115 protein-coding genes and 2 pseudogenes (2 of these 117 running past the window's edge) are annotated in these 115,343 nt (G+C 51.4%); 60 read left to right on the top strand and 57 right to left on the bottom strand.

Annotated features, from left to right (window positions below; all coding sequences use genetic code 11):
• Nucleotides 1–649 carry the 3' portion of an alpha/beta fold hydrolase gene (locus tag HV243_RS11175; protein WP_047389853.1) on the top strand. It extends 416 nt beyond the left edge of the window, so only the last 649 of its 1,065 coding nucleotides appear in the window; its start codon lies off the left edge, out of view; its stop codon occupies nt 647–649.
• 411 nt (nt 650–1,060) lie between these two features.
• Here the strand turns inward: HV243_RS11175 and HV243_RS11170 are convergent, their stop codons facing one another.
• From HV243_RS11170 to HV243_RS11125, 9 genes are all read right to left on the bottom strand, one after another.
• The gene (locus HV243_RS11170) at nt 1,061–1,351 is read right to left on the bottom strand and encodes a hypothetical protein (protein ID WP_131350897.1); all 291 of its coding nucleotides are present in this window, start codon (nt 1,349–1,351) and stop codon (nt 1,061–1,063) included.
• A 122-nt stretch (nt 1,352–1,473) separates the two neighbouring features.
• Nucleotides 1,474–1,671: a hypothetical protein gene (locus tag HV243_RS11165; RefSeq protein ID WP_131350900.1), complete on the bottom strand. Its 198-nt coding sequence runs from the start codon at nt 1,669–1,671 to the stop codon at nt 1,474–1,476.
• A 5-nt stretch (nt 1,672–1,676) separates the two neighbouring features.
• The gene (locus HV243_RS11160; RefSeq protein ID WP_227021138.1) at nt 1,677–2,633 is read right to left on the bottom strand and encodes a matrixin family metalloprotease; all 957 of its coding nucleotides are present in this window, start codon (nt 2,631–2,633) and stop codon (nt 1,677–1,679) included.
• Between the two features lie 800 nt (nt 2,634–3,433).
• A complete protein-coding gene (locus HV243_RS11155) occupies nt 3,434–4,387 on the bottom strand; it encodes a lysozyme inhibitor LprI family protein (protein ID WP_047358269.1) in 954 nt (317 codons plus the stop codon).
• 815 nt (nt 4,388–5,202) lie between these two features.
• Nucleotides 5,203–5,595 carry a DUF202 domain-containing protein gene (locus HV243_RS11145; RefSeq protein WP_016156755.1) on the bottom strand — a complete coding sequence of 131 codons (393 nt, stop codon included), beginning with the start codon at nt 5,593–5,595 and terminating at the stop codon, nt 5,203–5,205.
• Complete coding sequence (locus tag HV243_RS11140; RefSeq protein ID WP_016156756.1) at nt 5,579–6,460, bottom strand: MurR/RpiR family transcriptional regulator; 882 nt, start codon at nt 6,458–6,460, stop codon at nt 5,579–5,581. The genes HV243_RS11145 and HV243_RS11140 overlap by 17 nt, the downstream gene beginning before the upstream one ends.
• A gap of 43 nt (nt 6,461–6,503) precedes the next feature.
• Entirely contained in the window at nt 6,504–7,382 is an 879-nt protein-coding gene (locus HV243_RS11135; protein WP_053389604.1) for an aldose epimerase, read from the bottom strand.
• Nucleotides 7,383–7,384: 2 nt separating this feature from the next.
• Complete coding sequence (locus tag HV243_RS11130) at nt 7,385–9,145, bottom strand: sulfatase-like hydrolase/transferase (protein WP_181604019.1); 1,761 nt, start codon at nt 9,143–9,145, stop codon at nt 7,385–7,387.
• A 14-nt stretch (nt 9,146–9,159) separates the two neighbouring features.
• Entirely contained in the window at nt 9,160–10,704 is a 1,545-nt protein-coding gene (locus HV243_RS11125; protein WP_049042061.1) for a PTS transporter subunit EIIC, read from the bottom strand.
• Nucleotides 10,705–10,861: 157 nt separating this feature from the next.
• Between HV243_RS11125 and HV243_RS11120 the strand changes: the two genes are divergently transcribed.
• The 3 genes from HV243_RS11120 to HV243_RS11110 all read left to right on the top strand — a co-directional run bounded on the left by HV243_RS11120 (nt 10,862) and on the right by HV243_RS11110 (nt 14,226).
• On the top strand, nt 10,862–12,091 hold the full coding sequence (locus HV243_RS11120) for an anaerobic sulfatase maturase (RefSeq protein WP_047416657.1): 1,230 nt from the start codon (nt 10,862–10,864) through the stop codon (nt 12,089–12,091).
• 267 nt (nt 12,092–12,358) lie between these two features.
• Nucleotides 12,359–13,210, top strand: coding sequence for an aldo/keto reductase (locus HV243_RS11115; RefSeq protein WP_053389605.1), 852 nt, complete (start codon nt 12,359–12,361; stop codon nt 13,208–13,210).
• Nucleotides 13,211–13,236: 26 nt separating this feature from the next.
• Nucleotides 13,237–14,226 carry an aldo/keto reductase gene (locus HV243_RS11110; RefSeq protein WP_053389606.1) on the top strand — a complete coding sequence of 330 codons (990 nt, stop codon included), beginning with the start codon at nt 13,237–13,239 and terminating at the stop codon, nt 14,224–14,226.
• 24 nt (nt 14,227–14,250) lie between these two features.
• Here the strand turns inward: HV243_RS11110 and HV243_RS11105 are convergent, their stop codons facing one another.
• A complete protein-coding gene (locus tag HV243_RS11105; protein ID WP_016156764.1) occupies nt 14,251–15,144 on the bottom strand; it encodes a LysR family transcriptional regulator in 894 nt (297 codons plus the stop codon).
• 148 nt (nt 15,145–15,292) lie between these two features.
• On the opposite strand from HV243_RS11105, the gene HV243_RS11100 reads away from it, so the two are divergent.
• Nucleotides 15,293–16,084, top strand: coding sequence for an SDR family oxidoreductase (locus HV243_RS11100; protein ID WP_049282649.1), 792 nt, complete (start codon nt 15,293–15,295; stop codon nt 16,082–16,084).
• Nucleotides 16,085–16,226: 142 nt separating this feature from the next.
• Here the strand turns inward: HV243_RS11100 and HV243_RS11095 are convergent, their stop codons facing one another.
• From HV243_RS11095 to ycgZ, 5 genes are all read right to left on the bottom strand, one after another.
• On the bottom strand, nt 16,227–16,778 hold the full coding sequence (locus HV243_RS11095; RefSeq protein ID WP_053390186.1) for a LuxR C-terminal-related transcriptional regulator: 552 nt from the start codon (nt 16,776–16,778) through the stop codon (nt 16,227–16,229).
• Nucleotides 16,778–17,023, bottom strand: a complete 246-nt coding sequence (locus HV243_RS11090; RefSeq protein WP_016156767.1) for a hypothetical protein — start codon at nt 17,021–17,023, stop codon at nt 16,778–16,780. The genes HV243_RS11095 and HV243_RS11090 overlap by 1 nt, the downstream gene beginning before the upstream one ends.
• A 128-nt stretch (nt 17,024–17,151) precedes the next feature.
• On the bottom strand, nt 17,152–17,418 hold the full coding sequence (locus HV243_RS11085; RefSeq protein ID WP_053390185.1) for a biofilm development regulator YmgB/AriR family protein: 267 nt from the start codon (nt 17,416–17,418) through the stop codon (nt 17,152–17,154).
• Between the two features lie 34 nt (nt 17,419–17,452).
• Nucleotides 17,453–17,725 (bottom strand): hypothetical protein, encoded by a 273-nt coding sequence (locus HV243_RS11080; RefSeq protein ID WP_053390184.1) that lies wholly within the window; start codon nt 17,723–17,725, stop codon nt 17,453–17,455.
• A gap of 42 nt (nt 17,726–17,767) precedes the next feature.
• A complete protein-coding gene (ycgZ, locus tag HV243_RS11075) occupies nt 17,768–18,004 on the bottom strand; it encodes a regulatory protein YcgZ (protein ID WP_016153345.1) in 237 nt (78 codons plus the stop codon).
• A 318-nt stretch (nt 18,005–18,322) separates the two neighbouring features.
• Between ycgZ and HV243_RS11070 the strand changes: the two genes are divergently transcribed.
• From HV243_RS11070 to HV243_RS10990, 17 genes are all read left to right on the top strand, one after another.
• The gene (locus HV243_RS11070; protein WP_016156768.1) at nt 18,323–19,534 is read left to right on the top strand and encodes a diguanylate phosphodiesterase; all 1,212 of its coding nucleotides are present in this window, start codon (nt 18,323–18,325) and stop codon (nt 19,532–19,534) included.
• 221 nt (nt 19,535–19,755) lie between these two features.
• Nucleotides 19,756–20,487: a MerR family transcriptional regulator gene (locus tag HV243_RS11065; protein WP_032931597.1), complete on the top strand. Its 732-nt coding sequence runs from the start codon at nt 19,756–19,758 to the stop codon at nt 20,485–20,487.
• 318 nt (nt 20,488–20,805) lie between these two features.
• On the top strand, nt 20,806–21,336 hold the full coding sequence (locus tag HV243_RS11060) for a spore coat protein U domain-containing protein (protein ID WP_016153348.1): 531 nt from the start codon (nt 20,806–20,808) through the stop codon (nt 21,334–21,336).
• A gap of 14 nt (nt 21,337–21,350) precedes the next feature.
• Nucleotides 21,351–22,073 (top strand): molecular chaperone, encoded by a 723-nt coding sequence (locus HV243_RS11055; protein ID WP_053390183.1) that lies wholly within the window; start codon nt 21,351–21,353, stop codon nt 22,071–22,073.
• Nucleotides 22,074–22,128: 55 nt separating this feature from the next.
• A complete protein-coding gene (locus HV243_RS11050; RefSeq protein ID WP_131350908.1) occupies nt 22,129–24,414 on the top strand; it encodes a fimbria/pilus outer membrane usher protein in 2,286 nt (761 codons plus the stop codon).
• Between the two features lie 13 nt (nt 24,415–24,427).
• Nucleotides 24,428–25,396 (top strand): spore coat protein U domain-containing protein, encoded by a 969-nt coding sequence (locus HV243_RS11045; protein ID WP_053389079.1) that lies wholly within the window; start codon nt 24,428–24,430, stop codon nt 25,394–25,396.
• Between the two features lie 321 nt (nt 25,397–25,717).
• Entirely contained in the window at nt 25,718–26,992 is a 1,275-nt protein-coding gene (locus HV243_RS11040) for a Glu/Leu/Phe/Val dehydrogenase (protein ID WP_016153352.1), read from the top strand.
• Nucleotides 26,993–27,317: 325 nt separating this feature from the next.
• Nucleotides 27,318–28,388 (top strand): dihydroxyacetone kinase subunit DhaK, encoded by a 1,071-nt coding sequence (gene dhaK, locus HV243_RS11035; RefSeq protein WP_016153353.1) that lies wholly within the window; start codon nt 27,318–27,320, stop codon nt 28,386–28,388.
• Nucleotides 28,389–28,399: 11 nt separating this feature from the next.
• Nucleotides 28,400–29,032: a dihydroxyacetone kinase subunit DhaL gene (gene dhaL, locus HV243_RS11030; RefSeq protein WP_053389078.1), complete on the top strand. Its 633-nt coding sequence runs from the start codon at nt 28,400–28,402 to the stop codon at nt 29,030–29,032.
• Between the two features lie 10 nt (nt 29,033–29,042).
• Complete coding sequence (gene dhaM / locus HV243_RS11025; protein ID WP_053389077.1) at nt 29,043–30,473, top strand: dihydroxyacetone kinase phosphoryl donor subunit DhaM; 1,431 nt, start codon at nt 29,043–29,045, stop codon at nt 30,471–30,473.
• Between the two features lie 171 nt (nt 30,474–30,644).
• Nucleotides 30,645–32,357: an alpha,alpha-trehalase gene (locus tag HV243_RS11020; protein ID WP_016153356.1), complete on the top strand. Its 1,713-nt coding sequence runs from the start codon at nt 30,645–30,647 to the stop codon at nt 32,355–32,357.
• Between the two features lie 208 nt (nt 32,358–32,565).
• Complete coding sequence (locus HV243_RS11015) at nt 32,566–33,588, top strand: ABC transporter substrate-binding protein (protein ID WP_053389076.1); 1,023 nt, start codon at nt 32,566–32,568, stop codon at nt 33,586–33,588.
• The gene (locus tag HV243_RS11010; RefSeq protein ID WP_053389075.1) at nt 33,588–34,574 is read left to right on the top strand and encodes an iron ABC transporter permease; all 987 of its coding nucleotides are present in this window, start codon (nt 33,588–33,590) and stop codon (nt 34,572–34,574) included. The genes HV243_RS11015 and HV243_RS11010 overlap by 1 nt, the downstream gene beginning before the upstream one ends.
• Nucleotides 34,571–35,332: an ABC transporter ATP-binding protein gene (locus tag HV243_RS11005; protein ID WP_046275011.1), complete on the top strand. Its 762-nt coding sequence runs from the start codon at nt 34,571–34,573 to the stop codon at nt 35,330–35,332. The genes HV243_RS11010 and HV243_RS11005 overlap by 4 nt, the downstream gene beginning before the upstream one ends.
• Nucleotides 35,333–35,341: 9 nt before the next feature.
• Nucleotides 35,342–36,154 carry a class I SAM-dependent methyltransferase gene (locus HV243_RS11000; RefSeq protein WP_016156776.1) on the top strand — a complete coding sequence of 271 codons (813 nt, stop codon included), beginning with the start codon at nt 35,342–35,344 and terminating at the stop codon, nt 36,152–36,154.
• Nucleotides 36,151–37,008: a ModD protein gene (gene modD, locus HV243_RS10995; RefSeq protein WP_053389073.1), complete on the top strand. Its 858-nt coding sequence runs from the start codon at nt 36,151–36,153 to the stop codon at nt 37,006–37,008. Before HV243_RS11000 ends, modD begins: the two co-directional genes overlap by 4 nt.
• A 23-nt stretch (nt 37,009–37,031) precedes the next feature.
• A complete protein-coding gene (locus tag HV243_RS10990; RefSeq protein WP_053389072.1) occupies nt 37,032–39,002 on the top strand; it encodes a TonB-dependent receptor in 1,971 nt (656 codons plus the stop codon).
• A gap of 41 nt (nt 39,003–39,043) precedes the next feature.
• Here HV243_RS10990 and HV243_RS10985 read toward each other — a convergent pair whose 3' ends face one another.
• Nucleotides 39,044–39,298: a GlsB/YeaQ/YmgE family stress response membrane protein gene (locus tag HV243_RS10985; RefSeq protein WP_016153363.1), complete on the bottom strand. Its 255-nt coding sequence runs from the start codon at nt 39,296–39,298 to the stop codon at nt 39,044–39,046.
• A gap of 200 nt (nt 39,299–39,498) precedes the next feature.
• On the opposite strand from HV243_RS10985, the gene ycgR reads away from it, so the two are divergent.
• Nucleotides 39,499–40,233 (top strand): flagellar brake protein YcgR, encoded by a 735-nt coding sequence (gene ycgR / locus HV243_RS10980; protein WP_049043144.1) that lies wholly within the window; start codon nt 39,499–39,501, stop codon nt 40,231–40,233.
• 11 nt (nt 40,234–40,244) lie between these two features.
• On the opposite strand, the gene emtA is transcribed toward ycgR, so the two are convergent.
• Nucleotides 40,245–40,856 (bottom strand): membrane-bound lytic murein transglycosylase EmtA, encoded by a 612-nt coding sequence (emtA, locus tag HV243_RS10975; protein ID WP_016153365.1) that lies wholly within the window; start codon nt 40,854–40,856, stop codon nt 40,245–40,247.
• A 98-nt stretch (nt 40,857–40,954) separates the two neighbouring features.
• Between emtA and ldcA the strand changes: the two genes are divergently transcribed.
• The gene (gene ldcA, locus HV243_RS10970) at nt 40,955–41,869 is read left to right on the top strand and encodes a muramoyltetrapeptide carboxypeptidase (RefSeq protein ID WP_046275017.1); all 915 of its coding nucleotides are present in this window, start codon (nt 40,955–40,957) and stop codon (nt 41,867–41,869) included.
• 97 nt (nt 41,870–41,966) lie between these two features.
• On the top strand, nt 41,967–43,706 hold the full coding sequence (locus HV243_RS10965; RefSeq protein ID WP_016153367.1) for a potassium/proton antiporter: 1,740 nt from the start codon (nt 41,967–41,969) through the stop codon (nt 43,704–43,706).
• A gap of 107 nt (nt 43,707–43,813) precedes the next feature.
• Here HV243_RS10965 and dadX read toward each other — a convergent pair whose 3' ends face one another.
• Nucleotides 43,814–44,884: a catabolic alanine racemase DadX gene (gene dadX, locus HV243_RS10960; protein WP_016156782.1), complete on the bottom strand. Its 1,071-nt coding sequence runs from the start codon at nt 44,882–44,884 to the stop codon at nt 43,814–43,816.
• 12 nt (nt 44,885–44,896) lie between these two features.
• Entirely contained in the window at nt 44,897–46,195 is a 1,299-nt protein-coding gene (locus tag HV243_RS10955; protein WP_046275019.1) for a D-amino acid dehydrogenase, read from the bottom strand.
• 322 nt (nt 46,196–46,517) lie between these two features.
• Here HV243_RS10955 and HV243_RS10950 point away from each other — a divergent pair, with 322 nt between their 5' ends.
• A complete protein-coding gene (locus tag HV243_RS10950; protein WP_003833557.1) occupies nt 46,518–48,050 on the top strand; it encodes a SpoVR family protein in 1,533 nt (510 codons plus the stop codon).
• Between the two features lie 75 nt (nt 48,051–48,125).
• Here HV243_RS10950 and fadR read toward each other — a convergent pair whose 3' ends face one another.
• Nucleotides 48,126–48,845 carry a fatty acid metabolism transcriptional regulator FadR gene (gene fadR / locus HV243_RS10945; protein WP_016153370.1) on the bottom strand — a complete coding sequence of 240 codons (720 nt, stop codon included), beginning with the start codon at nt 48,843–48,845 and terminating at the stop codon, nt 48,126–48,128.
• 236 nt (nt 48,846–49,081) lie between these two features.
• Here fadR and nhaB point away from each other — a divergent pair, with 236 nt between their 5' ends.
• The 7 genes and pseudogenes from nhaB to HV243_RS10910 all read left to right on the top strand — a co-directional run.
• Nucleotides 49,082–50,626: a Na(+)/H(+) antiporter NhaB gene (nhaB, locus tag HV243_RS10940; protein ID WP_029139569.1), complete on the top strand. Its 1,545-nt coding sequence runs from the start codon at nt 49,082–49,084 to the stop codon at nt 50,624–50,626.
• Nucleotides 50,627–50,767: 141 nt separating this feature from the next.
• Nucleotides 50,768–51,298, top strand: a complete 531-nt coding sequence (gene dsbB / locus HV243_RS10935; RefSeq protein WP_003844060.1) for a disulfide bond formation protein DsbB — start codon at nt 50,768–50,770, stop codon at nt 51,296–51,298.
• Nucleotides 51,299–51,408: 110 nt separating this feature from the next.
• Nucleotides 51,409–51,750, top strand: a complete 342-nt coding sequence (locus tag HV243_RS10930) for a DUF1971 domain-containing protein (protein ID WP_016153372.1) — start codon at nt 51,409–51,411, stop codon at nt 51,748–51,750.
• 270 nt (nt 51,751–52,020) lie between these two features.
• Entirely contained in the window at nt 52,021–52,386 is a 366-nt protein-coding gene (locus HV243_RS10925; RefSeq protein WP_053389070.1) for a GtrA family protein, read from the top strand.
• Nucleotides 52,383–53,303, top strand: a complete 921-nt coding sequence (locus tag HV243_RS10920; protein ID WP_053389069.1) for a glycosyltransferase family 2 protein — start codon at nt 52,383–52,385, stop codon at nt 53,301–53,303. Before HV243_RS10925 ends, HV243_RS10920 begins: the two co-directional genes overlap by 4 nt.
• Nucleotides 53,304–54,941, top strand: coding sequence for a DUF6056 family protein (locus tag HV243_RS10915; RefSeq protein ID WP_053389068.1), 1,638 nt, complete (start codon nt 53,304–53,306; stop codon nt 54,939–54,941).
• 161 nt (nt 54,942–55,102) lie between these two features.
• A pseudogene (locus tag HV243_RS10910) lies at nt 55,103–55,966 on the top strand (tyrosine-type recombinase/integrase); the annotation flags it as partial.
• 26 nt (nt 55,967–55,992) lie between these two features.
• On the opposite strand, the gene HV243_RS10905 reads toward HV243_RS10910, so the two are convergent.
• From HV243_RS10905 to HV243_RS10895, 3 genes are all read right to left on the bottom strand, one after another.
• Nucleotides 55,993–56,439: a YcgN family cysteine cluster protein gene (locus HV243_RS10905; protein WP_016153373.1), complete on the bottom strand. Its 447-nt coding sequence runs from the start codon at nt 56,437–56,439 to the stop codon at nt 55,993–55,995.
• A 92-nt stretch (nt 56,440–56,531) separates the two neighbouring features.
• On the bottom strand, nt 56,532–57,191 hold the full coding sequence (locus tag HV243_RS10900) for a fumarylacetoacetate hydrolase family protein (RefSeq protein WP_016156786.1): 660 nt from the start codon (nt 57,189–57,191) through the stop codon (nt 56,532–56,534).
• A 69-nt stretch (nt 57,192–57,260) separates the two neighbouring features.
• On the bottom strand, nt 57,261–57,554 hold the full coding sequence (locus tag HV243_RS10895; protein WP_016153375.1) for a YcgL domain-containing protein: 294 nt from the start codon (nt 57,552–57,554) through the stop codon (nt 57,261–57,263).
• A gap of 126 nt (nt 57,555–57,680) precedes the next feature.
• Between HV243_RS10895 and minC the strand changes: the two genes are divergently transcribed.
• From minC to minE, 3 genes are read left to right on the top strand one after another with little or no spacing between them, the layout of a single operon-like run.
• A complete protein-coding gene (gene minC, locus HV243_RS10890; RefSeq protein ID WP_016153376.1) occupies nt 57,681–58,388 on the top strand; it encodes a septum site-determining protein MinC in 708 nt (235 codons plus the stop codon).
• Between the two features lie 23 nt (nt 58,389–58,411).
• Nucleotides 58,412–59,224 (top strand): septum site-determining protein MinD, encoded by an 813-nt coding sequence (gene minD / locus HV243_RS10885; protein WP_003020956.1) that lies wholly within the window; start codon nt 58,412–58,414, stop codon nt 59,222–59,224.
• Between the two features lie 3 nt (nt 59,225–59,227).
• A complete protein-coding gene (gene minE / locus HV243_RS10880; protein ID WP_001185666.1) occupies nt 59,228–59,494 on the top strand; it encodes a cell division topological specificity factor MinE in 267 nt (88 codons plus the stop codon).
• A gap of 87 nt (nt 59,495–59,581) precedes the next feature.
• Here minE and HV243_RS10875 read toward each other — a convergent pair whose 3' ends face one another.
• Entirely contained in the window at nt 59,582–60,499 is a 918-nt protein-coding gene (locus tag HV243_RS10875) for a LysR family transcriptional regulator (RefSeq protein WP_016153377.1), read from the bottom strand.
• Between the two features lie 103 nt (nt 60,500–60,602).
• On the opposite strand from HV243_RS10875, the gene HV243_RS10870 reads away from it, so the two are divergent.
• The 4 genes from HV243_RS10870 (at nt 60,603) to HV243_RS10855 (ending at nt 65,748) form a co-directional block, all read left to right on the top strand.
• A complete protein-coding gene (locus HV243_RS10870; RefSeq protein ID WP_019076964.1) occupies nt 60,603–61,685 on the top strand; it encodes a tartrate dehydrogenase in 1,083 nt (360 codons plus the stop codon).
• A 255-nt stretch (nt 61,686–61,940) separates the two neighbouring features.
• Nucleotides 61,941–63,542, top strand: coding sequence for a BCCT family transporter (locus HV243_RS10865; protein ID WP_049043155.1), 1,602 nt, complete (start codon nt 61,941–61,943; stop codon nt 63,540–63,542).
• Between the two features lie 45 nt (nt 63,543–63,587).
• A complete protein-coding gene (gene yeaW, locus HV243_RS10860; RefSeq protein WP_053389067.1) occupies nt 63,588–64,712 on the top strand; it encodes a carnitine monooxygenase, oxygenase subunit YeaW in 1,125 nt (374 codons plus the stop codon).
• A 70-nt stretch (nt 64,713–64,782) separates the two neighbouring features.
• Nucleotides 64,783–65,748 carry a PDR/VanB family oxidoreductase gene (locus HV243_RS10855; protein ID WP_053389066.1) on the top strand — a complete coding sequence of 322 codons (966 nt, stop codon included), beginning with the start codon at nt 64,783–64,785 and terminating at the stop codon, nt 65,746–65,748.
• A gap of 49 nt (nt 65,749–65,797) precedes the next feature.
• Here HV243_RS10855 and rnd read toward each other — a convergent pair whose 3' ends face one another.
• From rnd to HV243_RS10830, 5 genes are all read right to left on the bottom strand, one after another.
• The gene (gene rnd, locus HV243_RS10850; RefSeq protein ID WP_016156789.1) at nt 65,798–66,913 is read right to left on the bottom strand and encodes a ribonuclease D; all 1,116 of its coding nucleotides are present in this window, start codon (nt 66,911–66,913) and stop codon (nt 65,798–65,800) included.
• 84 nt (nt 66,914–66,997) lie between these two features.
• Nucleotides 66,998–68,683 (bottom strand): long-chain-fatty-acid--CoA ligase FadD, encoded by a 1,686-nt coding sequence (gene fadD / locus HV243_RS10845; RefSeq protein ID WP_131350914.1) that lies wholly within the window; start codon nt 68,681–68,683, stop codon nt 66,998–67,000.
• Nucleotides 68,684–68,887: 204 nt separating this feature from the next.
• Entirely contained in the window at nt 68,888–69,472 is a 585-nt protein-coding gene (locus HV243_RS10840) for a Slp family lipoprotein (RefSeq protein WP_053389065.1), read from the bottom strand.
• Nucleotides 69,473–69,566: 94 nt separating this feature from the next.
• Nucleotides 69,567–70,262, bottom strand: a complete 696-nt coding sequence (gene tsaB, locus HV243_RS10835) for a tRNA (adenosine(37)-N6)-threonylcarbamoyltransferase complex dimerization subunit type 1 TsaB (protein ID WP_029139572.1) — start codon at nt 70,260–70,262, stop codon at nt 69,567–69,569.
• 58 nt (nt 70,263–70,320) lie between these two features.
• Entirely contained in the window at nt 70,321–72,231 is a 1,911-nt protein-coding gene (locus tag HV243_RS10830) for an ATP-dependent DNA helicase (RefSeq protein WP_016153386.1), read from the bottom strand.
• Nucleotides 72,232–72,372: 141 nt separating this feature from the next.
• Here HV243_RS10830 and HV243_RS10825 point away from each other — a divergent pair, with 141 nt between their 5' ends.
• Nucleotides 72,373–72,717 carry a RidA family protein gene (locus HV243_RS10825; RefSeq protein ID WP_016153387.1) on the top strand — a complete coding sequence of 115 codons (345 nt, stop codon included), beginning with the start codon at nt 72,373–72,375 and terminating at the stop codon, nt 72,715–72,717.
• Between the two features lie 6 nt (nt 72,718–72,723).
• On the opposite strand, the gene HV243_RS10820 is transcribed toward HV243_RS10825, so the two are convergent.
• Nucleotides 72,724–72,903, bottom strand: a complete 180-nt coding sequence (locus HV243_RS10820; protein WP_016153388.1) for a YoaH family protein — start codon at nt 72,901–72,903, stop codon at nt 72,724–72,726.
• A gap of 83 nt (nt 72,904–72,986) precedes the next feature.
• Between HV243_RS10820 and pabB the strand changes: the two genes are divergently transcribed.
• The 4 genes from pabB (at nt 72,987) to HV243_RS10800 (ending at nt 78,210) form a co-directional block, all read left to right on the top strand.
• Nucleotides 72,987–74,348 (top strand): aminodeoxychorismate synthase component 1, encoded by a 1,362-nt coding sequence (gene pabB, locus HV243_RS10815; protein ID WP_053389064.1) that lies wholly within the window; start codon nt 72,987–72,989, stop codon nt 74,346–74,348.
• 3 nt (nt 74,349–74,351) lie between these two features.
• On the top strand, nt 74,352–74,930 hold the full coding sequence (locus tag HV243_RS10810) for a CoA pyrophosphatase (protein ID WP_016153390.1): 579 nt from the start codon (nt 74,352–74,354) through the stop codon (nt 74,928–74,930).
• A gap of 183 nt (nt 74,931–75,113) precedes the next feature.
• Nucleotides 75,114–76,478: an L-serine ammonia-lyase gene (gene sdaA / locus HV243_RS10805; RefSeq protein WP_016153391.1), complete on the top strand. Its 1,365-nt coding sequence runs from the start codon at nt 75,114–75,116 to the stop codon at nt 76,476–76,478.
• Nucleotides 76,479–76,608: 130 nt separating this feature from the next.
• Complete coding sequence (locus tag HV243_RS10800) at nt 76,609–78,210, top strand: EAL domain-containing protein (RefSeq protein ID WP_053389063.1); 1,602 nt, start codon at nt 76,609–76,611, stop codon at nt 78,208–78,210.
• Between the two features lie 6 nt (nt 78,211–78,216).
• Here the strand turns inward: HV243_RS10800 and yoaE are convergent, their stop codons facing one another.
• Entirely contained in the window at nt 78,217–79,776 is a 1,560-nt protein-coding gene (gene yoaE / locus HV243_RS10795; protein ID WP_016153393.1) for a CNNM family cation transport protein YoaE, read from the bottom strand.
• 459 nt (nt 79,777–80,235) lie between these two features.
• Here yoaE and manX point away from each other — a divergent pair, with 459 nt between their 5' ends.
• From manX to mntP, 5 genes are all read left to right on the top strand, one after another.
• Nucleotides 80,236–81,198 (top strand): PTS mannose transporter subunit IIAB, encoded by a 963-nt coding sequence (gene manX / locus HV243_RS10790; RefSeq protein ID WP_047416602.1) that lies wholly within the window; start codon nt 80,236–80,238, stop codon nt 81,196–81,198.
• Between the two features lie 58 nt (nt 81,199–81,256).
• Nucleotides 81,257–82,057, top strand: coding sequence for a PTS mannose transporter subunit IIC (gene manY, locus HV243_RS10785; RefSeq protein WP_016153395.1), 801 nt, complete (start codon nt 81,257–81,259; stop codon nt 82,055–82,057).
• Nucleotides 82,058–82,069: 12 nt separating this feature from the next.
• On the top strand, nt 82,070–82,921 hold the full coding sequence (locus HV243_RS10780) for a PTS mannose transporter subunit IID (RefSeq protein ID WP_016153396.1): 852 nt from the start codon (nt 82,070–82,072) through the stop codon (nt 82,919–82,921).
• A gap of 60 nt (nt 82,922–82,981) precedes the next feature.
• A complete protein-coding gene (locus HV243_RS10775; protein WP_016153397.1) occupies nt 82,982–83,440 on the top strand; it encodes a DUF986 family protein in 459 nt (152 codons plus the stop codon).
• A 433-nt stretch (nt 83,441–83,873) separates the two neighbouring features.
• Nucleotides 83,874–84,440, top strand: coding sequence for a manganese efflux pump MntP (gene mntP, locus HV243_RS10770; RefSeq protein WP_016153398.1), 567 nt, complete (start codon nt 83,874–83,876; stop codon nt 84,438–84,440).
• Here the strand turns inward: mntP and rlmA are convergent.
• From rlmA to mgrB, 6 genes are all read right to left on the bottom strand, one after another.
• Nucleotides 84,437–85,246 carry a 23S rRNA (guanine(745)-N(1))-methyltransferase gene (gene rlmA / locus HV243_RS10765; RefSeq protein WP_053389062.1) on the bottom strand — a complete coding sequence of 270 codons (810 nt, stop codon included), beginning with the start codon at nt 85,244–85,246 and terminating at the stop codon, nt 84,437–84,439. The two genes, mntP and rlmA, sit on opposite strands and share 4 nt — an antisense overlap.
• 63 nt (nt 85,247–85,309) lie before the next feature.
• Nucleotides 85,310–87,055 carry a peptidoglycan glycosyltransferase FtsI gene (gene ftsI / locus HV243_RS10760; RefSeq protein WP_016153400.1) on the bottom strand — a complete coding sequence of 582 codons (1,746 nt, stop codon included), beginning with the start codon at nt 87,053–87,055 and terminating at the stop codon, nt 85,310–85,312.
• A gap of 219 nt (nt 87,056–87,274) precedes the next feature.
• Nucleotides 87,275–87,484: a transcription antiterminator/RNA stability regulator CspE gene (gene cspE, locus HV243_RS10755; protein WP_001062678.1), complete on the bottom strand. Its 210-nt coding sequence runs from the start codon at nt 87,482–87,484 to the stop codon at nt 87,275–87,277.
• Between the two features lie 12 nt (nt 87,485–87,496).
• Entirely contained in the window at nt 87,497–87,640 is a 144-nt protein-coding gene (locus HV243_RS10750; RefSeq protein ID WP_006684179.1) for a DUF2627 domain-containing protein, read from the bottom strand.
• Between the two features lie 636 nt (nt 87,641–88,276).
• The gene (locus HV243_RS10745; RefSeq protein WP_016156797.1) at nt 88,277–88,561 is read right to left on the bottom strand and encodes a YebO family protein; all 285 of its coding nucleotides are present in this window, start codon (nt 88,559–88,561) and stop codon (nt 88,277–88,279) included.
• 74 nt (nt 88,562–88,635) lie between these two features.
• On the bottom strand, nt 88,636–88,779 hold the full coding sequence (gene mgrB / locus HV243_RS10740; protein WP_016153402.1) for a PhoP/PhoQ regulator MgrB: 144 nt from the start codon (nt 88,777–88,779) through the stop codon (nt 88,636–88,638).
• A gap of 164 nt (nt 88,780–88,943) precedes the next feature.
• Between mgrB and HV243_RS10735 the strand changes: the two genes are divergently transcribed.
• Nucleotides 88,944–89,183 carry a YobH family protein gene (locus HV243_RS10735; RefSeq protein WP_016153403.1) on the top strand — a complete coding sequence of 80 codons (240 nt, stop codon included), beginning with the start codon at nt 88,944–88,946 and terminating at the stop codon, nt 89,181–89,183.
• Nucleotides 89,184–89,295: 112 nt separating this feature from the next.
• Here HV243_RS10735 and kdgR read toward each other — a convergent pair whose 3' ends face one another.
• The gene (gene kdgR / locus HV243_RS10730) at nt 89,296–90,087 is read right to left on the bottom strand and encodes a DNA-binding transcriptional regulator KdgR (protein WP_003833778.1); all 792 of its coding nucleotides are present in this window, start codon (nt 90,085–90,087) and stop codon (nt 89,296–89,298) included.
• A gap of 174 nt (nt 90,088–90,261) precedes the next feature.
• Between kdgR and HV243_RS10725 the strand changes: the two genes are divergently transcribed.
• A complete protein-coding gene (locus tag HV243_RS10725) occupies nt 90,262–91,635 on the top strand; it encodes an MFS transporter (protein ID WP_016153405.1) in 1,374 nt (457 codons plus the stop codon).
• Nucleotides 91,636–91,684: 49 nt separating this feature from the next.
• On the opposite strand, the gene icd is transcribed toward HV243_RS10725, so the two are convergent.
• Nucleotides 91,685–92,935: an NADP-dependent isocitrate dehydrogenase gene (icd, locus tag HV243_RS10720; RefSeq protein WP_003030769.1), complete on the bottom strand. Its 1,251-nt coding sequence runs from the start codon at nt 92,933–92,935 to the stop codon at nt 91,685–91,687.
• Nucleotides 92,936–93,137: 202 nt separating this feature from the next.
• On the opposite strand from icd, the gene rluE reads away from it, so the two are divergent.
• The 5 genes from rluE to purB are packed head-to-tail and all read left to right on the top strand — an operon-like array spanning nt 93,138 to nt 97,446.
• Entirely contained in the window at nt 93,138–93,761 is a 624-nt protein-coding gene (gene rluE, locus HV243_RS10715) for a 23S rRNA pseudouridine(2457) synthase RluE (RefSeq protein WP_053389061.1), read from the top strand.
• A 13-nt stretch (nt 93,762–93,774) separates the two neighbouring features.
• A complete protein-coding gene (locus HV243_RS10710; protein ID WP_053389060.1) occupies nt 93,775–94,236 on the top strand; it encodes an NUDIX hydrolase in 462 nt (153 codons plus the stop codon).
• A 53-nt stretch (nt 94,237–94,289) separates the two neighbouring features.
• Nucleotides 94,290–95,396, top strand: a complete 1,107-nt coding sequence (gene mnmA / locus HV243_RS10705; protein WP_003832402.1) for a tRNA 2-thiouridine(34) synthase MnmA — start codon at nt 94,290–94,292, stop codon at nt 95,394–95,396.
• 34 nt (nt 95,397–95,430) lie between these two features.
• Nucleotides 95,431–96,072: a high frequency lysogenization protein HflD gene (gene hflD / locus HV243_RS10700; protein ID WP_016153409.1), complete on the top strand. Its 642-nt coding sequence runs from the start codon at nt 95,431–95,433 to the stop codon at nt 96,070–96,072.
• A gap of 3 nt (nt 96,073–96,075) precedes the next feature.
• Complete coding sequence (purB, locus tag HV243_RS10695) at nt 96,076–97,446, top strand: adenylosuccinate lyase (protein ID WP_016153410.1); 1,371 nt, start codon at nt 96,076–96,078, stop codon at nt 97,444–97,446.
• A gap of 74 nt (nt 97,447–97,520) precedes the next feature.
• Here purB and ruvB read toward each other — a convergent pair whose 3' ends face one another.
• From ruvB to aspS, 6 genes are all read right to left on the bottom strand, one after another.
• Entirely contained in the window at nt 97,521–98,531 is a 1,011-nt protein-coding gene (gene ruvB, locus HV243_RS10690) for a Holliday junction branch migration DNA helicase RuvB (protein ID WP_016153411.1), read from the bottom strand.
• Nucleotides 98,532–98,539: 8 nt separating this feature from the next.
• The gene (ruvA, locus tag HV243_RS10685) at nt 98,540–99,151 is read right to left on the bottom strand and encodes a Holliday junction branch migration protein RuvA (RefSeq protein WP_016153412.1); all 612 of its coding nucleotides are present in this window, start codon (nt 99,149–99,151) and stop codon (nt 98,540–98,542) included.
• An 80-nt stretch (nt 99,152–99,231) separates the two neighbouring features.
• Nucleotides 99,232–99,753, bottom strand: coding sequence for a crossover junction endodeoxyribonuclease RuvC (ruvC, locus tag HV243_RS10680; RefSeq protein ID WP_003034867.1), 522 nt, complete (start codon nt 99,751–99,753; stop codon nt 99,232–99,234).
• Nucleotides 99,754–99,787: 34 nt separating this feature from the next.
• Complete coding sequence (locus HV243_RS10675) at nt 99,788–100,531, bottom strand: YebC/PmpR family DNA-binding transcriptional regulator (protein ID WP_016153413.1); 744 nt, start codon at nt 100,529–100,531, stop codon at nt 99,788–99,790.
• A gap of 28 nt (nt 100,532–100,559) precedes the next feature.
• Nucleotides 100,560–101,003, bottom strand: coding sequence for a dihydroneopterin triphosphate diphosphatase (nudB, locus tag HV243_RS10670; protein WP_016153414.1), 444 nt, complete (start codon nt 101,001–101,003; stop codon nt 100,560–100,562).
• A gap of 1 nt (nt 101,004) precedes the next feature.
• On the bottom strand, nt 101,005–102,777 hold the full coding sequence (aspS, locus tag HV243_RS10665) for an aspartate--tRNA ligase (protein ID WP_016153415.1): 1,773 nt from the start codon (nt 102,775–102,777) through the stop codon (nt 101,005–101,007).
• 264 nt (nt 102,778–103,041) lie between these two features.
• On the opposite strand from aspS, the gene HV243_RS10660 reads away from it, so the two are divergent.
• From HV243_RS10660 to HV243_RS10655, 3 genes and pseudogenes are all read left to right on the top strand, one after another.
• On the top strand, nt 103,042–103,608 hold the full coding sequence (locus HV243_RS10660; protein ID WP_016156803.1) for a hydrolase: 567 nt from the start codon (nt 103,042–103,044) through the stop codon (nt 103,606–103,608).
• Nucleotides 103,605–103,700 (top strand): annotated as a pseudogene (locus tag HV243_RS25535) (hypothetical protein); the annotation flags it as partial. The gene HV243_RS10660 and the pseudogene HV243_RS25535, both read left to right, overlap by 4 nt.
• A gap of 273 nt (nt 103,701–103,973) precedes the next feature.
• Nucleotides 103,974–104,216, top strand: a complete 243-nt coding sequence (locus tag HV243_RS10655; protein ID WP_181604018.1) for a DinI family protein — start codon at nt 103,974–103,976, stop codon at nt 104,214–104,216.
• A 134-nt stretch (nt 104,217–104,350) separates the two neighbouring features.
• On the opposite strand, the gene HV243_RS10650 is transcribed toward HV243_RS10655, so the two are convergent.
• The 12 genes from HV243_RS10650 to HV243_RS10600 form a co-directional block, all read right to left on the bottom strand.
• On the bottom strand, nt 104,351–105,712 hold the full coding sequence (locus tag HV243_RS10650; RefSeq protein ID WP_181604017.1) for a phage tail protein: 1,362 nt from the start codon (nt 105,710–105,712) through the stop codon (nt 104,351–104,353).
• A gap of 59 nt (nt 105,713–105,771) precedes the next feature.
• Nucleotides 105,772–106,005 carry a cor protein gene (locus HV243_RS25530; protein ID WP_104651394.1) on the bottom strand — a complete coding sequence of 78 codons (234 nt, stop codon included), beginning with the start codon at nt 106,003–106,005 and terminating at the stop codon, nt 105,772–105,774.
• Nucleotides 106,006–106,120: 115 nt separating this feature from the next.
• Nucleotides 106,121–106,813, bottom strand: a complete 693-nt coding sequence (locus HV243_RS10645) for a hypothetical protein (RefSeq protein WP_104651395.1) — start codon at nt 106,811–106,813, stop codon at nt 106,121–106,123.
• The gene (locus tag HV243_RS10640; RefSeq protein ID WP_181541802.1) at nt 106,813–107,124 is read right to left on the bottom strand and encodes a hypothetical protein; all 312 of its coding nucleotides are present in this window, start codon (nt 107,122–107,124) and stop codon (nt 106,813–106,815) included. The genes HV243_RS10645 and HV243_RS10640 overlap by 1 nt, the downstream gene beginning before the upstream one ends.
• Complete coding sequence (locus HV243_RS10635) at nt 107,117–110,293, bottom strand: host specificity protein J (RefSeq protein WP_181604016.1); 3,177 nt, start codon at nt 110,291–110,293, stop codon at nt 107,117–107,119. Before HV243_RS10635 ends, HV243_RS10640 begins: the two co-directional genes overlap by 8 nt.
• A gap of 55 nt (nt 110,294–110,348) precedes the next feature.
• Nucleotides 110,349–110,948, bottom strand: coding sequence for a tail assembly protein (locus HV243_RS10630; protein WP_047389172.1), 600 nt, complete (start codon nt 110,946–110,948; stop codon nt 110,349–110,351).
• Nucleotides 110,949–111,004: 56 nt separating this feature from the next.
• Nucleotides 111,005–111,340: a hypothetical protein gene (locus HV243_RS10625; RefSeq protein WP_047389174.1), complete on the bottom strand. Its 336-nt coding sequence runs from the start codon at nt 111,338–111,340 to the stop codon at nt 111,005–111,007.
• Nucleotides 111,341–111,346: 6 nt separating this feature from the next.
• The gene (locus HV243_RS10620; RefSeq protein WP_103856732.1) at nt 111,347–111,694 is read right to left on the bottom strand and encodes a hypothetical protein; all 348 of its coding nucleotides are present in this window, start codon (nt 111,692–111,694) and stop codon (nt 111,347–111,349) included.
• Nucleotides 111,695–111,726: 32 nt separating this feature from the next.
• On the bottom strand, nt 111,727–112,437 hold the full coding sequence (locus tag HV243_RS10615) for a C40 family peptidase (protein ID WP_181604015.1): 711 nt from the start codon (nt 112,435–112,437) through the stop codon (nt 111,727–111,729).
• Nucleotide 112,438: 1 nt separating this feature from the next.
• The gene (locus HV243_RS10610; RefSeq protein ID WP_181604014.1) at nt 112,439–113,194 is read right to left on the bottom strand and encodes a phage minor tail protein L; all 756 of its coding nucleotides are present in this window, start codon (nt 113,192–113,194) and stop codon (nt 112,439–112,441) included.
• Nucleotides 113,191–113,529, bottom strand: a complete 339-nt coding sequence (locus HV243_RS10605) for a phage tail protein (RefSeq protein ID WP_181604013.1) — start codon at nt 113,527–113,529, stop codon at nt 113,191–113,193. Before HV243_RS10605 ends, HV243_RS10610 begins: the two co-directional genes overlap by 4 nt.
• Nucleotides 113,529–115,343 carry the 3' portion of a phage tail tape measure protein gene (locus tag HV243_RS10600; RefSeq protein ID WP_181604012.1) on the bottom strand. Its footprint extends 1,152 nt past the window's final position, so the window shows 1,815 of its 2,967 coding nt (coding positions 1,153–2,967); its start codon lies beyond the right edge, outside the window; its stop codon occupies nt 113,529–113,531. Before HV243_RS10600 ends, HV243_RS10605 begins: the two co-directional genes overlap by 1 nt.

The following is a 115,343-nucleotide window of genomic DNA, read 5'->3' as shown; positions in this document are numbered from 1 at the left end:
GGATGAACAGATGTGGTTTAACCAGTTCCGCGTTGGCGTGTGGCCGGAGTATTTTAAGGGCGTTCAGTTTTCTCACGACAAAGAAGCCCTGAATCAGTATTTCCGTCAGATGACCCCGAATACCGGGCCGTTTGATATCAATGTTATCTCTGATGCGATGTCCGCCGTCGTGGATAAATCTGGCCCGGCTATCCTTTTCACCCACTCCCAGGGTGGCGGACCAGGCTGGTACACGGCGATGAAAAATGACAAGGTCAAAGCCATCGTCGCCTTCGAGCCTGGTAGCAGCTTTGTCTTCCCGGAGAAAGAGCTCCCTGCCCCAATGCCAAGCGCGTTCGACACGCTGAAGGGTGAACCGGTGCCGATGGAGCAGTTTATGGCACTGACTAAAATTCCGATTCTGATTATTTACGGCGATAACATCCCTGATAAACCTGTCGCCATGCCCGCGCAGGACAGCTGGCGCGTACGTCTGGCAATGGCTCGCGAGTGGCGTGACGTGGTGAACAAGCATGGCGGGGATGTCACTGTGACGCATCTGCCTGAGGAAGGAATCAAAGGGAATACCCACTTCCCGTTCTCGGATCTGAATAACGTGCAGATTGCTGATATGGTGAGTAAATTCCTGGAGGAAAAAGATCTACAATAGGAAGAGCTAGTATTGAGCCTTCATTATTGAGGGCTCAATACAATCATCAGTTATATCAAAAAAAAATAAAATGGGGGAGCGAAAGTCTGCTATAAGGTTTGAGTTCAACGGGTCGATGCAACGCTATCCTTAATCAAGGGGACGTTAAGTTTGAGAACGTCTTTGATAATAAATTATTCATAATTGACAAAGTTAATCACAGTGATTCATACCTCTAGTCTTTCGGTAATATTTTACAGATCAATGGCATTACACTAACAAGAATGACGCTACAAGCCGGCTGATAACATTCGTGTTTTCATGACTGAACCCTTTTACTCTTTTTTAGAGTAAAAGGGTTATCTTAAAAGTAAGCTTTGGGTATGATTAGTGTGATAATAATCAAGAAGTTATATGTGACCGTCTATTATTTTATTCATTACTCCAGTTTGACCACCCAGCGGATTGTTCAAAGGCCAGTTTTATTGCAGCCGTAGCCAGTCCAACGGCAGTTAGTTCAGTAGCCTTACCGGACAGGCATCCAGTGAAAGTGGCAGATGCGCCTGCGTATGCCGCAGCAACTCGGGCAGTTGGCTCTGGTGATGGTGTAGCCCAAAGTGCGGCAACTGCAACGGCGGAGGAGAGACCAACGCACGTCGCTACTATATTTTCCACTACGCTGCGCGCGGCTTCTGAAAGATCTGTGGGCCCAATTCCATTCATATATACTTCTACCTGCATTGTCCGGTAATCTGTTGCCCACTGGTTACAGGTACGCCATTCACCTCCCCATGGCCAGTTACCCCATGCTTCACCAATACATCTTATTCTTGTTTGCGGTGGTGTCAGAGGATCTCCCCACTGTGCAATTTTTTCCTTCCATACTGACCACCAGAACTTAAAGCAGATCCAAGGTTTTTCTTATCAAAATTAGGGAATCCTTTTGAATCATATCCATCCACATGTAAATCATTATTAGGCACCTGTGCAGCAATACCAGATAATGGCATACTAATTAAAAATAGGAATGGTAATAATTTCATTATAATCACCCTTTTATTGAGCATACAGCAGGATCAAAAACAGCATTGGGGACTGGGCCATAAAGGCATGCAGAACCTATTTTATCTTTTTCTGTTAAATTAAGTGACCAGTCACCCAACCCATTACATTGAGGGTAATGCATTACTGAAAACCCATCATAGGAAGTTAAAGGTTTCCAGTCCTTGTCCTCGAAACACTTGCCTGCTTCAGGGCGGGTTTGCTCATGCCTAAATGAAAGCGTATGTCCTAGTTCATGTCTGAGTATGCCGGTCAAGGTTAATTTTCCAGGGGAAAGACTCAGCGCTGATTTGTCGATAAGAACATTTCGTTGCAATCTTTCGTATCTTGGGAAAAACGCACGTGCAAGGTATTGCCCATTGACATCTACAGGCCGAACATCAAATATGACATCAGTTGTATTCTCATTGCAAAGTGGGTCAAGCCATGAAGAATGTATAAATCTTACATCACTTGCCTCTGACCATGCTTTAGCTGCATCTTGCATTGCTGCTACGACGGAATCATATTTCTCTCCAAACGAGGTACTGACACAATATGTGATATTCCTTTTTGTTACGTTGTCCCATTTACTTATATTCCCTTGTGGGGCATCAACAATAAGCCATGTATTTTCATTTATATTCAAACCGAATAAAACACTTTTCCAACTGGCTGCAAGTTCTCTTTCATAAAACTCTCGCAAATCAGATTCATTAGCAATAGGTGTATCACCATTAACAATATAGACACCACTAGAAAATGGTTCTTTATAGACCGTTTTTTTAAACTCCTCAAAGCCATTTACTACTACCTTATGGCTAAGCTTTACATCATTAATATCACTTATAACCTTTGCCTGTTCAATCAGTTCATCAGTGGGTAGTGTTGACGCAGAGGTTACTGATGCAATAGGTATCACAGTTAAGTATATAGTTAAGAGAAAATTAAGTCTTTTCACCATTCCCTCCTTAATGTCAAGGGCATAATGATGTTAATGGGAAATTATGGCACAAATTATAAATTCATCATATGCCATTACCTAGAATAGATTATCTCAGCAGGTATTCAATGTTGAAATTATGATAAGGTATTAATTAAGATGGACTATTGCATAATTTGCAGGTAGATATATATTCAATGTACATGTCACCGTCAATAATACAGAAGTATTATTGTTGCTTTATCGAGTTTACAGATTGTTAAGTTGATACATTACAATGAATAATGTTATCCTGTCTCAAATCAGTATGATGCTAATTAAGGGGAAGAGGTTATATTGATTCTAATCATGAAAAATTAGTGAAGTTAGTTTTTAGAACTTCAGCTCATGGCACAGGGCGGACTCGCTAACTGATCTAAAGGTCCATTGTGAGCGAGGAGCAGACATTTTACTCATGGCATAGGTACGTTTCCGATTAATTAGACAGTATTTTCCAGTAAAATTTTTAATTTTTATTTATCGATCTCGGACAAGCAATACCAGTTGCAAATGATGCTCGATGAATTCTTTTTTGAGTGCCTGCAACGATGAACATTATTGGTAATCACGGAAAGCAAGATGTCTTAATTCTTGCATATCTCTAACAGCAAATGCACTTGATGACTACACTGGCCATCGCCTTTAATGAAATACCTACGCCCCAAAATCCCGTTCTAACCGCGATCAATATATCCGGCGTGGGCCAGCGAAAACGACTGAAATTATCCCACATTACGCTGGCGCCAGCTTAGCACTGACCACCAGCCTGAAGGGGAGTTCAGCTATTGGTTTCTGAAGAAATCGGTCCTGGAAAGGGTCATTTGCGTCTGGCAGTCGATCATTTTCTTGATTTCAGCATCTGTTCCCTGCATTGAAACTTTGCCGCACATAGCATCCTTAGTTTTGATCCACTGACGCTGAGAAGGCAGCAATTCTTTTTTCTTCGCCGGCGTTAACGTGCTCCAGGCGGTATTCAAATCAGAGTCGGCATTCGCAAACGCCATTCGGGACAGATCAAGGCTGTCAGCTTTTTGCTGCTGAACCTGCTGCTCCGCCTTTTCTTGCGCCTGAAGCTGTGTCTGCCTCTCTATTTGCTGAGCCGCCTCATACTTAGCCTGTTGCTGCGCTCTGAGTTGCGCCTGTTGTTCCGCTTCAATTTGGCTTTGCTGGGCATGCTTAGCCTGCTGGATTTTCTGCTGCTCAACGATCGGATTGATGATGGAAAGCGATGTCAGTGCAGCGGCACCCACTGATATCGGATTATCAGAAGAGGCTTTTACAAAAACGTTTTTCTGATCGTCGGTCGCCTGTGCGGTGTAGGAGATGCGTTTTGAAAAGGCGTTGGCGTTGTTATCCAAAGACAGGCTTTCCATTTGCTTGTCGAGATTACGGTTAAAGTTCTTTCTGTAAGCATCAGAAAGCTGGGCGTACTCGTTCGCAGGTAGGGTCATCGTCACGGTCCCTTCACAAGTTTTCATTGTGCTACCCGTGTCACTTGAGGTTGTGGAGATTTCAGAGATGGCCAGTTTGATCTTGTCCAAAGCACTTCGTTTGGTCTGATTAGTGACGTCAGGATATTTATCGACCTGTTCAGAGAGTCCTTCATAAGCAGACTTTTTTAATAAATCCATGAGGGCTGACTGGGTCATTTCAGAGGAACAACCGATCACGTCTTTTTTGTTATCACAGCCTGTTATGGCAACGGCGAGTAAGAGTGCTGAGTATTTTAATCTCATGAGTTCCCTTTAGAGTAAGGATTGGCTTTTAAGAGGCGGTCTGTAATCAGTCCGGAGGGCTACAGTAAACAGCGCTGAACACTGAACGCATCACAAGCAAGAACCAAGGTGATATCGGCAAAGGCTGTGAAATCTTTAATTCAACTGATGAGAACGGTATGCACAGGGTACTGTAGCGATGATCCCGAAGCCGGAAACATGCAATGCAGGTTTTCGCTGCTGACTTAATAAAGGCTAGGATAAAGCCAATGCTGGCGCACCGTTTATGACCTTTCACCTGCGCTAATCCGCACAGAAGTTCGGAACGGTGGTTTCTTCGCTGGTATATTTTTTACAGCGAGTCTCATTTGACCTGATTCTTCTTATCACCGTGGGGGATTACCCCCACTACCACGATGCAAGATAAGAATTTCACCGAAAGTCGTTCTTGGCTCATATGTCCTGATCCCTTCAAAGGGTAGAGGTCAACTAAAACAGGCCCGCCAACCGAGTGAAAGAGTGACTGCCCTGGGACGAAATCCTTCCTGTAAACTAAATTCTACCTCTACGTCCTTCACGGTGCGCTTATAACTGAGATAACAAGAGCAATACACCTGCAATCATTACATTGAATGAGATCACTACATGCCGGCAAGTGAGGGCTCCGCAGAAAATAGCGAAAGAACCAGCCATCAGCAGCATACCCGCCACACCGTAGAGAATATTACCAGTATGACTCCATCCCCGAAAACACAACAGACCTGGCGCGAGCATTGACCATCCTGTTCTTCGCCATGACAGGTGTGTACGTTCTGGTTGTAAGCCCGGATCTCTTTTCATAATGGTCTTCCCTGCCAGAGTAATATACCCAGCAATATTGCGAGAACCAGCATCAGTATTGACAGAACCACCAGCAAACGGGTGTAAGGTAAATCATTTTCAAGACGCATAGCATATTCATTCTTGCGCCAGCGTCGCCAGGCCATATATCCCATCGCTGATGCAGCGACCAGCAGCAGTGTTGAAATACCGATACGCAGTTCCGCAGAAGATAATTGGGGGGAAAACTGCTCGATTCCGACAGCACCGGCCATGAGTGCCAGCGCAGTACGGATCCAGGCAAGAAATGTACGCTCGTTGGCGAGCGTAAAACGATAATCGGGGGTTTTGCCCTCAAGCCACCACTTCCCCTTTGGGCGTATTGACGGAGTATTATCCTGTAGACTCACGTTTAATCCTTTCTTTTATCAACAATTCTTTAATAGACAGTCCGGTCGATTCGCTATCGCGCAGATTGTGGCGAGTGATTTCTGTGCACAGAAACTCAATCATGAACAGCTGTGACATACGGGTGGCGATCGAGTCTCCCTGGTAGGGGCCAGCACTACCGCTGGTTAGCAACCAGGTGTCTGCCAGTTCATTCAGCGGTGACTGCGGACTGTGCGTTATTGCCAGACAATGCGCGCCCGCTTTTTTGGCCAGCCGGAAGGCATTAACCACTTCCGGTGTTTCGCCTGAATGAGAAAATGCGACCACCAGATCTTCTGGTTTGAGGTTGGCGAGTTTCAACGTCATGGTAAAACGGTCGGTATAGGCTTCCGAATCAATGCCCTGACGGTTCATTTTGTCGCGGGCTTCCATTGCGGAAAGACCTGAGGCTCCAAACCCCACGAACAAAACGCGGTTCGCGGTCAAAAATCGCTCAACCACTGGATTGACCACTTTCATGTCCAGCAGACCGATGGTCTCATTCAGGGTGGTTTCAACCGTCATGGCTATTTTCTGCGCCACATCGTTGCGGGAATCATCCAGGAAGATGTCCGGGGACGATGGCAGCAGTTGCTCGCGATCGGCCAGAAGCTCACGTTTAAGCGCCGCTTTCAGCTCGAGCAGCCCGGTATAACCAATTTTTTTGCAAAAGCGCACGATCGTCGCTTCACTGACTGATATGGCTTCGGCCAGTTTACGTACCGGCATTTGCGCTACAGTAGCGGGCTGCTCAAGAATAAACCGGGCAATATGCTGGTCAGTTTCACCAAGTCCACCCAGCACATTACTGATATACACCCGCACATTTTCACGATTTACGCTCATCGCAACACCCGATCCTTTTGCATGAAAAATAACGGGTATTCTGTCAATCCCCTTCGCATGCGTCCACCGTAAAACGCAGTTTCACGGAGAATCTCTGACTCTGGTTCGGTGCAAGCAGTCGTATTCCGCGCTTCTTCTCCACCGTTCCGTCAAAATCTGGCGCATCGGTCGTCCCGGCGAGTGGCTCGATACAGAGCAAGTCAGCACCGGGAACGCCCCAGAGCGCAAGCCAGTCATATTCAGCCGTTTCAAGCGTCATGACGATTGTGCCGTCGGGTGAACAAACCCTGATCTGTTGCTGCTGGCAGTCACCGAAGTAAATGGCCCCCTCGCGAAAGGCTGCCTCTGTCAGTGCAAAGGACTGCGTTGTTCGAGTCAGGTCTTCCGTGACCAGTGTTCTGTTACGCGTCGGAAAAGGCCCTCTGACCGCCAGCTCACCAAACTTCACCTGCCATCCCGTTTGGCTGGATACAGGGAGCGCAAACCCGGGGTGCCAGCCAATGGAATACAAGAATGGCTGACGGTCATCATTAAAAACTCGCTGTGTCACACTGACCCCAAACTCATGCAACATGAGCCGTAACTGAATCCGCCAGCACCATGGCCATACGCCAAGGGTTTCAGAGGTGGAGCAGGCTTCCAGCAACAGATGGTTCACACCTTGTTCAAGGCAGGTAAACGTCTGATGTCGTAAAAAACCGTGTGCCGATAACGGCAGATGTCGATTGTTTACACGCAGTCCTTCATGGATGAGCGCCCCGACCACAGGAAACAGCTGCGTAGCCGAGTTATTCCAGACGCCTGGCTGCGGTTGCCACAACCATTCACGCCCCGTGGATTTATCGCGCAGAGAAGATAGCTCACCGCCCGCCGCGTTCACCACGACCAGAAAGCGGTTATTTTCAAGCAGCCAGACGTTCATGATTACTCTGTCCTCAGCAGCAATCGGCTCTGATAAACCAGCGCCTTATGCCGGTCTCCGGTGAAACAAGCATCAATCAGCGTGAAGATATCCCTTTCAGCCAGTGAATGTCCGGCCGGGAAATGCTTCAGCAACGCATCCTGCGTTATGCCCTGCTCTTTGGCTGCACTGAGGACAAAACGTAATGCCTCTTCCACGCCATGATGCGCACAGCGATAGGCTTTCCCGGTCCATGGACGCTGTCTGGCCCAGTGCTCAGCGAAGGCCATCTCGCGTTCCAGCGTTAGCATGTCCAGTTCAAAACGGACGTAGAGTTCTGGTGGTGCATCATGCCGTTCCATCAGCCCAGTTATTGCCTGTGCGTAGTGAAACGCACGTTCACTGTCGTGAAGAGGACGCATCTGCTGCGGTTCGGCGTTGAGGTCGAAGAGTTTATCCCCGAACCGCCACGGATTCAGATAACCAAAGGTTGCAGGAATTTGCATGACCTGCGCGCCCTGGGTGAAATCAAAGCCGGGATGGATAGTGATATTCTGCAGCTCATTCACCTTGAACATGCTGTCGATTCGGGCCGGCATCAGGGTATATTCATACAGCCCCCCCTTCCCTTCCTCCCGTGGGCAGCGCATATAGACGTACTCGCCGTCGGTGATATTGATGTGGCCGCCAAAGTAGCCAAACATCGCATAATCACGTACTGGGGTATCATTTTCCACAGCCGGACGCAGCGGCTTACCGGTCATGGATGGCGGACGTGGAACGTCGAAATACTCCAGCAGAGTTGCCGGAATATCGATAGTCTGTGCCAGCGCGCTGCGGCGTACGCCTTCTGCTTTACAACGTGGATCGCGGATAAAGAACGGTGTGTTTGCGATTTCGTTGTACACCGGCATGATGTTCTTGCCCCACCATTGATGCTCTCCCAACAGGAATCCGTGGTCGGTACAGACGATGAACAACGTGTCCTCCCACAGCTCCAGTGCTTTCAGCTTGTCCATCACCTGGCCAAGGTAGTCGTCACACATGGTGATGAGTGCCTGGTAGAATTTTCGGACTTTATCATCATCCCTGCCGCCTGGTGCGCCGCAGTAGTAAGGCACCCACCCGTCAAATTCATCAGGGGTGCAGCCATACTGCGCAAGGTATTTTTCCGGTACGAAGAACGGTTCATGGGGATCGAAACATTCGATCTGCAGGAACCAGTTATCCTGATCTTTATTGGTTTCCAGGAAATCTATACCGGCACTGATGGTACGGTGAGTAAAGTGATCGTCCTGGATGGGCATCGCCGCACGGTTAATCAGGTCCTGGATCATACGCCCGCTGCGACGGCGCAGGGTTTCTTCGTCTTCCATTCCCTGCCAGTTGATGGCTGGTTTTTCAACCTGCCCTTTCCAGCAATCCCCTTCCTGGCCGCGGATAAACTCAAAGGTGGAATAACGGGTATGGTAGGTCGCTCCGCCATCACGCCAGTAGTGTTTATGGTCGGTCACCATATGGGTATGAATGCCAGCCTGCTTCAGCGCCTGGAACGTTGAGAAATCGAACGGCTCCAATGGCCCCCAACTGCGGTGCAGAAAATTATAACGCCCAGTATGCAGTTCGCGTCGGGCTGGCATGCAGGGCATGCTGCCGACATAGAAGTTATCAAACTGCGCAGACTCACGGGCTAGCCGGGTAAAATTGGGAGTGATGGCATCGCCCCCATAAGGGGCGAGGTGGTTACGCGTCAGCGTATCAAACATCAGCATTACAGCTTTCATAAAACGTCTCTTCTTTATGAACCGATAAATTCTTCGACTTCGTTTTTAATCAGCGTCACGTGTGGGCCGTAGACTACCTGCACCCCCTCTCCACGGATAAACGCCCCACGGCTGCCGAGTAGTTTAAAGGCGTCCACAACAACGCTTTGTGGGTTTTTGACTGTGATACGAAGACGAGTGGCGCAGCAATCCACATCAACAATATTGTCCCGGCCCCCCAGTGCCTGCACGATCCCTGCAGCCCGTTCACTGCCACTGACAGATGCCGCTACCAGCGGTTCATCTTCTGCGTCATCTTCACGGCCCGGCGTGTTCAGTTGACGCCATTTGATAAGGAAGCGGAAGGAGAAGTAATACAGGCAGAACATGACCGCACCGAGAGGGAGCATCAGCAACCAGTTGGTTTTGGCATTACCCTGAAGAACACCAAACAGCAGAAAGTCGATAAGCCCACCGGAGAATGTCTGTCCAACCGTGATTTGCAGGATGTGTGTAAACATAAATGCAACGCCGGTCAGCACAATGTGCATGACATACAGCAACGGCGCGCAGAACATGAACGCAAATTCCAGCGGCTCAGTAATGCCGGTGACAAACGCAGTTAGCGCAGCGGAAAGCATCAGGCTGGCAACTTTTTTCTTGTTCTCAGGACGGGCAGAATGGTAGATAGCCAGCGCTGCACCCGGCAGGCCGAACATAAAGTCTGCGAAACGCCCGGCCATGAAACGGGATACCCCGATGTAGTACTGCGTCACAGAGGGATCGGCCAACTGGGCAAAGAAGATTTTTTGCGTTCCTTGTACCAGGTGTCCGTTCACCATTTGCTCCCCTCCCACACTGGTCAGCCAGAATGGCAGATAGAACAGATGATGAAGGCCCAAGGGAATGAGGCATTTGAGGATCATGCCGTAGAACAGGGTCCCAACATAACCGGTTTTTTCAACCAGCCCCCCCAGATGGGTAATGCCCGTCTGGATATGAGGCCAGACCCAGAACAGCGCCACCCCGAGGAAGATGGCAAAAAAGGAACTGACAATAGGCACGAAACGGGAGCCGCTGAAAAAGGCCAGCAGACTGGGTAGCTCGGTTTTGCCAAACCGCTTTTGAACCCAGAAGGCCAGCAGACCACTCATGATCCCGCCCATCACGCCGGTTTGTAGCGTAGTGATCCCCATTACACTCGCCTGCCCGGCTGCGGCCAGATTCTCTGAGGCCAGCGTTCCAGATAGCAATAGTGACGCGTTGATCGCCTTGTTCATGACGATAAAGCAAAGTACTGCAGCAAGACCGGCCGTTCCCTTGTCGCTTCGTGCCATACCTACAGCGATGCCCACGGCAAACAGCAGAGAGAGATTATCGAAGACCACGCTACCACACAGTTTCATGACGGTAAAAATCGCCTGAATCACTTCACTGTTGAGGGCTGGATAGGTGGAGATGGTAACCGGATTGGTGAACACGCCACCGAATCCCAGAAGCAGACCTGCGGCTGGCAGGACGGCAATCGGCAGCATAAACGATTTACCCAGATTTTGTGCTCCGGCAAACAGTTTGCTCATAAAGACCCCTAATGTTGGTGTTATGAAGTTTATATTTCATGTTATATTGATATCAATGAAAACTATGTTTCAGTCTTTTTTGGCCAAAGTCAAAACACAGTGATAAAAGAGTGAGCAATATCACTAAATTTCGTGTGTGATTTATTCAGGAGCGACCATGAGCAAACCATTCCATTTGATGGCCAAGCCCGTCAGCTATCAGTGCAATATCGCCTGCGATTACTGCTTCTATCTGGAAAAAGAACAGAGCACGCTGAAACCCCATAAACCCGCCCGGCATATGGATGATGTCACGCTTGAAGCCTATGTGCGGCAGTACATTGAGGCGAACCCTGGCCCAGAGGTGGAATTTACCTGGCAGGGAGGCGAACCAACGCTTGCCGGTATTGCTTTCTATGAAAAGGCGATGCAGTTGCAGAGCAAATATGCCGGGAAGAAGCGTATCAGTAACAGCATCCAGACCAATGGCGTGCTGATTGACGAGGCATGGGCTGCATTCCTGGCGAAAAATCAGTTTCTGGTCGGCCTGTCGATTGACGGTCCAGCCTGGTTGCACGACCGCTACAGGAAGACCCGGAGTAAGCAGTCTGTTTTTGACAACGTACTGCGGGCGATGGATTTGCTGAAGAAACACCATGTTGATGTGAATGTTCTGACTGTCGTCAATAATGTCACCGCTGAACATCCGCAAGAGATTTACGCGTATCTGACCCAGGAACTGAAGGCTGAGTTTGTTCAGTTTATCCCGGCGGTCGAGCAGCGCCCGGCTAACGAAAAGTATGGTGAATTACTCTACCCGCAGACACTCGCCGGTTCCGTCACGGAGTGGTCAGTATCCGGGGAACAATGGGGGAACTTCATGAAGGGGGTATTTGACCTGTGGATACGCAGGGACGTTGGCCGCGTGTATGTACAGATGTTTGATAGCGCGCTGGCGGCCTGGCTTGGTGAAAAGCCATCACTGTGCGTAATGCAGTCTTCCTGCGGTTTTGGTCTGATCGTGGAGCAAAACGGTGACGTCTACAGCTGCGACCATTACGTTTACCCTGAGCACCGGTTGGGAAATCTGCGCCGGGATAGCCTGGCGAAGATGGTCGCCAGCAAACAGCAACGCAAGTTTGGGTTTGCTAAAACAGAGGTGAGTTCAGAGTGCATGCGCTGTGAGTGGCGATTTGCCTGTCATGGCGGTTGCCCGAAGCACCGGATACATAAAATGGGCGAGCGCTGGCATAATCACCTGTGTGCGGGCTACAAGGCAATTTTCAGTCATGTTTCCCCTTACATGCATTATATGGCCAGACAAATCAGTATGCAGCGACCACCAGCAGAGGTGATGCAGGTGGCCGCGATTATTGCTAATCAGGAAAGCCATTCCCGGGGCTCATAGATAACGCATCAGCTATAAATCGCTGATGGATTCCAGTAATGGATATATTTTCGGCCACGCAAGAAAATAAGGCAGTGTGCTAAGTTCGTCAGACAAACCTTTGTTGAAGGTCTCAGGGTGTGAATGACGATATCTGGCACAACGCCGGTCATCAGCCCTCCTCAAAATTAATGAACACATCTAATAAACCCTAGCTAATTACCCCATCTAATCGAATAAATAACTTTGCGTTATGCTTTTCCTCGACAACAGCCAAAGGATAACGTCATGCAAACTGTAAAACTGAACAACGGTATTGAAATGCCCCTGCTGGGCTTTGGTGTGTTTCAAATGTCTGATGCCGCTGAATGCGAAAGAGCCGTTATTGATGCCATCGATACGGGATACCGCCTGATCGATACCGCCGCGTCTTACCAGAATGAAACCCAGGTCGGGAACGCTCTGAAACAAAGCGGTATCGACCGTAACGAACTCTTTGTAACGACCAAGCTGTGGCTGCAGGATACTCATTACGAAGGCGCTAAAGCCCAGTTCGAACGCTCCCTGAATCGTCTGCAACTTGATTATGTTGACCTGTATCTGATTCACCAGCCTTGCGGTGATGTCCATGGGGCATGGCGTGCCATGGAAGAATTACAACAGGCAGGAAAAATTCGCGCTATTGGCGTCAGCAACTTCCATCCTGACAGACTGGCCGACCTTATCGCCTTCAACAACGTTGCCCCTGCGGTAAACCAGATTGAAGTTAACCCCTTCAACCAGCAGCTGCATGCCGTTCCTTGGAATCAAAGCCGTGGCATTCAGCCGGAAGCCTGGGCTCCGTTTGCTGAAGGGAAAAATGGTCTGTTCCAGCATCCCGTATTAACGGCAATTGGTCAGAAGTACGGCAAAAGCGTGGGTCAGGTTGTTCTGCGTTGGATCTTCCAGCGAGGCATCGTTTCACTGGCGAAATCGGTGCGCAAAGAACGCATGGCAGAGAACATTAACATTCTCGATTTTGAACTCAGTTCTGAAGATATGCTGCAGATTGCTGCCCTCGACACTGCAACCAGCGCCTTCTTCTCTCACCGCGATCCGGCGATGGTGGAATGGCTGACCGGCCGCAAACTTGATGTTTAAGTCGCGATAAAAGAGGTATTCATTCAATGCAAAAACGTTATCTGGGTAAATCCCGACTCGAAGTATCCGCGCTTGGGCTCGGCTGCATGGGCTTAAGCCATGGCTACGGTCCGGCGACTGATACCCGTCAGGCTATCGAGCTCATTCGCGCTGCGGTTGAACGTGGCGTCACCTTCTTCGATACCGCTGAAGTGTATGGCCCCTTTCTTAATGAAGAGGTTGTAGGCGAAGCCTTAAAACCGTTTCGTGACCGTGTGGTTATTGCCACCAAGTTTGGTTTTACCTTCGGCACGGACAACAAGCAGCAGATTTTAAACAGCCGTCCGGAGCATATCCGTGAAGCCGTGGAAGGATCATTACGCCGCCTTAAGACTGATGTCATTGATCTGCTGTATCAACACCGTGTCGACCCGGATGTCCCCATTGAAGATGTCGCGGGAACTGTGAAAGACCTGATAGCGGAAGGCAAAGTCAAACATTTCGGTCTGTCCGAAGCGGGCGCACAAACCATTCGTCGTGCACATGCCGTACAACCGGTCACTGCGCTGCAAAGCGAATACTCTCTGTGGTGGCGCGAACCTGAGCAGGAAATCCTGCCGTTACTGGAGGAACTGGGTATTGGTTTCGTTCCCTTCAGCCCATTAGGCAAAGGCTTCCTGACGGGATCGATTAAGCCAGGAACCACTTTTGGCAAGGATGATTATCGCAGCACCGTGCCGCGTTTCGCCGAGCAGGCGATTGAAGCCAATGAAAAGCTGGTCACCTTGCTGGGTGAACTGGCGGCAGAGAAAGGTGTGACGTCTGCGCAAATCGCGCTGGCATGGCTGTTGGCACAAAAGCCGTGGATTGTTCCTATCCCTGGTACCGCCAAACTGCACCGGCTGGAGGAAAACCTGGGGGCTGCCGACATCATTCTTTCACAGAAGGATACGCAGCAGATAACCCAGGCGCTGGAAACGATTAACATCGTCGGTGAACGTTACTCTCCTGAGCACCAGGCCCGCGTAGGCCGTTAATATCCGAACGGGTCTACGGACCCGTTATTGGGCGTAGCGAAGTGCATCGATCATCAGCGCAAATGCGGGCGGGTGCTGCTTACGGCTCGGGTAGTAGAGATAATAGCCGGGAAAAGATGGACACCAGTCCTGCAGAACCTGAATAAGCTCTCCTGACTTTATATAATCCTGCACCCTGTCTTCAGGCATACAGGCAATGCCAAAACCGGATAAAGCAGCATCAATCCTTTCTGCCTGCTGATTAAACGTTACCTGCCCTTCCACTCTGACCCGTAACGGTTTCCCTTCCTTCTCAAACTCCCAGTGATAAAGCCCACCGGCAGTCGGCAGGCGCATATTGATGCACCGATGATTTTGTAGCTCGTGCGGCGTTTCAGGTGCAGGGTTTGCCGCGAAGTAAGACGGTGCTCCCACCACGGCCATGCGCATGTCCGGGCCAATTCTTACAGCAACCATATCCTTATCCACGCTTTCGCCCAGGCGGATCCCGGCATCAAAACGGCCCTCAACAATATCGACAAAGCCGTTATCAACCACCAGTTCGAGATTAATTTCCGGATATTCCCTGAGGAAAGGTTTTAACTTTGGCCATACCAAACTTCGCGCGGCATGCTCCCCAGCAGATAAGCGGATATTGCCGGAGGCAGTGCCGTTCAGTTGAACCAGCGATTCCAGCTCCTGCTCAAGATCGGCAATACGCGGTTCAAGGCAGGCAATAATTCTCTCACCGGCCTCTGTAGGGGCAACGCTTCGGGTCGTACGGGTCAGAAGGCGGATATTGAGCCTTTCCTCCAGCGCCTTCATCGCATGGCTGAGTGCAGACTGAGATACACCCAGTTTGCCCGCTGCTTTGGTAAAACTTCGCTCCCTTGCCACCACCAGAAAGATTTGCAGTTCGTTGAAGTTTTCTTTGAGCATCGGCGATTTCCTTATGGTGGCATTCCCTTCATCGCGCACTCATGAAGGGTGTTCATAGACACAATCATTTTAGCCCTATTACTGACAATAATGATAATTGATATTCTGGCTGTAGAGAAAATAAGTCTGAATTATCAGAAGGTTTATCATGAAAATACTCATTGCAGGCGCGACCGGAAGTATTGGTCTTCATGTCGTGAATACCGCTATCGAAATGGGCCATCAACCCGTGGCGCTGGTCAGAAATAAACGGAAAGTAAAATTACTTCCGCGTGGAACGGATGTTTTTTACGGCGATGTTTCAATGCCTGAAACACTTACCGATTTGCCGAAAGATATTGATGCCATCATCTTCACTCTCGGTTCCGATGGCCAGGGGCGTATTGGCGCCAGAGCGATAGATTACGGCGGTGTGCGTAACATTTTACGACTCTTCAGGGATACACCTGTACGCATCGGTTTAATGACCACGATTGGCGTGACTGAACGACTCAGTACCTGGAATCAACGCACTGAGGTTCATGACTGGAAAAGACGTGCCGAACGTCTGGTCAGAGCGAGTGGTCACCCCTATACCATCGTCAGACCCGGCTGGTTTGATTACAACAATGATGATGAACACAGAATCGTTTTGCTTCAGGGGGATCGTCGCCATGCAGGAACACCAGAAGATGGTGTGATATCAAGGCAGCAAATCGCCCAGGTTCTGGTCAGTGCCCTGACTAACGAGGCGGCAAAAAATAAAACGTTTGAGCTGGTGGCCGAACGAGGCGAAGCACAGCCGGATCTTACTCCACTGTTTGCAGACCTGCAGGCTGATGATCCACAAAAAAATGATGGCGTTTTAGATATAGACAATATGCCTCTGTGTGAAGAACCTGAGTGCATTATTAACGAGCTGAACCGCACGGGGTTGCTGAAATCTATAAATAAATCATAAGCATCTCGACAAGGCTGTATCATCGCCCTCTTATAATGAGCGTTAATTTATGTTCACAACAGAAGACATCATCGATAAGATAACCCGAGCGATTGATTTAAACGTACACAAATCGCTGAAGGTAAGTTTAGCGTATCGATGATCAGGCATGCTTCAGCCAGTTCCGGAATATTTGCGCTTGCAGTATTCCCTGAAAATCAATCAGCCCTGAGCAACCAAGTTTCTTGATCAGATTCTGCCTGGCCTGGTAAATGGTTTTTAAGTGTAGATTTAACATGGCAGATATCTCAAAAACAGTTCGCCCCTCCCCTAGCTGCGTTAAAATATATTTATCTCGCGCAGTCAAAGAGATATTGAGTTCCGATTGATGCTCGTGCTTTCCACCAGCACGAGTAATATCAATAATAAATTGCTTGATTGAGGCAACATCGCTATCTACTGGCAGTCTGTAAAGTGAGATGTCATTGAGATACTGATACAGATGGCCATCAATCAGCAGCACCAGACGATACGAATTCAGATCGTAATTTTGCTTTTTTACCGCGTCAAAGTGATTAGCGGTGAAGAAAACAAGTCGCGCCTTGTCATCTTCAAAAACGATATCTGTAAGGATATTCTTTAACCCTTGCCTGATAAAGATATCGTCAATCCATAAAACTGCGTTTCCAGCATGTTCCTGCACGATGTTCATCATTATGACCTCAACGAAAAATCACCATTGACCTCACCGGGCTGCGAAGTTTTATCAAGTTGAAGATGTGCCAGAATCTGTGAATAGAGATCGGTCAGTATCACATTCTTCTCATTCTTCAACTGCGTGCTAAATGCCTGAATAAGAACATCATTACTGATACAACCCTGTTTTAACATGACATTACGCTCTATATCCTTATACAAAGCGCAGCGGAAAATAAAATCTTCCGGAATTGAATTAGCCATATCAACTCCATAATATGCAGTCATAAAAATAAGAGGATGCTATGTATAGTCTTAATCCAAACAGCGAAGCGACAGAACTTACATCATACAATAATTGTGCTGTGTATTTATATTAATGTGCTATCTCATTAGACGTCATCAGCCGTATAACTTAACACTATTTCCAGGGTTTTTCTGATAATGTCTGCCTTGACAACGTCAGTTGTTGACTCCAGCGAACTAATCAGGCTTAAAATGATGTTTTTATTATTAACATTATCACCTGCCAGAATTACATTTGTTACCGCCTGCCCCAATACCACTGACTCATCTGCTAATAGTTCACCTGCATTATGGAAGTAACTTGATAAAGCTTTATCCGTCATTACACTGTGGACATTAATTTCATGAAACATGGTAACCTCGCTTGTATAGTCTGGAGAATTATCTTTAATGTAATTTAGGGTTTTTGCTGGCACTGAAAGCACTCTCATCTCTCGTTTTTTCCGGTTTTCTGTTTATCTTCCCCGGATTAACATTTGTAAAATCATTGATAACGCTGTCAATTAATTGTTTACGTGTACCATCCATTTCACTGGCATGCATAAGCCGCAATTGCTTAATCAGTGCAGCTAACGAAACGTCTTTATGCATTCGCAAAATTTCTAGCACAGCCAAACCTGTAATTTCATGTTTCAAGCGTTCACTGTCAGGTTTCTTCATAACTCCTTCACTACTTACCCATAATCATAGTAGGGCTTTATTTTATTCGAAAAGCAGGCCGATTAACGCATTGTAATGTTTCTGTTCATTCTCACCTGATGCATTTTCAAGACGGTGCAGAAGTTTGGTACACAGTGATTTGCGACTGAGATTGCGCCCATCTTTTAGTATCTCAGTCACGATTTCGCCCAACGTTTCCTGTTGGGTTGGCAGATGCGCTTTAGCAAAGTAACGAGAAATCGCGCTTGCAGAATCAGTGCGAACGGTATGCTGCTGCATGGAGTGCTCCTGTAACAAAATGCTGGTGAATATTAAGTTTTATAACAGTAGCAAAGCTGTACCGAAAATGTGTACAACATAGCACGCTAATTTTTAGCAAAAAATGCTAAATTAATTAAATCATGTAGTTACGATAGTTTAGATCTATATGAAATCCAATTTCTTTGTACAAATCACTTTGTGTTATCAATGAAATTGATCTGTATTAGCCCGCTTACTTGTAAAGACAAAGTTAGAATTATGTATTAAAATCAGGGCGTAACCTGGTTTGTCTGATACTGACCAGACCTCTTCTCCTTCCTTGATCCCGGACTGTCCATGCTCACGACCATTATTTACCGTAGCCATCTACGTGAAGACGCCCCTCTCAAAGCGCTTGAGGATATGGTGACAGCCGCAAATATCAAAAACAGGCGATCAGATGTTACGGGGATCTTACTCTTTAACGGCCATCACTTTTTCCAACTGCTTGAAGGCCCAGAGGAGCAGGTAAAAGAGATCTATCGTTGTATTTGTAACGACCCTCGGCACCACAATATCGTTGAACTGATGTGTGATTACGCGCCTGCGAGAAGATTCGGAAATGTAGGGATGGAGTTATTTGATTTACAAAAACATGAACGAAATGACGTCCTACAAGCTGTACTCAATAAGGGTACGTCCAAATTTCAGCTCACGTATGATGACAGAGCATTACAGTTTTTCCGCACATTTGTCCTCGCCACGGAAAAATCGAGCTATTTTGAAATACCTGCGCCTGATTACTGGAGTTTTATAACCGACAATACCTGTACCATCCTGGATGAAAGCACACTCCCGTCAGATACAGATTTCAGCTTTGCTTTTCAACCAATTATCGATCCTATGTCACAGCGCGTCATTGCGCTGGAAGCCCTTATTCGCGGTAAAGACGGTGAAACGCCCGCAACGTATTTTGACAAATTCAAACCTGAAGATGTGTATACCGCTGATCTGCAGAGCAAAAAGACTGCATTTGCAATGGCAAGCGCACTGGGACTTAATCACAAAATGCTGTCGGTTAATCTGTTACCCATGACCCTGGTAAACAGACCCGATGCAGTCAGCTTTCTTATAAACGAAATCGCGGCGCATGGACTGGTGCCTGAACAAATCATTGTTGAGTTTACCGAAAGTGAAGTTATTTCGCGTTTTGATACGTTCGCGCAGGCCGTGAAGTCACTCAAGGCAGCGGGAATATGTGTGGCGATAGATCATTTCGGGGCAGGTTTTGCCGGGCTTCAGCTTTTGTCTCGCTTTCAACCGGACCGAATTAAGATAAGCCGCGAACTCATCACTGATGTGCATAAAAGTGGACCACGGCAGGCCATCATTCAGGCCATAATCAAATGCTGCGCTTCACTGGAGATTATGATTTCTGCGGTCGGCGTCGAAAAACCTGAAGAGTGGATGTGGCTTGAATCCGCGGGTATTGAGATCTTCCAGGGTAACCTGTTTGCAAGAGCCTGCCTGAATGGTACTCCGTCTGTCGCGTGGCCAGAGAAAAAATGATTTCTCAGCGTTATAATAATTAACGTATTGTTATTACACAATAATCCCGCCACCTCTTTTATGCTGAACATAAAAATTCAGCATTTACTCCCTACGTGATAGTAAAGTAAATCTTAATTTTGCTAGAATCCTATGTATGTTTTGTACAATTTGATGCATGTTGTACAAAGTAGCAGGAACCGCATATCGGTGACGGAGAATCATGAGTGTCTGGGGGAATTATGGCTTATTACAGCATTGGGGATGTCGCAGAACGTTGCGGGATAAATCCTGTCACCCTTCGGGCATGGCAACGACGTTACGGTTTACTCAAACCTCAACGCAGCGAAGGTGGCCACCGACTCTTTGATGAAGAGGATATTCAACGTATTGAAGAAATAAAACGTTGGATTAGCAGTGGCACACCCGTTGGCAAAGTTAAAGCATTGCTGGAAACCAGTACTCGTGAAACTGACGACGACTGGAATCAATTGCAAGAAGAGATGATGGGCATTCTTCGTATGGCGTATCCCCCGAAGCTGCGAGCCAAAATTATCGCACTCGGTCGCGCCTACCCCGTAGATGCGTTGATTGATCGCGTTTATCTTCCTGTGCGTCAGCGGTTGATACTTGACCATAATACATCCCGCATCATGAACAGTATGCTTGATGGCGCATTGATTGAATATGTAGCAACCCTGCTGTCTGAAACGCGCCGCAAATCAGGGAAAGATGCCATCCTGATGGCTTGGGATGTTGAAGACCGAACCCGTTTATGGCTCGAAGCCTGGCGTTTATCGCAATCGGGCTGGCATATTGCCGTGCTTGCTGAACCCATTGAATCGCCAAGACCTGAACTTTTCCCCGGGCAAACGCTTTTTGTCTGGACTGGTATTACGCCAACCCGCAGACAAAATGAACTTCTACAACACTGGAACGAACAAGGTTATAAAGTCATTTTTCACAGCCCGTAACCAACATGTATCGCAGTAATGAGCTGAGTAAGATAAATCTTACTAATTCTCATTTTTTGGTGGTTATTTTGAATGCCATCCAATGAATCTGTGTTCCCTACCCGCCTGACTTAATACCCGCAGTAGCATAAAAAAAAACAATATACTCACCCGTGGGTATTATTTTTTTGCAAACGACATCACCTTTTTCCTAAGTAAAATTTATTAGATCAACTGGCGCACGCCTAATACTTATTCTAGGGTTAAACCATGTCTTCTTGTACCACATTATTGTTTTTCTAAAGTAATAAATGTGGTTATTTGAAAAAGGTAAAGGATATGGCTCTAGTCTTAGACAAACGCTTAATTCTTTGTTGCTGCGCCTTTTCCATTATTCCCGTGGCAAATGCAGCAACCGTTAACGGAACATTTCAGGTACTGATGACGATTCAAAAGGCCTGTACCGTGACTGCCGGTTCGGCTTCAAATATCACGCTTGGGCCGGTGAATACCACGGCAACAAATACCAATGCAAGCAACACGATTTCGATTAATTGCTCAAAAACCACGCCCTATTTTATCGGTCTGGCGCCGTCGGCCGCCAATGGGGGGACGACGACGGGCTCAGGCGCCATGTCCTCCGTGGCTAACGCAGCCACCAATACCGATAAAGTGCCCTACCAGCTAAATCGAACATCAGCAACAGGCCCGGTGTGGGGGAACACCGCCACCGACACCGCGCCTGGAAACGGCGTAGCGGCGACGGGGACCGGGCTGGTGCAAACGTTTACTGTTTATGCCACCGCACCGAGCGCCAACTTCACTCCTGACGACTATGCCGACACGGTAACGGTTAACGTTAACTACTAACTTCAGGAAGCCACATGAGAGTAAAACTGCCTGTTCAGCAGTGTGCATGCGCATGCCTGTTAGGGATGGTTGCGAGCCTCAACTCTGCCGCCGCCAGCGGGCTGCAAATCGCCCCGGTCACATTAACTTTGCTCGCGACGCAAAATGCCGATGGTATCTGGCTTAGTAATGCGGGTGAAAATGTGCTCAATGCCCAGGTTCGGGTTTTTCGCTGGAGCCAGAGCGCTTACGGCGACAAACTTTCCCCCTCTCAGGGGCTGGTCATTAGCCCGCCGATGCTGGCATTAGCCCCCGGAGAACGTCAGTTGATTCGCGTTATTCGGACCGGCCCACCTTCGGCACATGCTGAAGACGCTTATCGGTTATCGATAAATGAGTTACCGCCTGCAAAAGTAGAAAAAAATAAGCTTCAGTTTGTGCTGCATTATTCCGTCCCCGTTTTCATTCAACCAACATCAGCGGCGCAAACGCAGGCAAAATTGCAATGGAAATTACAACAGCTTGATGGCAAAAAATTTATTGAAGTGAGTAACCAGGGAAATGGGCATGCACAATTATCTGCTGCAACATTTATAAGCCCTGACGGTGCTAAAAAAGTTATTACGCCCGGACTGTTAGGCTACGTTTTACCCGGCTCAACAATGCGCTGGATAGTCTCTCCGTCGGCCAGTAATACTCATGATGGCGGGAAAGTTGAAGTCACAATCAATGGCCAAAAAACAGTACAAGATCTGTAACAGATCCTGGCTTCTGGTGAAATATTGCTTTCTCAATGGAGTATTAATATCGGGAATGGTTTGCGCACAAACGCTGAATAATAACCAGAACGAAGGTGGTGTTATTAATGGCGCAGCGCAGCTCGTGGGGGTCAATTTGTATCTCGACGTCACCTTAAATGGGAATCCCGTTGGGCTGGTGCATTTGGGTTACGATAATGGAAAGCTCTATGCTGGGGCAGATACCCTGCGAAAAATGGGCTTTCGCTTTGCGCCTGACGCCACTCACGCCGTCTGCCTGAACGATATCCCCGAGCTAACCATTGACTATAACGTTCAGTTGCAAACGCTTTCGCTTACTGCGCCACTCAGTTCACTCGATCTTGCGACCACGCAGCTTAACTCCCCCGTAGAGACCGCGCCGACGGCGACAACATCACGCGGAGCGCTGCTCAATTACGATATCTATACCCAACAGGGGGATGAAAGCGCAATAAATACCTTCAGCGAACTCCGCGCTTTCAATGCTGCAGGCGTGCTCAGCACCACCCAGTTGACGCAGTACTCCACCGAGGAAAATGCGGATAACAGCGTTGAGCGACTCGATACCAGCTGGCGTACGTCATTTCCCGAAACGATGCTGGCGGTAACCGTTGGCGATACCCTGACCAGTTCACTTATCTGGTCCCGACCGACGCGTATCGGCGGCATTCAGATAGGAACCGATTTTGGTTTGCGGCCCTATATGCCAACCACCCCGCTCCCTGCATATCTTGGCTCCGCGACGTTACCGTCAAACGTTGAGCTGTACGTCGACGGCGTCAGGTACTACAACGGAGAAGTCCCCGCGGGTAGCTTTCAGATCAACACAATGCCGAACATCAGCGGCGCGGGAACGGGTCAGGTAATGATGACGGATGCGCTGGGCAGAACGAGCGTACAAAATTTTTCGTTCTACAACGATCAGCAACTCCTGCGGGAAGGATTAACTGCCTGGTCTGCAGAACTGGGTACGGTACGCGAAAACTATGGTTACTCCTCTTTTGATTATGCCAGCGCACCGGTACTGAGCGGTACATGGCGTCGTGGGTTTAGCAATACGTTCACTGCCGGGACTCACGCTGAAACCAGCGATGGACTGATTAACGCAGGCTTCAGTAACGACTGGATCCCAGGCACCCGCAGCGGCACGTTTTCGACCTCAGTTGCCGCAAGCACCGACTCAGGAAAGAACGGTTTTCTGTACAGTTTTGGTTATCGTTGGTCCGGCGAACGGTTTAATTTCAGTACCAGTACGACGGCCACTTCCGGCGATTATCGTGATGTCGCCACCCATTATGGCGAGTCGCCACCGACGCTTAACAGCAATACGGTCATTGGCTATTCGCTGGAAGCTGCCGGTAATGTCAGCCTGAGTTACCTGCAGTTTCGTTATCCGCACGAAAATGCGGTGCGCTACGCCAACGCCAGCTGGTTCAAATCGATTACCGACAACATTTCACTGAATGCCGGATTCAACCAAAACATCGACGATAACCGCGATCGCAGTCTCTATTTGATGGTGACAATAACCACTGATAACAATCTCAGTGCCAGCAGCACCCTACAACGCACCAATGATGAGACCGGCTACCAGCTCAACGCCAGCCTGACGCCTCCTGCCGACGGCGGTTGGGGCTGGAATCTGGCCGCCAGTCAGCAGGCTTCCCGGCAAAGCGGTCAGGGAGAAGTGGGATATCTGGGTCGTTATGGTAAAGCGTACGCGGGATTCAGCCGTTTACCGGATAACCATTACGGCTACGCAGGTGCCACCGGATCGCTTGTTACCATGGGAGGCGGCCTGTTTGCAGCACGAGAAATCAACAATGGCTTTGCCGTCGTATCCACTGACGGCGTTCCTGACGTCCCGATTAAATTACAAAATAACCTGATTGGTCGCAGCGACGACCAGGGGCTATTGCTGGTCACGCCGCTGAACAGTTATCAAAAAAACCTGATCAGTATTGACCCAATGGATCTCCCCGCCAATATGCGGATCGCACGCGTTGAGACGAATGCAACGCCTGCCGATCGTTCCGGTACATTGGTTAGCTTTGGCATTACCCCGGTACGCGCTGCGCAGGTCATCCTCGTCGACAATCAGGGTAAACCCATTCCCGAAGGCAGCATGGCATACGCCATCAGCGGAGCAGGACAATCGTCTGTCGTTGGTTTTGATGGGATGACCTGGTTCGACACGCTGGAACAGCACAACGCGCTACGCGTTGAGACAGACACCGGCAGTTGTCGCGTGCAATTTGACTATCCGGCTTCCGCAAAGGGGATTGTGCAAATAGGTCCACTGGTTTGCCGGCCACACTAACAGGAGTGCGCTCATGAGGTTAAGGCATCTGTTACTCATCGCAACCGTACTCTTTTGTCCGGCGATTAGCCATGCCGTAACCTGTTCGGTGAGCAATGTACAACCCATAAATTTGGGCTCAGTCAATCCGCTGTCTGCGACAGGCGCAACGTCATCAATGACGTTCAACTACACCTGCACCAAAGAGCTTGGCGACGCGCTGGCAGGGATCAACCTCTGTTTTAATATTGGCGCCTCAGCCGTCAGTGGCCAGGTGACACCCCGAAATATGTCATTAAACGGAACACCTGCCAGAACGCTGGCATACCAGCTTTACCAGGATGCCGGGCACACTAAAGTCTGGGGGAGTCAGTATCAGTCGGGAACAACTTTTCCAATGGTACAGCTTAACCTGCTGAATCTGACGCCAGTGACGGGCTCACTCACGGTATCAGCACAGATTGTCACGCCACAAACCTCAGCGGTCCCCGGAAGCTATCAGGATAGCTATACGGCGGCGACAGCCCTTGTCACCCTCAATCCTGGATTGCTTTTCCCGCCGACCACCTGTGGCGATACCGTTGCCGCCAGGCTGCCCTTCACCGTATCGGCGACGGTCAGCAAACAGTGCAATATCACCTCTGCAACCAATATTAGCTTTGCGCCCGCCGGGGCGACCGGGCGTAACCTAACGGCTTCAAATACCGTGGGCGTAGCATGTTCCAATAACACGCCTTACACCATCGGACTTCAGCCCTCTAACGGCAATACGGCAGGCAGCGGCGTGATGGCCGGCACGGGGTCAAATACGGACAAGGTCCCCTACCAGCTTAGCTCGACGCCGGGGCCGTCCGGAACGGTTTGGGGCAATTCATCGCTCAATACTGTCGCGGGCAACGGTACAGGAACCACCACCACCTACCCGGTTTACGCCACCGTTCCCAGCGCGAACTACACGCCTGACAACTATGCTGATACCGTTACCATCGCCGTGACCTACTGACCCCAGCTTAATCGCAATAAAGCAAATACATTTTATTATCATATTATTTACTTTTAGAGGTGCGTCATAAATATGACAAATTGCGATTTTTATAAATCATGCATATTAAATTATCCAGCCAGCAAAATTACCGAAATATCAGCACAATCAAAGAATAACTATTCACTTCTCAGCTAAAGCCCACACGCTTCATGCCGATAAACCGTGTTAGCCGGACAGGCCATTCTATGAAATAAATGTTAAATTTAGGTTCATATGGTGTGATTCACTGTATACCACGGCCAAATTAAGAACATATTACTTTTATAACTAAGGTTTATCATGGATAAGTTATCTTACGCTTCAGATAGCAGCACATCTGCCTGGAATACCTACCTGCAACAAATCGAGCGTGTGGCCCCTTACCTGGGCGAACTTTCCCATTGGGTGGATACCCTGCGCCACCCAAAACGCGCGCTGATTGTCGATATCCCGGTGCAGATGGATGACGGTACTATCCGTCATTTTGAAGGGTATCGCGTGCAACATAACCTCTCCCGCGGGCCGGGCAAAGGCGGTGTGCGTTATCATCCTGATGTTGATCTTAATGAAGTGATGGCCCTGTCCGCATGGATGACCATCAAATGCGCAGCGTTGAACCTGCCGTACGGCGGTGCGAAAGGTGGCGTGCGCGTCGATCCGTTCTCGCTTTCCGAAGGTGAACTGGAGCGTTTAACCCGCCGTTATACCAGCGAAATCGGCATTATCATCGGGCCGCAGAAAGACATTCCTGCGCCGGATGTGGGGACTAACGGAAAAGTAATGGCCTGGATGATGGATACCTACTCCATGAACCACGGCACCACCGTGACCAGCGTGGTCACCGGTAAACCTATTCACCTCGGCGGCTCGTTAGGCCGTGATAAAGCCACCGGTCGTGGTGTTTTCGTCAGCGGTCTGGAAGTGGCGCGTCGTGCCAACATCGACGTTGAAGGCGCTCGCGTAGCGGTGCAAGGTTTTGGTAACGTCGGCAGCGAAGCCGCCCGCCTGTTCGCGGCAGCAGGAGCACGCGTGGTCGCGATTCAGGATCACACCGCAACGCTGTTTAACTCAACGGGTATCGACATGGCCGCGTTGTCTGCCTGGCAACTGGAGCACAAACAGATTGCCGGTTTCCCGGGCGCTGAAACCATTGCCAGCGAAGCCTTCTGGAGCCTGGAGATGGATATTCTGATCCCGGCCGCGCTCGAAGGCCAGATCACCCGTCACCGCGCGGAAACGCTGACCTGTAAACTGGTACTCGAAGGCGCTAACGGCCCAACCTATCCGGACGCCGACGATGTTCTGGCAAGCCGCGGTATCGTGGTTGTCCCAGACGTTGTTTGTAACGCCGGCGGCGTAACCGTCAGCTACTTCGAATGGGTTCAGGACATGGCTAGCTTCTTCTGGAGCGAAGAAGAGATTAACAATCGCATGGACAAAATCATGACCGATGCGATGGTACACGTGTGGGAAAAAGCGGCAGAGAAATCCTGCTCACTGCGTACGGCAGCCTACATTGTTGCCTGCGAACGCATTCTGCTGGCACGTAAAGATCGCGGAATTTATCCGGGCTAACGCCGAAATCGACCATGCCTACAAACCACCTGCTCTGCAGGTGGTTTGTTTTCCATAAACACCCGTGAATCAGCTTCCCGGCCAAATACGGCCCAACCTCTCATTTTCGCTGTTTTATGCACCATGACGTTCCAATCCGGAACATTATTATGTTGCTACGTTTCGTATTGAAACGCCCATTACAGCAATTTTCTTTTGCCAACCCGTGTGCAAAATTACCTTATCGGCAGCGAGCAGTCGCCGTGGCGTTGTATAACCCGATACCCTACATCAGATGCCTGCCCGAATCTGGCAGCCATCCAGGACTGTCTGCGGAGCATAAATAATGAAAAAATTGATTAACCGTGTTGAAGACGTACTGACTGAACAACTCGCCGGACTGGCGAAAGCGTATCCTTCCCTGGCACTGCATCAGGATCCGGTATATGTCACCCGCGCAGATGCGCCGGTAATGGGCAAAGTGGCGCTGCTTTCCGGCGGCGGCAGCGGACACGAGCCTATGCACTGCGGCTATATTGGTCAGGGCATGCTCTCTGGTGCCTGCCCGGGTGAAATTTTTACCTCACCCACGCCGGATAAAATGTTCGAATGCGCCATGCAAATTGATGGCGGCGAAGGCGTACTGCTGATCATCAAAAATTACACCGGCGATATTCTTAATTTCGAAACCGCCACCGAGCTGTTGCATGAAAGCGGCGTCAAAGTCACCACCATGGTAGTGGATGACGACGTGGCGGTGAAAGACAGTCTGTATACCGCCGGTCGTCGTGGTGTGGCGAATACCGTATTGATCGAAAAACTGGTCGGCGCGGCCGCCGAACGCGGTGACTCACTGGAAGTCTGTGCGGCGCTGGGTCGTAAACTGAATAACCAGGGCCACTCCATTGGGATAGCCATTGGCGCCTGTACCGTTCCGGCCGCCGGACAACCGTCGTTCACGTTGCAGGATAACGAAATGGAGTTTGGCGTGGGTATCCACGGGGAACCGGGCATTGACCGCCGCACCTTCACTTCCCTCGATCAGACCGTTGATGAAATGTTCGATACCCTGCTGGAAAACGGCAACTACAGCCGTACGCTCCGCCACTGGGACAACGTTCAGGGTGCGTGGCAGGAAGGCAAAGAAAGCAAACGCGCGTTGCAAAGCGGCGATCGCGTCATTGCGCTGGTCAATAATCTCGGTGCGACGCCGCTGTCAGAACTCTTCGGCGTGTATAACCGCCTCGAAAGCCGTTGCCAGGACGCCGGCATCGTCATTGAGCGTAACCTGATCGGTTCTTACTGTACCTCTCTGGATATGACCGGCTTCTCAATCACCCTGTTACAGGTGGATGACGACACGCTGAGCTTATGGGATGCACCGGTTCACACCCCTGCTCTCAACTGGGGTAAATAAGGAGATACATGATGTCCCTCAACAGAACACAAATTGTTAACTGGCTCTATCGCTGCGGTGAGATCTTCACCACCGAAAGTGATTTTCTCACCGGTCTTGATCGGGAAATTGGTGATGCCGACCACGGTCTGAACATGCACCGTGGCTTTAGCAAAGTCGTCGAAAAGCTGCCGTCCATCGCCGATAAAGACATTGGTTTTATTTTGAAAAACACCGGCATGGTACTGCTCTCAAGCGTCGGGGGGGCCAGCGGTCCACTGTTTGGTACCTTTTTTATCCGCGCCGCCCAGGTGACCCAGGCTCATCAAAGCCTGACGCTTGAGGAGTTGTATCAAATGATTCGTGATGGCGCAGAAGGTGTGATTAGCCGCGGTAAAGCTGAACCTGGCGACAAAACCATGTGCGATGTCTGGCTGCCGGTAGTGGAATCTTTACGCCAATCCTGCGAGCAAAAGCTGAGCGTACAGACGGCGCTGGAAGCGGCAAGCCAACAAGCGGAAGCAGCAGCGCAAAGCACCATCACCATGCAGGCCCGCAAAGGCCGCGCCAGCTATCTCGGTGAGCGCAGCATTGGGCATCAGGATCCCGGCGCAACGTCCGTAATGTTTATGATGCAAATGCTGGCTCAGGCGTCCAGAGAGTAAGGATAAAGCGATGGTAAACCTGGTTATTGTTTCTCACAGCGCCCAGTTGGGCGAAGGCGTCGGCGCGCTAGCCCGGCAGATGTTAATGGGTGATGGATGCAAAATCGCTATTGCCGCAGGCATTGACGATCCTGAGAATCCGATTGGTACCGATCCTATCAAGGTGATGGAAGCCATTGAGTCCGTGGCCGATACGGATCACGTGCTGGTGATGATGGATATCGGTAGTGCGCTACTGAGTGCGGAAACCGCGCTGGAACTGCTCGATCCGGCCATTGCCGTCAAAGTACGTTTGTGCGCCGCGCCGCTGGTCGAAGGCACGCTCGCCGCAACGGTTAGCGCTGCCGCAGGTGCTGACATTGAGCGGGTCATCTGTGATGCCATGAACGCCCTCGACGCCAAATGTGAGCAACTGGGTTTACCTTCGCCATCTGCAGCAAAGCCGACATCTGCCGAATTCGCGCCCGATGCAGATGCTCATTCAGTGGCCATTGTGGTGAAAAACCCAAACGGCATTCATGTGCGTCCGGCTTCCCGGCTGGTTTCCACGCTGTCTGGCTTTAACGCCGATATGTGGCTGGAGAAAAATGGCAAGTGCGTCGTCCCTGATAGCCTGAATCAGATTGCCCTGCTGCAGGTACGCTGTAACGACACGCTGCGCCTGATTGCCAAGGGCGAACAGGCAGAGGATGCGCTGGCCGCATTCAAACAGCTGGCGGCTGAGAATTTTGGTGAATCGCTCGAGCCCGCGCATGCTGATACCGTGGTGACGAAGGTTCCCTCACAGGTCACGGGGACGGCATTCTGTTACACACCGTTCTCACCGCAGGTAAGCCAACAGCCTGTAGCCTCACTCCAGATTGAGCAGCAACGGTTACGGGTCGCTATCCAAAGCACGCTGAGCGACTTAAGCGAGCTAACCGCGCTTGCAGAAGAGAGATATTCCGCAGATATCGCCGCTATTTTCTCCGGTCACCACACGCTGTTGGACGATCCGGATCTGTTCGATATGGCCTGTGATCTAATGCGTGAAACGCAGTGCAGCGCGGCCTGGGCCTGGCATCAGGTGCTGAGCGATCTCAGCCAGCAGTATTTACAGCTCGACGATCCTTACCTGCAGGCGCGATACATCGATATTGAAGATTTGTTGTCTCGTTCACTGCAGTATTTGACGGGAGAGACTGCACAAATTCCCGCGTTCATCCGCCCCACTATTTTGGTCGCGGAGGTCATCTATCCTTCTACGGTGCTGCAACTCGATCCGAAGACCATCAAAGGCATCTGCCTGCGGGACGGGAGCGAAGCGTCCCACCCGGCGATTATCGCCCGTGCAATGGGGTTATGTTGGTTGTGTCAGCAAGGCGAGGCCATCGAGAGTATCACGATGGGTGATACCCTGACCCTTGACAGCGTGGCCCAGCGGATAACCCGCGCGGGCTGATGTCGGTTGCACACCCTTTGCCGACAAAGGGTGTGCATCTTTTCGATTCGCGTCGGGAAATGTCTGTTTATTCGCAAAATGGGGCGTCGATCACGCGCAACGGTCGATCCTGAACTAAGGTTTTCTCATGGTAAATGCCGCTGCTTCGGCACACCCTAAGGAGATTAACCGATGATAACGCCTGCAACTCGCCATCCAGGCCTGCTCTCTGTTGCAATAAAACTGACGCTCGCAAGCACCTTTTTTGCCCTTTCCTCTTTTGCCGTCAACGCCGAGGACGCGCCAACCGCAACGCCTCAGCCGCCTGATATTTTGCTTGGCCCTCTGTTTAATGATGTACAAACGGCCAAACTGTTTCCTGACCAGAAAACCTTTGCTGACGCCGTCCCTAACAGCGATCCATTAATGATCCTTGCCGATTACCGGATGCAGAAAAATCAGTCCGGATTCGACTTACGTCATTTTGTGGAAGTGAATTTCACCTTGCCGAAAGCTGGCGAGAAATACGTCCCCCCAGCCGGGCAATCGCTGCGCGAGCATATTGACGGACTGTGGCCGGTACTCACCCGTTCGACAACCGACGCTGAAAAATGGGACTCTCTGCTGCCGCTCCCGGAACCGTATGTCGTGCCTGGCGGGCGTTTTCGCGAAATATATTATTGGGACAGCTATTTCACCATGCTGGGGCTTGCCGAGAGCAATCACTGGGATAAGGTCTCCGACATGGTGGCAAACTTCGCTTACGAGATTGATTCCTGGGGACACATTCCTAACGGCAACCGCACCTACTATCTGAGCCGTTCTCAACCGCCATTCTTTGCCTTTATGGTGGAACTGCTGGCGCAGCATGACGGGGATGACGCGCTGAAAAAATACCTCCCGCAGATGCTCAAAGAATACACCTACTGGATGGAAGGCGTCGAAACGCTCCAGCCCGGCCAGCAGAATAAGCGCGTGGTTAAGCTGGATGACGGCACCATTTTGAATCGCTACTGGGATGACCGCGATACGCCGCGGCCAGAGTCCTGGGTGGAGGATATCGCCACAGCGAAAAGCAATCCGAACCGACCGGCCACAGAAATCTACCGCGACCTGCGTTCTGCCGCCGCGTCGGGTTGGGACTTTAGTTCCCGCTGGATGGATAACCCCAATCAACTAGGCACCCTGCGCACCACCAGCATCGTTCCGGTCGATCTCAATGCGTTGATGTACAAAATGGAAAAGATGATCGCCCTCGCCAGCAAGGCCGCCGGGGATAATGCCAAAGCTGCACAATATGAAGGCTTCGCTAATGCCCGACAAAAAGGGATCGAAAAGCACCTGTGGAACGACAAAGAAGGCTGGTATGCCGATTACGATCTGAAGAGCCACAAAGTACGTAACCAACTGACGGCCGCTGCCCTGTTCCCGTTGTATGTCAATGCAGCGGCAAAAGATCGCGCCAGTAAAGTGGCCGCGGCAACCCAGGCGCATTTGCTGCAACCCGGCGGCCTGGCCACCACGTCGGTGAAAAGCGGCCAGCAGTGGGATGCTCCCAACGGCTGGGCCCCGCTCCAGTGGGTCGCCGCATCGGGATTACAGAATTACGGTCAGGATAACGTCGCCATGGACGTGACCTGGCGATTCCTCACCAACGTGCAGCACACCTACGATCGTGAGAAAAAGCTGGTTGAAAAGTATGACGTGAGTAGCACAGGCACTGGCGGAGGCGGCGGCGAATATCCGTTGCAGGATGGTTTTGGCTGGACCAACGGCGTAACGCTAAAAATGCTCGACCTGATCTGCGCCAAAGAAAAGCCCTGTGACAGCGTGCCCGCATCGCGCCCGGCCCCGGCAAGTACCACGCCAGTCGAGCCTAAAAAACAGGCTCAGCCGACGTCTTAATGCCGTCACCTGAAGCGTTTTACTCCCCGAATCCGCGCTGCGTCGCGGATTTTTTCTGGCTTATATTTCGCCATTCCTGTTGTCTCTACGCCATCTAGCCCTTATGGGGTATTCCGGGTTTTCATCCGTGAGAAATTGATTCTGAACATGTTTTTATTCGCTGTATATGTAAATATATAGCGATTTTATCACCTTCAGGATAACAATTATGCCACTGACAAGACGGATGTTTGCCCAGCTTGTGGCATCTGCACTGCTGCTACGCCATCTTCCCGCCTTGGCTCAAATGCCGCTAACCGTTGCCGTTGGAGGCCACCCAGCGCCAGAGACGACCCAACGCGTGGTCAGCGCAGGCGCACCCGCCGACATGCTGCTGCTGGCCGTCGCGCCGGAAAAACTGGTTGGTTTTTCATCCTTTGATTTTTCTCGTCAGACCGCCATCCCGTTTCACGAAGACATTCGGGCTTTACCGAAACTGGGCAAACTGGCGGGACGCGCCAGCACACTCTCGCTTGAAGCGCTACTGGCGCTTAAACCCGATCTGGTGATTGACTGCGGCAATGCCGATGAAACCTGGCTTTCTCAGGCCAGACAAGTGAATGCGCAAACGCAAATTCCCTGGCTGCTGATTAATGGCGAACTGCGGCTCAGCCCGCAACAGCTACTCGCGGCAGGTGAAGCGCTGGGAGTTGCAACACGGGCCAGGACTCAGGCCAAACTGGCCCAGCGTTTTATTGATGAAGCCCTCGCGTTTTCACACTCTCCCGCAGCAAAGCTGCGTTTTTATGCCGCGCGCGGCGCCCGCGGACTTGAAACAGGATTACAAGGTTCATTGCATACCGAAGCGGCAGAACTACTGGGATTACACAATGTGGCGCAAATTCCTGGGCGGCACGGGCTGGCGCAGGTTTCAATGGAAAACCTGTTGAGCTGGCAGCCCGATATTATTCTGGTACAGGATGCCATTACGGCACAGTACCTGCGGGAAGATCCCGTCTGGCAAGGAGTCAAAGCGGTTGCCGATCGGCGCATTCTGTTTCTCAGCGGCCTGCCGTTTGGCTGGCTGGACGCGCCTCCCGGCATCAATCGTTTGCTGGGGTTACGCCGTCTGCATGCCTGGCTTGATCCACAGGTTGAAGCGGGCTTTAAAACCGATATGCAGCGCTACAGTGAACTGTTCTGGCACACCACGTTAAGCGACGCACAGTATCAACAACTGGTGAGCGTCTGATGAAAACATCTACCCTCGGTTTTCTGATGATTACGACGGTGGTGCTTTGCGCGAGCATCGCCGCGGTGTCGGGTGCTTATCGCCTCGATGCACAACAGATCGTGGATCTTATTGCAGGCAGGGATGGCGTCCCGATGCAGGACAAAATCGTCTTCTGGCAAATCCGACTGCCACGCATTCTGGCTGCATTGTTACTCGGCGCAGCGCTGGCTGGCGCAGGAACCACCTATCAGGGAATGTTCCGTAACCCACTGGTTTCGCCGGATATCCTCGGCGTAGCGGCCGGTGCCGGTTTGGGCGCCTGTACGGCAATCCTGCTGGGGCTACCAATCCTGTTTATTCAGCTGTATGCGTTCACTGGCGGTTTGTTAGTGGTCGCCGGTGTCTGGCTGATCACCCGGCGAGTCAAGCGTCACGATCCAGTGTTAACGCTGGTGCTGGTCGGGATTGCGCTGGGTACGGTCTGCGGCGCGGGAATTTCGCTCATCAAAACGCTGGCCGACCCGTATACCCAACTCCCGTCGATCACCTTCTGGCTGCTCGGCGGTTTATCGACAATTACTCTGCACGATCTGTGGTTCTCAGCACCGCTGATCCTTGCTGGACTGGTCCCGTTATTGCTGTTGCGCTGGCGCATGAACCTGCTCACCCTGTCGGATGATGAAGCCCGATCGCTTGGGATCAACGTCTCCCGACTGCGGCTGGGACTGATCGTCTGCGCAACGTTAGTCACCGCCTGTACCGTCGCCATTGCCGGCATTATCGGCTGGATTGGACTGGTAGTGCCGCACATCGGCAGACTCCTCAGCGGGAATAACCACCAGCAGTTACTGCCGGTGTCCATGGGGATCGGCGCCATTTTACTCCTGCTCACCGACACCCTCGCCCGCACGCTGAGCCGCACGGAAATCCCGCTGGGGATCCTGACTGCATTTATTGGCGCACCATTCTTTTTGCTGCTTTTGCTGCGGGGAAACCGCCCATGACGCTATTACTCGTGCGCCACGCGTCGCTGGGATACCACAGTAAACAGCCCGTGTTACGCGATATCTCCTTTCAGGTTTCGCCCGGTTCTGTCTGTTGTCTGATTGGTGCTAACGGCAGCGGTAAAACCACCCTGATGCGCACCATTCTCGGCGTTCTTCCGCCGCTTCGCGGTGACATTCTGCTTGATGGCGTCGCGGTGAATCATCTCAGCGATCGGGAACGCGCCGCAGCCATCGCCTGGGTTCCTCAGGCGCACGACGGCGCGTTTGCCTTCACCGCGCTGGACATGGTGATGATGGGACTGGCCCCGCAACTGGCGGCATTTGCGGTTCCCGGCGCTAAAGAGCGTGAAATTGCGCATCAGCAACTGGCGATGCTGGAGATTTCTCACCTGGCACTTCGACGCTGGAACACCCTGAGCGGCGGCGAACGGCAACTGGTGTTGATCGCTCGCGCGCTGGCGCAACGTCCGCGTCTTTTATTGCTGGATGAACCCGCATCCAGCCTTGATTTTGGGCATCAAATCCGTCTGCTCGACACGCTGGTGACGCTGAAAAATTCCGGTATGGCCCTGCTGATGTCGACCCATCACCCGTTGCACGCCCGGGCAATCGCCGACAGCGTGGTACGGGTTGAACCAAACGGCGAGGTGTCGCAGGGTCTGCCTGAACATCAGCTCGCCGCCGACCGCCTGGCCGCGCTGTATCGCGTTACACCGTCACAAATTACCCACCATCTTTATGGTTCACTCAATTAAGGAATATTTATGCTCATTGACGACATTGATTTTGCCGATCTTTACCGTAAGCAATTACAGCTGGCGAACAGAACCGAGAAAAAGCCGGAGCACTGGGACAAACGTGCGGAAAAAATGGCGGAGAATTGCGCCTCATTAACCGACAGCTATCTGCTGCAACTGCTGGGGAAAATCGACCTGCAAGGTGCAGAGTCGCTGTTTGATATGGGTTGCGGCCCCGGTACAGTCTCGCTGGCGCTGGCTAAAAAAATGCCAATAATTTACGGCGTAGATTACAGCCAGGGAATGCTGAGTGTAGCTGCCCGCCGCGCCGCACAAATGAACGCCCGTCACGTTCAATGGGTGCAACGAGCCTGGGAAGAGCACTGGGATGATTTACCCCAGTGCGATATCGCCGTCGCCTCGCGTTCCACGCTTGTTGCCGATATGCGCCAGGCAATGAGCAAGCTGAATAATCAGGCCCGGCTGCGGGTTTATACCACCCACCTCGTCAGTTCATCTTTCGTTTCTCCCACCATTCAGCGCGCACTGGGCCGCGAAGTGATTGAACTGCCCAACTATATCTATGCGCTTAATGTTCTGTATCAGATGGGGATCCACGCGCACGTTGATTTTATCCGCGGTCCCAACTGTCAGCAGGACAACAGCACCTGGACGCGTTTTCTGGAAAACGTGCGCTGGAGTATGGGTGAACTGAGCGCCGACGAGGTCGAACGTCTGGAAAACTGGTATCAACAGCAGGATCCACGCGCTATTGCCCCCGCCAGCCGTGACTGGGCGCTTATCTGGTGGGACAGCATCCCGCGGGAGGCGCTGCGATGATCTATTTTTCGCAGGCGCAAACTGACGCGCTGCTGCTGGAAGATATTCAGGGCGGCGATCTGACCACCCGCGCGCTGGGTATCGGCGCCCAACCAGGCGTCATCGAGTTTAGCCATCGCCAGGGCGGATGCGTTAGCGGTACCGCTGTTGCCAGACAAATGCTGACGTCATTGGGATTAACCGTCACCGATATTTTGTCCGATGGCGAACGGGCGAGCGCCGGACAGCGACTGATTCGCGCACACGGACCAGCGGCGGTGCTGCACCAGGGCTGGAAAGCGGTACAAAATGTACTGGAGTGGAGCTGCGGCGTGTCGGGCTATCTCGTCGAGATGCTGAGCATGCTGCATCAATGCTATCCCGATGGGCAGATTGCCTGCACCCGCAAAGCCATTCCCGGTACGCGTTTACTGGCGACTCAGGCAATACTTGCCGCCGGGGGCATTGTCCATCGGGGAGGATGCGCCGAAACGGTACTGCTGTTTGCTAATCACCGCCGTTTTCTTACCAACCCAAACGACTGGACAGGCGCGATTGCTCGCTTACGCAGCCATGCGCCAGAAAAAAAGATCGTGGTCGAAGCGGATACGCCAGATGAGGCATTGGCCGCCCTACGCGCCGCCCCTGATGTCCTACAACTCGACAAATTTACCCCCGAGCAAGCGGCAGAAATTGCCCGTCAGGCCCCTGCTCTGGCCCCCCATTGCACGCTGGCGCTGACCGGCGGCATTACCCTCGCCTCGCTGGCGGGTTATCTCGACTGCGGTATCAGACTCTTTATCACTTCCGCGCCTTACTACGCTCCACCTGCGGATATCAAAGTGAGCCTGAGCCCGGACGCACGTGGCCTATAACATCAAAAAATGGACTAAAAATAATGAATTTCAACAAAAGTTGTCTTTACACAGCCCTGTCGTTTGCTTTCGCGCACAGTGCTTTTGCTGGGCAGGAAAGCGAAACCATGACCGTCTGGTCTAGTCCGGTCTCCGCGGCAACCACCACGGTTCTCGGCCAGGAAACGATACAACAGCTGGATAAACAGAACGTGGCGCAGGCGCTGAGCGTCGTCCCCGGCGTCGTGCTGCAAAAGTCAGGCAACCGCAACGAGCAACAGGTAAAAGTACGCGGATTTGACAGCCGTCAGGTTCCCGTCTTTTTCGACGGCGTGCCGGTATACATCCCCTATGACGGCAACCTCGATTTAGGCCGTTTTCTGACATCCGATATCGCTTCGGTTGAAGTCTCCAAAGGCTACTCGTCTCTGTTGCAGGGGCCAAACCAGATGGGCGGCGCCATCAATATCACTACAAAAAAACCGACCAAACCGCTTGAAGGCAGCATTGGTTATCGCCAGGGCTGGAGTCGCAGCAAAGACAACGCCCACGATATGCACGCTTCATTTGGCGCCAGTAACGATCTCGGCTATATCCAGCTCAGCGGCAGTCAGCTGAAGCAGGATTTCCTTGGGTTACCACATGGCGTGGACAACCCGGTTGCAGGCAGTCACGGCAAGATGATCAACTCTTCCGCTGATGACAAGCGTGGCATCGTGAAGCTGGGCTTTACCCCTCGTGGAGATGATGAATATGTGCTGACCTATATAAATCAGGACGGTGAAAAAGATAATCCACCGTACGCCGGAACCAGCAGCCAGAAATCACGCTATTGGCAATGGCCACAATACGATAAAGAGAGCTATTACTATCAGGGAACCACGCATCTGGGCGACCGTTTTACCCTGAAAAGCCGTCTGTATCGCGACACCTTTGAAAATACGTTGATGATGTACAACTCGCTGGCCGATCTGAAAAATAAGAAAGGCAGCTACAGCCATTATTCGGACTATAGCGATGGGGCTGGCCTGCAGCTCGCTGCGGATATACGAGAAAACGATCTGCTCTCTTTCGCCGTGAACTGGAAGGATGATGTTCACCGCGAGAAAGGCGCACCGAATGCGGCTTACGACCGCTACGAAGACCGCACCTGGTCCGTGGCCAGTGAATACCAGTGGGCTGCGGCGGATAATGTCGATGTGGTGGCGGGAATAAGCTATGACTGGCGAGACAGCCTGGAAGGTATGAAGCACGAGAAAAACGGCAGCGTCACGCACTACGATGACAACAATCAGTCGGCCTTTAACTGGCAGGTGATGACCAAATACCACTTTGAAAATTCAGACACATTAGCGCTGTCTTACTCTGACAGAACGCGTTTCCCAACGTTAAAAGAACGCTACACGACCTCGAAACCGGCCTATAACCAGGTGGCCCTGGTCAATCCACAGCTTAAACCGGAGCGCGCCCGCAGCGTGGACCTGACATGGAATGGTTCACTTAGCCCGAACTGGGGATTCGAAGCCAGCGTGTATTACAACCGCATCAGCGACGCGATTCTTTCGCACAATATTGATGCCGATACCATCCAGAATCAGAACAGTGGTCGGGTGGATTACACCGGCCTGGATGCAGGCGTTAAAGGTAAAGTTTTTGATATGCTGGACGTCGGGCTGAGCTACGGCCTTATTCATGCGGACGCCAAACGCAGCGATATCGGTAAGATTACCGATCTGCCGACGCAAACCCTGACCGCCTGGATGACGCTGAAACCGTGGGAGCCACTCAGCATTACGCTGTCCGAAGAGGCCCGTTCGTCAAGCTATAGCAATACCGACGGCTCGCAGAAAGCCGCTGGTTTCGCCATTACCCATTTGCGCGCTGATTACGCCATTGGTCACGGGTTTAGCGTTAACGCTTCGGTCAATAACCTGTTCGATACGCAGTACGTTTACAGTGAAGGATTTATTGAAGAGGGGCGTAATTACTGGGCGGGCATTGAGTATCAGTTCTGACTTAACAATGCAGAAAAACGGCCCCGTCAGGGGCCGTTCGATTAATCTCGTCGTACAAGCCGAAAGACACCCAGCACAACAATCGCGCCGACCACGGCCACCAGGAAGCTGTGGAGATTAAACCCGCTGATATCGCCGCCGATACCGAACATCGTAGCCAGCCATCCACCGACCACAGCACCGATAATACCGAGAATGCAGGTCAGGATAAATCCACCGCCATCGCGCCCCGGCATAATCAGTTTGGCGATAACCCCCGCAATCAGACCAAAAATAATCCAGGTAATAATTCCCATTTCCAGGCCCTCTTTCCAGTGAACGCACGCGCAAGACATTCTTGCGCCAGCACGTTAAGTATAGGCAAGCCATCGCTACGTGCTTTTTCCCTCAGACTTAATTCATTGGGTTTGGTAAAAAATTTCATCCATTTGTATTAAGTTCCGTTGATTGATGCCGATAATCCAACGATAAACCAGGCATCCAGGAGTCATTAGGTGTGAGTAACTACAATGAGCAGTTCCTGAAGCAAAATCCATTAGCGGTGTTAGGCGTACTCCGGGACTTAAATTCGCAGCAGGTTCCGCTGCGTATCTCCTGGTCAGGTGGCCAGTTCATCAGCAAAATACTGGCGGTCAGCCCGGACGAACTGATCATGGATTTTGGTAGTCAGGAATATGAAAACCAGGCCGTGCAGCGAGCCAATCAAATTACGATTATCGCCGAAACGCAGGGAGCCAAAGTGGAGTTCACCCTGCCACAGCTGAAAAAAGGCGAATACCAGCGGCTACCCGCATTTATCTCATCATTGCCGCCATCTCTGTGGTTCGTCCAGCGTCGGGAATATTTTCGTATCGGTGCTCCGCTGCATCCCCCCTATCGCTGCACGGTAAAGATGCCGGATAACAGCATGCTGTGTTTTCGCTTATTCGATTTGTCTCTTGGCGGCATGGGCGGGCTGTTAGAAACGGCTAAACCAGAGGGACTGGTAGAAGGCATGCGCTTTTCACAGGTTGAACTGAACATGGAGCAATGGGGAGTGTATCAGGTTGACGCCCAGCTAATTTCCATTAGCGAACGCAAAGTTATCGACGGGAAAAACGAAACAATTACCACTCCCCGCCTGAGCTTTCGTTTTCTCAACGTCGGCCCGGCGGTGGAGCGTAACCTACAGCGAATTATTTTTTCCCTCGAGCGCGAGGCCCGGGAAAAGTCGAATAAGGTGCGCGATTAGCATCACCTGAATTACATCACATCCAGCGCTTGTTGAAGCTTCCAGATATAGCGCGGAGCCTGCGGCGCCGGATGATTATCAGCAACATGTTCAATAAATTCATCCGGGCTGAGATCGTTTATCTTATTAATGGCTTTTTTCCTGTCGGAGGAGAACGTTCTCAGCAGCGCGCCCGCACCGTTGGCGTACGATACCACCAGCGCATATTGCATCACCTGCGGATCTTCGATCCCGGCCAGCGGCCCGGTCTCAAGAATGCTCAGGTATGCGGCCCCCATCGAGATATTGCGCTCAGGATTTTTCAGCTCGCTGGTCGACGGCTCGCCACTCCACCCCATGCGACGATAAACATCACGCCCTGACGTAGAGGCTTTTAACTGCATCAGGCCAATCGCATTAGACTTACTGACCGCATTCGGATTTCCACCTGATTCAATGGCGATGATAGCGGTAATCAATTGTGGACTGACACCCCAGGCCGCACCGGCTTTTTCGCTGATCGGCATCCATTGCATTGCGCGTTTAACCGGAACTTCAGCATTCCACGGCGGATTTTTGTAATCCTGTTTTGAACTACAGCCCGCAAGTAATACAACCAAAAAAGCAAACCATCTCAATTTCACGTCATCTATCCTTATAGCCGGAACCTGTCGCTGAGGTGACAACGACATACCTACGCGGCATGATATACATTTGGTTTTAGTTGTAGCAAGGAAATGCCATGTCCCGGTTTCACTTAATTGCCCCGTCGGGCTACTGTATCAACCAGCAGGCTGCCTTACGCGGGCTGGCGCGTCTTACTGAGGCCGGTCATCAGGTCGACAATTCAGCGGTCATTGCGCGCCGTTGCCAGCGTTTTGCGGGTACAGAAGCAGAACGGCTTGCTGATGTGAACGCGCTCGTAAATCTGAACACGCCCGATACCATTGTGATGGCAGTACGCGGCGGCTATGGCGCGAGCCGTTTACTGGCAGATATTGACTGGCAGGCGCTGGCGAACCGTCAGCAACACAACCCACTGCTGCTGTGCGGACACAGCGATTTTACCGCGATCCAGTGTGGTCTGCTGGCGCAGGGGAATGTGATTAGCTTCAGCGGCCCGATGCTGGCGGCTAACTTTGGTGCCGAGGAGATGAACGCATTTACCGAGCACCATTTCTGGCAGGCTGTTCGCAATGCCCAATTTACCCTCGAGTGGCAAGGTAACGGTCCGGCATGTGCGACCGAAGGTACACTATGGGGCGGAAATCTGGCGATGCTCATTTCTCTGATGGGCACGCCGTGGATGCCCGCTATCGAAAACGGCATTTTGGTGCTGGAAGACATTAACGAGCATCCTTTTCGCATTGAACGCATGCTGCTGCAACTGTATCACGCAGGAATACTGGCCCGACAAAACGCCATTATCCTCGGCAGTTTTAGCGGCAGCGCACCTAATGATTACGACGCGGGTTACAGTCTTGACTCAGTTTGTGATTTTCTACGCGCCAGGTTATCGGTTCCGGTGATCGCCGGCCTCGATTTTGGTCATGAACAACGCACCGTCACCTTGCCGTTAGGGGCAAGAGCGGTACTGAAAAATGATAAAAACGGCGCTCAGCTCACCTTAAGTGGGCATCCGGTACTTAAATCGTAAAAAAAGCGGTTAACAGGGCTAAGTAAAACGCTGTTTCTGTCGTTATTATGTTAGGGTTTATATATACGAAACAGCGTAATTCAGGAGTAACCGAACGTTGGATGCCGCAGCAATAATTAGCCTTTTTATTTTGGGTTCCGTACTCGTCACCTGCAGTATCTTACTCAGTTCATTCTCATCACGTCTTGGTATCCCTATTCTGGTGATATTTCTCGCTATCGGTATGTTAGCGGGAGTCGACGGCGTGGGCGGTATTCCTTTCGATAACTACCCTTTCGCCTATATGGTGAGTAACCTGGCGCTGGCGGTTATCCTGCTCGACGGCGGGATGCGCACCCAGGCCAGCTCATTTCGTGTCGCGTTAGGCCCGGCGCTGTCGCTGGCGACCGTCGGGGTGCTGATTACCTCCGGACTCACCGGCATGATGGCCGCGTGGCTGTTTCATCTGGATCTTATCGAAGGACTCCTGATTGGCGCGATTGTCGGTTCAACCGATGCCGCGGCGGTTTTTTCCCTGCTTGGCGGCAAGGGGCTTAACGAACGTGTTGGCTCTACGCTGGAAATTGAGTCCGGGAGTAATGACCCGATGGCGGTGTTTTTAACCATCACGCTTATCGCCATGATTCAAAATCACGAGACCGGTTTAAGCTGGATGTTTGCAGTGCATATTATCCAGCAGTTCGGCTTAGGGATCATACTGGGTCTCGGTGGTGGCTACCTGCTTCAGCAAATGATTAACCGCATTTCACTGCCTGCCGGGCTTTATCCGCTACTGGCCTTAAGCGGTGGGATCCTGATTTTTGCCCTGACCACTGCACTGGAAGGCAGCGGTATTCTGGCGGTCTATCTGTGTGGTTTCCTGCTGGGTAATCGCCCCATCCGCAACCGATTTGGCATTCTGCAAAACTTCGACGGTCTGGCCTGGCTGGCGCAAATCGCCATGTTCCTGGTGCTGGGACTGCTGGTTACGCCGTCCGACCTGCTGCCTATCGCGATCCCTGCGCTGATTTTGTCTGCATGGATGATATTCATTGCCCGTCCGCTGTCGGTCTTCGCCGGACTGCTGCCGTTTCGTGGCTTCAATCTGCGCGAGCGCATTTTCATCAGTTGGGTGGGCCTGCGCGGTGCAGTCCCCATTATCCTCGCCGTGTTCCCAATGATGGCGGGTCTGGAGAATGCGCGCCTGTTCTTTAACGTCGCGTTCTTCGTGGTTCTGATCTCGCTGCTGTTTCAGGGAACGTCGCTTTCCTGGGCCGCCAAAAAAGCCAAAGTGGTGGTTCCTCCCGTCGGCTGGCCCGTTTCGCGCATTGGTCTGGATATTCATCCGGAAAACCCCTGGGAGCAGTTCGTTTATCAGCTCAGCGCGGATAAGTGGTGTGTAGGAGCCGCACTGCGTGACCTGCATATGCCGGAAGAGACGCGAATTGCCGCCCTGTTTCGTGACAACGTGCTGTTTCACCCATCCGGCAGTACGCGGCTGCGTGAAGGCGATGTTCTGTGCGTCATTGGTCGTGAGCGCGATCTCCCTGCTCTCGGCAAGCTGTTTAGCCAGTCGCCGCCGGTATCGTTAGACCAGCGCTTCTTCGGTGATTTTATTCTCGAGGCCAGCGCAAAATATGCCGATGTGGCACTGATATATGGCCTGGAAGATGGCACAGAGTATCGTGATAAACAGCAAACGCTGGGTGAAATTGTCCAGCATCTGCTTGGCGCCGCGCCGGTCGTCGGTGACCAGGTTGAATTTGCTGGCATGATCTGGACGGTTGCTGAGAAAGAAGATAATGCGGTGCTGAAGGTCGGTGTTCGCGTTGCTGAAGATGAGGATGAGGCGCGTTGATGCTTTTTGCCGGGCGGCGGCAGCGCTTTGCCCGGTTTGCGCTCTGCGTCGCATAAACGGTGTAGCCGGATGAAACGCATCAGCGTCGACATCCGGTTTTAGATACGTTACACCGTCACAACCGGCACGCGCAGCGCCAGAGAACACATCAACTCGTAGCCCACCGTACCCGCTGCGCTGGCCACATCGTCAATTTTAATCTCTTTGCCCCACAGCTCTACCGGCGTCCCGATCCCCGCCTGCGGACACGGTGTCAGATCTACCGCCAGCATATCCATTGAGACCGTCCCCACCGTTGTAGTGCGTACGCCGTCCACCAGCACCGGCGTTCCGCTTGGCGCATGGCGCGGATAACCGTCTGCATACCCGGTCGCCACAATGCCAATGCGCTGCTCGCCGCTGGCGGTATAGCGTCCCCCGTAGCCCACCCGGTCTCCTGCTTTCAGCGTCTGTATGCCGATTATCTCGCTGCTCAGGGTCATGACCGGTTTCAGGCCGGTATTGGCGATGTCCCGCCACTGTCCCGAAGGTGATGCGCCATACAAAATAATGCCCGGGCGCACCCAGTCATAATGTGCTTCAGGGTGCCACAGCGTGGCGGCCGAATTGGACAGCGACCGTCTGCACTCCAGCCCTTCTGTCGCCTGTGCAATACGCGCCATGGCCTCCTGGATACCTTCCGGGTGCTCCGCATCTGCAAAGTGGGACATCAGCGTCATTTCACCGACGTTGGGCATTGCCCGCAGCTGTTGCCAGACCGTTGATACTCTTTCCGGTAAAAAACCCAGTCGGTTCATGCCGCTGTTCACCTTCAGGTAAACATCCAGCGGCGCGTTGAGGCGCGCATTCTGCAGCGCTTTTAATTGCCAGTTACTGTGTACACAGGTGGTTAGACGATATTTGTCATACACCATCAGGTCTTCGGCGTGGAAAAATCCCTCCAGCATGAGTATCGGGCCTTTCCACCCGCGCTCACGCAGGGTTATCGCTTCTTCAAGATTGAGCATGGCAAAACCGTCGGTTGTGCCCAGCGCATTCCAGACACGTTCAATGCCGTGTCCGTAGGCATTGGCTTTCACCACCGACCAGACGCGGGCGTCCGGCGCGGCCTGGCGGGTAATAGTCAGGTTTTGTTTCAACGCCTGCAGGTCAATGCTGGCCAGTATCGGGCGAGTCATCTCACGTCCTTATCAGTTATGTGCGCCATGTAAATGCCGTGGACGAGATGGGGTAAACCCCGGGCTGTAACGCGCCACGCTCAGATCGTCGTAAGGAATGGCTGGTGTGCGGCCAGACAGAATGTCGCTCAGCAACTGACCCGAACCGCAGGCCATGGTCCAGCCCAGCGTGCCGTGGCCGGTATTAAGCAGTAGATTCTTAAAGCGTGTTCGCCCGATCACTGGCGTACCGTCCGGCGTCATCGGACGCAGCCCGGTCCAGAAGGTTGCCTGCTCCACATGCCCACCGCGTGGGAAGAGATCGCGGACGACCATCTCCAGCGTCTCACGACGGGGTTGCAGCAATTCCGTATTGAAGCCGACAATCTCCGCCATGCCGCCAACGCGAATACGGTTATCAAAGCGGGTAATGGCGATTTTGTAGGTTTCATCAAGGATCGTTGAAACCGGCGCGCCGTCATCTTGCGCCACCGGAATGGTCAATGAATAGCCTTTGAGCGGATAGACCGGAATATCAACGATCCCTTTTAGCATCGCCGTAGAGTACGAGCCGAATGCCATCACATAGGCATCGGCTTTGACTATCTCCTCACCACACTGAACGCCATAAATCTGCTCACCATCGCTCAACAGCTTATCGACCGGAGTATTAAAGCGAAATTTCACACCCGCCTGCTCCGCCATCAGCGCCAGACGCTGGGTAAACAGCTGGCAGTCACCCGTTTCGTCATTCGGTAAACGCAGACCGCCGGTCAGCTTGTGTGCCACTTCCGCCAGCGCCGGTTCAACTTCCGCCAGGCGGCTTGCTTCCAGGAGCTGATACGGCACACCGGCGTCCTCGAGGACGGCGATGTCGCGGGTCGCGTTCTCATACTGTTGAGCGGTACGGAACAGTTGTAACGTTCCGCCCTGGCGTCCTTCGTACTCGATACCGGTAGAGGCGCGTAGCGCTTTCAGGCAATCACGGCTGTATTCCGCCAGTCGCACCATCCGGCCCTTGTTTTCCATGTAATGGCTGGTGTCGCAGTTGCGTAGCATCTGCCACATCCATTTCAACTGGAACTGCGTCCCGTCGAGGCGAACGGCCAGCGGCGCGTGGCGCTGAAACATCCATTTAATTGCTTTAAGCGGAACACCTGGCGCCGCCCAGGGTGCTGCATAACCTGGAGAGATTTGCCCCGCGTTCGCCGCACTGGTTTCCAGTGCCGGACCGGGCTCACGATCAATGACGGTGACATCGTGTCCAGCCTGACTTAAGTACCAGGCGCTGGTCACGCCAACGACACCACTTCCCAGTATGACAACTCGCATAGCCACTCCGTTAACAGTAAAAGAACAATCATCTAATTACATCTTGATAACTCAGTTGAAAATATTATTCAACATATGGCTTTTTTATGGTGACTTATCTCACATATGGCGGTGATGGCGGGGAACTCCCTGCTTTGGTATCTCCTGCTGTGCGTTATTTTTATCCAGCATAAAATTTTGCGGCCATACCGTTTTTCGACGCCTCGCTAACAAGAAATCGCAAAGAAAAAAATTCAGCCGCAGCACGTTTTTTAACACCATGATCTATGCTTGAAATGAGGTACTCCAGACAGAGAGTGCCGCCAACAATGAGGGTGCGCGAATGGCTACGATTGATTCCATGAACAAGGACAGCACACGGTTAAGCGATGGACCCGACTGGACGTTTGATCTGCTGGATGTCTATCTGGCGGAAATAGACCGCGTGGCGAAACTCTACAGACTGGATACCTACCCGCACCAAATCGAGGTGATCACCTCCGAACAAATGATGGACGCTTACTCCAGCGTCGGGATGCCAATCAACTATCCGCACTGGTCGTTTGGTAAAAAATTTATTGAAACCGAGCGTTTGTATAAGCATGGTCAGCAGGGGCTGGCCTATGAGATTGTTATCAACTCCAATCCGTGTATCGCGTATTTGATGGAGGAAAACACCATCACTATGCAGGCGTTGGTGATGGCGCATGCCTGCTACGGACATAACTCCTTCTTTAAAAACAACTATCTGTTCCGTAGCTGGACGGATGCCAGCTCCATCGTCGATTACCTGATCTTCGCGCGAAACTATATTACCCAGTGTGAAGAGCGTTACGGCGTGGATGAAGTCGAAAAGCTCCTCGACTCCTGTCACGCGCTGATGAACTACGGCGTGGATCGTTACAAACGCCCGCAAAAAATCTCCCTACAGGAAGAGAAAGCCCGACAGAAAAGCCGTGAAGAGTATCTGCAAAGCCAGGTAAATATGTTGTGGCGTACGCTGCCGAAGAAAGAGGAAGAGAAAACCGTTGCGGAAGCCCGACGTTATCCTTCTGAACCGCAGGAGAATCTGCTGTATTTCATGGAGAAGAACGCCCCGCTGCTGGAATCCTGGCAACGCGAAGTGCTGCGCATTGTGCGCAAGGTCAGCCAGTATTTTTATCCGCAGAAACAGACGCAGGTGATGAACGAAGGGTGGGCCACTTTCTGGCATTACACCATCCTTAATCACCTTTATGACGAAGGTAAAGTCACCGAGCGGTTTATGCTGGAGTTTTTACATAGCCATACCAACGTGGTATTCCAGCCGCCGTACAACAGCCCGTGGTATAGCGGGATAAATCCCTATGCTCTGGGTTTTGCCATGTTCCAGGATATTAAACGAATTTGTCAGTCGCCTACCGAAGAGGACAAATACTGGTTCCCGGATATAGCGGGTTCTGACTGGCTGGAAACCCTGCATTTCGCGATGCGCGATTTCAAAGATGAGAGCTTCATCAGCCAGTTCCTGTCACCGAAGGTTATGCGTGATTTCCGCCTGTTCACCGTGCTGGATGACGATCGTCATAATTATCTGGAGATTTCCGCGATTCACAACGAGGAAGGATATCGTGAGATCCGCAACAGGCTGTCGTCGCAATATAACCTGAGCAACCTTGAGCCGAATATTCAAATCTGGAATGTCGATCTGCGCGGCGACCGCTCGCTCACCTTGCGCTATATTCCGCATAACCGCGCTCCGCTGGATAAAGGACGCAAAGAGGTGCTCAAGCATGTGCACCGGCTCTGGGGTTTTGACGTGATGCTGGAGCAGCAGAATGAAGACGGCAGTGTGGAGCTGCTGGAGCGTTGCCCGCCGAGGATGAACGGTCTGTAAATCTTATTACCGGATGGCGACGCGAAAACCTCTTATCCGGCCTACAATGCATTTCGTAGGCCGGATAAGGTGCGATTAGCGCCCCTGAATAGCTAAATCGCCCGGCAGGTTTTTCTGCATACGATGCCAAATCTCGCCGCTGTCGTGACCATAGCGACGCACCGTTTCATATACCTGCTCATGAGCACCCTGATCACAAAGTTCTGACAGCTTACGGTAAAAGCTCAGCGCCAGCGCGCGGGCTTCCGGATTGGCGAAATAATGGCGGCCAATGCGGGTATATAATCCCTTCATTCCATTGAGGATCAAACCGTAAATCGGATTGCCAGAGGCAAATGCCAGACCGCGGAAAATGTTATAGTCCAGATCGGCGAACGCATCAGCATGGTCGGCCACCTGATTTGCCGTTGCCAGAACCTCCTGCGCTTTATCAGGATGCTGGCGAAACGCGGTACGAACAAAGATCGTCGAGATGTTGGTACGCACGGACAGCAGATTATCAATAAGCTGCGGCACGCTCTCGTGATCGAGACGCGCCAGCGTTTCAAGGATATTTAGCCCGGAGGTTTCCCAGAAGTTATTCACCTTCGTCGGCTTGCCGTGTTGAATGGTCAACCAGCCGTCCCGCGCCAGACGCTGTAATACCTCGCGTAACGTGGTACGTGTCACTCCAATCAGTTCAGAGAGTTCACGTTCAGCAGGCAAAATAGTGCCAGGTGGGAAGCGGTTATTCCAGATACTTTCAATGATGTACTCTTCCGCGAACCCAGCCGGGCTTTGCGCCTTAATGACCATAGTGATAATTCCATTACACAGCAAAACATAGTTACAGTTATCATACCAGACGGGCTACATGGCTGATAGCTGACGCAATGAAGAAAAAGTGGATCAAGGCTTCATTTTCCAGATTACGCTGAAGCACAGCCAGCCTTGTCCGTCGCGTGAATAGCTTGCCTGTACTCCCTCCTCCCGCTAAGCTTTGCGGTCAAACATAAAAACATGATTTCATTTTTAAAGGTAGGGAAATCACCATGGAGCTATCATGGGGCCGCGCTATGTGGCGCAATTTTTTAGGTCAATCACCTGACTGGTACAAACTTGCACTACTCGTATTCTTAGTCGTTAACCCGGTAATATTTTTCATCAATCCCTTTATTGCGGGCTGGCTGTTGGTGGCCGAGTTCATTTTTACGCTGGCGATGGCGTTAAAATGTTACCCGCTGCTACCAGGCGGGCTGCTAGCCATCGAGGCGGTCATCATCGGCATGACCAGCGCCACACATGTGCGTGAAGAGGTTGCCGCTAACCTTGAGGTGCTATTGCTGCTGATGTTTATGGTGGCTGGCATCTACTTTATGAAGCAGTTGCTGCTGTTTATTTTCACCCGCCTACTGCTTACGATTCGCTCCAAGATGCTGCTGTCGCTGGCATTTTGCGTTGCCGCTGCCTTCCTTTCTGCATTCCTGGATGCGCTGACCGTCGTTGCCGTGGTAATCAGCGTAGCGGTTGGTTTTTATGGTATCTACCATCGTTTCGCCTCTTCCCGCACGGAAGACAACAATATGCTCGATGATAGCCATATCGATCAGCACAATAAGGTCGTACTGGAGCAGTTCCGTGGTTTTCTGCGCAGCCTGATGATGCATGCGGGTGTCGGTACGGCGTTAGGCGGCGTAATGACTATGGTCGGCGAACCGCAAAACCTGATTATCGCCAAAGCGGCTGGCTGGCATTTTGGTGACTTTTTCCTGCGCATGTCGCCGGTCACCGTCCCGGTGCTGATTTGCGGCCTGTTAACCTGCATGCTGGTTGAGAAATTGCGCTGGTTTGGCTATGGCGAAACGCTGCCGGAGACCGTCCGCGATGTCCTGCAACAGTTTGACGATCAAAGCCGTCAGCAGCGTACTCGTCAGGAAAAAATCAAACTGATTGTTCAGGCGATTATCGGTATCTGGCTGGTGGTTGCCCTGGCCCTGCATCTGGCGGAAGTCGGATTAATCGGTCTGTCCGTCATTATCCTGGCCACGTCGTTGACCGGCGTTACTGACGAACACGCGATTGGTAAAGCGTTTACCGAGTCGCTGCCTTTCACTGCCCTGCTAACCGTGTTCTTCTCTATCGTTGCGGTGATTATCGATCAACAGCTCTTTTCACCGATTATTCAGTTTGTTTTGCAGTCCTCTGAACATGCTCAACTGACGCTGTTCTATCTCTTTAACGGCCTGCTGTCTTCTATCTCTGATAACGTGTTTGTCGGCACCATCTACATTAACGAAGCCAAAGCCGCGTTGGAACATGGGACCATCAGCCTTAACCAATTTGAGCTGTTAGCGGTGGCGATCAATACCGGGACTAACCTGCCTTCCGTTGCTACGCCAAACGGCCAGGCGGCATTCCTGTTCCTGCTGACCTCCGCGCTGGCACCATTGATTCGACTCTCTTATGGCCGCATGGTGTGGATGGCTCTGCCTTATACTCTCGTCCTGACGCTGGTTGGTCTGCTTTGCGTCGAGTTCACGCTTGTTCCGGTGACTGAGTGGATGACCCAGGCGGGCTGGTTAGCTACACTTTCATAACAATTTACCGGGCAAATCACTGCCCGGTTTGACTTTTTGCATGATAATTATCCGATTACTCAAATTTTCAATTCCTGCTAGTGGCGCATAAATTGAATTGGTTTAAACTGCGCTCTCTACGCATGTTGCAGGGAAATTATTATGTTGCGATTTTTAAACCAGTGCTCCCGAGGTCGTGGTGCATGGTTATTGTTGGCGTTAACCGCCTTTGCGCTGGAGCTTGTCGCGCTGTGGTTCCAGCACGTCATGCTGCTAAAACCTTGCGTGTTGTGTATTTACGAACGTAGCGCATTATTTGGCGTGATGGGCGCGGGGCTGGTGGGGGCTATCGCACCAAAAACGCCGCTACGCTATGTGGCGATGATTATCTGGATTTACAGTGCCTGGCGCGGACTGCAGTTAGCGTATGAGCACACCATGATTCAGTTGCACCCATCACCGTTTATGACCTGTGATTTTGCAGCACGCTTCCCGAGCTGGCTGCCGCTGGACAAATGGCTGCCGCAGGTGTTTTTAGCATCCGGTGACTGTGCTGAACGCCAGTGGTCTTTTTTAACCCTGGAAATGCCACAGTGGCTGTTGGGGATCTTCGCCGCTTACCTGGTGGTCGCCGTGCTGGTAGTCATAGCACAGCCGTTTAAACCGAAAAAACGTGACCTCTTCGGTCGCTAACAGAGACGCTCCTTCGGGAGCGTTTTTTTTGCCTTAAATTCATTGCCTGCTGGCATCTATAAAATGTATATTAAATGCATCTTATAGATGCCACACCAAGGAGATGTCTGATGTCCCATTTACGCATCCCGGCAAACTGGAAAGTAAAACGCTCTACTCCCTTCTTTACCAAAGACAACGTCCCGGCAGCACTTCTTTCTCACCATAACACCGCAGCAGGCGTGTTTGGACAGCTCTGCGTAATGGAAGGTACGGTAACGTATTATGGCTTTGCCAATGAAGACGCAAAAGAACCTGAAGTGAAAGTGGTGATTAATGCCGGTCAGTTCGCGACCAGCCCACCGCAGTACTGGCATCGCGTTGAATTAAGCGACGATGCGCAATTCAACATTAACTTCTGGGTGGAAGATGACAACCACTCCGATGAGATGTATCAGGCGAAAAAGTCTTAACCCTTAACGCCTGCTAATCGATGGGCGGGTCAGTCCGCCCATGAAGGTTTGTTCAGGATAGGCGGCACTATTAATTTATGGTGCGGCGAAGTGAACAGAAAGCAGTCATAAAGCAAAGCATTAGCGCAAGACGAATCGATACCTTTAGTGGTTTTGAGTTGTTTTGCGCTAATTTTTTGCCCCTTATATGCCCCACCATAGATCTGAGGATGATCAGATTCTTCTTGGGTGGTAAACTCCGCAACTACAAAAAACTACTCATACAGACAAATGCTTAAGCTATTTTCAAAATATTTTACTGTTGGCATTTTCAACACTGCGCTGCACTGGGTTGTTTTCGGCATGTGCTTGTACGCATTCAATACTAACCAGGCGCTGGCGAACTTTGCTGCTTTCTGCATTGCGGTAACGTTCTCATTCTTCGCCAACGCAAGATTCACATTTAAGGCGAAGACCACCACGCTGCGCTACATGCTTTATATCGGGTTTATGGGCACGCTCAGCGCCGCTACTGGATGGATGGCTGACCAATGCGCACTTCCTCCACTCTTTACCCTGATTGTGTTCTCTGCTCTTAGCCTGATTTGCGGCTTCTTCTATTCTAAATTCATCGTTTTCCGGAGTGAAAAGGCGTGAAAATATCCCTGGTTGTTCCTATCTTCAATGAAGAGGACACGATACCTATTTTTTACAAAACGGTTCGCGAATTCGACGAGCTGAAAGAGCATGACGTTGAAATCGTGTTCATAAATGATGGCAGCAAAGACTCTACTGAGTCTATTATCAATGCCCTGGCGTTATCTGACAGCAATGTTAAAGCTCTGTCGTTTACTCGTAACTTCGGCAAAGAGCCAGCATTATTCGCAGGCCTGGACCATGCGACTGGCGATGCAATCATTCCAATTGATGTTGATCTACAAGACCCAATTGAGGTTATTCCGCACCTAATAGAAAAGTGGCAAGCTGGCGCGGATATGGTTCTTGCAAAGCGTACAGACCGCTCAACAGATGGCAGGCTAAAGCGCAAGTCTGCTGAGATGTTCTATAAGCTACACAACAAAATCAGCAATCCGAAAATTGAAGAGAATGTGGGTGATTTCCGTCTGATGTCCCGCGACGTAGTTGAAAACATCAAACAGATGCCAGAGCGTAACCTGTTCATGAAGGGGATTTTAAGCTGGGTTGGCGGGAATGTAGATGTAGTTGAATATGCCCGCGCCGAGCGCGTTGCTGGCAGCACGAAGTTTAACGGCTGGAAATTATGGAACCTTGCTCTTGAGGGGATAACCAGCTTCTCCACATTCCCACTCCGCATATGGACCTACATCGGACTTGGTGTTTCTTTATTCGCATTTCTGTACGCAGCGTGGATGATTATCAACAAGCTAATCTGGGGAAACCCAGTACCTGGCTATCCATCGTTGATGACCGCTATCCTCTTCCTTGGCGGAGTGCAATTGATTGGGATTGGCGTTCTTGGTGAGTACATGGGGCGCATTTACATTGAAACAAAGCAAAGACCTAAGTACATATTAAAAAATAAGGGGCAATAAGTGCATTTTATTAAGCAGAGAACATCACAAGTGTTTATTGCGTCGCTTGCAGTATGTTTTGTATTAACACTTTTAGTGGCGCTAAAAACACCAATGCATTCAGATGACTATCTTTATGCACTAAAGGGATTGTCTTTTGAAAGTCATTACAAACATTATATAAAATGGAGTGGCAGGGTTGTTTCAGATTATATAAGCCCTGCGCTTCTACTTATGCCACATTGGCTGCGGGCTGCATTTAACTCATTGGCGCTAGTTGTTTTAATTGGTACAATAGTTATATTTGGAAAGCAAGAAAAAAACATTGACACAAAGGACTCTCTTTCTGTTCTGTTAATAACATTCCTATACTACATTTCTAATAGTAACTTAGGACAGACAACATTCTGGATTGTTGGATCTGCAAACTACTTATGGACAAATATGTTCATAGTTTGCTTCCTTTTATGCATCAAAAGAAACGTAAATATTTTAGCTACATCTTTGTTAGCATTCTTGGCTGGCTGTTCAAATGAAAACACATCTATCGTAGTTATCCTCCTGACCGCAACATATTTAGCTTATCAGCTCATCAGAAAAAACGGAGATTACAGAAAAACAATCTGGTACTTGCTGTTGAATATTTCTGGTTGCTTGTTGCTATTACTTTCCCCAGGAAATATGGAGCGAGCAAAGTTCTTTGAGGCATGGTATAGCAAGCCGCTTGCTAATAGGCTTTTCGAGCATGTGACATACAGAATACCAGCAATGGCAGAGCATTTCTGGGCTTTGCTGTTTGTTATGGCTGTTATTTCTGTACTGTTTTCGATGAGAAATAATTGCGATAAATCCCGCATAAATATTAACTCCACGCTATGCTTGGTTTTTGTGGTCGCAGCAATTGCATCCATGCTGGTCATGTTTGCCGCGCCATCGTACCCTCCGCGCTCAGGAAATGGTACTCTTGTGCTTTTGATGATTTCGCTTTCTTTGATGATCGGGCAAACAGTATCTGAAGATAATAAAAAAACAGTTGGTTATGGCCTTGCATTAATACTGTTATCAATAATGCCGTTCTTCGCACCTGCGTATTACCTAATGCACAAAGAGTATTCAAATGCGTTTGATCAAGATAAGATTAGAATGGCTCTAATTGAAAGGCTTAAGAATGAAGGCCGCCACGACTTTAAGATCCCAAATTTCTTCTTTGGCCAACTATCTAGCGACAGCTATAAATTCGATTTGTATCATAACAAATGGTCATACGGTGCTTTCTTTGGAGTTAACTCAATTGAGGGTGGATACTCTAACTTTGATTACTCATCAATCTTAAACAGCAAAGAGATAGATGTTAATAAAGAGTTGCTGCCTAAGCAAGCAATCCTGAAGAAGATTTATATATCAGATAAAGGATATCTGGTTTTCATCACAAACCGTAACATGTCGCTGCCCGACAATGGGAAGGAAAAACTATTCATCCATGCATATTATAATAACAAATCAGGATTCAAGAATTACGATTGTTACCCAAAATCAATGATGATTGATAAGGATTTTGTAACCGGGATAAAAATGGACACCACCAACCTAGATTATATCCAGGTTGGTGTGTTTAGCGGAACGACAAGAAAAACAGATCTAAAAATATACGTTCACTGATAGAATATGGCGGCCTTATAAATTAACAAGGTCGCCATTTATTATGCGGAAGCATTTATTTTAAGCCAGCTCGTACCATTCCACTGCCATGCTATTACTGGGTCGGAAGGAACTGATGCTGGCGATGTGCGGTAACACATAAACCCAATTGGCGTTGTTGTTACCAGATATGCGGTGCGCACCAGAAAAACAGGTCAGTGAAGAAAGGGAGGACGGTCAGGACAGTTAACGTCTATGTTACCTGCATGAAGGGAATGTTTGATTTTGCAGTGTTGAATGGGTACATAAGCAAATCACCATTTGCTGCAGTTACCCCGCTCAAAAAATCGAAGTCAGATCCGTCACTACTTACCCATGATGAGTATCATCGCTTCCTCGATAAATGCCCGTGCGAACAGATACGAAATCTCTGGAAACTTGCGTTTAATACAGGCATGCGACACGGTGAGATATGCGCACTGGCATGGGAGGACATCGACACGAAGAACTGGACCATTCGGATCAGCAGGAACCTTGCCATTTCAGATCACTTCACGCCGCCAAAGACAGAAAGTGGTAACCGGACAATCAATCTCACCACTCCGGCCATCGAGGCACTAAAAAGCCAGATGGCTTACACCAGGATGGGAAAACAACATCAGATAGACGTTCACCTCAGAGAGTTTGGCAGAACTCGCCGGGATGAATGTACTTTCGTTTTTGTTCCCAGGCTAACGGCAAGGAATGGTAAAGGAGGTGAATGGTACTCGCCCGGGTCATTCTCAGGAACGTGGAACAACATATTAAGAAGGAGCGGTATTCCGCACCGCAAGTCATATGAATCTCGACACACATATGCTTGCTGGGCATTAAGCGCCGGAGCCAACCCCAACTTCATTGCAGCTCAAATGGGGCATACGTCGGCACAGATGGTTTACAGCGTTTACGGAAAATGGATGTCCGACAACAATGACAACCAACTGGCAATATTGAACGCTAATTTTGGAGGCAATGCCCCACAGATGCCCCATGCTCAAAACGAGTAGAAACAAAATCCTTTAACCTCATGGAGTTAATCAGCCCATGAAGGTTTGTTCAGGATATGATCCTGCCAGTCACGCACTTCCGATTCTTTCACCGCAATATGACGAACTGAGATACGCTCACCGTGCATCGCCGCTTTTGATCCTGTCAGCAACGGGTGCCACTCCGGCAGCCCTTTTCCTTCTGCGAGCAGACGATAGGCGCAGGTCATAGGCAACCATTCAAAAGTCGGCAGATTATCACGCGTCAGTTTGATGCAGTCAGGCTCGTACTCGAATCGACGTTCGTAATTACGACACTGGCAGGTTTTAATGTTGAGCTGACGACAGGCGACATTGGTAAAGTAGATTTCGTCAGTGTCTTCATCCATCAGCTTATGCAGGCAGCATTGACCGCACCCGTCACATAATGACTCCCACTCGGCATCGGTCATTTCATCAAGGGTTTTACTTTGCCAGAAAGGTATGTCGCTCATCAGGGTTTCCGCTATTGCAATAAAGCTGCACCTTATAACCAGTCTGGCACGCTGATGCAAGTTTTGCCGCCCGAAAAGGCGGCAAGCAGAGATTACAGCACGCGGGTTGTTAGCGTTTGACCGTGAAAACTGATGGCCAGTTCGTCGCCGCTGCTTAAAGGTCCCACGCCTGCTGGCGTTCCCGTTAACACCACATCGCCCGCTTTGAGGGTAAAGAAACGGCTCATATAAGCAATCAAGGGAACGATGTGATGGATCATGTCCGCCGTGGAGCCGTGCTGGCGAGTTTCACCGTTGACCGTTAATCCAAGCATCGTATCCTGCGGGTCGCCATTAAATTCCGCCACCGGAATAAATCCAGACAGCGGGCAAGAGTTATCAAAACCCTTCGCTTTTTCCCATGGCTGCCCCGCCTTCTTCATTTTGCCCTGAATATCGCGCAGGGTCAGATCCAGCGCGACACCATAACCGGCGATGGCTTTGCGCACATGATCTTCTGTCGCTTGCCGCAGGGTCGCGCCAATCAGCACAGCCAGCTCAACTTCATGGTGGACAGACCCCATATCAGATGGGATCACCAGCGGTTGGCGCAAATCGCACAGCGCGGTTTCCGGTTTAATAAACAGAACCGGTTCTTCCGGGGTGGTTCCGCCCATCTCTTTAATATGGTTGGCATAGTTACTCCCTACGCAAACCACCTTACTCACCGGATAATCCAGCAGAGCACCATGCCAGTTGTGATGTTGATACATTACTTTCCCCTAACGTAGTCATAGATTTCAGGTACTGCATCGATGGAACGTGCTGCTGCCGGATGCAGTTTAACGTTTAGCGTCTGGTGTATTTTGTTTTGCCGCTGCCAGATGCTGTTTAAGTAAATCTTCTGGCGGCGGGGGTATTTGTAAATAATAGCCCTGCTCGGTCAGGGCCTGTTTTACTTTTTCAAGATCGGCATTAACTAATTTTTTTCGCCCATCAAGCGGTAACATCATTGCCAGCGTCGGCTGACCAAATCCTCTCATCAGTTCTTCAGGAACGCGCGAGAAATCGTCTTTTTTTTCGACATATAAATAGGTCTGGTCACGTTTGCTGCTTCGGTAGATCACACAAAACATATCTTTTACTCTGAATTCACGGAATGGTGGCTTGCCTCAATATAATACTGACTATAACATGCCTTATAGTCTTCGGAATATCACCCCGCGCTGGGGATGATAAATAGCAAATTGAGTAAGGCCAGGATGTCAAACACGCCAATCGAGCTTAAAGGCAGTAGCTTCACCTTATCAGTGGTTCATTTACATGAAGCAGAACCCGAGGTTATTCGTCAGGCGTTGGAAGACAAAATCGCGCAGGCACCGGCTTTTTTAAAACATGCTCCCGTGGTGGTTAACGTGAGTGGTCTTGAAAGCCCGGTAAACTGGTCAGCGCTGCAGAAAGTGGTCGCGTCTACCGGATTGCGCATTATTGGCGTTAGCGGATGCAAAGACGCCAGACTAAAGGCAGAAATCGACGAAATGGGTCTTCCTTTACTGACTGAAGGTAAAGAAAAAGCTATTCGTCCTGCGCCTGTTGAGGTCCCGGCTCCCGTCGCTCCGCCGCAAAACGTTACTCCCATCACAAAAACACGATTAATAAATGTGCCGGTTCGTTCCGGTCAGCGCATTTATGCTCCACAATGTGATCTGATTGTTACAAGCCACGTCAGTGCGGGCGCAGAGCTTATCGCTGATGGCAATATTCATGTTTATGGAATGATGAGAGGCCGTGCGTTGGCAGGTGCAAGCGGCGATCGTGAAGCGCAAATTTTTTGTACCCATCTGACGGCAGAACTGGTGTCTATCGCAGGTGTTTATTGGCTGAGTGATAAAATCCCAGCAGAATTTTATGGCAAAGCGGCCCGTCTGCAATTAGCAGAGAACGCTTTGACAGTTCAACCGTTGAATTGATCCCTTTTTAACAAGGAATTTCTATGGCACGCATTATTGTTGTTACTTCGGGTAAAGGGGGCGTTGGCAAAACCACCTCCAGCGCGGCCATCGCTACAGGTTTGGCCCAGAAGGGAAAGAAAACTGTCGTTATTGATTTTGATATCGGCCTGCGTAACCTCGATCTGATTATGGGTTGTGAACGCCGCGTCGTTTACGACTTCGTCAACGTTATTCAGGGCGATGCGTCGTTAAATCAGGCGTTAATCAAAGATAAGCGTACCGAAAATCTCTTTATTCTTCCGGCCTCACAGACTCGCGATAAAGACGCGCTGACGCGTGAAGGCGTCGCGAAAGTTCTGGACGACCTGAAAACGATGGAATTCGATTTCATCGTCTGCGACTCCCCGGCGGGTATTGAAACCGGCGCGCTGATGGCCCTGTATTTTGCCGATGAAGCGATTATCACCACTAACCCGGAAGTCTCCTCTGTACGTGACTCTGACCGTATTCTGGGTATTCTGGCGTCGAAATCTCGTCGTGCGGAAAACGGTGAAGATCCGATTAAAGAGCATTTGTTGCTGACGCGCTACAACCCTGGCCGCGTAAATAAAGGTGACATGCTGAGCATGGAAGACGTACTGGAAATTCTGCGAATCAAGCTGGTTGGCGTGATTCCTGAAGATCAGTCAGTCCTGCGCGCGTCTAACCAGGGTGAGCCGGTTATTCTCGACATCAATGCTGATGCCGGTAAAGCCTATGCTGATACCGTAGACCGTCTGTTGGGAGAAGAACGTCCTTTCCGCTTCATTGAAGAAGAGAAGAAAGGTTTCCTCAAACGCCTGTTCGGAGGATAAGTTATGGCATTACTGGATTTTTTTCTCTCGCGGAAAAAGAGCACAGCGAACATCGCTAAAGAGCGACTGCAGATTATTGTTGCGGAACGTCGTCGTAGTGACGCCGAGCCACATTATTTACCGCAACTGAGGAAAGATATTCTCGAGGTTATCTGCAAGTATGTACAAATTGATCCCGAAATGGTCACCGTACAGCTTGAACAAAAAGACGGCGATATTTCTATCCTCGAACTTAACGTGACATTACCTGAAGCTGAAGAGTCTAAATAACGGCTTTGCTCAGTGAGTTATAGTTGCAAAAAAAGGCAGATTATTCTGCCTTTTTTATTTTCAGTTTCTTGCCTGGCTGTTGCGGATTTATTCCAAAGTAAACTTTGGATAGTTTTCGGCAAAATAGCGGCGCAAATACTCAACCGTAATACGGATTTTTGCCGACGTCGCCAGCCGAGAAACATAAACCGCCCATATATTTGCTGGTTGATAATACTCGGGTAATACGTGTACCAGATGTCCACCGGCAATGTTGTCGCAAACGTCCCACCACGAACGCAGGGCAATTCCCTGCCCATCAAGACACCACTGATGTACCACTTCGCCATGATTAGACGACAGAGGCCCCGTAACTTTAATTGAGTGAGCGCCCTCTTTATTACGCATTTGCCAGATGCCAAACGGATGGTCGCGCTCTTTGATAACCAGACAAGGAAAAGTGGAGAGATCGTTCAGTTGCTTTGGCGTCCCATGCTGCGCCACAAATTCCGGCGAGGCGCACAGAATACGGTAGTTAGTCGCCAACTTGCGGGCAATCAGGTTTGGCGCGATATCATCCCCGATACGAATATCAAGATCGACGCCCTCATTCACCATATCCACCAGGCGGTCTTCAACATCGAACCTCAGTTCTAGCTGCGGGTACGCTTTTGCCAGCGCAGACAGCGCCGGAGCCACCACCCGACGGCCAAAACCAAAGCTACTAATAATACGTAGCATCCCCTGCGGGATCTGCCTGGCATCCGACAACTCGTCCATCATCTGATCGACATCCTGCAGGATCCGCTGCGCCCATTCGTAGATCCGCTCCCCCTCTTCCGTGATGGTTACACGCCGCGTTGTCCGGTGCAGCAGCACCACGTTCAGTGTCTGCTCCAGCAGGGCTACTCGCTTACTGATAAAAGCCGGTGATACACCCAGTTCCTCGGCAACGGCGGCAAATCCTGCCCGACGGGCAACCAGCATAAAGACGCGTAAATCATTTAGCAGCGGCAGATTATTCATGATCTGTGTTTTATGTTTCACCAGTTAGGGGGATTAACTCTTAATCAGTCAATTATAGGATAAGGGGAAAGTCAATTTTGATGGCGTACAAGTGAGAGCTGCTATGAAGAAAACCTGTCGTATTGCCGCTATCCCCGGAGATGGCATTGGTAAAGAAGTGCTGCCTGAAGGCATTCATGTGTTACAGGCAGCCGCCGAGCGTTGGGGGTTGTCGCTCAGCTTTGAGCAAATGGAATGGGCGAGCTGCGAGTACTACACCCATCACGGTAAAATGATGCCGGATGACTGGCATGAGCAGTTGCAATCCTTTGATGCTATCTATTTTGGCGCCGTTGGCTGGCCGGACACCGTACCGGACCACATCTCTTTATGGGGCTCGCTGCTTAAGTTTCGCCGCGAATTCGACCAGTACGTCAACCTGCGTCCGGTACGCCTGTTCCCGGGAGTCCCTTGCCCACTGGCGGGCAAGCAGCCAGGCGACATTGATTTCTACGTCGTACGCGAGAACACCGAGGGAGAATACTCTTCTCTCGGCGGACGCGTGAGTGAAGGGACGGAACACGAGGTGGTTATCCAGGAGTCGGTCTTCACCCGTCGCGGCGTGGATCGTATATTACGTTACGCCTTCGAGCTGGCGCAAAACCGCCCGCGCAAAACCCTGACCTCGGCGACCAAATCCAATGGTCTGGCCATCAGCATGCCTTACTGGGACGAGCGTGTTGAAGCAATGGCGGCTAACTATCCTGAGATCCGTTGGGATAAACAGCATATCGATATACTGTGCGCCCGCTTTGTGATGCAGCCGGAGCGCTTTGACGTTGTGGTTGCTTCCAACCTGTTCGGCGACATCCTCTCCGATCTGGGTCCGGCCTGTACCGGGACGATTGGCATCGCACCTTCTGCCAACTTAAACCCGGAACGCACCTTCCCGTCCCTGTTCGAGCCAGTACATGGTTCGGCTCCCGATATTTACGGAAAAAACATCGCCAACCCGATTGCCACTATCTGGGCTGGCGCCATGATGCTGGACTTCCTTGGCAACGGTGATGCCAACTATAAGGCTGCCCACGACGGTATTCTGGCGGCAATTGAGCACGTTATTGCCAGTGGCCCGAAAACGCCGGATATGAAAGGCAGCGCCACCACGCAACAGGTGGGAGAAGCCATCTGTCAGGCACTACGTTAGAGGTCAAACCACGAAATATGAGCCGCGTCACTGACGCGGCTTTTTTATGCGTTTTGTGGAGCCAATAACCTGCGCCAATTCACCTTTTATTATTTCCGTTCCGTGTTTTATTGCTTCACGCATCGGGCAATTGTTTAATTCATGTAAAGAACAAATAATAAAATTGTTAAATATAAAGTAACTCATTCTACCCCTACAGCATGATAACAACGACAGGCTAATGCCATACGCGGGCAACTGTGCCCAGGAGATCCCATGTTGAGCAACGTCAAGAAAAAAGACATGCCGCTGATAGCCATCAGCCTGGTGGCTATTCTTTTCATCGCCGCCACACTTAGTCTCTTCCCTCAGCAGTCTGCACAAGTCGCAAATACCCTTTTTAACGGCGTTACCCGGATGCTGGGTTCCGCCGTGCAGATCCTCGTTCTGATGGCTATGGGTCTGGTCGTCTGGCTGGCTACCAGCAAATACGGCAACATCCGTCTGGGAGAAGGTAAAGCGGAATACAGCACGCTCTCCTGGCTGTTTATGTTTATATGCGCCGGATTAGGCTCCTCCACGCTCTACTGGGGCGTTGCTGAGTGGGCCTATTATTACCAGACCCCGGGTCTGAATATCGCGCCGCACTCGCAAAAAGCGCTGGAATACAGCCTGCCCTATTCCTTTTTCCATTGGGGGATCAGCGCATGGGCGACCTACACGTTGGCCTCATTAACCATGGCCTACCACTTCCATGTGCGTAAAAACAAAGGACTGAGCCTGTCCGGGATTATCGCCGCCATTACCGGCGTGCATCCGCAGGGCGTCTGGGGTCGCCTGGTTGACCTGATGTTCCTGATCGCGACAGTTGGCGCGTTAACTATCTCTCTGGTCGTCACCGCCGCCACCTTTACCCGCGGTTTGTCTGCCCTGACGGGGTTACCGGATAACTTCACGGTGCAGGCGTTTGTGATCCTGTTCTCTGGCGGCATTTTCTGCCTGAGCTCCTGGATTGGCATCAATAACGGTTTGCAACGTCTGAGCAAAATGGTCGGCTGGGGGGCATTTTTACTGCCGCTGCTGGTGCTGATCGTCGGCCCGACCGAGTTCATCACCAACAACATCATCAACGCCATCGGCCTGACGACACAAAATTTTTTGCAAATGAGCCTCTTCACCGACCCGCTTGGCAACGGTGAGTTCACCCGTAACTGGACGGTGTTCTACTGGCTGTGGTGGATCTCCTACACGCCGGGCGTGGCAATGTTTGTCACTCGCGTATCCCGTGGTCGCAAAATCAAAGAGGTTATCTGGGCATTAATCCTCGGTAGCACTGTTGGTTGCTGGTTCTTCTTTGGCGTGATGGAAAGCTACTCCATTCACCAGTTTGTGAACGGCGTGATCGACGTACCGCAGGTTATGGCGACGCTGGGCGGTGAGACAGCCGTACAGCAAGTGTTGATGTCGTTGCCTGCCGGGAAACTGTTTCTGGTGGCGTATCTGGCGATCATGATTATATTCCTCGCCTCACACATGGATGCTGTGGCCTACACCATGGCGGCCACCAGCACGCGCAACCTACAGGAAGGGGAAGATCCGCAGCGCAGTCTTCGTCTGTTCTGGTGCGTGGTCATCACCCTGATCCCATTATCAATTTTGTTCACCGGCGCGTCCCTGGAAACCATGAAGACCACGGTGGTTCTGACCGCTCTTCCATTCCTCGCCATCCTGTTGGTGAAGGTTGGCGGTTTTCTGCGCTGGGTACGGCAGGACTATGCCCACGTTCCTGCGCATCAAATTGAAAGTCATCTTCCCGAAGCGCCAGTTGACGTCCCGGTCGCGCCACCGGCCGGGACACTACTCAAAGGCGACAATTAAGCGCCAGTACAAAAATCCTCTTACTCACAAATTAAAGGTATTCCAATGAGCAATCTGAGCCCTGAGTTTATTCTGCCGCATAATTTCTGTGCCAACCCGCAGGATGCCTGGACTATCCCGGCCCGGTTTTATACCGACCATCAGGCTTTCGAACACGAACAAGAAAAGGTGTTCGCTAAAAGCTGGATTTGCGTCGCTCACAGTAGCGAACTGGCGAAACCCAATGATTATGTTACCCGAGAAGTGATTGGCGAGAATATCGTGCTGGTACGTGGGCGCGATAACGTGCTGCGGGCCTTCTACAACGTCTGCCCGCATCGCGGTCATCAGTTGTTGAGCGGCGAGGGGAAAGCGAAAAATGTGATTACCTGCCCTTACCACGCATGGGCGTTCAAACTTGACGGCAATCTGGCGCATGCGCGTAACTGCGAAAACGTCGCCAACTTCGACAGCGAAAAAGCGCACCTTACACCGGTACGCCTGGAAGAATATGCCGGATTCGTGTTTATTAACATGGATCCGAATGCGGGCAGCGTGGAAGAACAACTCCCTGGTCTTGCAGACAAAGTTATCGAAGCCTGCCCAGACGTGCATGACCTGAAACTTGCTGCACGTTTTACTACCCGTACCCCAGCCAACTGGAAGAATATCGTCGATAACTATCTGGAGTGCTACCACTGCGGTCCGGCCCATCCAGGTTTTTCCGACTCGGTCCAGGTTGACCGTTACTGGCATACCATGCACGGCAACTGGACGCTGCAATACGGTTTCGCCAAACCTTCAGAGCAGTCATTTAAGTTCGAAGAAGGAGTTGATGCCGCCTTCCACGGTTTCTGGCTGTGGCCGTGCACCATGCTCAACGTGACGCCAATCAAAGGCATGATGACCGTTATCTACGAATTCCCGGTAGATGCGGAAACCACGCTGCAAAACTATGACATCTACTTCACCAACGAAGAGCTGACCGAAGAGCAGAAACAACTGATCGAATGGTATCGCAACGTCTTTCGTCCTGAAGATTTACGTCTGGTTGAAAGTGTACAAAAAGGGCTGAAATCACGTGGCTATCGCGGCCAGGGACGCATTATGGCGGACACCAGCGGCAGCGGCATCTCCGAGCATGGCATTGCCCATTTCCATAATCTGGTCGCCCAGGTTTTTCAGGAATAACCCGGGGCTGTTACGACAGGTTCCGGCGCGCCGCTGAGGCGCGTCGGACAGATTTTTTAGGGAGGCCGCAATGTCTGATTATCAAATGCAAGAAGTCCGGGTCAGCCGGATTGAGACGATTACCGCGCAGGTAAAATGCTTCACCTTAACGGCGACCACAGGCGAGTCGTTGCCTGCGTTTCAGGGTGGCAGCCATATTATCGTGCAGATGCGCGATGGCGAGAACCTGTACAGCAATGCGTACTCGCTGATGAGTTCACCACGCGATACGCGCGCCTATAAAATCGCCGTACGCCTGGAGGAGGCGTCCAAAGGCGGCTCACGATATCTGCATCAAAACGTGAAGCCCGGCGACACGCTCACGATCTCCACACCAAATAATCTCTTCGCCCTCGCCCCTCAGGCACAAAAACATCTGTTGATTGCCGGAGGCATCGGCATCACACCGTTTTTATCGCAACTCCCGGAGCTGGAACAATCTCAGACGCAATGGCAACTGCACTATTGCTCTCCCAGCCAGGAGACCTGCGCGTTTCATGACGAACTCATGCAACACCCCAGCGCCAATCGCATTCATCTGCACCTGTCGAACGCAGGCACCCGCCTCGATTTAGCCCGTCTGCTGGCAGATGTTGAACCCGGCACGCATATCTACACCTGTGGCCCTGCGGTGCTCAACGATGCTGTCAGAGAAGCGGCTTCCCGCCTTGGGCTGGACAGCAATACGCTACATTTCGAACAATTTGCCGTGGAAGAGAAAGGCGGCGACGCCTTCACCCTGGTGCTGGCGCGTTCCGGGCGCGAGTTTGCGGTCCCGGAAGAGATGACCATTTTGCAGGTTATCGAAAATAACAAAGCCGCCCGGGTTGAGTGCCTGTGCCGGGAAGGTGTTTGCGGCACCTGCGAAACGACGATTCTCGAAGGGGAAGCGGATCACCGCGATCAGTATTTCAGCGACGACGAAAAAGCCAGCCAACAAAGCATGCTCATCTGCTGCTCGCGCGCCAAAGGTAAGCGCCTGGTGCTCGATCTGTAGCGTTGCGCAGGCCGGGTCAGCAAACGCGCGACCCGGCGAGCCTGGTGACTTACTGCGGGTATTCCTGCAGCAGCGCGTTGAGGCGATCGGACATCAATTCGCCACGCCAGCCGGAAACCAGCTCTGGCAGGGATTGCTGCGGCTTTAATTTCCAGTGCCAGTTGAGCAACTGGTTGATCTGGCGACGCGAAGCAAGAAGTTCGACGCTGAGATTATGTTCCGCACTCACCTCGGCAACCAGCGCTTTGATGGCTTTGAACGCCTTGCGATACCCTGGCATATCCATCAAATTCAGCAGCGGCTGCGGTAGCGACTCTTCCGGTAAAGCCTGGGCCTTTTCCACCAGGGCGATCAGCGTTTTACCGTGGAAACGAATTTCGCTCCCGGAAAGACCCAGGCTATCCAGTTCACCCAGGCTGCCCGGCATATAACGCGCCACCGCCCACAGGTGCTCTTCACGCACCACGAAGTTTACCGCCAGATCGCGCTCGCGTGCTTTACGCAGTCGCCAGTCGGCAAGCAGTTGCAGGCAGGCTAGCTGACGGGTGCGCAGTTGCCATGCGTTGGTGATGTCACGCCAGGCGTCTTCCGGCGCCAGAATCTCCTGGCGACGCTGCTGCATTAAGCGGCATTCGTCCAGCGCGGCTGGCAGCCAGCCGCTGGCTTCGGTTTCAGCCATCAGTTTTGTGGTGATCGGTAACAGATACCAGACGTCAGCCGCCGCGTATTCGCACTGACGCTCGGTCAGCGGTCTGGCCAGCCAGTCGGTACGCGATTCACTTTTGTCGAGCGCCACCCCCGTAAACTCTTCCACCATCGAGGCGAAGCCCCACGACAGCGGACGACCGCAAAACGCAGCCAGGATTTGTGTGTCAATTAACGGCTGCGGAAGTTCGCCAAAAGCGTTGAGAAACACTTCCAGGTCTTCACTTCCCGCATGCAGGAATTTGGTGATGGCGGTATCACGCAGAATATCGCGCAGGGGCGACCAGTCGGTGATCCCTAGCGGATCAATCAGAGCAACGTGTTTGCCATCAAACAGCTGGATCAGCCCCAACTGCGGATAATAGGTACGTGTGCGAACAAATTCGGTATCCAGGGCTATCGCCGGAAATTCACGGACGGCTTCGCACAGCGTGGCTAACGCGTCGTCCGTGGTGATCATTTGATAATTCAAATCGTGCTCTCTTAGGTTTGCGCCAAAAAAAACGCCGGATTACCCGGCGTTTTCTGCTGGCTGACTTAACGCTCAGCCTTTATTGTCCACTTTGGCGCGCGCTTCGTCACGTAATTCTCGTCGCAAAATTTTACCGACGTTAGATTTCGGCAACTCGTCGCGAAACTCCACCAGCTTCGGTACTTTATAGCCCGTCAGGTGACGACGGCAGAAAGTGATAAGCGCCTCATCAGTTAACGAGGCATCTTTCTTCACCACGAAAATTTTCACCGCTTCACCGCTGCTGCCCGACGGAACACCAACCGCAGCCACTTCCTGTACGCCAGGATGTTGCATAACCACGTCTTCAATTTCATTTGGATAGACGTTAAAGCCGGACACCAGGATCATATCTTTCTTACGATCGACAATACGCAGGAAGCCTTCTTCATCCATCACCGCAATATCGCCGGTGTGCAGCCAGCCGTCTTTGACGATTTCGTCGGTGGCGTCTGGTCGCTGCCAGTAGCCCAGCATCACTTGCGGACCTTTCACGCACAGTTCGCCCGGTTCTCCCGGCGGCACTTCGTTATCGTCGTCATCCACCAGTTTGACCTCGGTGGAAGGAACCGGTAACCCGATACTGCCGCTGTGGTAGTCGATATCGTGAGGGTTGACGCTCACCAGAGGGGCACACTCCGTCAGGCCATAGCCTTCCAGCAGATACTGACCCGTCAGCTTCACCCAACGTTCAGCTACCGCCTGTTGAACCGGCATCCCGCCGCCTGCCGAAAGGTGCAGTGACGAGAAGTCCAGTTGTTGGAACTCTTTGTTATTCAGCAGCGCGTTAAACAGCGTGTTGACGCCGGTCATGGCGGTGAACGGATACTTCGCCAGCTCTTTTACCAGTCCCGGAATATCACGCGGGTTGGTAATCAGCAGGTTTTGACCGCCCAGCTCAATAAACAGCAGACAGTTCATCGTCAGCGCAAAAATGTGATACAGTGGTAGGGCCGTCACCACCAGTTCTTTACCCGGATGCAGCAACGGGCCATAAGTGGCGTTAACCTGCTCAAGGTTAGCCAGCATGTTACGGTGCGTAAGCATCGCGCCCTTCGCCACACCGGTAGTCCCCCCGGTATATTGCAGGAACGCCAGATCTTCCGACACCACTTCGGGTTTCACATACTGCATGCGATAACCGTTTTGCAGCGCACTACGAAATGAGATGGCATCCGGCAGGTGATATTTCGGCACCAGACGCTTGATATACTTGACGACAAAGTTAACCAACGTCCCTTTGGCGGTCGACAGCTGATCGCCCATACGCGTCAGGATCACGTGTTGCACCGACGTTTTGTCGACGACTTTTTCCAGCGTGTGGGCAAAGTTAGACACGATGACAATCGCCGACGCGCCGCTGTCGTTGAGCTGATGTTCCAGCTCGCGAGGCGTGTACAGCGGGTTCACGTTCACGACGATCATGCCGGCACGTAAAATCCCAAACAGTGCGACCGGATATTGCAGCAGGTTAGGCATCATCAGCGCGACGCGATCGCCCTTCTTCAGCCCGAGTCCCTGTTGCAAATAGGCCGCAAATGCCCGGCTACGCTCTTCAAGCTTGCGGAAGGTCATCACCTCCCCCATGTTTACAAACGCGGGCTGATCGGCATACCGTCTTACTGAGTGTTCAAAGAGTTCCACCAGGGATTGATAACGGTCAGGATTGATCTCCGCAGGAACACCAGCGGGATAACGGTTAAGCCAAACCTTTTTCAATACATCACCTCTAAAATGCGTATTCGTCGTCATCACAACCCCAGGCAATAAACAAACTGTTAACATAATATTAACTCAGCGTACCAGTTTGTTTATTACACAACGACAAGGTTGCGAAGCACGTCACTATTTATTTTTCTTATATCCACGTTAATGCAGAAACAGCGGACGAGCCGCTGTTTCTTTTACTCATAAAACAAAGAGTTACTCAGTTACTATGGTCTGAACCTGTGCCGGGCCGGGATTGTACCATCCCCATCCGCCGTAGCCACCGTAAGGCCAGCCACGCGCACCGTAGAACCAGGGGTCGATCGGCTGCGGCGGCATAACAATTTGCTGAGTAATATGCCAGCGTTTATAGCCAGTTACCTGCATCAGCATGAATTTATACGGCGTATTACCGATTTTTCCATCCACAGTACCGCTAATCGGACCGACGACGGTAACCAGTTGACCGCGGAAGTCCACCGGGTCGAGGAAGCCATTTACATCAGCATAAATTCGCCCGCGGGAGGCTTCGCCCAGCACCGGTCGCGCCCCACTATCAAGAGGAACAGTGGCAATTTCCAGACGGGATTTCCCCTGCTGGTTCTGAATATCCACCACTTTACCGCCGAAACGCGCTTCCTGTCCGACATACAGCTGCGGGGCATTCATAACCCGCACCAGATCCTGCTGCGGCGTAGGGCTCGAACCTTTAATCGCGTCCGGGATGGTGACACAACCGCTAAGCATTAACGCGAATGCGCCCGCCAACAGACCTTTCAATAACTGCTTTTGCACCGCCATATTGCGACTCCCTTTTCTTAGCTTCTGCCCCGACCAATTCACCATGCTGCGCACTGACGGCTGTGCGAATTGACCAGGGATGTACTACTAAGATTCATTCTTTACCGGGAAGTTTCTTCCATGCCACGGTGTTACGTAAATAAACCGGTTCCGCATGTTCAACCGCCACGGTCTTACCGGCAGCCAGCATTTGCGTGGCAACAGGCAGCATATCTTCAGCCGCCGGAAGCAAAACGTCGCCATCGCTCAGCGTCAGACCGCTGTCTTTACCGAGCTCAGGCCAGGCAGGCCAGCCCGTTCCGACCGTTACCCACTCGCCAGACAGTTGCAGTAAACGCGCATGCACCTGCTCGGGGGTTAGCACCGCTTCGGTTTCTTCACCGTGCCAGTTGCCGTTCTCATCACGCAGGTATTCGGCCCAATAGACTTCGCCCATTCGCGCGTCGATCGCGGCCAGTACGCGGGTCGCGCCCGACTTACGCCAGGCTCCCTGCGCCATTGTTGCCAGGGTGGAGACGCCGATCATCGGTAAATTCGCGCCTAACGCCAGCCCCTGAGCAATGCCAATACCAATACGTACACCTGTGAAACTGCCAGGACCGCGACCAAACGCCAGAGCGTCGATATCGGTTAACGTGAGATCGCCAGCGGCCAGGATTTCCTCAACCATTGGTAAAATTCGTTGGGTGTGTTCTCGTGGGCAAAGCTCGAAATGAGCCTTGGTAGTACCGTCATTCCACAGGGCAACAGAGCACGCCTCTGTGGCGGTATCGATAGCCAGAATTCGCATGGGTGTTTGTGATCAGGTCAATAAATTTGGCGCGCATCTTACCACACTCCGTAACAAATTACTCAGTCGTTGGTATGGCAAGAAAACGAACAGCGCGAGCAATATCACGCGTCCGCGGCGCAGGCGGAAGACTTGCCAGGAAAGTGGCACCGTAAGGTCGCATCACCAGACGGTTGTCGCAAATCACCAGCACCCCGCGGTCGTCAGCGTCACGAATCAGACGCCCCACGCCCTGTTTCAGGGTGATTACCGCATCCGGCAACTGAACGTCTTCAAACGGATCGCCGCCGCGCAAACGGCAGTCCTCCATCCGCGCTTTTAACAGCGGATCGTCCGGCGAGGTGAACGGCAGTTTATCAATAATCACCAGCGACAACGTATCGCCACGCACGTCCACCCCTTCCCAGAAGCTGCTGGTGGCAACCAGTAACGCATTACCTGCGCTGACAAACTGCTGTAACAGTTGCCCTTTACTGGTTTCGCCCTGCAGCAGCACGGGAAGGGTCATGGTGGCGCGGAATTGTTCAGCCAGATCGCGCATCATCGCGTGCGAGGTACACAGCATAAAGCAGCGTCCGTTGTTCGCTTCGATAATAGGACGCAGCATGGATGCCAGCTGACGCGCCGCTCCCGGTTGGTTAGTTTGCGGGAGATTACGCGGCACGCACAGCAGCGCCTGGCGGGTGTAATCAAATGGGCTTGGCAGCAGCATCGACTCGGCATCTTCAATACCCAGCCGCGCGGTGAAATGATGAAGATCATCGTTTACCGACAGCGTCGCGGAGGTAAAAATCCAGCAGCCCGGCTTCTGTTCCATCACTTCTTTGAATTTATCCGCCACCGTGAGCGGCGTCAGCGCAAGGGTGAAATGGCGCGAGGTGCATTCATACCAGTAGCTGAAACCTGGCTGGTTGATCTCTTTCAGGCGCTTCAGACGAGCACGGTAAAGCGTGGCACGTTCAAACGCGGCATCCAGCAAGGCGGAACGTCCGAGAGACAGTTTCGCCACGTCGTAACACAGCTCCAGCGTGTCATCGAGCAACAAAAACGCGCGCTGTACGCGCGGGTCGGCCAGCAGTTCCCGCAAGTTTCCTCGATAGCCCGGCTCGCCCAGTTGCAGGCGGAAGTCCTGCGCGCTTTGCGCCAGTCGGTCGGCGCATTTTTGAAGCTGCTGAGTGTCTTTCAGCTCGGTGCGATAGGCAATGGTGATGTCTTTCGCCAGATCCAGCAGTTGGCGACTGGAGAGCGATTGACCAAAGTACTGGCTGGCGATATCCGGTAACTGATGCGCTTCATCGAAGATCATCACTTCAGCTTCCGGGATCAGCTCGCCAAACCCACTCTCTTTTACCACCATATCAGCGAGAAACAGATGGTGGTTTACCACGACGACATCTGCATCCATCGCCTTCTTGCGCGCTTTAACGACAAAGCACTCTTTGTACAGCGGGCAGTCGCTCCCAAGGCAATTATCGTTTGTGCTCGTCACCAGCGGCCAGGCCTGAGAGTCTTCCGCCACGCTGACGCAGGTGCTGATGTCACCATCAAGGGTTTGATTTGACCAGGAGCGTAGCAGAATGACGTCACTTAAAGTCTGTACCGGCAGGTCACCGCCCGCCAGCGCCTGTTGTTCGAGACGCTCAAGACACAGATAGTTTGAACGCCCTTTCAGCAGCGCCAGTTTACCCGTGAATTCCAGAGCCTTCGCTACTGTGGGTAAATCGCGGCTGTATAGCTGATCCTGCAACGCCTTCGAGCCCGTGGAGACAATTACTTTCTTTCCGGCACGCAGCGCAGGGGCAAGATAAGCGTAGGTTTTACCTGTTCCTGTTCCGGCTTCGACAACAAGCGGCTGTGATTTTTCGATAGCATGACTGACGGCGAAGGCCATCTGCCGCTGTGGTTCACGCGGTTTAAAACCGGGTATCGCTTTAGCCAACTGACCGTCTGCTGCAAAATCGTCCGTCACACTGCCCCCTGTTCATTTGAACAGGGATTATGTCAGGCCAGCGGCTCTTTCGCCAGTTGAAGAGGTGACGTGGACACAACATTATGGCAGTCTTGGCGCAACCCGAAGCCATTATGAAAAAACGTAAATGAGGAATGATTTATGACGATTGTGCGCATTGATGCCGAAGCGCGTTGGTCCGACGTGGTTATCCACAACAACACGTTGTATTACACCGGCGTACCGGAAAATCTGGATGCCGACGCCTTTGAGCAAACGGCAAATACGCTGGCGCAAATTGATGCGGTGCTGGAAAAACAGGGCAGCAGCAAGTCACGTATTCTTGATGCCACCCTGTTCCTGGCGGACAAAAATGATTTTGCCGCCATGAACAAAGCCTGGGACGCATGGGTTGTTGCTGGTCACGCGCCGGTACGTTGTACCGTTCAGGCCGGGTTAATGAACCCGAAATACAAAGTTGAAATTAAGATTATCGCTGCGGTATAAGCGGCGCTATTCGTCTTCATCTTCAAAACGCGCCACGATCCGCTCGCCGGTATGGCTGGCGCGTAATTCAGCAGCCACTTTCGTAATCGCCTCGCCACTGCTCATCCCCTGGGATATCAGTTCATGAATGCGTTCAACCGCCTGTTGCTGCTGATCGTGCGTGAGTGAAGGTAAACCTGCAATCATGGTGAACTCCTGCTAAATTATTAGCGCTAATTATTTCATGCTACCCGGCACATAGCCAGTGAAGTAGCAACGAGTCAGGACTGATGAAGACGTTATCTCCCGCTGTAATCACACTCCCCTGGCGTCTGGACGCCGCTGAGCACTATTTTGCCACATTAAGCCACCAGCCCTGGGCAATGCTTTTGCATTCAGGCCACGCCGACCATCCGCATAATCGCTTTGATATTCTGGTCGCCGACCCCATTACCACGCTGGTCACACATGCAGAAGAGACCGTTGTGCATGACCATCACGGCACTATGCAAACGGTTGATGATCCGATGACGGTTTTACGTTCGGCGCTGACATCGCTGACTATTCAGCCCGATTATAATCCCGATTTTCCCTTCCAGGGAGGCGCATTGGGTCTGTTCGGTTATGACTTAGGCCGTCGTTTTGAATCTCTGCCAACGGAAGCCGAACAGGATATCACGCTACCGGACATGGCGGTTGGCATTTACGATTGGGCGCTGATTGTCGATCATCAGTTGCAAAGGGTGTCGCTACTTAGCCACTCCGATGTACAGGCACGACGCCGTTGGCTGGAAAATCAACAGATACCCGTGCGCGAACCGTTTTCGTTAACATCTTCGTGGCAGTCCAACATGACCCGCGAGCAGTATGGTGAAAGGTTCCGTCAGGTGCAGCGTTATCTGCACAGCGGCGATTGCTATCAGGTCAATCTTGCCCAGCGTTTTCAGGCGCATTATCAAGGAGATGAGTGGTTGGCGTTTGTACGTCTCAACCATGCGAACCGCGCCCCGTTCAGTGCGTTTTTACGTCTTGAGGAAGGGGCGATTCTCAGCCTTTCACCTGAGCGTTTTATTCTGCTGGAAAACCAGCACATCCAGACGCGTCCGATTAAAGGCACGCTGCCCAGACTTGAAGATGCCGATGCCGATCGTCTACAGGCTCAATCACTGGCGAACTCCCCAAAGGATCAGGCGGAAAACCTGATGATCGTCGATTTAATGCGTAATGATATCGGCCGCGTTGCCGAACCCGGTTCGGTACAGGTTCCGGAACTGTTCGTTGTCGAACCGTTCCCTGCCGTTCATCATTTGGTCAGCACCATTACCGCGCGTCTGCCAGAGTCATTGCACGCCACTGACCTGCTGCGTGCCGCCTTCCCTGGCGGCTCTATTACCGGTGCGCCAAAAGTGCGGGCAATGGAAATTATTGACGAACTGGAACCGCAAAGACGCAACGCCTGGTGCGGTAGCATTGGCTATCTGAGCTTTTGCGGCAATATGGATACCAGCATCACCATTCGCACGCTGACAGCCACCAACGGACGCATTTATTGTTCCGCTGGCGGTGGCATTGTGGCGGACAGCCAGGAAGATGCGGAGTATCAGGAAACGTTTGATAAAGTGAATCGTATTTTGCACCAACTGGAGAACTGACACGTGGAATACAGCAGCCTGACGCTTGATGATTTTTTATCGCGCTTTCAACTCCTGCGCCCGCAGGTTAATCATACTGCGTTAAACCAGCGTCAGGCCGCCGTACTGATCCCCGTCGTGCGTCGTGCACAGCCGGGGTTACTGTTAACTCAGCGATCCGTTCATCTGCGCAAGCACGCCGGACAAGTCGCCTTTCCCGGCGGCGCGGTGGATAGCAGCGATGCCTCGTTAATTGCCGCCGCCCTTCGCGAAGCGCAGGAAGAAGTGGCGATCCCACCATCCTGCGTGGAGGTGATTGGCGTTCTGCCGCCGGTCGACAGTGTGACCGGTTTCCAGGTCACGCCGGTGGTAGGCATTATCCCGCCAAATTTGCCGTATCGCGCAAGTGTTGATGAAGTTTCCGCCGTGTTCGAAATGCCGCTGGCACAAGCCCTGCATTTAGGTCGTTATCATCCGCTGGATATCTACCGTCGCGGCGATTCACATCGTGTATGGCTTTCCTGGTATGAGCAATATTTCGTCTGGGGAATGACCGCCGGAATAATTCGTGAGCTGGCGCTGCAAATTGGCGTCAAGCCCTGACTATACTTATCTTTACGCACACCATAGACAACTTGAAACTCAGGTCACAACATTAGTAAAACCGCGGTTATCTATTAGTTTAATTCATGTGAATAGTTAAGCCGATCGCCGCGTTCCCTCTTACACTATGCGCAGTTATAACATCGTTACTGGAAACCCCAGTCGCCCTGTAGGAGTATTATCGTGATTAGTCTATTCGACATGTTTAAGGTGGGGATTGGTCCCTCATCTTCCCATACCGTAGGGCCTATGAAGGCGGGTAAACAGTTCGTCGATGACCTGGTCGAAAAAGGATTACTGGACAGCGTTACTCGTGTCGCCGTCGACGTGTATGGTTCACTGTCGCTCACGGGTAAAGGTCACCATACCGATATCGCCATTATTATGGGTCTGGCGGGCAATGAGCCTGCTACCGTGGATATTGACAGCATCCCCGGATTTATCCGCGACGTAGAAACGCGTGGACGCCTGCTGCTTGCGCAGGGCCAGCACGAAGTGGATTTCCCGCAGAATGACGGAATGCGTTTTCACAACGGCAACCTGCCGCTGCATGAAAACGGAATGCAGATCCACGCGTACAGTGGCGAAACCGTCATTTACAGCAAAACCTACTACTCCATCGGCGGTGGATTCATCGTTGATGAAGAACATTTTGGTCAGGATGCCGCGGGCGAGGTCAGTGTGCCTTATCCGTTCAAATCCGCCACCGAAATGCTGGAATACTGCAACAGCACCGGCCTGTCTCTCTCTGGCATGGCGATGCAGAACGAACTTGCTCTGCACAGTAAAAAAGAGATTGAAGAGTACTTTGGTAACGTCTGGCAAACCATGCAGGCTTGTATCGATCGTGGTATGAACACCGAAGGCGTGCTGCCGGGTCCGCTGCGCGTTCCTCGTCGTGCTTCAGCCCTGCGTCGTATGCTGGTTTCCAGCGATAAACTGTCCAACGATCCGATGAACGTGATCGACTGGGTGAACATGTTCGCGCTGGCCGTTAACGAAGAAAATGCCGCGGGTGGTCGCGTAGTCACTGCGCCAACCAACGGTGCCTGCGGTATCGTGCCTGCGGTACTGGCCTATTACGATCATTTCATCGAGTCCGTCAGCCCGGATATCTATACTCGTTATTTCCTGGCGGCCGGCGCGATTGGCGCGTTGTATAAAATGAACGCGTCTATCTCTGGTGCAGAAGTGGGTTGTCAGGGTGAAGTGGGCGTAGCCTGTTCCATGGCTGCCGCGGGTCTGGCTGAACTGTTAGGCGCAAGCCCTGAGCAGGTGTGTGTTGCTGCTGAAATCGGCATGGAACATAACCTCGGCTTAACCTGCGATCCGGTGGCGGGACAGGTACAGGTTCCGTGCATCGAACGTAATGCCATTGCGTCAGTGAAGGCGATCAACGCTGCGCGTATGGCAATGCGCCGTACCAGCGCTCCGCGCGTCTCGCTGGATAAAGTCATTGAGACCATGTACGAAACAGGTAAAGACATGAACGCCAAATACCGTGAAACGTCACGCGGTGGTCTGGCAATCAAAGTTCAATGTGACTAATACTTATTTTTCGCCCATCTGCGACGGATGGGCGAATTTGCCCCCTCTCCCTCGTCTGGCGTAATTTTCCCCACTACACTTGCTCTGTTGCTGTTGGCTACTGTGACCAACGGCTTATCGGGCGGCCCGCATGCAAACAGCGCAAAGGATCATCAAGAACTATCGCCGGAATCGCTTAATCGTCTGCACATTATGTGCACTACTGACGCTCATTCTCACATTAACTGTCCGATTTATTTCGGAGCGTAATTTAAATCATCGCAATACCGTTACCTTTGCCAACCACGCCGTTGAAGAGTTGGATGACGTGCTTTTGCCCCTACAGACCGGACGCGATGTACTGCTACCGCTGATTGGGCTTCCCTGCTCAGTCGCGCGTTTACCTCTGAGTAAGCATGCAGCCAGACTGCAAACGGTACGTTCTATCAGCCTGATTCAGAGCGGGATCCTTTATTGTTCCAGCATTTTTGGCTATCGCAATGTGCCTATTCGCCAACTGGAGCCTGAATTACCCAGTCGGGAGCCGCAATTGCTGCTGTCTACCGACCATTCGTTGATTAAGGGCAGTCCGATTCTGACGCAATGGTATCCAGCATCTGCCGATGGCTCAGATGGCGTGCTGGAAATCGTGAATATTGATTTATTATCGTCCATGTTGCTTGAACCCCAGCCACCGCAAATTACCCATGCCAGCTTAACCGTCGGTAATCGCCATTTGCTATATGGACAGGGTGTTGTCGATACGCTACCTGAACTGAATAATGAAAAACGCTACCAGCTCTCATCGCAACATTTCCCCTTTACTATCAGCGTCACCGGTCCGGGTGCCAGCGAACTGGCTATAAAACATTTGCCAACACAACTGCCGCTGGCGGTGATCCTAAGTTTTTTAGTGGGCTACCTGGCATGGCTGGCGACCGCCAGCAGAATGAGCTTCTCCTGGGAGATAAATCTGGCCCTTGCTGCACGGGAATTCGAGCTGTTTTGCCAGCCGCTACTTAATGCGCAAACCCAACAATGTATGGGAGTGGAAATCCTTTTACGCTGGAATAACCCGCGCCAGGGTTGGATCTCTCCCGAAGTGTTTATTCCCATCGCAGAGGAGCACAACCTGATTGTGCCGCTTACCCGTCATGTCATCGCAGAAACCATTCAGCAACGACACTTATTCCCGATGAGCAGCCAGTTTCATATTGGGATTAATGTTGCCGCCAGCCATTTTCGTAACGGTACGCTGCTAAAAGATCTCAACCAGTACTGGTTCAGCCAGCACCCTATTCAGCAGTTGGTTATCGAACTTACCGAGCGCGATGCGTTGCTGGATGTGGATTATCGGGTCGTGCGCGAGTTAAATCGGCTTGGCGTAAAGCTGGCAATTGACGATTTCGGCACCGGCAACAGCTCGCTCTCCTGGCTGGAAAAGCTTCGCCCGGATGTGCTGAAGATAGATAAATCATTTACCTCAGCAATCGGGACAGACGCCGTGAACTCAACCGTCACAGACATCATTATCGCTTTGGGGAAAAAACTGAATATAGAACTGGTGGCGGAAGGCGTTGAAACACAGGCGCAGGCACAGCATTTGCGCCGACACGGCGTACATTTATTGCAAGGCTTTTTGTATGCAAAGCCGATGCCGCTGCGCGATTTTCCCAAATGGCTGGCGGGCAGCACGCCGCCGCCCGCCCGGCATAACGGGCGACACAGTATGCACGTTATGCCGTTTCGCTAACCCCGCTTACTCGTCTTCGTCGTGAGCGGGTTGTTCTTTAACAATGCGAACTAAATCCACACGATAGTCATTGGCTTCGACAATCGTAATGCTCAACGGTGCAACATCGATAACATCACCTACGCGTGGAATATGGCCGTTAGCGGCAATGACTAAACCTGCCACCGTGGCGATGTCTTCATCTTCATTCACTAACGTATCCACGTCCAGCGCCTGTTGCAACGCATGCAGATCGGTACCACCTTTCACCAACCAACCGCCTGCATCAGCAATAATTTCAGGCGTTTCATCAGCATCCGGGAATTCACCGGCAATAGCTTCTAATACGTCCAACGGCGTGACCAGACCCTGGACTACACCAAACTCGTTAGTGACGATAACAAAGCTGCCGCGAGCGCGTCGCAGAACACCTAACAGATTGATAGGATCCAGCGTTTCCGGGACAATAATAGCCGGAGACGCAGAGGCAATGGCCGCCACATCCACACCGTCTTCCAGCGCGACCAGCAGCTCTTTAGCACGCACAATACCGATGATTTCATCCAGTTCGCCACGACACACCGGGAACAGGCTGTGTGGTGACGAGAGCAATTGCTCGCGAATTTCCTCCACGCTCAGGTCTGCATCAACCCAGCTAATTTCGCCACGAGGCGTCATAATGCCGCGTAATGAACGCGACGCCAGAGAAAGGACGCCGTTGATCATATAGCGTTCTTCTTCCACAAATGCGCCTTCCGGGACGGGAACCGGCACTGGGTTGTCGGATTCCATCTGCGCGCTGGCCTGACTTTTACCCCCCATCAGACGCAGGATTGCATCGGCAGTGCGCGCACGCAGCGGCAGCGTCGACTGGTGGCGAATAAAGTTCCGACGGGCAATCTGGTTAAACAACTCAATGATGATTGAGAAGCCAATCGCCGCATACAGATAGCCTTTCGGAATATGGAAGCCAAACCCTTCGGCAACCAGGCTCAGACCGATCATTAACAGGAAGCTCAGACACAGCACCACCACCGTCGGATGTTGGTTCACAAATCGTGTCAGCGGCTTAGAAGCCAGCAGCATCACGGCCATAGCAATCACGACCGCCGCCATCATCACTGGCAGATGGTTGACCATACCGACCGCCGTAATAACGGCATCCAGCGAGAACACCGCGTCGAGTATGACAATCTGCGTCACAACAACCCAAAAACTCGCATACCCTTTTGCCTGGCCGGTATCATGTTCACGGTTTTCCAGCCGCTCATGCAGCTCTGTCGTGGCCTTGAACAAGAGGAAAATCCCCCCCAGCAGCATGATCAGATCGCGCCCCGAGAACGAGTAGTCCATTACCGTAAATAGCGGCTTAGTTAGCGTCACCATCCACGAAATCACGGACAACAAGCCCAGGCGCATAACCAGTGCCAGTGACAAACCGATTAAACGCGCTTTATCTCGCTGTTTTGGCGGCAGCTTATCAGCCAGGATCGCAATGAAGACCAGGTTATCAATACCCAGAACAATTTCGAGAACGACAAGCGTGAGCAAACCCACCCAAATCTGCGGGTCCATTAATAATTCCATGACAAGCTCCTGCTTAAGGAATGACCAAACTGCGCGCTGAGGATCTCAGGCGTTGAAGCGATATGCAGAGAAAATTTGTGGCAAAAAGTGCCAATCTGACAGGCTTGATACGGCCTGATAGTGAAATGACGTCGGTGACGATCCATATGGTGAGCTACTGCCCTATACTCCTGAGTAATTAAACCGATGCTAAACATAACAGAGACAACCGTTTTTTAGCAAAGATTTACCTTCCTTTGCAATAAGTTGTTTCGGAGATATTTTACCCTTCGAAATTTCTTTTTATCGGAAGTTAAATTACGGATCTTCATCACATAAAATATTTTTTTCGATATCTAAAATAATTCACGAAAATCATAGGTTTTTCTTTGTAACCCTTATCTGAATCGATTCGATTGCGGACGACGATTCAAATACATCTTCACGTTGATGTGTTAACGATAATAAAGGAGGTAGCAAGTGACCATTGCTATTGTAATAGGCACACATGGTTGGGCTGCAGAGCAGTTACTTAAGACAGCAGAAATGCTGTTAGGCGAGCAGGAAAACGTCGGCTGGATCGATTTCGTTCCAGGCGAAAATGCCGAAACGCTGATTGAAAAGTACAACGCTCAGTTGGCAAAACTCGATACCAGTAAAGGCGTGCTGTTTCTCGTTGACACATGGGGAGGCAGCCCGTTTAACGCTGCGAGCCGCATTGTCGTCGATAAAGAGCATTACGAAGTCATCGCCGGTGTGAACATTCCCATGCTGGTTGAAACCTTCATGGCGCGTGATGACAACCCCAGCTTCGATGAATTAGTAGCACTGGCCGTTGAAACCGGTAGCGAAGGCGTGAAAGCGCTGAAAGCAAAACCGGTGGAGAAAGCCGCTCCAGCCCCAGTCGCGGCGCCAAAAGCAGCAGTTCCCGCCAAACCGATGGGTCCGAACGATTATATGCAGATCGGCCTGGCGCGTATTGATGACCGCTTAATCCATGGTCAGGTGGCAACTCGCTGGACCAAAGAAACCAACGTAACACGCATTATCGTCGTCAGTGATGAAGTTGCCGCCGATACCGTGCGTAAAACGCTGCTGACCCAGGTTGCACCTCCGGGTGTGACGGCGCATGTGGTTGATGTCGCGAAAATGATCCGCGTCTACAACAACCCAAAATATGCAGGTGAGCGTGTGATGCTGTTGTTTACCAACCCGACCGACGTAGAACGTATCGTTGAAGGTGGTGTGAAAATTACCTCTGTAAACATTGGCGGTATGGCTTTCCGTCAGGGTAAAACGCAGGTAAACAACGCAATTTCTGTCGATGAAAAAGACATCGAAGCCTTCAAGAAACTCAACGAACGCGGTATTGAGCTCGAGGCTCGTAAGGTTTCTACCGATCAGAAACTGAAAATGATGGATTTGATTGCCAAGGTGAAATAACGCCCTGGCATTTACTTAGTTTTCACACTTAAGTCTGTATAGCAATAGGAGAAGTACAATGGAGATTACCACTCTTCAGATTGTGCTGGTGTTCATCGTCGCATGTATCGCGGGTATGGAGTCGGTACTCGATGAATTTCAGTTCCACCGTCCGTTGGTGGCCTGTACGCTGATTGGTGCCGTTCTCGGTGATATGAAAACCGGTATCATCATCGGTGGTACCCTGGAAATGATCGCCCTGGGCTGGATGAACATCGGTGCTGCGGTTGCACCTGATGCCGCATTGGCCTCAATTATCTCTACCGTTCTGGTTATCGCGGGTCACCAAAGCATTGGTGCAGGTATCGCGCTGGCTATCCCACTGGCAGCAGCAGGCCAGGTACTGACCATCATCGTTCGTACTATCACCGTAGCATTCCAGCACGCAGCGGATAAGGCGGCAGAAAACGGTAACCTGACGGCGATCTCCTGGCTGCACGTATCCTCCCTGTTCCTGCAGGCTATGCGTATCGCTATCCCGGCGGTAATCGTGGCGATTTCTGTTGGTACCAGTGAAGTTCAGAGCATGCTTAATGCCATTCCGGAAGTTGTGACCGGTGGTCTGAACATCGCAGGGGGTATGATCGTAGTGGTTGGTTATGCGATGGTCATCAACATGATGCGCGCAGGCTACCTGATGCCATTCTTCTACCTCGGCTTCGTCACCGCGGCATTTACTAACTTCAACCTGGTTGCTCTGGGTGTGATTGGCGCAGTAATGGCTATCCTCTACATTCAGCTGAGCCCGAAATATAACCGCGTAGCCGGTGCACCTGCTGCTGCGGCTGGCAATAATGATCTCGATAACGAACTGGACTAGCAGGTGAGCGAAATGGTTGATATGACTAAAACTACCACCGAGAAAAAACTCACTCCGAGTGACATTCGTGGCGTGTTCCTTCGTTCTAACCTGTTTCAGGGTTCCTGGAACTTCGAACGTATGCAGGCGCTGGGTTTCTGTTTCTCCATGGTGCCGGCTATCCGCCGCTTGTACCCGGAAAACAACGACGCACGTAAGCAGGCTATTAAGCGTCACCTGGAATTCTTTAATACCCATCCGTACGTAGCGGCCCCCGTATTGGGCGTTACGCTGGCGATGGAAGAGCAGCGTGCAAACGGCGCAGAGATTGACGATGGTGCCATCAACGGTATCAAAGTTGGTCTGATGGGACCGCTTGCAGGCGTGGGCGACCCGATCTTCTGGGGTACCGTACGTCCGGTATTCGCCGCACTTGGCGCAGGTATCGCGATGAGCGGCAGTCTGCTTGGACCACTGCTGTTCTTCATCCTGTTTAACCTGGTTCGTCTGGCAACCCGTTACTACGGTGTGGCATACGGCTACCGTAAAGGTATCGATATCGTTAAAGATATGGGCGGCGGCTTCCTGCAGAAACTGACTGAGGGGGCGTCAATCCTCGGCCTGTTTGTCATGGGGGCATTGGTTAACAAGTGGACGCACGTAAACATCCCGCTGGTGGTTTCCACCATCACCGGTCAGGATGGTCAGACTCGCGTCACCACTGTGCAGACTATCCTTGACCAGCTGATGCCGGGTCTGGTTCCTCTGCTGTTAACTTTCGCCTGTATGTGGCTGCTGCGTAAAAAAGTGAACCCGCTGTGGATCATCGTTGGCTTCTTCGTCATCGGTATCGCGGGCTACGCTGTCGGACTGCTCGGCCTGTAAGACTGTTGTACACCGCCGGGGGCTTGCCCCCGGTTTTTCTATTTAGAGGGTTGAGGATTCATGACTATCACGGACCTGGTGCTGGTTCTTTTTATCTTTTCGCTGCTGGCGTATGCCATTTACGATCAGTTCATCATGCCCCGCCGTAATGGCCCTACTCTGCTGTCTGTCGCCCTGCTTCCTCGTAGCAGAGTCGACAGCGTTATCTTCCTTGGCTTGATTGCTATTCTTATCTACAACAACATCACCAGCCACGGCGCGCAATTTACTACATGGTTATTATGTGCACTGGTATTGATGGGACTGTATCTGTTTTGGATCCGTACGCCAAAAATCATCTTCAAACAGAAAGGCTTTTTTTTCGCCAATGTCTGGATTGAATATAACCGGATTAAAGAGATGAATTTATCTGAAGACGGTGTCCTGGTGATGCAATTAGAACATCGAAGATTACTGATTCGCGTACGGAATATAGACGATCTCGAAAACATATATAAACTTTTAATTTCAAATCAGTAAGTTACAAATATAGCCTGAACTATGTTTTTTATATATCCATTCAAAAATAAACATAGCTAAGGCTATATCCCACCGCTCATAATGTTATTTATTTTAACGTTTTATTTATAAACAAATCTAAATGAAAATCGTTTTCAATTAGAGGCCAAATATTATTTCTGCGTTTCTTGTTTTATATTCTCAAAATATGTTAAGGTTGCGCCCGTCGTTGGGGAGTAGCCGATTTCCAGACTCCGGAAATGTACGTGTCAACATACTCGTTGAAAAACGTGGCGCGTACGGACTGATCTTACAGGTTCAGTCAGGCGAGACCATAGGCACATCAACTGCAATGCATACCTGAATGGCGCTGTATTTACAGTGATTCCAGCCTGTATGCATGGTTACTGGGGGCAGTGATGTGTTTTATGGATACCCCGGTCAGGACGCTGTTATGAATCTCACCGCTACTGTTCTTCTTGCTTTCGGCATGTCGATGGATGCTTTCGCTGCATCAATTGGCAAAGGCGCCACCCTGCATAAACCCAAATTTTCTGAAGCACTGCGCACCGGCCTTATTTTCGGCGCCGTTGAAACGCTTACGCCGCTCATTGGCTGGGGCATGGGTATGCTCGCCAGCAAATTTGTACTGGAGTGGAACCATTGGATCGCCTTCATTCTGCTGATCTTTTTAGGCGGACGAATGATAATAGAAGGCTTTCGCGACGACGGGGATGAAGATGAAGAGCCACAGCGCCGCCATGGCTTCTGGCTGCTGGTCACCACCGCCATTGCAACCAGTCTCGACGCAATGGCCGTCGGGGTGGGTCTGGCTTTCCTGCAGGTCAACATTATTGCCACAGCGCTGGCCATCGGCTGCGCCACGTTGATTATGTCTACGCTCGGCATGATGATCGGTCGTTTCATTGGCCCGATGCTGGGCAAGCGAGCTGAAATTTTGGGCGGGGTGGTACTGATAGGTATTGGCGCCCAGATCCTCTGGGCACACTTCCACGGTTAATTCAGGCGCTGCCAGATATGAATACTAAAGTCTGTCTGGCAGCCAAACGTCGTTTTTCCGGCTAACGTTTCCCACACTTCCGGCTTTGCCCGCCAGGCGAACGGCGTCATTTGCAGTAACGCAACGGCCTCGCTACCTTTGAGCTGCATCTGATACCCCAGCGCAAGACTCTCTTGCAGAACAAAACCGTCCAGTTGCTCAGTGTGTGGCGCATGCAAACGCACCTCATCATAAATCAGCCCTTTCAGCTCCATTAAATGACGCGGACCCGGCGTGGCGGTAATAACCCAGCCACCCGGTTTGACCACGCGAGCCAGCTCCGGCGCTTTACAGGGCGCGTAGATCCGGATGATGGCATCCATTGACTCGTCGGCAAACGGCAGGCGATGGCTGGAGGCAACGCAAAAGGTCACCTGCGAATAACGTCGAGCTGCTGACTTAATCGCCACTTTAGAAACGTCAAGACCAAAGGTTGTACAGCCCCCCAACGCATCGGCAAACGCATGGGTGTAATACCCTTCCCCACAGCCAATATCCAGGATCGCCGCATCTTCTGAACTCAACCTCTGGGTGAGCGCATCCACAATTGCTTCGCGCAGCGGCTGATAGTGTCCGGCATCGAGAAATGCCCGGCGCGCCTGCATCATCTCCGCGCTATCACCCGGATCGCGCGACCGTTTGTGCTGAACCGGCAGTAAGTTGACATACCCTTCTTTCGCCACGTCAAACTGGTGCCGCCCAGGGCAGACAAAACTGTTATTCGCTTGAGTAAGAGGCTGGTGGCAAAGAGGACAGGAAAACGACATGACAACTCCGGCAGGTGACTTAAGGGCGCAAGTGTAACGCGAATTGCGCCCTGGGAAAATAACTTACAGCGACGGCGAGGATACGTTGCTGCCGTGCATTACCAGCAGATGATCGGAGCCAGGAGGCATACCGTCCGGCTTAACGTTTTCCAGACGCAGGACATCGCCCATTATCTGGCTGAATACCGGCGCAGAGACTGCCCCCCCATAATAAGCACCGTTTTGCGGGTTATTTATAACCACAACCAGCGCGAACTTTGGGTCGCTCGCTGGCGCAACGCCCGCCGTATAGGCCACATATTTATCGACATATTTGCCGTCATCGCCAATTTTCTTTGCCGTTCCGGTCTTAACCGCGACGCGATAATCTCTGACCGCGGCCTTGGTTCCCCCGCCGCCGGGTAGCGCGACGCTTTCCATCATATGTTCAACCTGGTGAACCAACGCCTCCGGCATCACCCGCGTACCGATTACCGGCGGATCGATACGCGTAATAGAAAGGGGTCGATAGATACCAAAACTGCCGATGGTGGCATATACATGCGCCAGCTGGAGCGGCGTCACCATTAATCCATAACCAAATGCGAAGGTTGCCCGGTCCAGATCGCTCCAGTAGCGGCGTTGAGGCATTAATCCGCGACTTTCCCCGGTTAAACCCAGTCCGGTTGGATCGCCAAAGCCAAAGCTTTTATAGGTATTCAGTAATTTCTGTACCGGCATCGCCAGCGAAAGGTGTGACACGCCGGTATCGCTCGATTTCTGCAAAATCCCGGTCAGCGATAGCTCCGGGTAAAATCCGACGTCGCGGATGCGATGCCCATCAACAATAAAAGGATGAGTATCAATCACGCTGTCAGGCTGTACTATCCCCTGCTGCAGAGCGGTCATAATCACCAGTGGTTTTACGGTTGAACCGGGTTCAAAGGTATCGCTAATTGCACGATTACGAAAATCATCCAGTACCGCGCCATCACGGTTATTGGGATTGAAATCGGGAAAGCTTGCCATGGAGAGTATTTCGCCGGTGGCAATGTTGACCAGCACTGCGGCCCCTGATTCCGCTTTATTCCATGTCACGGCATTGTCCAGCGCGTCTTCAGTAACCGTCTGCAAGCGCTCATCAATGCTGAGCTGTAATTCATGCGCAGGCACCGGCATCACTTCCGTGATATTTTCGATGACATGGCCAAATTTGTCTTTCCGTACCAGGCGGGAGCCGGGTTTGCCCATCAACTGGCTATTGAAGCTTTTCTCCAGCCCTTCAATCCCCTGACCGTCAATGTTGGTGAAACCAATCAGATTGGCCGCAACATGTCCGGCGGGATAAAAGCGGCGGGACTCTTCACGCAGGTTGATTCCCGGCAGATCCAGTTTATCGACCCATTCTGCCTGCTGAGGAGAGATCTGGCGCGCCAGATAGATAAACCGCCCGGCTGGATTGCTGTTAACGCGTTCAGCCAGCGTGCTGAGCGAAATATGCAGCGTCTTCGCTAACGCCTGCCAACGTTCGTTATAGCCAACGCCACCCTTGCTGATAATCGTCTTCGGATCGGCCCAGACGGCGTTAACCGGAACGCTTACCGCCAGCGGTCGCCCTTCTCTGTCGGTTATCATTCCGCGTGGCGAAGCGATGGACACCTCGCGTAAGGAACGCATGTCTTCCTGTTTTACCAGATTCGTCGGCGTGACAATTTGCAACCACGCAACCCGCCCCAGCAGCAATCCAAGGCTCAATAATATTGCCACGCAAAGCAGGGCAAAACGTACGGGAGTAAAATTGCGCGCATCGCCGTCGTTTTTCTTTTTCACCCGATCTCCAACAAGATAGTTTTTCAGGTGTCTGATTTAACGGGAAATGCCGCAAGAAAGCGGGGAAAACTATGCTACGAACATCACGCCTTTGCAACAAAGCGCTAATGGATGGGCATTCAGTAATATTTTGACGTAATTTGAATTAAAAAGCCCCGCATAAGCGAGGCTTTATATCTGAGATGGATGCGCAAAAGCGCTTCAAATCAGTGGTGTCGATCAGATAGCTGTTACGTTAACAGCAGCCGGACCTTTCTGGCCGTCCTGAATTTCGAACTCAACGTTCTGGCCTTCAGCCAGAGTTTTGAAGCCGTTACCCTGGATAGCGGAGAAGTGTACGAACACGTCTTTGCTGCCATCAGCCGGAGTAATGAAACCAAAACCTTTAGACTCGTTGAACCACTTAACTTGACCTTTAATCTTTGCCATTTGCAAAATTCCTTAGAGTATTTTCTTCGCCCGCGGGCATAACATAGATAAAACTGAGACATTACTGCTTGAGGCACTAATATAAGGTTCGGCAGAGAAGCGGTATTCAACGTCAACGTGTTTACTCAGGACTTCTTTACTGAAAATGCCACACATAAACAGAACTGTACCTCGTTTAACCCAAAACGTGTTATCACATACAACGTTAATAATGGCAAGCCATTTTTAAACGTGTCTCGATCGGTCGCACAAATCCCGTCGTCCATCAAACAGCAACTGCACAGTTATGCGCCAGATCGAGTAGAATTATATTCTCGCCTCTCTCCCCTATCCCCGCCTGACTTGCGCCATAGCCGGGATATTTCTACCATAGCTCAATAGTTTCAGTTGTTCCAGGTTATCTGTTACGGGTTCTGCCAGATATCATTTTTTATGCTTAGTAATGCATAAAATGTCACAAGCGTAAAAATGAGATCCGCCTTCTGGTTTTGCACCAAAATAATGAAAGAATGATGACAAGGCACAAAAAAAGTAAGAGAAACGTTTCGCTGTTAATAAAACGATCGTTATCACAAAAATGACATAATCATATTTTTTACGTATGGAAGATTATATTTATATCAGACTGGGGATAAGATATTAATTAGTCGGAGCATCTGAAAATACTGAGAATAGATGACTGCCCGGCCGCCAATTACACGACGGGGACAGAAGAAAATAATCTGACGCGCTGACGACAGGATGAAGCAACTGAGAACAACAACAGCCGTTCCTCATCCTGCCATACCTTTTTTACCGCTCAGCTACCAGGCGGATGATGTCATCGTCTTCATCCTTAATGGGCAGTGCAGTAGGCTCTGCTGCTTTCTCGGGTTCGTTAGCTTCGCAAAGGCGACGTAACAAAGCGTTCTGTCTTTTTTGCTGATCTAACAATGCCTCAAGCAGCTCAATCTGCTCGTTAGTACGCGAACTTGCCCGATTGATAAAAAACCAAAGAACAAGCCCAACAATCAGAACCACCACCGATACCGCTAAAGACGCAAAACTCAACGCGCCAGAATTCAAAACTTCGTTCATTTTACCACCTCAATGTAGACAGTGTAGTTTACCACTGCCGCACAAGAAGGTAATCAACTGTTGCGAAAATGCGCTTACCAGGGAATAAATTTATTGAAGGCACAAATACCGCTGAAAAATTGTACGTCCTGATCGCACATGATGTTGAACACCTGCGCCCACATCAGTATGCATACCAGTACAACAACAATCAGCACTACCCAGCGAATTTTTTTCACTCCAGCTCCACTCTTCAACTCCACATCTTATGTCTATAAATTATCATGCGTTACCTAAACCCAGCGTTAACTGTATAGGCATTCAATCTTTTTAGGAATGATTGACTTGTTTCATACCGTGTACAGGCTAATCTAATAATAATGAGAAAAGATAAGAGGTTGTAATGCGTCTGATTATCCGCGCTATTGTGTTGTTAGCTCTCGTTTGGATCGGTTTATTATTGAGCGGCTATGGAATTTTGATTGGAAGTAAGGAGAATGCTGCCGGTCTGGGTCTGCAATGCCAATATCTGACTGCCCGTGGAACCAGCACGGCACAGTACGTCCACACCAGTAGCGGTATCATTGGCCTGTCGGATTGTCCCCTGTTAAGGAAAAGCACGGTCATTATCGATAACGGCTAATAATGCAACATTACATTCGATACGTTATTTACGCCAGGTAACGTTATGACTGTTCATAAAAAACCCCAGGTACAAAATACCTGGGGTTTTTAACATTCGCGATTACGTCAGATTAGAACGGATAGTCGTTATAGCCCATTTGTTCTGAAATCTTGCGCGCTGCCGTATGCAGCATTGCCACATACTCGTGTAAACGCTCTTCTGAGAAACGCAGCGTTGGGAATGAAATACTCAACCCCGCAATAACCACGCCGAAACGGTCAAACACCGGTACGCCGATGCAGCGCAGGCCTTCTTCCTGTTCTTCGTTATCTTCGCCGTAACCCTGCTCACGTACTTTATCCAAGAGTACCAGTAATTCATCAGTATTCGTAATGGTACGATCGGTGCTGCGTTTGTACTCAATGCCATCCAGAATCTGCTTCACTTCATCGCGGTCACGCCATGCCAGCAGAACTTTACCGATAGCCGTACTGTACAGCGGATTACGACGACCAACGCGGGAATACATGCGCAGATTGTACATAGAGTCGATTTTGTGAATGTAGACGATGCTGTCTTCATCCAGCGCACCGAGGTGTACAGTCTCTTTGGTCAGGCGCGAAAGTTCGCGCATCTGAATGTCAGCGCTACGGATAAGATCGACGTTTTGCAACGCGCGCGCGCCCAGCTCGAATAATTTCAGGGTCAGTGAGTATTTCTCAGACTCCCCTTCCTGTGCCACATAACCCAGCGTTTTCATGGTCTGCAAAAAACGATAAACGGTGCTTTTCGACATCATGACGCGTTGCGACAACTCGGTAATACCAATTTCGCGCTCTTCACCCAGCGCCTGCAGAATGCCAAAAACTTTCAGCACGGAAGATACAGAATCGGGTTGCTTATCCAGATCTGCGATTGCCATTTATCACCCCTTTCGAGTGTTTTATAAAAATCAGAACCGGTTTTTATTATAATTTCACGTACCAACCCTCGCAATCGCTCTTTGCTCACTTAGTTACAAATCTGCGACCTAACACCTGAATATCAATGCTAAAATTATTACTCTCATCATAAATTCCACAAATATCGACTTTCTATGGAAAAAATTCAGGCCGATGGTCTGCCATTGCCCCAGCGATATGGCGCAATTTTAACCATTGTTATTGGCATTTCTATGGCAGTACTCGACGGTGCAATAGCGAACGTGGCCCTGCCAACTATCGCCGCCGATCTTCAGGCCTCACCTGCCAGCTCAATCTGGATTGTGAACGCCTATCAAATCGCGATCGTCGTTTCGCTCCTGTCCCTCTCTTTTTTAGGCGATATGTTCGGTTACCGGCGCATTTATAAGTGTGGCCTGGTCGTGTTCCTGCTTGCATCGCTATTTTGTGCCTTGTCAGATTCGTTGCACATGCTGACGCTGGCTCGCGTCGCCCAGGGTTTTGGCGGTGCGGCGCTAATGAGCGTGAATACGGCATTGATCCGACTTATTTATCCCCAGCGTCAGCTTGGGCGGGGGATGGGGATTAACTCTTTTATCGTCGCAGTCTCCTCGGCTGCGGGTCCGACCATTGCCGCAGCAATTCTTTCTATTGCCTCCTGGAAATGGCTGTTTCTGATTAACGTCCCGCTGGGAATAGTTGCCCTGTTGCTGGCGATGCGTTTTTTGCCAGCCAATGCGTCCCGCGGCACTAAACCACGCTTTGACCTGCCCAGTGCGGTAATGAATGCCTTAACGTTTGGCTTGTTAATTACGGCGCTCAGCGGCTTTGCACAAGGACAGTCGCTAAAACTGATTGGTGCCGAGCTTGTGGCGCTTATGGTGGTGGGTTTTTTCTTTATCCGACGCCAGCTCGCGCTGGAGGTGCCGTTACTGCCGGTTGACCTGTTACGCATTCCACTGTTTTCACTCTCGATTTGTACCTCGATATGTTCATTCTGCGCACAAATGCTGGCATTGGTTTCCCTGCCCTTCTTTATGCAAACGGTGCTCGGACGCAGCGAGGTCGAAACAGGCCTGCTGTTGACGCCATGGCCGCTGGCAACCATGGTGATGGCGCCGCTGGCGGGATATCTGATTGAACGCGTTCACGCCGGGCTGTTGGGCGCACTGGGCATGGCGTTGATGGCCAGCGGGTTGTTTTCGCTGGTGCTGCTGCCCGTTTCCCCCTCCGATTTTAATATCATCTGGCCGATGATTCTGTGCGGCGCGGGCTTTGGCTTGTTCCAGTCCCCAAATAATCACACCATCATCACCTCCGCGCCGCGTGAACGCAGCGGTGGGGCAAGCGGTATGCTGGGGACGGCGCGCTTACTGGGTCAGAGTACCGGGGCTGCACTAGTCGCGCTGATGCTAAACCAGTTTGGCGACAGTGGAACGCACGTCTCGCTGATAGCCGCAGGCATTCTGGCCTCGCTGGCAGCAATTGTGAGTGGATTACGCATTACGCAACCGCGAGTTCAGGCATAAAAAAACGGGAACCTCTCGGTTCCCGTTTTCACACAACCCAGTATCTGGATTACATGTTTTCGATGATTGCGTCACCAAACTCAGAACATTTCAGCAGCTTAGCGCCATCCATCAGACGTTCGAAGTCATAGGTTACGGTCTTGGCGTTGATTGCGCCTTCCATACCTTTAACAATCAGGTCAGCCGCTTCTACCCAACCCATGTGGCGCAGCATCATTTCAGCGGACAGAATAATGGAACCTGGGTTCACTTTATCCTGACCTGCATACTTCGGTGCAGTACCGTGGGTTGCTTCGAACAGCGCACATTCGTCACCGATGTTCGCGCCCGGCGCGATACCAATACCACCAACCTGTGCGGCCAGCGCATCGGAGATGTAGTCGCCGTTAAGGTTCATACAGGCAATCACATCATATTCAGCCGGACGCAGCAGGATCTGTTGCAGGAACGCATCGGCGATAACATCCTTAACCACGATCTCTTTACCGGTTTTCGGGTTCTTGATTTTCACCCATGGACCGCCGTCGATCAGTTCACCACCGAATTCTTCACGCGCTAACTGGTAACCCCAGTCTTTGAACGCGCCTTCGGTGAATTTCATGATGTTACCTTTGTGTACCAGGGTAACAGAATCACGATCGTTAGCGATGGCGTATTCGATCGCCGCACGAACCAGACGTTTAGTCCCTTCTTCAGAACACGGTTTGATACCAATACCGCAATGCTCCGGGAAGCGGATTTTCTTCACGCCCATCTCTTCGCGCAGGAATTTAATCACTTTCTCGGCATCTGCAGAGTCCGCTTTCCATTCGATACCTGCGTAGATATCTTCGGAGTTTTCACGGAAGATGACCATGTCGGTCAGTTCAGGGTGCTTAACCGGGCTAGGCGTGCCCTGGTAATAACGCACCGGGCGCAGGCAGACATACAGGTCAAGTTCCTGACGCAGGGCAACGTTCAGAGAGCGAATACCGCCGCCAACTGGGGTGGTCAGTGGGCCTTTGATGGCAACACGATATTCACGAATCAGATCAAGGGTTTCAGCAGGCAGCCAGACGTCCTGGCCATAAACCTGAGTGGATTTCTCGCCGGTGTAGATTTCCATCCAGGAGATTTTACGCTCGCCTTTATAGGCTTTCTCGACAGCAGCATCGACAACTTTGATCATCGGTGGGGTTACATCAACGCCGATACCGTCGCCTTCAATGAACGGGATAATCGGATTTTCAGGAACGTTGAGTTTGCCGTTTTGCAGGGTGATCTTCTTACCTTCCGCCGGAACAACTACTTTGCTTTCCATTCACCTCTCCTTCGAGCGCTTCTGGTTCTGCTCGTCTGTCATCGCGCTGCATGTGCGTTTGCGTCCTGCTGCACGAATGCGTTAGAGCAATTTTTTGTTAATGTTTTGTAATGAGCATGTCAATACTACCCTAATGTTCGTCGCCATGAAAGACACTCGTTCTTAGGCTATAATGCGGCAATTGATATAATCTGAAAATACCATGCAAAAAACTTCTTTTAGAAATCACTGGGTTGAGCGATTCAGCTCACGACAAGTCACCAAACAGCGTAAAGAAAACCAGCCAAAACGCGTGGTTTTGTTCAATAAACCCTACGATGTTTTGCCACAATTTACTGACGAGGCGGGCAGAAGCACGTTAAAAGATTTTATTCCCGTGCCGGGAATCTATGCTGCGGGCCGACTCGACCGGGACAGCGAAGGACTTTTGGTGCTGACCAATGACGGCGCGCTGCAGGCGCGGTTAACCCAACCCGGCAAGCGTACGGGAAAAATCTATTACGTCCAGGTCGAAGGCGAGCCGACAGCAGAAGCGCTGGATGCGCTACGTACCGGGGTGACGCTCAATGATGGTCCCACGCTACCCGCAGGTATTGAAATAGTAGAGGAACCCACCTGGCTGTGGCCGAGAAACCCGCCTATTCGGGAACGGAAAAATATCCCCACCAGTTGGCTGAAAGTTACTTTATATGAAGGCCGTAACCGCCAGGTTCGTCGTATGACAGCGCATGTTGGATTCCCGACGCTGCGCCTCATCCGCTATGCCATGGGAGATTACACGCTGGAAAATCTCGCCAACGGTCAATGGCGGGATGCAACTAACTGAATAAGGAACAGGTATGTTCAAACCGCACGTCACGGTCGCCTGCATTGTGCATGCAGAAGATAAGTTCTTAGTCGTTGAGGAAACAATCAATGGCAAAGCCCTGTGGAATCAACCTGCAGGACATCTGGAAGCGGATGAAACCCTGGTGCAAGCCGCCGCTCGCGAACTGTGGGAAGAGACGGGCATCAAAGCGCAGCCGCAGCACTTCATCCGGATGCATCAATGGATTGCGCCGGACAAAACGCCCTTTTTACGTTTTCTGTTTTCTATCGAGCTTGCCAATATGTGCGCTACTGAACCTCATGACAGCGATATAGATTGCTGTCGCTGGGTCAGCGCAGAAGAGGTTCTCTCAGCGCCAAATCTGCGTTCGCCGTTGGTTGCGGAGAGTATTCGTTGCTATCAGAGCGAACAGCGCTACCCGCTGGCGATGATCGGCGAATTTAACTGGCCGTTTACAGAGGGTGTCAAGTAAGGGGCTGCGTGCTAGAATATGCCGCCTTGAAGTTCAATGTCGTGAGTATTCCTATGTCTGAAAGCCCAAAAAAAGTGATCGTCGGCATGTCCGGCGGTGTCGATTCCTCCGTTTCTGCCTGGCTGTTGCAACAACAGGGTTATCAGGTAGAAGGCCTGTTCATGAAGAACTGGGAAGAGGACGATGGCGAGGAATATTGCACAGCGGCCGCCGATCTTGCAGATGCGCAGGCTGTCTGTGACAAACTCGGCATTGAACTGCATACCGTCAACTTTGCTGCAGAATACTGGGACAACGTCTTTGAACTGTTCCTTGAAGAGTACAAAGCGGGCCGTACGCCAAACCCCGATATTCTGTGCAATAAAGAAATCAAGTTTAAAGCCTTCCTCGAGTTTGCCGCCGAAGATTTAGGTGCCGATTATATCGCCACCGGTCACTATGTGCGCCGCGCCGACGTCGACGGCAAAAGCCGCCTGCTGCGTGGACTCGATGGCAATAAAGACCAGAGCTATTTCCTCTACACGCTCGGTCATGAACAAATCGCGCAAAGCCTGTTCCCGGTCGGCGAACTGGAAAAACCGCAGGTGCGTAAAATTGCCGAAGATCTCGGTCTGATCACGGCCAAGAAAAAAGACTCAACCGGTATCTGCTTCATCGGCGAACGTAAATTCCGCGAGTTTCTCGGTCGTTACCTGCCGGCTCAGCCTGGCAAAATCATCACCGTTGATGGCGAAGAGATTGGCCAACATCAGGGGCTGATGTACCACACGCTGGGTCAGCGTAAAGGTCTGGGCATTGGCGGGACGAAAGAAGGCACGGAAGATCCGTGGTACGTGGTGGATAAAGACGTCGAGAACAACATTCTGGTTGTTGCTCAGGGTCATGAACACCCGCGTCTGATGTCCGTTGGCCTGGTGGCGCAACAGCTGCACTGGGTCGATCGCGAACCGTTCACCGGCACAATGCGCTGCACGGTGAAAACCCGCTATCGTCAGACCGACATTCCGTGCACCGTTAAGGCGCTGGATGCTGAGCGTATTGAAGTCATTTTCGACGAGCCAGTCGCGGCGGTAACGCCGGGTCAGTCGGCTGTCTTTTACAATGGCGAAGTGTGCCTCGGCGGCGGCATTATCGAACAACGATTGCCTCTGCCGGTATAATTACTTACACATCTAATACAAGGAAGCAGTGAACGTGGCAAAGAATTATTATGACATCACCCTCGCTCTGGCAGGCATTTGTCAGTCGGCACGCCTGGTGCAGGAACTGGCGCACCAGGGGCATTGTGATGCCGATGCATTGCACGTTTCACTGAACAGTGTCATCGACATGAATCCCAGCTCTACGCTGGGCGTGTTTGGCGGTAGCGAGGCCAACCTGCGTTTAGGTCTGGAAACGATGCTCGGCGTGCTCAACGCCAGCAGTCGTCAGGGGCTGAACGCGGAACTCACCCGCTACACGTTAAGCCTGATGGTGCTGGAGCGTAAGCTGTCAGCCGCTAAAGGCGCGATGGACACGCTGGGAGACCGCATCAACGGCTTGCAGCGCCAACTGGACCATTTTGATTTGCAGTCAGAAACGTTGATGAGTGCGATGGCAGGCATTTATGTTGACGTCATCAGCCCACTCGGCCCACGTATTCAGGTTACGGGCTCCCCGGCCATCCTTCAGAGCCCACAGGTTCAGGCTAAAGTACGCGCTTCCCTGCTGGCTGGCATTCGCGCTGCTGTGCTCTGGCATCAGGTTGGTGGAGGCCGTCTGCAACTCATGTTTTCTCGTAATCGCCTGACGACTCAGGCTAAACAAATTCTTGCTCATTTAACCCCGGAGTTGTGATCTATGGAATTATCCTCACTGACCGCCGTTTCCCCTGTCGATGGACGCTACGGCGATAAAGTCAGCGCGCTGCGCGGGATTTTCAGCGAATACGGTTTGCTGAAATTCCGTGTACAAGTTGAAGTACGCTGGCTGCAAAAACTGGCCGCGCACGCAGCGATCAAGGAAGTTCCTGCTTTTGCTGCCGACGCAATCGGTTTCCTTGATGCGATTGTCGCTAACTTCAATGAAGAAGATGCTGCGCGTATTAAAACCATTGAGCGTACGACCAACCATGACGTGAAGGCAGTTGAGTATTTCCTGAAAGAGAAAGTGGCGGATATCCCGGAACTGCACGCTGTTTCCGAGTTCATCCACTTCGCGTGTACCTCAGAAGACATCAACAACCTGTCTCACGCGCTGATGCTGAAAACCGCCCGTGACGAAGTTGTTCTGCCGTACTGGCGCAAGCTTATCGACGCGGTGAAAGATTTGTCCGTACAGTATCGCGATATTCCTCTGCTCTCCCGTACCCACGGTCAGCCAGCAACCCCGTCTACGCTGGGCAAAGAAATGGCTAACGTGGCTTACCGTATGGAGCGTCAGTACCGCCAGCTCAATCAGGTCGAAATTCTCGGCAAAATCAACGGTGCAGTCGGTAACTATAACGCCCACATCGCCGCTTATCCGGAAGTGGACTGGCATCAGTTCAGCGAAGAATTTGTCACCTCGCTGGGCATCCAGTGGAATCCGTACACCACGCAGATTGAGCCGCACGACTACATTGCCGAGCTGTTTGATTGCATCGCCCGTTTCAACACTATCCTGATCGACTTCGACCGCGATGTCTGGGGTTACGTGGCGCTGAACCATTTCAAACAGAAAACCATCGCGGGTGAAATTGGCTCCTCCACCATGCCGCACAAGGTGAACCCAATCGATTTCGAAAACTCCGAGGGTAACCTGGGCCTGTCTAACGCGGTTCTGCAGCATCTGGCGAGCAAACTGCCGGTCTCCCGCTGGCAGCGCGATCTGACGGACTCTACCGTTCTGCGTAACCTGGGCGTGGGGATTGGCTATGCACTGATCGCTTATCAGTCCACGCTGAAAGGTGTGAGCAAACTGGAAGTGAACCGCGATCATCTGCTGGATGAACTGGATCATAACTGGGAAGTGCTGGCAGAGCCGATCCAGACCGTGATGCGTCGCTATGGCATTGAAAAACCATACGAGAAGCTGAAGGAACTGACCCGCGGCAAACGCGTTGACGCCGAAGGTATGAAGCAGTTTATCGACGGTCTGGCGCTGCCTGAAGACGAGAAAACACGCCTGAAAGCAATGACGCCGGCCAATTACATTGGTCGCGCCGTCACCATGGTTGATGAACTGAAGTAATCTGTTTTACGCCGGTCAGGCCTGCATCATATCGTAGGCCTGCCAGGCGTAGCGCCATTAGGGATTATTGGATCTTATGGCATTTCCGGCGGCGTAATGCCAAAGTGGTTCCACGCCCGCACCGTTGCCATACGTCCGCGCGGAGTTCGCTGCAGAAAACCTTGCTGAATCAGATACGGCTCCAGCACGTCCTCAATGGTTTCACGCTCTTCCCCAATCGCCGCCGCCAGGTTATCCAGTCCTACCGGTCCGCCGAAGAATTTATCGATAACCGCCAGCAGCAGCTTACGGTCCATATAATCGAATCCTTCCGCATCCACATTGAGCATATCCAGTGCCTGAGCGGCGATATCTGCTGAAATTGTGCCGTCATGCTTCACTTCGGAGAAGTCGCGTACCCGGCGTAATAAACGGTTGGCGATACGCGGCGTACCACGGGCGCGGCGTGCCACTTCCAATGCGCCTTCATCGCTCATTTCCAGTCCCATAAAGCGGGCGCTGCGTCCAACAATGTGCTGCAGGTCTGCCACCTGATAGAATTCCAGGCGCTGTACAATACCGAAGCGGTCACGCAGCGGAGACGTTAACGAACCGGCGCGCGTCGTCGCCCCGATCAGGGTAAACGGCGGCAGATCGATCTTAATCGAACGTGCGGCTGGTCCTTCGCCAATCATGATATCCAGCTGATAATCTTCCATCGCCGGATACAGCACCTCTTCCACCACCGGTGACAGGCGATGGATTTCATCGATAAACAGCACATCGTGCGGTTCAAGGTTGGTGAGCATTGCCGCCAGATCGCCCGCTTTTTCCAGTACCGGACCGGAAGTGGTGCGCAGATTAACGCCCATTTCATTGGCAACAATATTGGCAAGCGTGGTTTTACCGAGACCTGGAGGACCGAAAATCAGCAGGTGATCGAGGGCTTCACCGCGCAGCTTCGCCGCCTGGATAAAAATCTCCATTTGCGAACGCACCTGAGGCTGGCCAATATACTCTTCCAGCAATTTGGGGCGGATCGCGCGATCCACCAGATCTTCAGGGGTCGTGCTGACAGCCGAAATCAGGCGATCTGCTTCAATCATCCTTTACCTCACAATGCCGCGCGAAGCGCTTCACGAATCAGGGTTTCACTGCTGGCATCAGGGCGAGCAATTTTGCTCACCATGCGGCTGGCTTCCTGTGGTTTATAGCCTAACGCCACCAGCGCAGCAACCGCTTCCTGCTCGGCGTCATCCGTTGCAGGACTGGCCGGAGAGGTCAGGACCAGATCCGCCGCCGGCGTGAAGAGATCGCCATGCAGGCCTTTAAAGCGGTCTTTCATTTCCACAATCAACCGCTCTGCGGTTTTCTTACCTATGCCCGGTAATTTCACCAGCGCGCCAAGCTCTTCGCGCTCAACGGCATTAACGAACTGCTGTGCAGACATACCGGAGAGGATCGCCAGCGCCAGCTTCGGCCCGACGCCATTGGTTTTGATTAACTCTTTAAACAGCGTGCGTTCTTGTTTGTTGTTAAAACCATATAGCAGTTGAGCGTCTTCACGCACCACAAAATGGGTGAAGATAATCGCTTCCTGCCCGGCTTCCGGCAACTCGTAGAAACAGGTCATCGGCATATGGACTTCATAGCCTACTCCACCGGTTTCCAGAAGGACCAGCGGGGGTTGTTTTTCAAGAATGATGCCTCTGAGTCTGCCTATCACGTGACGCTCCTGCGTTAAGGGCTAAAAGGTAATGCGCTATCATAAAAAAAGGCTGGATAGATATCCAGCCTCATTTGTCACTAACGTAACCGACCTCGCGCCAGATTCAGCCGCGACTCGCTCATTTGCATGGCGTTCTGGCTGACGTGGCAATGGGTAATAGCAATCGCCAGCGCATCCGCGGCATCCGCCTGCGGATTTGCCGGGAGTTTTAGCAGCGTGCGCACCATATGCTGAACCTGGCTTTTTTCCGCGCTGCCGATACCTACCACGGTCTGTTTTACCTGGCGGGCCGCGTATTCAAAGACCGGAAGATCCTGATTGGTAGCCGCAACGATCGCCACGCCGCGCGCCTGCCCCAGCTTTAGCGCCGAGTCGGCATTCTTCGCCATAAAGACCTGCTCAATGGCAAAATAGTCGGGCTGGAACTGGGTGATGATTTCCGTCACGCCTGCATAAATCAACTTCAGACGTGATGGAAGATCGTCGACTTTGGTGCGAATGCAGCCGCTACCGAGGTAGGTCAGCTGTCTGCCGACCTGACGGATTACGCCATAACCGGTGATGCGCGACCCCGGGTCAATGCCGAGAATGATAGACATCACGCATCTCCTGTTAGTTTATGGCTTAACCACATCATTCGAGCGTTGCAGCAACCTCATCGGAGATTTCGCCGTTGTGGTAAACTTCCTGCACGTCGTCGCAGTCTTCCAGCATATCGATCAGACGCATCAGCTTCGGTGCCGTTTCTGCATCCATATCCGCTTTGGTGGAGGGGATCATAGACACTTCAGCCGCGTCCGCTTTCAGACCAGCCGCTTCCAGCGCATCACGCACTTTGCCCATCTCTTCCCACGCGGTGTAAACGTCAATCGCGCCGTCGTCGAAGGTCACAACGTCTTCAGCGCCCGCTTCCAGTGCCGCTTCCATAATGGCGTCTTCGTCGCCTTGTTCAAAAGAGATCACGCCTTTTTTGCTGAACAGGTAAGCTACGGAACCGTCGGTACCGAGGTTGCCGCCCGTTTTAGTGAATGCGTGACGCACCTCCGCAACGGTACGGTTACGGTTGTCAGACAGACACTCAATCATAACGGCTGTTCCGCCAGGACCGTAACCTTCATAGATGATGGTTTCCATGTTCGCATCATCGTCGCCACCAACACCACGCGCGATTGCACGGTTCAGGGTGTCACGGGTCATGTTGTTTGCCAGCGCTTTATCAACCGCGGCGCGCAGACGTGGGTTAGCATCCGGATCGCCGCCGCCCAGTTTGGCTGCCGTCACCAGCTCACGAATGATTTTGGTGAAAATTTTACCGCGTTTAGCATCCTGCGCTGCTTTACGATGTCTGGTGTTGGCCCATTTACTATGACCTGCCATAAATAATCTCTCCAAAAAGCGCGCCTTCTCAGGCGACGTTAATTACAAACTCTTCAATCGCCTGCCGGTTACTCCACGACTTGGTTAACTGCGCGGCTTCGTGCGCATTAACCCAACGGTAGGTCAGATGTTCGGTGAACACGATCTCTCGTTCAGAGGGAAGTGCCAGGCAAAACCAGGATTCAGTATTACGCTCAATTCCCGGCGCATAGCGATGACGTAAATGGCTAAAAATCTCAAATTCCACCGTGCGCTGACAGTCAATTAAGGTCAGTTGCTCAGTCGCAACATCAATGGCGACCTCTTCCTTTACTTCGCGCATCGCGGCTTGCGACGCGGTTTCACCCTCTTCAAGGCTGCCGGTGACCGACTGCCAGAAATCAGGATCGTCGCGTCGCTGTAACATCAGCACTCTCCCGGTGTCCTTTGCATAAATCACGACTAACACCGAGACAGGCTGTTTGTATCTCATATCAGTTATTCTCAGCCTTCTTAACAACCTGAATGCTCAGTTCCGCCAGCGCGGCTTCGTTGGCAAAGCTTGGCGCTTCAGTCATCAGACACGCTGCAGCGGTGGTTTTCGGGAAGGCAATAACGTCACGAATGTTGTCAGTACCGGTCAGCAGCATCGTCAAGCGATCCAGACCAAACGCCAGGCCCGCATGCGGCGGTGTACCGTATTTTAGCGCATCCAGCAGGAAGCCGAATTTCTCGCGCTGTTCTTGCTCGTTAATGCCCAGAATACCGAATACGGTCTGCTGCATATCACCGTTGTGAATACGCACGGAACCACCGCCCACTTCATAGCCGTTGATGACCATATCGTACGCGTTGGCAACCGCGTCTTCCGGCGCAGCTTTCAGCTCAGCGGCAGTCATGTCTTTTGGCGCGGTGAACGGGTGGTGCATCGCGGTCAGCCCGCCTTCACCATCGTCTTCAAACATCGGGAAGTCGATAACCCACAGCGGCGCCCATTTGGCTTCGTCGGTAATGTTCAGGTCTTTGCCCAGTTTCAGACGCAGCGCGCCCATCGCGTCGGCCACCACTTTCTTGTTGTCGGCACCGAAGAAAATCATGTCGCCGTCTTGCGCACCGGTACGCTCCAGAATCGCGTCTACGATTTCTGCGTTCAGGAACTTAGCAACCGGGCTGGTGATGCCTTCCAGGCCTTTCGCACGCTCGGTGACTTTGATGTAAGCCAGACCTTTCGCGCCGTAAATCTTAATAAAGTTACCGTAATCGTCGATCTGCTTACGGCTTAAGCTCGCACCGCCCGGTACACGCAGGGCAGCCACGCGGCCTTTCGCATCGTTCGCCGGACCAGAGAACACGGCGAACTCAACGCCTTTCACCAGATCGGCAACGTCAACCAGTTCCATCGGGTTACGCAGGTCTGGTTTATCAGAACCGTAACGACGCTCGGCTTCGGCAAAGGTCATGATCGGGAAATCACCCAGATCCACACCTTTAACTTCCAGCCACAGGTTACGCACCAGCGCTTCCATCACTTCACGCACCTGCGGCGCGGTCATGAAGGAAGTCTCAACGTCGATCTGAGTAAATTCAGGCTGACGGTCAGCACGTAAGTCTTCATCACGGAAGCATTTTACGATCTGATAGTAGCGGTCAAAACCGGACATCATCAGCAGCTGTTTAAACAGCTGAGGAGACTGCGGCAGCGCGTAGAACTTACCTTTATGAACACGAGAAGGAACCAGGTAATCGCGCGCGCCTTCCGGCGTAGCTTTGGTCAGCATCGGAGTTTCGATGTCGAGGAAGCCGTGATCGTCCATAAAACGACGCACCAGGCTGGTAATTTTGGCACGCGTTTTCAGGCGCTGCGCCATTTCAGGGCGACGCAGATCCAGGTAGCGATACTTCAGTCGCGCTTCTTCGGTGTTTACATGGTTAGAGTCCAGCGGCAGCGAGTCTGAACGGTTGATGATGGTCAGATCGGAGGCCAGCACTTCAATTTCGCCAGTCGCCATATCGGCGTTGACGTTTTTCGCGTCACGCGCACGCACGGTGCCCGTAACCTGGATACAGAACTCATTACGCAGTTCGGAGGCCAGCTTTAACGCATCCGCACGGTCCGGATCGAAAAATACCTGCACGATACCTTCGCGGTCGCGCATATCGATAAAGATCAGGCTACCAAGATCACGACGACGGTTGACCCAACCACACAGAGTCACCTGCTGCCCCTCGTGGGACAGACGTAGCTGTCCGCAATATTCTGTACGCATGAGATATCCCTTAACTTTGCCGCAGGCGGATTGTCACCTGTCTCGCAGGTGACGAAGTCGCAGCTTTAGCTGAATGTCACAACTGAATGAAAAAAGGCGGCTATTATACTGGAAATTCTGCCGCACGATAAGTCCGGTACTGACTGTACGCCTGTTTCCTGGACGGGCATTGCGTAATCTCACAAAAAATAACAAAAATTGTCGTCCCTTTCACACTGATTCGCGATTAAGGTGTAACGGAATTCTTTTTTTACTGGAGTGATCATGCTGGAACTGAACGCAAAAACAACCGCTCTTGTTGTTATTGATCTACAGGAAGGTATCCTGCCTTTCGCTGGCGGCCCATACTCGGCAAACGACGTGGTTGCCCGCGCCGCGCAGTTGGCGGAAAAATTCCGTGCCCACGGTTCCCCGGTGGTAATGGTGCGCGTCGGCTGGTCTGACGATTATGCCGAAGCGCTGAAACAGCCAGTTGATGCTCACGCTCCGGCCAAAGCGTTACCCGAAAACTGGTGGAATTACCCGAGCGCTCTGGGTAAATGCGCCAGCGACCTCGAAGTGACCAAACGCCAGTGGGGGGCTTTCTACGGCACCGATCTGGAATTACAACTGCGTCGTCGGGGCATCGAGACCATCGTCCTGTGCGGCATTTCCACAAATATTGGCGTGGAGTCAACGGCGCGAAATGCGTGGGAGCTGGGTTTTAATCTGATCGTTGCAGAAAACGCCTGTAGTGCCGCCAGCGCTGAGCAACATCAGGGCAGCATGACGCATATTTTCCCGCGTATCGCACGCGTACGCAGCGTGGACGAGATCCTGCAAGCGCTATGATTTATATCGGTTTACCCCAGTGGGCGCATCCCAAATGGGTGCGTCTGGGGATCACCAGCCTTGAAGAGTATGCCCGCCACTTTAACTGCGTGACGCGCGAATTTTAAAAATCACTAAAGAGCGCCCAAGAGCATGAGTTTTCTTTAGTTAAATCAATACACTATATTTAGTGTTCATATGAAATTCACCAAAGTTCACACAAGTCAAAACGTCCCATACATGCCCCAAAGTGTCCCAAAACAGATTTTTTTGCCCCATTGATGCCCCAGGAAATCTCTTCAAAACTGCCCCTACGAGCACCTTGACACTGTATAAACAACCAGTTAAAAATAACTGTATATTTACCCAGCAAAAGGATTGAAGCGATGTTTGTGGAACTGGTTTATGACAAGCGTAATTTTGAAGGTTTGAAAGGTGCGAACGATATTATTCTCGGTGAGTTGGCGAAGCGGATTCATCGTATCTTTCCTGATGCTGACGTTCGCGTTAAGCCGATGATGTCGTTGCCAGCAATCAATACTGACGCCAGCAAACACGAAAAAGAGCGCATCAGCTCGACAGTTCAGGAAATGTTTGAAGAGGCTGATATGTGGCTGGTTTCAGATTAAACGCCTTGAACCGTCATATTGCTTAAGTACAATCTGCCGTGGCTGGCAATCATTCAATACTCGCACTATCGAACGTTCGCCAGTCGGCCGCAATCATGCTCTTGCATACGGCATGGTTGCGGCAGCTGTCATTTTTACGACTGAGTATCCTGCTGATTTTGCTGGCGCTCGCGTTCAGCTTTTTCCATTGCCTCCCGCGCTTCCTCTTGCCTCTGATTCCAGAGACTATCAGACGGCATCTCCACACGAACTGAAACATACTGATCTGCCGGGATATCAATTGGATTTCCATTTTTTATGGTTTCGGTGAAACCGCCAGCCTCATCTTTTACACCAATCAGATTGCGGGCAAACTCCGGTGCATCGGGATAGGTTCGATGGAACGTTTTCACCAGAACAGAACCATCTGGATTTACCTTGTAATCCAGCCATATCAAAGGCTGTCTGTTTCGGTCTTTAGGTATATCAAAACCGCCATCTGTGCCGCCCCATGCGGGATCGGAGTTAAGACCAAGACACCCCTCAATAAGATACTCGCCTACGCCGATGCGGGATACTTTGCAGCCCTCAGACTCCATGTTATTTTCGCCAGTCCCATCACCAAATATCTTCACTACTGGTGAAGCTGCCTTGATTGTCCCGTCCGAAGCCGTTGTTGTATTTAGTGCAGTCCATATTTTATTCCAGTTTCCGTACCAGTAATTACTCGGAGAACTGGCGTTCGCGGCGCGAAAACCCTGAAAAGCGTTACTGAAGGATAGCTGGAAACACGCATCCCTCGCAGAGTTATCAGGCCACCCACGGCAGGTAATCACTCCAACAAGAGCATTAGTTAAACCCGAGCCAGGCATATTACTGCCAATATCAACCCCACCAACAATTCCCACTGGAGTTTTATTCATTAAGGCATGAGAAGCAATTCCTCTTAAATCATAAACATTCTGCAAGGCAATTCGTAGCGGGGCATTTACAAAGCTGTAATTTGCTGAATCATAGTTCTCCGTTGCGCAACTCCCTAAACCAAGGTTTACCCTGGCTACAGTCTTATCCGTAACATCCCCTAAGTTCGCGCCTTTTTCCATTTTCCCGGAGAGAGACGATGCTATTCCATTCCATGCTGGTCCTGTCCAGGTTGAACCATCAGGCAGTTTGACTGTGACATTCCCTGTGCCGCTGAAAATACTTTGCCAGTTCTGCTTGTCATAGTTCAGCCCGCGCAGGGCTTCAGCAGCTTGTGTTACTACAGCTGCGGTGACCAGGTTCATGGCGATACGAGGAACTGCATACCAGGCCGCACCAGATTGCGTTGGCCCGGTGAAATTACTCACCAGCGTCAGTGATGTGTTGCTGTTAATGGTCTTAACCGGGAGGGTGTATGGAATACCGCCGACCATAGCGACAATAAAATCACCGGCCGCCAGTTCTGTAGTGAATGCGGTTCCGCTGCCGGCTACAGCAGCAGAGTTATTCGTCAGGGTTAAGGTTCCTGCTGACATGGATATCTCCTGAATTCAGATAATAAAAAACCCACCGGAGCGGGTTATTTTTTGTAGGTTTAATTCGAACAGTTCGAACTGGTGAAATTATTCTTATTCACCCATCGCCAGTTAAATGGATAACCGGCCTGATATTGTGTCTGGTTTACAATTTTACGTATCCCGTAAATGAGCACGTCTGTTTCCTGATTGCCGATCATCGCCGTTGCTGTACATAAGGGTAATTTCTTTTCGAGAGTGCCGGAACATGCAGTTAATGATAAAAATGCAAGAACGATTAATATAATTTTCATATTGTTACTCGCTGTAGTTATTCATATTCAAAATATCAATAGCGGACAACAATAGATAATAGATTTAACAGATCATTTAAAATACATTGATCGTTTAAAACGATCGTACAGGCATTCAATATTTTGACACTTCAACTGCAATAACTGTATTACCTGCATTTACAGGGGCCATTGGCTGCGCGCTACCAGATGGAATTGCCTGAGTGGCAGCGGTATAAATTCGGGTGCTGGCCCCGTTATATACAGCTGTAAAAGTAACCGGAACAGGCCAGAGCTGACCGCCCGGTCCACCGCCAGATATTCGCCATACCTGCTGACCTGCAACATCCGGGATAATTGCCCATTTACCCGCTCTGCTCTCGTCAATATAAATGCCTCCATTTGCCCCGATTGTTCCGACAGTTACCACGTCCGTCAGGATTTTCGATTCATGAGTAATAACCAGATTCCCCGTCTGGTCGTCCCAGACAGCCAGCCCATACGGAGGATTTGGCATGGGCTGAGGGAATATAGTGAATAAATAGACTGTCAGGGTAAATGCGGTATTTAGTATCTCATAGGCCCGTACAGCCAGTTGTCCGTTTGATTCAATCCAGACAGCACACGCGGCCTGACGGGATGTCAGAACAAACGGGATAACAGGTTGTGTTGCATCAGGTATATTAACCAGTTGCTCAATATAATGTAGAGCACCATTCGATACTGACGAAAACGTCTGCTTTGAATACAGACAAACAGGTACTGACTGGGGGGTGATAAATGTTTCGCCGCTTTTCAACGATAATAACGCACCATATCTGTTAGCCATTATGCATTTTCCAGAAAAACAAAAACATAGCTCTCATTTGCCTGAGGCTGGTTCAGAGAGTTATCAGTGCCTGCGCCAATTACAATACTATTGCCTGAAACGGTTATTGTTCGGCGCCCCTCTACATACGCTATAGTTTTTGCCAGACCCAGCATATATCCGAGCCTCTTCCCTGCCGGCACGTTGAACGAATATGCACCTGACGTCTGGCCGGCACTCAGCTTTATCGTTCCAATGATTGATATTGGTTTAATACCAAAGTTTGCTGATGATCCGTCCTCATGCCAGCAATCAAAACCAAAATCAGACATTAGGCGCTACTCCGGTAATATGCCCCAGCTGTACCAGCAGTCGCCCGCTGGGCCCAGTAAATGACAGGTTGTTATCAGCCTTAGACAGACACCAACCGCCCTGATTTGCAATTTTATAGCCCGTAGACCAGAATGCGCCTGAGATTTTGCCGTTAGTAATCGCAGCATCCGCAATTTTCGCACTGGTGATACTGGCGTTCTGAATAAACGCATCGCTAATAAATACCTGACCATTAACAACAGCAAACGGAGAATACTGCGTATCACCACTGCCACTCATCAGGACAAACTGGTTGGCGTTAAACCCGACGCGGGTGACTACCGGCTTACCGGCCTCCGCCAGTACAGCAATGCTCATCCCGGCGTTGTACATCACGCCATTGATACGCACGCCCGTTTTAAGCGTGTAGATTGCCGATGCACCAGTGGCATCCACTACCGCCGTCAGCTTGTCTTCCAGCGCCGCCGTTACGTCGTTAAGCTGCGCCTGCACCTGCGTGGACATTTCTGCCATTGCCTGATTCACATCGGCGATCGTGGTCTTCACCACCAGAATGTCGGCCCTGACCTCGCCGTACTGCGCGAACTGATGTTCAACAGTTCCGTGGTTCGCCAGAGCATTCTGCAAGATGCCCTCTATGTTGGTATCAATGTCGCTCGTCAGCCGATCACCATCTTCTGAAGACAGAAAATCGTCCGTAATATCACCCAAATAATCATCGGCGTTATCGTTCGACATTCCCCGAATCCATTCGGTATACCCTGATTCGTTCCCACTTTTATCGACCAACTGCGCGCGGTACCAGAACTCCTGCCCCGCTTTCAGTCCGAGCTGCGTGTATTCCGATGACGGGTAAGGCACATCACTCAGCAGCAGCGGATTTGAGAAATCACTGTTTGCGGTGTACTGAATTTCCGTTTTCAGCGTGTCCCCGGTGTTAGCCGGGAATCCCCAGTTCAGGCGAATCCCCCAGTTGATCGGCGTTGTCGCAAAGCCGACAGGTTTCGGCGGATTTCCCACCTTGCCCGTAAGCGTTTTCTCTTCGGAGTAGCCCCAGCCAGAGGAAATTTCAGAGGCATTAATAGCGCGCACACGCACGAGGTAGCGCCCGGCATAAATACCCGATACATCAAATGACGTGGTGGAGCTGCGCGGCACGTTAACCCAGTTCCCGTCGTTGCGGCGCCATTGCGCTTCATAGGCGATAGCGTTCTGCGCCTGGTCCCAGCTCACGCGCATCGTTTCGACGCTGATATTTTGCTGAACCACGGAAAAGGAGCTGATCACGATGTTCGCAGGCGGCGACTGGTTACCCGGTGGGATCACACTCACCGGCCGCTGGTCAATGATGGCTCCGGTATCGATACGGGCATATTTATCCGGGTCGTGCCATGCGCCGGTAATCGAGAAGGTACCATCATTGTTATCGGAGACACTGACAACACGATACTGCTGGGCGTAGAGTTCATTTGACTCAACCACCCATACAGCTTCGGCCTGTGGTGTCTCACTGTATGCCGTGGTGACTGTGACTGATTCCCCGTTAACCGCCTGAATAGTCCTGCTCTGTGACACACCGGAGGGAAGATTGAGAATAAGGCGATCACCTGCTGCTGCATCAGCTACGCGGTCAAGTTTAATCACGCGACCGTTAACAGCACTGATGCGGCCGCCCATAACTTTGCCGGACAGAAGCTCGTCTGACACGGCGATGATGTATCCCGGCTGCGGAATGTTTCCGTCCAGGCCAACATCAAACGAAACAACGCGATCCTTGTTGTTGGTGAGAATACCCCAGCGCCCCTTTCGGTTCGCTTCTGATTGACGGGTACAGCCGATGGCTGTCATTTCCAGCTGATTAAATCCGTACCGGGCCACCAGCGCCTGCTCAAATACCGGCTCCATCGCGTCAGCATAGGCGTTACCTGGATCTGACCATGATACCAGCGCTGTGGTGTAGCGGCTTTTCGTGGTACTGCTCGAATAGGTGAATCGACCGCCAACAACATTAGCACGCGTGTAGCTGTAATCAACATCGCGCGGCATGTCAGCCAGGGCCACAATCTGATCCCCACCCCAGTAGGTCATGCCACGGAAGATAGCAGCAAAATCACGCAGGACTGTGTAGGCGTCGTTCCGGTCCTGAATGTACACGTTGCAGGTATAACGTGGTTCGGTACCGTTGCCCCCTTTGCCGTCTGGTACCATCTGATCACAATACTGGGCAACCTGATAAAGCGTCCATTTATCAATATTCGCAGCGGTCAAACGGTGCCCGAGGCCGAACCGGTCAGAAACAACCAGATCGTAAAAAATCCACGCAGGGTTATCCGTCCATGCCCACTTAAACGCACCGGTCCATGTACCGCTATAAGTGCGGGTTTCAGGGTCGTAGGTATCCGGAACGCGGATAACGCGGCCGCGGGGCTCGCAGGAGATCTGCGGGATAGAGCCGTTAAACTGGCTGGAATCGAATTCGATGTAGAGTAACGCTGTGTTTGGATAGCGTAATTTGGCGTCAATCACCTCAGTGAAGCTCTGCAGCGTCATCGTGTCGCCGATCTTCGCGCTGTTGGCATCAGGGGTAATCTTGCGCAGGCGGATTGTCCAGGTGCTTCCAGCCTGCGGTAAATCAATACGGTGGCTACGCTCGTAACCAGACGTCGTTTTTCCGGTCACGCTCGTATTGAGTACCGTCTGCCATGCGCCGCCGTCCGTCTGCAGGTCAATCGCATAATTGACCGAGTAACCGACCAGATCACCGTCGTCCTCCTGTTTGAAAAGCGATGGCCATTTCAGACGCAGGCGAACTGCTGAAAGCTGCGTATTGGTAAACGTTCGCGTCCAGGCTGTGGCGCTTGATACCTCAGTTCCCACGCTGATCTCGTTTTCGGTACCGGGAATACCCTGAATATACTTTTGCGCCTGCGTTCCCGCGCGAAACTCCCACGTCACTCCGCTGAAGTTTTGGGAGCCGTCGGCATTCTCCAGCGCCGTTCCGTCCAGGTAGATATCTTTGCCAGTTAGCTGTCCTGCAAACTCCCCCTCCCCAAGCGCAATGAGGATTTTTGCCTTCGCTACAGATTGCAGATCATCAGGCTGTTCGGTAGGGGTTCGGGAACTGGAGCTGCCGCCCTTGCGGCCCTTTAACACTTTATCTGTAGCCATATTGCGCCCATAAAAAAAGCCACCCGAGGATGGCCAGAAAAAAAAGGTTAGTTACCTACTGCTGATCTTCGACATAAATTCCCGCAGAAATAATCGCTCCGCCTATCCGCCGGCGGCCATACAGGAGCGGCACCGGGTAACCTTGCGCCGCGGTGTTTGTTACGCCACCAAACGCGTAGGATGCACGGTTATCTGCGCTTTGTTTGCTGGCCAGACCTGCAGGTTGAGGAGATAGCATTTGGACAACCCCCCCCAGCATCATGGCCGCACCGAATTTCGCAGCCCCGTACCCCACAGCTGATAGAGTGCCACCTGAGAAATAGCCAATGGCTACCCCAACAACGACGAGCACGGCGCCAAGAATTGTCTGTAATACCCCGGCTTTTTTACTTCCGATCACCACAGGGACAATTCGAATAACCTCCCCTGTTACCGGAAAACCAAAATCATCTTTTCCGATATTTTTTTTATCTTTAAAGACGGCGTAGGTCAGGCCCCTTGCTTTGCTGGTTATCAAAAATTTCTCCAGCCCGTCTATTGTTTTTGTAACAGAGTTGATCGCCTCTGCGGTTGTTCTTATTAAGCGATGGTGAACCTTCCCGTAGGTTTTGCCCAAAACACCGCCGAGCTCAATTCGGGTCATAACCTCTGACATTTTCATTCCCCATAAAAAAAGCCACCCGAAGATGGCTTAGATTATTTTTGGCTTTTTCAAAGACATGATCTGGCGGCAGTAGCCCAGTGGTCGTTCCATCCTTTCGCGACGGCATAAACCTGTATGTCACTTCCGCCTGTAGCTGATTTATCGATATTCACTACTGAAAGAGCACCGAATATATCGTCTGATGCTGTGATTTTGTATCCTGATTCAGTGGGTATGCTGGAGCTTGAAGAACGTAGCTCCACCCATTTAGGAGCAAGGCAACGGTTGACCTCATCAACAGTTTTTGTTGAATGCTCTGATAAAATAGGTTTTTGTTCTTCCAGTGAGGAAACAGAACACCCCATCAGCAAGAAGATAAAAATTGGGAGGATAATCTTTTTCATCGCACATCAGTCCTTTTGACAGATTGACTCATAGGAATCGATTTTCTTTTGGTCTTGGTCATTAATAATGATGATTGGTCCATGATTATTGACCTTCCCATCTTTGACCTCAATACGCACATAATATGGTTTTTTACCCGTATATGCGCCGTATGAATTTTTAGCATTCACATGACCGCAAACATATCCAGTATTTTCACCAAAATCACGGAAAAATGATTCAAACTTAGCGCTGTCCGGATCTTTAAGGGTGTCTTTGACTAAGGACTCCCCCATGTCAATAAAATCCTTTTCAGAAGGTGTGCAACCAATAATAATCAGGCTACACGCCAATATCGAAAGAAACTTCCTCATATCCCTAACCTCTTTTTTCATTTTGCAAAAGGTTAGCACAGAGATTTGTAACGTAGAATCTTCATCGTTCGTTCCTGCCAGTATCCACCATACGGCACGCGCTGGCTCAGATGTCCATACAGGTGGTGCAGCAGCATATTACCCTCCAGCAGGATTCCCGCGTGGTTCCACTTATCAGCCTGGACCTGCATGATCACCATATCGCCGGGTTTCGGTGGCCCGTCGAATTCACGGAATCCGCACTCATACCAGCAATCCTGATAGAAGTTGTCCGGATAGTCGTTTTCCCACCAGGGATAATCCACCCGGTAATCGTGGAGCTCTATACCATGCGTTTGCCGGAAATAGCTCATTACCAGCCCCCAGCAGTCGAAGTGACCAAGCACAAACGGACGCTCCAGCAGCGGCAATTCTCCGCGCGGTTGAATGGTGCGTAAATCTCCCTCCGGCCAGCTTACGATGTGCCAGGGTAAAAGCGTTGAATCGCATTGCGCTTTATCCAGTTCGCTAGGTTGCGTTGTGGCGTCCGGGTGACTGTGAGCGATGGCGATCACCGTTCCCCAGTCCTCAGCAGCTGCGTAGTCTTCGGGGCAAATGACAAAATTGTCCTCTGGCGCCGCGGCAAGATTCCGGCACGGGAAATAACGTTCAACGCGGCTTTTCTGCGCCACCACGCCGCAACACTCAAGAGGATATTCAGCTGCAGCATGCGCCATAATCGCATCGATGGTTTTCTGACGCATATCAGCTCCTGATCAAAGACGTGCCCGGGAAGCCACCAAACGAGAGTTCGTTATTTTCACCGAACCGAAGTTTGCAGGCCGTTAGCGTGCCGTTGCATTCATCGAGCGATGGATCATCAACCGGGTTATTGTTTTTGTCGAAATATCGGGTGCCAGCGTAATCACAGCCATCACCGGTACGGTATTTGTTGCGAATGCACCAGGTACACAGCGAATGCAGCTGGCGCGTCGGGATCATCAGCCCCTGCAAATCCATCGGGCTGGATAGCGTGAACTCGACTGTTTCATTCGTTTCGCTGCTTTTGGCATCGATATAGAACACCTTCAGCTTTTCCTGTGTCGGATCGGCTGAAGGGTTTCCGCCATCAAAGTTTTGCGCATCGAGATACTGCGCCAGCGTGTCATGTATGGTGACCTTCGCCTGCAACATATCGTCGTAGGCGAGGCATAACGCGGTGATCGAGCTGTCGAGGTTTGCTACAGACAGCTTTGGTTGCGCAGAGCTGCCATCTGTCGACGTCTCGATTTCTTCTATCTGGCAGGGCCAGGCCGAATATTCCGCCCCCTGCCACCAGATACTTTTAGCGGGCAGCTTCGACTCATCGCCGCTGGCCGCCAGAATTTCCTGTTCTGTGTGGGGAATGTTGTAAGCGTGGAAACGCAGAACCTCAGCCACGCCAAAGGCGCTGCCGTCCACTTCAAACAGTCGCACAGCATTACCGGGTTCAAGCTTCTGATAATCAGCGTTAATGCTCATGGTTTAAAGGCCTGTATGAATGTCGCAGTGAGCGACCAGTTGCCGCCGCCCATCGGCGAAGGTTTATATTCCTCGCAACGCCAGAGCGCCAAATCTTCCAGCGGTGGCTTCCAGAAAAAGGCTTTTGTGCCCTCGTGGCGATCGAGAAATTGCTTTATTGCCTGGATAGTGGACTCCAGGCCGATGAAGGTTAAATCCCACTGCTGGGAACGGGGGTTAATTCCATCCCCGGAAACCTGCATGTAACCGTCGCCGAACTGCGCCTTGCGGGTACGCATGGTCACGTCCTGAGACGGATTAACACGCGGGCTCCATTCAAACGTTTCAAGCGCCATTATCGCCTCCCGCTGGTGCTGTTCCAGATAGCGCCGCCCGGGCGCAAATCTGAATTAATGAGTTTCCGGTAGCGCTGATCCACAAATGCGCCGATCTCTTTGCCGAACTGCTCCCAGCCGCCGGTACTTTGCGTGCTGGTATTACCATCGCTTTGAATGACGATATGCACCTGCGGTGCCGCGCCGCTGGTTGCATTACCTCCTCCCCCCGTTGCCCGCACGCCCAGCGAACCATCCGACGCGCGGGTGAGCGGCATGATCGCCTCTGGTCCTGCTTCACCGAACACGCCAGCCCCTTTTGCAAAAGCAAACACCTGCGGCGAGTTGTAGACGCCGCCGCTGTAGGCACTGAGAGAAGGGGAATCGTAAACGCCGCCTTTGGCATTAAAATTGATACCAGACGCTGCATTGTCATACGCACCGGATGGCGTGCTTCCTCCTCCGGCGTAAGACGATGTAACAGCGCCAAAGATGCTTTGTAGCGCGCTGGACAACGCAATACGGGTAGCGATTTTCGCAAGGTCGGACAAAATAGAAACCGTAAAGCTTTTAAAATTAAGCTTTCCGGTCGTGGCGAACGCTGCAAGCGAATCAGTCATTCCGTCAAACAGGCTGCCTGCATAGCCCGCCATCTGGCTGTTTGCATCGCGGGCGCTGTCCACCCAGTTTTTCGCGCCGCGCCGGAAGCCGGCCGTGTAATCCTTCTCGGCGTCCAGCTTGTCATCAACGCTTTGCTGGGTGATCTGCAGTTCACGCTGCTTGGCCGATTCAAGGTCGGCCAGGCGGGCCTGATACTCAGCTGAGCTGTGATCGGTGAAATCATTTTCCAGCGCGGCGCGGCGTTGCTCAAAACGATTGGTAATAGCAAGCCTGGCTTCAGCGTCAGCGGACTCTCGATCAGACAGGCTGTATTTACCCAGCCCCTGATCCGCTTCCCGTTTCATAGCGTTGGCCTCTTCCCGCCATTTGCGGCTTTCCTGCTGGTACTTCTCCGATAATTTCCGGAGCGCGGCCTCCTTCTCCAGCAGCGCGTTCGCCTGCAACTGGGCCCGAATCTGACCCTGCATGTTGACCAGACTCTGCTGATCAGCGGTCAGATGCTGGCCTTTGAGCTGCGAAATCTTCTCATTGAATGCAGCAAGCTGACTGGCTGATGCAGTGAGTTTATCGCTGCTCTGTGCCTGCTCGCGCAACACGGCATTTTGCTGCTGAGCCTGCTCAAGTGCGCGCTGCCCTGCGCTCTCACTAACAGGTTTAGCCGCTTTCGGCTGTTCTTTTTTAGCAGCCTTGTCGTACTCGTCGTTAATGCCCTTCAGGATCCGCTTGTAATCATCTGACCCTGATGCATAAATGCTGTTGTTCAGCTTTTTGATAGCCTCGGCACGCTTATCAGCAGCACTTGTTCCGGCATCGATGTAATTTTTAAGATCGGCAGCATTTTTGATGCGGGTATTTTCAGCCTGAGCCCAGCCAGCTTTACTTGCAGCAATATATCTGGCGCTGGCCGAGTCAACATCATCCTGAAGCTTTTTCAAATACAGTGAGCTATCAATCAGGGCCTTCGATGCCTGGAGACCCATACCAGCGAAAGTATTTCCAAGGTTGTTAACGCTCCCTGCTGTTTTATCAACCTCAACGCCAAGTTCTTTTGCTCGCTCCCGGGATGCCTCCAGTGCAGCTTCAATAATGATTTGACTCGCCTGCGCTGCATCGCCACTTTTATTGAGAGCAATCACCTGCTGAATAGTGGCATCAGTCAACGCCACCCCTTGTGCGGTCAGTTTTTGCATGGCCGCAACAGGGTCACCACGAAG

This window comes from Citrobacter sp. RHBSTW-00599, from assembly GCF_013784065.1.
GTDB lineage: Bacteria > Pseudomonadota > Gammaproteobacteria > Enterobacterales > Enterobacteriaceae > Citrobacter > Citrobacter braakii.
This window is presented reverse-complemented; position numbering and strand designations above follow the sequence as displayed.

What these genes read in the sequence shown, in the direction of transcription:
- HV243_RS11170 (WP_131350897.1), bottom strand. Translation starts at nt 1,351, where the DNA reads ATGAATGGAATTGGGCCCACAGATCTTTCAGAAGCCGCGCGCAGCGTA.
- HV243_RS11165 (WP_131350900.1), bottom strand. Translation starts at nt 1,671, where the DNA reads ATGAAATTATTACCATTCCTATTTTTAATTAGTATGCCATTATCTGGT.
- HV243_RS11160 (WP_227021138.1), bottom strand. Translation starts at nt 2,633, where the DNA reads ATGGTGAAAAGACTTAATTTTCTCTTAACTATATACTTAACTGTGATA.
- HV243_RS11155 (WP_047358269.1), bottom strand. Translation starts at nt 4,387, where the DNA reads ATGAGATTAAAATACTCAGCACTCTTACTCGCCGTTGCCATAACAGGC.
- HV243_RS11140 (WP_016156756.1), bottom strand. Translation starts at nt 6,460, where the DNA reads ATGAGCGTAAATCGTGAAAATGTGCGGGTGTATATCAGTAATGTGCTG.
- HV243_RS11135 (WP_053389604.1), bottom strand. Translation starts at nt 7,382, where the DNA reads ATGAACGTCTGGCTGCTTGAAAATAACCGCTTTCTGGTCGTGGTGAAC.
- HV243_RS11130 (WP_181604019.1), bottom strand. Translation starts at nt 9,145, where the DNA reads ATGAAAGCTGTAATGCTGATGTTTGATACGCTGACGCGTAACCACCTC.
- HV243_RS11125 (WP_049042061.1), bottom strand. Translation starts at nt 10,704, where the DNA reads ATGAGCAAACTGTTTGCCGGAGCACAAAATCTGGGTAAATCGTTTATG.
- HV243_RS11120 (WP_047416657.1), top strand. Translation starts at nt 10,862, where the DNA reads ATGAGCAAACCATTCCATTTGATGGCCAAGCCCGTCAGCTATCAGTGC.
- HV243_RS11115 (WP_053389605.1), top strand. Translation starts at nt 12,359, where the DNA reads ATGCAAACTGTAAAACTGAACAACGGTATTGAAATGCCCCTGCTGGGC.
- HV243_RS11110 (WP_053389606.1), top strand. Translation starts at nt 13,237, where the DNA reads ATGCAAAAACGTTATCTGGGTAAATCCCGACTCGAAGTATCCGCGCTT.
- HV243_RS11105 (WP_016156764.1), bottom strand. Translation starts at nt 15,144, where the DNA reads ATGCTCAAAGAAAACTTCAACGAACTGCAAATCTTTCTGGTGGTGGCA.
- HV243_RS11100 (WP_049282649.1), top strand. Translation starts at nt 15,293, where the DNA reads ATGAAAATACTCATTGCAGGCGCGACCGGAAGTATTGGTCTTCATGTC.
- HV243_RS11095 (WP_053390186.1), bottom strand. Translation starts at nt 16,778, where the DNA reads ATGATGAACATCGTGCAGGAACATGCTGGAAACGCAGTTTTATGGATT.
- HV243_RS11090 (WP_016156767.1), bottom strand. Translation starts at nt 17,023, where the DNA reads ATGGCTAATTCAATTCCGGAAGATTTTATTTTCCGCTGCGCTTTGTAT.
- HV243_RS11085 (WP_053390185.1), bottom strand. Translation starts at nt 17,418, where the DNA reads ATGTTTCATGAAATTAATGTCCACAGTGTAATGACGGATAAAGCTTTA.
- HV243_RS11080 (WP_053390184.1), bottom strand. Translation starts at nt 17,725, where the DNA reads ATGAAGAAACCTGACAGTGAACGCTTGAAACATGAAATTACAGGTTTG.
- ycgZ (WP_016153345.1), bottom strand. Translation starts at nt 18,004, where the DNA reads ATGCAGCAGCATACCGTTCGCACTGATTCTGCAAGCGCGATTTCTCGT.
- HV243_RS11070 (WP_016156768.1), top strand. Translation starts at nt 18,323, where the DNA reads ATGCTCACGACCATTATTTACCGTAGCCATCTACGTGAAGACGCCCCT.
- HV243_RS11065 (WP_032931597.1), top strand. Translation starts at nt 19,756, where the DNA reads ATGGCTTATTACAGCATTGGGGATGTCGCAGAACGTTGCGGGATAAAT.
- HV243_RS11060 (WP_016153348.1), top strand. Translation starts at nt 20,806, where the DNA reads ATGGCTCTAGTCTTAGACAAACGCTTAATTCTTTGTTGCTGCGCCTTT.
- HV243_RS11055 (WP_053390183.1), top strand. Translation starts at nt 21,351, where the DNA reads ATGAGAGTAAAACTGCCTGTTCAGCAGTGTGCATGCGCATGCCTGTTA.
- HV243_RS11050 (WP_131350908.1), top strand. Translation starts at nt 22,129, where the DNA reads ATGGTTTGCGCACAAACGCTGAATAATAACCAGAACGAAGGTGGTGTT.
- HV243_RS11045 (WP_053389079.1), top strand. Translation starts at nt 24,428, where the DNA reads ATGAGGTTAAGGCATCTGTTACTCATCGCAACCGTACTCTTTTGTCCG.
- HV243_RS11040 (WP_016153352.1), top strand. Translation starts at nt 25,718, where the DNA reads ATGGATAAGTTATCTTACGCTTCAGATAGCAGCACATCTGCCTGGAAT.
- dhaK (WP_016153353.1), top strand. Translation starts at nt 27,318, where the DNA reads ATGAAAAAATTGATTAACCGTGTTGAAGACGTACTGACTGAACAACTC.
- dhaL (WP_053389078.1), top strand. Translation starts at nt 28,400, where the DNA reads ATGTCCCTCAACAGAACACAAATTGTTAACTGGCTCTATCGCTGCGGT.
- dhaM (WP_053389077.1), top strand. Translation starts at nt 29,043, where the DNA reads ATGGTAAACCTGGTTATTGTTTCTCACAGCGCCCAGTTGGGCGAAGGC.
- HV243_RS11020 (WP_016153356.1), top strand. Translation starts at nt 30,645, where the DNA reads ATGATAACGCCTGCAACTCGCCATCCAGGCCTGCTCTCTGTTGCAATA.
- HV243_RS11015 (WP_053389076.1), top strand. Translation starts at nt 32,566, where the DNA reads ATGCCACTGACAAGACGGATGTTTGCCCAGCTTGTGGCATCTGCACTG.
- HV243_RS11010 (WP_053389075.1), top strand. Translation starts at nt 33,588, where the DNA reads ATGAAAACATCTACCCTCGGTTTTCTGATGATTACGACGGTGGTGCTT.
- HV243_RS11005 (WP_046275011.1), top strand. Translation starts at nt 34,571, where the DNA reads ATGACGCTATTACTCGTGCGCCACGCGTCGCTGGGATACCACAGTAAA.
- HV243_RS11000 (WP_016156776.1), top strand. Translation starts at nt 35,342, where the DNA reads ATGCTCATTGACGACATTGATTTTGCCGATCTTTACCGTAAGCAATTA.
- modD (WP_053389073.1), top strand. Translation starts at nt 36,151, where the DNA reads ATGATCTATTTTTCGCAGGCGCAAACTGACGCGCTGCTGCTGGAAGAT.
- HV243_RS10990 (WP_053389072.1), top strand. Translation starts at nt 37,032, where the DNA reads ATGAATTTCAACAAAAGTTGTCTTTACACAGCCCTGTCGTTTGCTTTC.
- HV243_RS10985 (WP_016153363.1), bottom strand. Translation starts at nt 39,298, where the DNA reads ATGGGAATTATTACCTGGATTATTTTTGGTCTGATTGCGGGGGTTATC.
- ldcA (WP_046275017.1), top strand. Translation starts at nt 40,955, where the DNA reads ATGTCCCGGTTTCACTTAATTGCCCCGTCGGGCTACTGTATCAACCAG.
- dadX (WP_016156782.1), bottom strand. Translation starts at nt 44,884, where the DNA reads ATGACTCGCCCGATACTGGCCAGCATTGACCTGCAGGCGTTGAAACAA.
- HV243_RS10955 (WP_046275019.1), bottom strand. Translation starts at nt 46,195, where the DNA reads ATGCGAGTTGTCATACTGGGAAGTGGTGTCGTTGGCGTGACCAGCGCC.
- HV243_RS10950 (WP_003833557.1), top strand. Translation starts at nt 46,518, where the DNA reads ATGGCTACGATTGATTCCATGAACAAGGACAGCACACGGTTAAGCGAT.
- fadR (WP_016153370.1), bottom strand. Translation starts at nt 48,845, where the DNA reads ATGGTCATTAAGGCGCAAAGCCCGGCTGGGTTCGCGGAAGAGTACATC.
- nhaB (WP_029139569.1), top strand. Translation starts at nt 49,082, where the DNA reads ATGGAGCTATCATGGGGCCGCGCTATGTGGCGCAATTTTTTAGGTCAA.
- dsbB (WP_003844060.1), top strand. Translation starts at nt 50,768, where the DNA reads ATGTTGCGATTTTTAAACCAGTGCTCCCGAGGTCGTGGTGCATGGTTA.
- HV243_RS10930 (WP_016153372.1), top strand. Translation starts at nt 51,409, where the DNA reads ATGTCCCATTTACGCATCCCGGCAAACTGGAAAGTAAAACGCTCTACT.
- HV243_RS10925 (WP_053389070.1), top strand. Translation starts at nt 52,021, where the DNA reads ATGCTTAAGCTATTTTCAAAATATTTTACTGTTGGCATTTTCAACACT.
- HV243_RS10905 (WP_016153373.1), bottom strand. Translation starts at nt 56,439, where the DNA reads ATGAGCGACATACCTTTCTGGCAAAGTAAAACCCTTGATGAAATGACC.
- HV243_RS10900 (WP_016156786.1), bottom strand. Translation starts at nt 57,191, where the DNA reads ATGTATCAACATCACAACTGGCATGGTGCTCTGCTGGATTATCCGGTG.
- HV243_RS10895 (WP_016153375.1), bottom strand. Translation starts at nt 57,554, where the DNA reads ATGTTTTGTGTGATCTACCGAAGCAGCAAACGTGACCAGACCTATTTA.
- minC (WP_016153376.1), top strand. Translation starts at nt 57,681, where the DNA reads ATGTCAAACACGCCAATCGAGCTTAAAGGCAGTAGCTTCACCTTATCA.
- minD (WP_003020956.1), top strand. Translation starts at nt 58,412, where the DNA reads ATGGCACGCATTATTGTTGTTACTTCGGGTAAAGGGGGCGTTGGCAAA.
- minE (WP_001185666.1), top strand. Translation starts at nt 59,228, where the DNA reads ATGGCATTACTGGATTTTTTTCTCTCGCGGAAAAAGAGCACAGCGAAC.
- HV243_RS10875 (WP_016153377.1), bottom strand. Translation starts at nt 60,499, where the DNA reads ATGAATAATCTGCCGCTGCTAAATGATTTACGCGTCTTTATGCTGGTT.
- HV243_RS10870 (WP_019076964.1), top strand. Translation starts at nt 60,603, where the DNA reads ATGAAGAAAACCTGTCGTATTGCCGCTATCCCCGGAGATGGCATTGGT.
- HV243_RS10865 (WP_049043155.1), top strand. Translation starts at nt 61,941, where the DNA reads ATGTTGAGCAACGTCAAGAAAAAAGACATGCCGCTGATAGCCATCAGC.
- yeaW (WP_053389067.1), top strand. Translation starts at nt 63,588, where the DNA reads ATGAGCAATCTGAGCCCTGAGTTTATTCTGCCGCATAATTTCTGTGCC.
- HV243_RS10855 (WP_053389066.1), top strand. Translation starts at nt 64,783, where the DNA reads ATGTCTGATTATCAAATGCAAGAAGTCCGGGTCAGCCGGATTGAGACG.
- rnd (WP_016156789.1), bottom strand. Translation starts at nt 66,913, where the DNA reads ATGATCACCACGGACGACGCGTTAGCCACGCTGTGCGAAGCCGTCCGT.
- HV243_RS10840 (WP_053389065.1), bottom strand. Translation starts at nt 69,472, where the DNA reads ATGGCGGTGCAAAAGCAGTTATTGAAAGGTCTGTTGGCGGGCGCATTC.
- tsaB (WP_029139572.1), bottom strand. Translation starts at nt 70,262, where the DNA reads ATGCGAATTCTGGCTATCGATACCGCCACAGAGGCGTGCTCTGTTGCC.
- HV243_RS10825 (WP_016153387.1), top strand. Translation starts at nt 72,373, where the DNA reads ATGACGATTGTGCGCATTGATGCCGAAGCGCGTTGGTCCGACGTGGTT.
- HV243_RS10820 (WP_016153388.1), bottom strand. Translation starts at nt 72,903, where the DNA reads ATGATTGCAGGTTTACCTTCACTCACGCACGATCAGCAGCAACAGGCG.
- pabB (WP_053389064.1), top strand. Translation starts at nt 72,987, where the DNA reads ATGAAGACGTTATCTCCCGCTGTAATCACACTCCCCTGGCGTCTGGAC.
- HV243_RS10800 (WP_053389063.1), top strand. Translation starts at nt 76,609, where the DNA reads ATGCAAACAGCGCAAAGGATCATCAAGAACTATCGCCGGAATCGCTTA.
- yoaE (WP_016153393.1), bottom strand. Translation starts at nt 79,776, where the DNA reads ATGGAATTATTAATGGACCCGCAGATTTGGGTGGGTTTGCTCACGCTT.
- manY (WP_016153395.1), top strand. Translation starts at nt 81,257, where the DNA reads ATGGAGATTACCACTCTTCAGATTGTGCTGGTGTTCATCGTCGCATGT.
- HV243_RS10780 (WP_016153396.1), top strand. Translation starts at nt 82,070, where the DNA reads ATGGTTGATATGACTAAAACTACCACCGAGAAAAAACTCACTCCGAGT.
- HV243_RS10775 (WP_016153397.1), top strand. Translation starts at nt 82,982, where the DNA reads ATGACTATCACGGACCTGGTGCTGGTTCTTTTTATCTTTTCGCTGCTG.
- mntP (WP_016153398.1), top strand. Translation starts at nt 83,874, where the DNA reads ATGAATCTCACCGCTACTGTTCTTCTTGCTTTCGGCATGTCGATGGAT.
- rlmA (WP_053389062.1), bottom strand. Translation starts at nt 85,246, where the DNA reads ATGTCGTTTTCCTGTCCTCTTTGCCACCAGCCTCTTACTCAAGCGAAT.
- cspE (WP_001062678.1), bottom strand. Translation starts at nt 87,484, where the DNA reads ATGGCAAAGATTAAAGGTCAAGTTAAGTGGTTCAACGAGTCTAAAGGT.
- HV243_RS10750 (WP_006684179.1), bottom strand. Translation starts at nt 87,640, where the DNA reads ATGTGTGGCATTTTCAGTAAAGAAGTCCTGAGTAAACACGTTGACGTT.
- HV243_RS10745 (WP_016156797.1), bottom strand. Translation starts at nt 88,561, where the DNA reads ATGAACGAAGTTTTGAATTCTGGCGCGTTGAGTTTTGCGTCTTTAGCG.
- HV243_RS10735 (WP_016153403.1), top strand. Translation starts at nt 88,944, where the DNA reads ATGCGTCTGATTATCCGCGCTATTGTGTTGTTAGCTCTCGTTTGGATC.
- kdgR (WP_003833778.1), bottom strand. Translation starts at nt 90,087, where the DNA reads ATGGCAATCGCAGATCTGGATAAGCAACCCGATTCTGTATCTTCCGTG.
- HV243_RS10725 (WP_016153405.1), top strand. Translation starts at nt 90,262, where the DNA reads ATGGAAAAAATTCAGGCCGATGGTCTGCCATTGCCCCAGCGATATGGC.
- icd (WP_003030769.1), bottom strand. Translation starts at nt 92,935, where the DNA reads ATGGAAAGCAAAGTAGTTGTTCCGGCGGAAGGTAAGAAGATCACCCTG.
- rluE (WP_053389061.1), top strand. Translation starts at nt 93,138, where the DNA reads ATGCAAAAAACTTCTTTTAGAAATCACTGGGTTGAGCGATTCAGCTCA.
- HV243_RS10710 (WP_053389060.1), top strand. Translation starts at nt 93,775, where the DNA reads ATGTTCAAACCGCACGTCACGGTCGCCTGCATTGTGCATGCAGAAGAT.
- mnmA (WP_003832402.1), top strand. Translation starts at nt 94,290, where the DNA reads ATGTCTGAAAGCCCAAAAAAAGTGATCGTCGGCATGTCCGGCGGTGTC.
- purB (WP_016153410.1), top strand. Translation starts at nt 96,076, where the DNA reads ATGGAATTATCCTCACTGACCGCCGTTTCCCCTGTCGATGGACGCTAC.
- ruvB (WP_016153411.1), bottom strand. Translation starts at nt 98,531, where the DNA reads ATGATTGAAGCAGATCGCCTGATTTCGGCTGTCAGCACGACCCCTGAA.
- ruvC (WP_003034867.1), bottom strand. Translation starts at nt 99,753, where the DNA reads ATGTCTATCATTCTCGGCATTGACCCGGGGTCGCGCATCACCGGTTAT.
- HV243_RS10675 (WP_016153413.1), bottom strand. Translation starts at nt 100,531, where the DNA reads ATGGCAGGTCATAGTAAATGGGCCAACACCAGACATCGTAAAGCAGCG.
- nudB (WP_016153414.1), bottom strand. Translation starts at nt 101,003, where the DNA reads ATGAGATACAAACAGCCTGTCTCGGTGTTAGTCGTGATTTATGCAAAG.
- aspS (WP_016153415.1), bottom strand. Translation starts at nt 102,777, where the DNA reads ATGCGTACAGAATATTGCGGACAGCTACGTCTGTCCCACGAGGGGCAG.
- HV243_RS10660 (WP_016156803.1), top strand. Translation starts at nt 103,042, where the DNA reads ATGCTGGAACTGAACGCAAAAACAACCGCTCTTGTTGTTATTGATCTA.
- HV243_RS10655 (WP_181604018.1), top strand. Translation starts at nt 103,974, where the DNA reads ATGTTTGTGGAACTGGTTTATGACAAGCGTAATTTTGAAGGTTTGAAA.
- HV243_RS10650 (WP_181604017.1), bottom strand. Translation starts at nt 105,712, where the DNA reads ATGTCAGCAGGAACCTTAACCCTGACGAATAACTCTGCTGCTGTAGCC.
- HV243_RS25530 (WP_104651394.1), bottom strand. Translation starts at nt 106,005, where the DNA reads ATGAAAATTATATTAATCGTTCTTGCATTTTTATCATTAACTGCATGT.
- HV243_RS10645 (WP_104651395.1), bottom strand. Translation starts at nt 106,813, where the DNA reads ATGGCTAACAGATATGGTGCGTTATTATCGTTGAAAAGCGGCGAAACA.
- HV243_RS10640 (WP_181541802.1), bottom strand. Translation starts at nt 107,124, where the DNA reads ATGTCTGATTTTGGTTTTGATTGCTGGCATGAGGACGGATCATCAGCA.
- HV243_RS10635 (WP_181604016.1), bottom strand. Translation starts at nt 110,293, where the DNA reads ATGGCTACAGATAAAGTGTTAAAGGGCCGCAAGGGCGGCAGCTCCAGT.
- HV243_RS10630 (WP_047389172.1), bottom strand. Translation starts at nt 110,948, where the DNA reads ATGTCAGAGGTTATGACCCGAATTGAGCTCGGCGGTGTTTTGGGCAAA.
- HV243_RS10625 (WP_047389174.1), bottom strand. Translation starts at nt 111,340, where the DNA reads ATGAAAAAGATTATCCTCCCAATTTTTATCTTCTTGCTGATGGGGTGT.
- HV243_RS10620 (WP_103856732.1), bottom strand. Translation starts at nt 111,694, where the DNA reads ATGAGGAAGTTTCTTTCGATATTGGCGTGTAGCCTGATTATTATTGGT.
- HV243_RS10615 (WP_181604015.1), bottom strand. Translation starts at nt 112,437, where the DNA reads ATGCGTCAGAAAACCATCGATGCGATTATGGCGCATGCTGCAGCTGAA.
- HV243_RS10610 (WP_181604014.1), bottom strand. Translation starts at nt 113,194, where the DNA reads ATGAGCATTAACGCTGATTATCAGAAGCTTGAACCCGGTAATGCTGTG.
- HV243_RS10605 (WP_181604013.1), bottom strand. Translation starts at nt 113,529, where the DNA reads ATGGCGCTTGAAACGTTTGAATGGAGCCCGCGTGTTAATCCGTCTCAG.